The sequence below is a fragment of the Rhizomicrobium electricum genome (genome assembly GCF_011762045.1).
In the GTDB taxonomy this organism is placed as follows: Bacteria; Pseudomonadota; Alphaproteobacteria; order Micropepsales; family Micropepsaceae; genus Rhizomicrobium; species Rhizomicrobium electricum.
This window is the reverse complement of sequence record NZ_JAASQS010000005.1, coordinates 171,159-285,341: the sequence shown is the minus strand read 5'-3', so window position 1 is coordinate 285,341 and position 114,183 is coordinate 171,159. Positions and strand designations below refer to the sequence as shown.

Sequence of the window (114,183 nt, the reverse complement as noted above, 5' to 3'; positions counted from 1 at the left end):
ATCGCGATTCGCGCTGGTGCGCCGATACGGATTGTCACGGTCTGCTGCAATCCGCCTATGCTTCGCAAAGGCGAAAAGTGGTATGAAAGTCCAGTTCGTAGGGCCTGCTTCAGAGTTCGCGTGGGCGAGCGTATAGAGACTGCCGAGGTCTTCGATTCCCGCTTGCCCGCCCGCTGTGCTCGAGACCTGACGGCACAAATAACAAAGCGATTTGAGGAAGTGATCGCCCATGAACCCGCTTGAGGACGAGCTGAGAGAGCTTATCGTCTCGGCCCTGCAACTCGAAGACGTCAAGCCGTCCGACATCGATCCGGAGGAGCCGCTGTTCGGCGACAGCGGGCTGGCGCTGGACTCGATCGACGCCCTCGAAATCGGTGTGCAGATCCAGAAGAAATACGGCGTCAAGATCGATCCTGAAGACGAGCATGTCTCGGAGTACTTCCGCAGCGTTCGCTCATTGGCTAATTACATTTCCGGCAAACGCTGAGAGGAAGACATGGAGCGCGACGAGATCTTCGCGAAGGTTCGGGGGTACATCTCGACGCTGTTCGAAGTCCCTGCCGACAGCATCACCCTCGATTCGGACCTCCAGAAGGACCTGGACCTCGACAGCATCGATGCTGTGGACCTGATCGTGAAGGTTCAGGAATTTACGGGCCAGAAGATCAAGCCGGACGAATTCAAAACCGTGCGCACGGTGCGCGATGTCGTCGACCGGATCTACGATCTGACCAATGTCAAAACGAGTTGACGTTCCGGCCCTCATTTTTACGACGTTCTCGGTTCTCTATCCGCTGATCGCGGTCACGCTGCTCCGTACCTTCGGCGCCATGGCGGCGTTTGCGCTGGTGATGGTGTTGCTCGCCGGACGCCTGCTTCTGCCCGTATTGCGGAAGGTGCCGTTGTCGCTCACCGTGGCGCTGATCCCGGTGCTCATCGCGATGGCGGCGGTAAGTCTGTTCGACGTCGCCTTGTCGGTGCGCCTCTATCCGGTGTTCATGAATGCCGTGCTGCTGGTGACCTTCGCGATCAGTCTGATGCGGCCGCCGACGGTCGCGGAACGGTTCGCACGCGCTATGGAGCCCGATTTGCCGGAAGCGGGCGTCCGTTATACCCGTACTGTCACCGAGGTCTGGGTAGCCTTCTTCACTCTCAACGGCGCTATTGCCTTATGGACGGTATTGCAGCCCGGCTGGGACGCATGGCTGATCTATAACGGCGCCATTGCCTATGCCGCGGCGGGTCTGTTGTTCGCCGGCGAATATCTCGTGCGGCTATCCGTCAAGCGAAGGGGCGCACGATGAGCGCTCTGTTCGACGCAGTGTGCACGGCCGATCCTGCCGTGGTGCTGTTCTCCAGCAAGAATGGGCCGATCACCGCCGGCCGCATCCGCCGCACCGCGATGGATGTTGCCGCCAAGCTACCTGCCGGCAAGCCGGTCTATCTGCATACGGTCAGCGCGGCGCTGTTCGTGTGCGGATTGTTGGCAGCCGCAACACGGCGCGCGACGGTGTTCTGTCCCGCCCATGTTCAGCCCGAATACCTGCGTGAGATCGGTGCTGCGGACGGCGTTGTCCTTACCGACGAGAATGTGGCGGGTGCACTGCCGCTGGAGCTTGCGACCGAAACCGGCCGGTTCGACATCATTCCCGGCGACATCGATCTCAATTTCTTCACGTCGGGCACCACCTCCGCGCCCAAGCTTGTGCCCAAGCGCATCGCCCAGTTGGACCTCGAAGGCCAGAAGCTGCATCGACTGTGGTCGTCACGGGCAGGGCATGTCTACGCCACCGTTTCGCACCAGCACATTTACGGCATGTTGTTCCGCATTTTCTGGCCGGTGATTTCGAAGCGGGTTTCGGAAGACCGTCCGGTGGAAACCTGGGAGATGCTGTCGGGCAAACTCACGCCGGAGACGACGCTGGTCTCGAGCCCGGCACATCTGACGCGTATCCCGGATGGCTTTGATACGGGTGCGCCGTCGCTGATTTTCTCATCGGGTGCTCCGCTGCCGCTCGATGCCGCGTATCATGCCCGCGAGAAATTTGGCTCGTTGCCGATCGAAGTGCTGGGCTCGACCGAGACCGGCGGCATCGCCTGGCGCCAGCAGGAGCGATCCGACACGCTGTGGACGCCGTTCGAAGATGTCGGCATCGAAGCCGATGCGGACGGCGGATTGGTGGTCGTTTCGACGGTGGCGGGTGACGCACCGGTGGTGACCGGCGATCTGGTGGAAAAGGTAGACGCGCAGTTCCGTCTGAAAGGGCGGGGTGACCGTATCGCCAAGATCGACGGTAACCGCGTGTCGTTGCCGCGGGTGGAGGAGGCGCTGGTTGCCTTGCCTCTGATCGATGCTGCGGCCGTGGTGGATCTGCCGCAGCGCAAGGGGGCCCTCGGGGCCATCATCGAACTCAATGCCGACGGCAAGGCCGCACTGAAGGAGTTCGGCGCATTTCGTCTTTCGCGCAAGCTGCGCGAAATGCTGGTCGGACGAATGGAGCCGCGCGAGCGTCCCAAGCATTGGCTGTTTGCGCCGATCCCGCTCGATCGTCAGGGCAAGCGCGTGCAGGCGGTGCTGCGGGCGAAGTTCGTTCTGCACGGCGACATTGAACTGGGGATCCTGTCGGCGGCTTCGGTTGACGGTGACAGCGCTGAACTATCTCTCGAACTCAATCCGGAGATGGTCTGGTTCAAGGGCCATTTTCCCGACGAGCCGATCCTGCCGGGTATCGCGCAAACCCATATGGCGGTGATCTGGGCGGAATGCTTGTGGGGCTTCCGGCCGTTTGGCGCCAACCTCACCCAGGTAAAATTCCGCCGCGTTATGCGTCCGGGTTCGCAGGTGATCCTGCGGCTGACGCGCGATCTCGATCGCCAGAGGCTGAGCTTCAGTTACGAATTCGACGGCATCATCACCTCCGAAGGCAAGATCGGAGGCTGGTCATGACCGCGCTGCGGCTCTGTGCCGTCATTCCGACCTGTAATCACACGACGGCGCTCGATGCCATCCTGACCCGCCTCGACGCGGCGGGATTGCCCGTCATTGTGATCGACGACGGCAGCGCGGCTGCCAATGCCGAAATTCTGCGCGCCATTTGCGCCCGTCATCCAAACTGCGAATTGCAGCGCCACGTGTTCAACGGCGGCAAGGGATTTGCGGTGATGTGCGGCATGGCGCGCGCCGCCGAGCGTGGATTTTCTCATGCCGTTCAGGTCGACGCCGACGGCCAGCACGATCTCGACGCACTGGGCGCGTTGATCGCTATGGCCGAGCGCAACCCCGATGCCATCGTCACCGGCGCTCCGATCTACGATGCTTCGGCTCCGGCGAAGCGGCGGTTCGGGCGCAAGTTCACGACCTTCTGGATTCGCATCAATACGCTGTCGTTTCGTCTGCCCGATGCGATGTGCGGTTTCCGCATCTACCCCGTGGAAAAAACATTGGCGCTGGTGCGCAAATCGGTCCGCGGATTGCGCATGGATTTCGACGTCGAGGTTCTGGTCAAGGCGCATTGGGCGGGCATTGCGGTAGCGCCCGTGCCGGTCAAGGTGATCTATCCTGAAGGCAATCTGTCGAACTTCCAGATGGTCGCCGACAATATCCGCCTTGCGAAAATGCAAACGCGGTTGTTTTTCGGGATGTTGTGGCGGGCGCCGTCGCTCCTGTTCTCGAAGCCGCCGCGGATTGTCGGCGGGGAACCGACGCGCTGGTCGGTGATGCGCGAGCGCGGCGCCGGATGGGGCCTGCATCTGCTCGCAGCGGTATACCGCCTGCTTGGACGTACCGTGTGCCTCGCCGTCATGGTGCCGGTGATCCTCTATTTCTTCCTCTCCGGTCGCGAGCAGCGCGAAGCTTCGCGCGATTTCCTCGACCGTATGTGGCGGGCGGGACATCTCAAACGCAAGCCGACATCGTGGACCAGCTTCCAGCACTTTCTCGCGTTCGGAGGTTCGGCGCTCGACAAGTTTGCGGCCTGGACCGGCGGCATTTCCCATTCGAAGCTGCGCGGGGACGGTGTCGCTGCGCTCAACGAACTGGTGGCGAAGAAAGAGGGCGCGTTCATTATCACCGCGCATGTCGGTAACCCCGACGTGGTGCGCGCCATCGGTGTTCTCGGCAATGCGGTGCCGCTCAATGTTCTGGTGCACACCGAGAACGCCGAGATGTTCAACAAGCTCATCGCCCAGTTCTCGCCGCAGGCACCGGTACGCGCCATTCCCGTCACCAAGGTCGGCGCCGACACCGCCATCCTTCTCAGCGATGCGATCGCACGCGGCGAGTGGGTGGTGATGGTTGGCGATCGCGTACCGGTATCGGATGGCGGACGGGTGGTGGAGGTGCCATTCTTCGGCGAACTGGCGGCGTTTCCGCAAGGACCTTACGTGCTTGCGTCGATCCTCAAGGCGCCGGTGTACTTGTTGTTCTGTGCTCGCGAGCGCGGCGTTTTCGAAGTCCGCTTCACGAAATTCGCCGACCGTATCGATCTGCCGCGGCGCGACCGGATGGGGGCCATCCGGGCCTATGCCGAGCAATACGCCAAGGCGCTGGAAGCCGAGGTAGCAGCGCGGCCGCTGCAGTGGTTCAATTTCTATTCGTTCTGGCATCGTACAAGCAGCGCAGGGGGCCTGCAGAAAGCAACGTCATGAGTACTGTGGAGTTCGGGGGAGCCCGCATTACGATCGAAGACATCTGGAATCTGGCGCATCGCAAAAGCGAAGCGAGGATTGCTGGTGGCGATGCACGGGCACGGGTGGCGCATTCGGCGGAAATCGTCGACGGTTTGGTTGCGTCGGGGGCAACCGTTTATGGCATTACGACCGGTTACGGCGATTCCTGCGAGACCGAGATTCCGGCCGAACTGGTCAAGGAACTGCCGATCCATCTGACGCGCTATCATCGCTGCGGCATGGGTCGCATTCTCACCGACGAAGAGACGCGGGCGGTGCTGGCAGTTCGGCTCGCCAATCTGATGCAAGGCTGGTCGGGCGTCAGCGTGGCGCTGGTCGAGCTTCTGGCGGCGATGCTGCAGCACGACATCCTGCCCGAGATTCCGGCCGAAGGTTCGGTCGGCGCCAGTGGCGATCTTACGCCGCTCAGTTATGTCGCTGCGTCTCTGGCCGGCGAAAGCTGGGTGCGCTTTGAAGGCGAGCGGATGATATCGGCGAAAGCTTTCGCAAAGGCGGGCATCAAGCCGATCACCCTCAGGCCGAAAGAGGCGCTCGCCGTCATGAACGGCACCGCGGTGATGACCGGTCTCGCGGCGCTGGCGTTCCGCCGGGCGGAAAACCTGGCGCGGCTCGCCTGCCGCATCACCTCGATGGCGACCTTGGCGATCCTCGGTAATCCGGCGCATTTCGACAAGCGTCTGGCCGATGCCAAGCCCCATCCCGGCCAGGCCAAGGCAATGGCGCGCATCCGCGGCGATCTCAAAGCCTATCTCGCCAACAGCGAGCCGAGCCGCATCCAGGACCGTTATTCGATCCGTTGCGCGCCGCATGTGATCGGCGTGTTGGAAGACATGCTGCCGGCATTCCGCGGCTTGATCGAAACCGAAATCAACAGCGCCAACGATAATCCGTTGTTTGATCCCGCCGACGGCCGTCCGCTGCACGGCGGGCATTTCTACGGCGGCCATATCTGCTTTGCCATGGACGGTCTGAAAACGCTGACCGCGAACGTCGCCGATCTTCTCGATCGCCAGCTCGCGCTTCTGGTCGACAAGCGCTACTCGAATGGCCTGCCGCAGAATCTTTCGGGATCGGAAGGGGCGCGTGCCGCTATCAATCACGGCCTCAAGGCGGTGCAGATTGCGGTCTCGGCGTGGACGGCGGAAGCGCTCAAGCTGACCATGCCCGCCAGTGTGTTCTCGCGCTCGACCGAATGCCACAACCAGGACAAAGTTTCGATGGGCACGATTGCGGCGCGCGATGCTTTACGCGTGCTCGAACTTTGCGAGCAGGTGGCAGCGGCGAGCCTTATGGCGGTGACACAAGGCGTTCGGCTGCGCCAGCGTGCGGGCGAGGTGAGTGCGGCCATGCTGGGTACGCGTCTCGAGGCATTCATGGCCGAAGCGGGCGCGATCATTCCGGTGCTCAACGGCGATACGCCGCTCGATGCCGCTTTGGGACGCATCACTACGGCCATTCGCGACGGAGCGGTCGTTCTCGATCAGGAAGAAGCATGAGCGCGATCGTCAGCGAAACCGTCCGGACCTGTCCGCAGTTCTACGACATTGACCCAATGGGCGTGGTCTGGCACGGCAATTACGCACGCTTCTTCGAACTGGGCCGGGCGGCACTCCTGACCAAGATCGGCTATGGTTACGACGCCATGCTAGCAAGCGGATATCTATGGCCGGTGGTCGACATGCACATACGATATTATCGGCCGATGAAACTCGGCCAATGGATCGATATCGTCACCTCGATCAGCGAATGGGAGTGCCGGCTGAAACTCGATTTCCTGGCCCGTGACGCCGAAACCGGCGAGAAGCTGTCGAAGGCGAGTTCGGTTCAGGTTGCCGTCGACATGAAGACCAACGAAATGCAGTGGCAAACCCCGCCGATCCTCAAGGAGAAGTTGGCGCCCTATTTGTGATGCAGACCATGGCTCAAGCGATCTACATCCACGATTTCGCGGTTCTCTGCGCCCTCGGCAGCGATACCGAAACGGTTCGCCGCAATCTGTTGGCGCCTGCGCCGCCGCGCGTATCCGGAACATGGACGCTGACCGACGGCCGCACGGCTCCCGTCGGCGCCGTGACGATCGCCGCCCAGCCCAACGATCCGGACAGCCGCTGCAATGCCATGGCAGATCGCTGCCTCGCCGGAATCGATCCGGCGTTGTGGAACGTCGCCGACAAGTCGCGCCTGGCCGTGGTGATGGGAACGTCGAGCTGCGGGCTGTTGGAAAACGGCGCCGCGTTCCAGCGCCGTCTTGCCGATGGCGCCTGGCCGCCGAGTTTTCGCCTCGCAATCCAGGAATTCGGCAACGTCGCCGCGCATATTGCCAACCGCGTGGGAGCAACGGGGCCGACCTACGGTATTTCGACCGCGTGCACCTCAGGCGCCAAGGCGCTGGCGAGCGGGGCGCGCCTGATCCAGAGCGGCATGGCCGACGTCGTGATCGCCGGCGGGTTCGATGCCTTGTGCGACTTGACCCTCAACGGCTTTTCGTCGCTCGAAGCGTTGGCTGATGGCGTCAGCAATCCGTTCAGCGTCAATCGGCGCGGGATCAATCTGGGCGAAGGCGGTGCATTGTTCGTGCTGTCGGCGGAACCGTCGCCGATCCGTCTGGCGGGCTGGGGCGAAAGCGCCGATGCCTATCACATCAGCGCACCCGATCCCGAGGGCAACGGCGCCGAAGCCGCGATGCGCGAGGCTCTCGTGCGGGCCGGTTTGAAGCCGGAGAACATCGGCTACCTCAATCTTCACGGCACCGGCACCAAGCTCAACGATCTGATGGAGGCACGGGCCGTCAACCGCGTGTTCGGCGACATGCTTCCGTGCAGCACAACCAAGCCGCTTACCGGTCACATGCTCGGCGCGGCGGGTGCAGGCGAGGCGGCGTTCACCATCATGGCCCTTCAGGCCGGACGGCTGCCGGGCAATGCCTGGGACGGCGAACGCGATCCCGAAATGCCGCCGATCCGCCTAGTAAAACCTGAGGGCGAGGCTACCGACGGGCGTGCGGCCATGAGTTGTTCCTATGCCTTTGGCGGCAACAACATCGCGCTGATCCTGGAGGTCGCCCGATGACCGTTCCGGATATCGAGGACCTCATCATGCACCGGGCGCCGATGCGGCTGCTCGATCGTGCGATATCCATCGACCCGCAGCACGCGGTCGCGGAACTGACGGTGCGCGAGGACATTCCGTTCGTCCTGCCGGGGCGGGGAATGCCTGCATATGCCGGGCTGGAACTTATGGCGCAGACCATCGGGATGATCGACGGCTTCAAATGCTGGAGCGAGGGTCTGCCGCCCAAGATCGGGTTCTTGCTCGGATGCCGCCGCTATACGGTGGCCTGCGACGCGTTTGCCGTCGGCAGCCGGTTGATCGTCTCCGTAGAAATGGTCTTCAACGGTGGCGAAATGTTTTCTTTCGAATGCCGCATTGCCGATCCCGAGGGGCGGGAATTGGCGTCGGCCATGCTCAACGTTTTTGCGCCGCGCGATCCGCAGGCGTTTCTCAGGGATGGGGCTCCATGAGTAATCGCGACACGCGGCCGGTCCTGGTGACCGGTGCCAGCAAAGGGATCGGCAAGGCCATAGCGCTGCGCCTCGGCGCTGCAGGTTATCCCGTGACGGTGCATTACGGCCGCGACCGGGTAGGGGCCGAGGCTGTGGCCGAGGAAATCCGTAGTGCCGGCGGGACCGCGAGCATTGTCGGTTTTGATATCGCCGATCGGGCAGGGGCCAAGGCTGCACTCGAGGGATTGTGCGGGAGCGCCGGCGCCTTCTGGGGTGTGGTGCAGAATGCCGGCATTGCTCGGGATAATGCGTTTCCGGCCCTCTCGTCCGAAGATTGGGACGACGTTATCCACACCAATGTCGACGGCTTCTACAATGTCGTCCAACCGTTGGTGATGCCTATGATCCGCCGCCGGGACGGCGGGCGGGTCGTGGCGCTGTCGTCGGTTTCGGGCATCGTCGGCAACCGCGGGCAGGTCAACTACAGTGCGTCGAAGGCAGCGATTATTGGGGCTTGCAAGGCGTTGGCGGTGGAATTGGCCAAGCGCAACATTACGGTGAATTGCGTGGCGCCCGGCGTCATCGAAACGCAGATGACCAAGGATCTGCCGGAGGATCAGGTGATTGCCGCCATTCCCATGCGCCGCGTCGGAAAGCCGCATGAAATCGCGGGGTTGGTGGAATTCCTGTTGTCCGATGATGCGTCGTACATTACGCGCCAGGTGATATCGGTAAACGGGGGCCTCTGCTGATGCGCCGCGTGGTCGTTACGGGAATGGGCGGGTCGACCGCCCTGGGTGGGAACTGGTCGGAAATCCGCAGCCGGATGGAAGCGGGTGAGACCGGCACGCGCTATATGACCGAGTGGGATCGCTTGGTCGATCTCAACACCCGGATCGGCTGTGCCATCGATTGGTTCGATCACACCGCTATCTATCCGCGCAAGAAGACCCGTTCGATGGGGCGCGTTGCGGTGCTGTCGCTCAACGCCGCCGAAAAGGCCGTCGAGCAGGCCGGACTGACCAACGATCCGGTGTTGCAGTCGGGACGGGCGGGCGTTTCGTGCGGTTCCTCGTTCGGCGCCACCGAACCGGTTCTCGATTTCGCCCGCTTTATGGAAACCGGCAAGGCCGGCAGCCTGAATGCGACCAGCTACATCCGCATGATGAGCCATACCGCGCCGGTCAATATCGCCATCGCTTTCGGCATGACGGGCCGCGTGATCACGACATCGTCGGCCTGCACGTCGGGCTCGGCGGGCATCGGCTATGCCTATGAGAACGTCAAAGAGGGGCATGCCGATATCATGGTGGCGGGCGGCGCCGAGCAGCTTTGCCCGACCATGGCGGTCGTATTCGATACGTTGTTCGCGACCTCGACCCGCAACGGCGAGCCCAAAACGGCGTCGCGACCGTTCGACAAGAGCCGCGACGGACTCGTGATCGGCGAAGGTGCGGCCATGCTGGTGCTCGAGGAATACGAGCACGCCAAGGCGCGCGGGGCTACGCCGCTGGCCGAGATCGTCGGCTTTGGCGCCAACAGCGACGGCGCTCACATCACCGAACCGCGCGCGGAGACCCAGGCCATTGTCATGCGGCTGGCGCTCCAGAACGCCGGCTTGGCGCCGCAGGATATCGGTTTTATCAGCGGCCACGGCACGGCGACCGACAAAGGCGATGTTTCGGAAACCCAGGCCACGCATGAAGTCTACGGCAGCAAGGTTCCGCTTCATTCATTGAAGGGCCATTTCGGCCATACGCTCGGGGCCTGCGGTGCGCTGGAGGCCTGGCTCACGATCGAAATGATGCGCGACAAGTGGTTTGCGCCGACCGCCAACCTCACTGAAGTCGATCCGCGTTGTGCCGAGCTCGATTACATCATGGGCGAGGGCCGCAAGCTCGATATCGAGCATTTCGTATCGAACAACTTCGCGTTTGGCGGCCTCAACACCTCGCTGATCTTCCGGGCGATTTAGTTCTCGGCCGACTGGATCGCGATCTCGTACCCGAACGCTTCGTTCTTCAGCACGGCAGAGCGGTTCCAGCCCTCGCCGGGACCGTACGTGACGGTGATGAGGTCCTTGCCGGCGCGGGAAATGCGACGCACACCATCCTTGGTCACCACCTGTACGGCCGGGTCCTTGATCGCTGTAGCAACGACATCGTCGGGCCAATAGGCAATCACGAACGAAGCGAGAATGTCGGCGGGTCGGAACACCGGCGGCAGCCATTCGGCTTTCTCGATGCTCGGCGCACCGTCCTTCCACGCCACCGTCATGGCCCGGCGGCCGAAACCGTCCATGGCAACGAGATCGAGGCGGTCGGCACCGATCGCGATCTGCATGTCGAGCGCGTATGACCGGCCGTAGAATTTCGCCACGATCGATTGGGCGAGTTCGACGCTGCGGCCCGCGGCGGACGGCGGCGGAATGGTGAGGACCGTCTTGGGCGCCACGATGGCCTGATTGTCGCCAAGCCCCGGCGGCGGTTTCGGCACGCCGGCACAAGCCGTCAAAAACAGAGCCAGGAGCAACGCGGGAACGGCTTTCATTTGCGCCTCGCATTGTCGCCGGCCGCCGGTGCGAACAGCCAGGCGATGAAGATTCCGATCAGCATGGTCATGCCGAACGCGTGCACCGCAAACACGCGGCTCAAGGCCAGCATGCCGAACGCCAGGATGGTGCCGAGCGCGGCCAGCGCAATGGCGAGTGTTGTTACCGGTTTGCGCTCGCCGCCGGTTTCGGCGCAGAACACCGAGTAGTCGACGCCGACCGACAGCACCAAAATCAACGCCATCGCATTGAAGAAGGTGAAGGGAACGCCCGCCAGGGTCGCGATCAGCGGCGCCACGACGACGGCCAGAAGCGAAGGCGCCAGCACGCGCATGGCCCGCACCAGCCCATAGCGGAACGCGAGCAGCGGGAACATCAGCGCCACCGAGAGCGCCAGCAAGGCGATGGCGTATTGACGGTATTCGGCGAACAGCGCCGACCAGTCGTCAGCGAGACTGACGAAGCGGACATCGCTGGTGCCGGAAATCGCCGCCTTAACCGCACCGGCGTCGCGCACGTCGCCCAGCAGAAGCACGTGTGCGGCCTCGCCGGCGCCCGAGACATCGAGCAATTTGACCAGCGCGAACGGGCCGGCGTTCGGCAACGTGCCGGGTGTGAGGAAACCCTTCGGAGTCGGATAATCCGGCGTGCCGTCGTAGCCGATCTCGGAGAGATAACCGGCCAGATGCGGTGCGAACAGCCGGTCGCGGACGAGGGCGCGATTTTCACTCTGGCGTGCAACGGAGGGTACGTACTGCGCAACGGATGTGAAATCAGCGATGGCGCCGTTTTTCTTCAGCCGCAGGAGCGTGGCGTCGAGGCGCTCTTCCTTTTGCAGCAGCGCTTCTTCGTTCGCCGCACGCACCAGCAGGAACTGGGTTCCGGCAGGAGTTCCGCTCAGCCGGGCAAATTCGGTTTCCTGATGCTTCAGATCCGGCGACAACGATTGGAAGTGATGCACGTCGTCGTCGGTCTTGAACTTGGCGATGCCGCCCGCCGCCATCGCTGCCAGCGCGAGGATCAGGATAATCCGCAGTCCGACCGCCATTGTGCTCTTGGCTTCCCACAGCGCCCAATGTTTGGCAGCGAAGCGGACGAAGCGGTTGCCGGGCTGATACGGCCGGTGACGGTCGAATAGCGGATAGCACAGCATCACGGTGAAGCACGACACCGACAGGCCGATCACCGAAAACGTCGCGACCTGCTTGAGGCCGGGGAAGGGCGCCAGCAGCAGCGTGCAATAGCCGATCAGGGTGGTGGCGAGACCGATGGCCAGTCCCGGCAGCACGCGTTTGAGGCGGGTGACGGAATCCGGGGCGCCCGGATCGAAATACTCGCAAAAGTACTGCAGGCTGTAATCGACCGAGATGCCGATCAGGCTGACGCCGAACAGCAGCGACAGCACATGGACCTGCCCGAAAACCAGCAACGTGCCGAGAAACGCGCAGAGCACGCCCGAGCCGATGGCCAGCGCGTCGAGCATGATCGGCCGGATGCCGCCGAACACGATCAGGATCAGCGCCATCGTGCCGACCAGCGAGGCGATGCCGATCACCGTGGTTTCGTCGAGCGCTTCGTTGGCCGCATCGTGGGCATAGAACACCGCGCCGGTGCGAATGAGCGTGAGATCGGGCGCCGCCGCTTTCATGCGTGTCTCGGCCTCGGCGACCACCTTATGGAATGTCTTCTGGAAATCGAGGGCGTAAGGCGCCCCCGAAAGATCGCCGCTCACCAGGACATACGTGATGCCGCCGTCCTGCACTGTCAGCACATCGCCATCGACCGTGAGCCGGGTCTGCGAGGTGGGCAGGCTCAGTAAATAGCTCGGCAGCAGGAAGAACGGGTCGCGCGCCATCAGCCGCGAGTCCGCCATGCCGCCGACGCCGTAGAGCGAGGCCATCGCCCGGTCTTTCAACGCCTCGGCACGGCCCGCCTTGAGATCGGCGCGATCGGCTTCGGACAACAGTCCGGAGCGGTAGGGAAAGTAGGCTGCGCCCATCTTCTTCTGGGCGTCCTGATCGATGGTCGAGCTGAACGCCGTGACCGTACCCGATTGCTTGAGCGCCGACGACAAAATGTGTGCGGCCGCAATCGCTTTTTCCGGCGAGCGGCTGCCGACCAGGAAGCCGAACCGCTGCGACAACGAATTGGCCAGCCGGTCGCTGGCGCGCTGCACCGAAGCGTCACGCTCCTGGCGCGGCAGAAGGGCTAGGATGTTGCTTTCCAGCGTGACGCCGGAGGCTAGCCGAATGCCGAGATAGGCGACCGCCGCAACGATCGCCAGAATCCAGACAATGGCCCCCACGCGCCGGATCATTTTGCGGCGGCCTTCAATTGCGCCATCTCGTTCGGCGTAAGGTCGGATTTGGTGATCTTGTGGCTAGAGAAGGTGATGCGGTCGACGTCGCCGCTGGTACGTTCCACCTCGACGCCGTCGACATAGCGCGATCCGGTTAGCACCAGCCGCTTGATCTGCGACATCGCTTGTTTGCCGGAATCGAGTGGCTTCAATTCGACCCGCCAGCCGTCCTCGTTCGTCGTTTGGGTTACCACAAAGGTCTGTTGCAGCGGTCCGGTATTGCCCGACAACGCGGCGCTGAGTACGCCATAGAGTTGTGCCAGTCCCGGCAGCTTCGACGCCGACAGCCGCATCGCTTCGCGTCCGTTCGCAAGCTGCAGGATGCCGCCGGCTGTGATGATGGCGGTGTTGTCGAACGGCTTTTCGTTATGCCAGATCAGGCCGCGGCCGGGCGCCAGCACGAACGAGCCTTCGCTCTTCAGCGGCTTGGCAAATCCTTGGAGCTGGCGGGCCTGGACGAAATGGCCGCGCAACACGTCGCCGGCAGTCACGGTCTGGGGCGCGGCCGGAGCGGCCGATGCCGGCGCAACGCTCAACAGGCCGAAAATCGCGACCGCGAAAACACCGGGAAGGCGAAACATGCAAACGCTCCGGAAAGCTTCGAAAGGGCTGCCACAATACTAAGGAATTCGGGCATTCCTGCGAAAGTCCATGGCGTCACAGAGCTTTGCCCGATGGTGCCAGCCTCGAATGGTACCGGATCTGTGCCTAAGAGTGGTTAATTCGTCCGGTTACAGCTTCCAGCCGATCAGGATACCGAGGTTGTTGCTGCCCTCGTTGCGGCTGCCCAGGTTCGCGTTCGAAATATGGTTCAAGCTGGCGGCGACCGACCAATGCTCGTTGATGCGGTAGCCGAGTGCCAGGCCGGGGCGGAACAGGAACGAACCGCCGTGACTCTTCCAATGCGCGGCTTCGGGCGAGTTGTCCGGGAGGTCGTGCTTGCCGCTGTGCCAAACGCCGCCGATCGTGCCTTCGACGAAGAAGGAGTCGCCCGGCATGAACGTGCCGTGCAGGAAATCGAGCTGCTTGTCGATGCCGACATAAATCTGGCTGGTCTGACCGGCCGAGTTCCAGGCGCCGCCATACACAAGCCGCGGCGTGCCGATGAACCACAGCGGCTGGATCGGGCGGGTAAGGCCTTCGAGCGCGTAATCGATGCCTTCTTCCTTGTGCTTTCCGATGATGCCGGTGTCGTGCTGGTAGATGCCCAGCCGGATTTCCTCCAGGAAGCCGCTCGCCTGGGAGGGTGCCGACAACAGAAGAGCGACGGCAAATGCGCCGAGCCAAGCAAGCCGATTCATGGTGGTCCCCCAGATCTCCTGAATCGAACTATATAGGGCAATCGTGGGCGCGGGCAGTATGGCAGGGGCGCAACCAGGCCGGGAGGCCAGACCGGGACAGTCAGTTAAGTACCTATAACTGCAGTGCTTTGGTGCGCATTCGGCGGGCGGACAGGGGATCGTCCGCGGCGAATGGCCCTGGACTTTTGCCGGTTTTGGGGGCTCGAATTCGTAAGCGAGCATCGGGGGGATGTCATGCGTCGCATTCTGATCGGACTGATCGTACTGCTGGCCTGCGGGCAGGCTTTCGCTGGGCCGGCGCCGGGTCTGCTGAGAGCCGACGGCAATGTCGAGGATGGCGCCCTGACCGACCAGCTTATGTGGGTCAAACTGAATTGGGGCGACATGAAATTCGTCGTCGACCGGTCCAAAGTCCCCGATGCCAAGGCGATGTTCGATGCCTTGAAAGCAACGGCCAGCGCAGGCCGTTCGGTTGCGATCTGGTACGACCCCGACACGGCGACGATCGATCGGGAGGCATGGCTGCCGGTCTTCGTGGCGCGCAAATTGGATGCGGGCGGCAAGACCTTTGTTGGCGACGAGAAGACGCCGGGACATGCCCTGCCGCCAACGGCGTCCTCCATCGAAGTTGCCGAAGATGCCCTGGCGCGCGGCATGGCCTTCATGAACGCCAGCCAACCGGAAAAGGCGCTGCCGTTGCTGGACCGCGCCCTGGCCGAAGCGGGGCTGGCGCCGCAGCTGAAGGTACTGGGTCTGAAGGCGCGAGCGAGTTTGCGCGAAAATATGGCGCTCGAGGATTTTCCGCCGGGTGAGGCCCGCGACCGGGGTTTGATCGGCGCTTTGGATGATGCCCGCGCCTGGCACAAGGCAGCACCTGACGACGCGGCAGCAGCTTTTGGTGTGGCGCGTGTCCTCGAGTACCTGGGTGCCTACGATGAGGCGATTGCGATCTACAAGGATGGCCTTTTGCGCTGGCCGCAGGAGAGCGCGAGGGTCTATCGCGGCCTCGAATGGGCCTATCGCGATATGGGTAAGCTGCGCGAGGCGGCGGAGTCGATCGACAAGCTTGGGGCACTCCCCGGTTGGAACGACGCCATGCCGTACCGCTACCACCGCGGCTGGCTCTACGATCTGATGGGCCTGCCGGAGGCAGCCATCGCGGAATACACCGAAGGACTGAAGGCTCAACCGGACTATGCGGGCGCTTTCCTGCGCCGGTCGTGCTCCTACGCCGCCGTCGGACGCCTGAAGGACGCCTATGACGACTTCAAGACCGCGAAGACCCTCGAGGCTGCGTTCCTGAAGGGGCGGCCGGTAACCATTTCCATGACGTTCGACGCCAAGCGCACTGCCGAAGTGGAGAAAATCCTTCAGAAAACCCTCGCCGAAGAACCCAACCGGAAGCTCGGCGGCCTCTGCGAGGGGTATTGGGATTGGGGCTTCAGCGCGCGAACGCGCTCCAAGCAGTTGCCGTCGCCCTGAACAGTTTGGATCGCGGAAGGAAATATTTTGGAAATCTTCTAACCTTGGCTGCATTCCGCAGCGTTTCTCCGGAAAATTTCCAAAGATTCCCTGTTTTCCTGGGCCGACTCCTGGTCTAAACCCATTCTAAATCGTGCGCCGCGCCCGGCCTCGGGCGGGGTTCCGTGGTTGCGCCTCGGATTGTCGGGCGTGCGTAAGGACAAGTGATGGAAAAGCTCCTCCTCGAATACCTGCCGATCCTGATCTTTATCGCCGTCGGCGCGGCCATCACCATTGCGCTGGTGATCGTGCCGTACGTTGTGGCGCCCAAGAGCCCGGATCCGGAAAAACTGTCGGCCTATGAATGCGGTTTCAATGCCTTCGGCGATGCCCGCATGAAATTCGACATCCGCTACTACCTGGTCTCGATCCTGTTCATCATTTTCGATCTCGAAGTGGCCTTCCTGTTCCCCTGGGCGATTACCCTGGGAGCGACCGGCGTGTTCGCCTTCTGGTCGATGGTGGTGTTCCTCGGGGTTCTGACCATCGGCTTCATCTATGAGTGGAAGAAGGGAGCCCTTGAATGGGAGTGATCCCGGCAGGCCAAAACCCGTATGGGACCGCAGGACGCGCTGGCGTCGAAGGGGCTGGGCCGATTGCGCCCAACGACCCTTATTTCGAGGCGATGAAGGCCGAGTGGGCCGACAAGGGCTTCCTCGTTGCTCCGGCGCACTTGCTGATCAACTGGGCCCGCACCGGCTCCTTGATGTGGATGACGTTCGGGCTTGCCTGTTGCGCCATCGAGATGATGCAGGCGTCCATGCCGCGCTACGATCTCGAGCGGTTCGGCATTGCGCCGCGTGCCAGCCCGCGCCAGTCCGACGTGATGATCGTCGCCGGGACGCTGTGCAACAAGATGGCGCCGGCCCTGCGCAAGGTCTACGACCAGATGCCGGAGCCGCGCTATGTGATCTCGATGGGATCGTGCGCCAACGGCGGCGGTTACTACCATTACAGCTACTCGGTCGTGCGCGGCTGCGATCGCATCGTGCCGGTCGACATTTACGTGCCCGGCTGTCCGCCGACGGCCGAGGCGCTGGTTTATGGCCTGTTGATGCTGCAGCGGAAAATCCGCCGTACCGGAACCATCGACAGATAACAGTGGGGCAAGGCTATGATCGTACGCGTCTGGACAGGGACAGCCCTGGAAGAAAACGCCGAAGAATATCGTCGTCAGTTCGCCGAAGTGTACCTGCCGCGGTTTCGCGCCATCGCCGGTTTCCGCGGTGTCGAGGTCCTGGAACGCATCCATAGCGCCCGCATCGAGTTCGTCGTCATCTCGCGCTGGGAGACGATGGACGCTATCAACGAATACACCGGCCCTGGGCGGGCCGAACATGCCGTGATCGAGAAGGAGACCCGAGAGGCGCTCGAGGTCTACGACGATCGGGTAAAGCACTTCGTGCTGGTGCTCGAGGAGCGGCGATGATCGATTTGACGGCCCTGGCAGCGGAAGTATCAGCGGCACTCGGCGGGGCGGCAACCGGCACAAAGATCGCCTTTGGCGAACTGACGGTATCGGCGCGTGCAGCCGAGATCGTTCGCGTGCTGACGGTCTTACGTGACAACTTCGCCTTCAAGACGCTGGTCGACATCTGCGGCGCCGATTATCCCGCGCGGGAAAAGCGGTTCGACATCGTCTATCACCTGTTGTCGCTGACGAAGAACGCGCGCATCCGCGTCAAGATCGAAACCGACGAGGCGACGCCGGTGCCGACTGCGATCGGCGTGTTTGCCGGCGCGCAGTGGTTCGAACGCGAAGCTTGGGACATGTACGGTGTGAAGTTCGAAGGCCATCCCGACCTGCGCCGCTTGCTCACCGACTACGGCTTCGAAGGCCATCCCCTGCGCAAGGACTTCCCGGTCACCGGTTTTGTCGAGCTGCGCTACGACGACGATCTGAAGCGTGTCGCCTATCAGCCGGTGCAACTGGTCCAGGAATTCCGCGAATTCGATTTCCTCAGTCCTTGGGAAGGCGCTCCGCACGTCCTGCCGGGCGACGAAAAGGCGGCGCTGGCGCCGAATGCGACGAGTGGGGATCCGGGAAAGAAGTGATATGAACGACTACACCAGCTTTCGTCCCGACGAGACACCGCCTTGGCTTGCCGATGGTCAGAAGTCGGAAGAGGGCCGCATCACCATCAACTTCGGACCGCAGCATCCTGCGGCGCACGGCGTGTTGCGTCTGGTGCTGGAACTCGACGGCGAACTCGTCACCCGCGTCGATCCGCATATCGGGCTGTTGCACCGCGGCACCGAAAAGCTGATGGAGCACAAGACCTACATCCAGAACATTCCTTACTTCGACCGGCTCGATTACGTCGCGCCGATGAACCAGGAGCACGCCTATTGCCTGGCGATCGAGAAGCTCCTCGGTCTCGAAGTGCCGAAGCGCGGTCAGTACATCCGCGTCTTGTTCTGCGAAATCGGCCGTCTGCTGTCGCATCTGTTGCAGGTCACGACCCAGGCGATGGACGTCGGCGCGCTCACCCCGCCGCTGTGGGGCTTCGAGGAACGCGAAAAGCTGATGGCGTTCTACGAGCGCGCGTCGGGCTCGCGGCTGCATGCCAACTACTTCCGTCCCGGCGGCGTGCATCAGGATTTGCCGCCCCAGCTGATCGAGGACATGGTCGGCTTTTGCGAGCATTTCCCGAAGGTGCTGGACGACATCGAAGGGCTGCTCACCGACAACCGCATCTTCAAGCAGCGCAATGTCGAGATCGCCAAGCTGTCGCGCGAAGCGGCGGAGCAATACGGCCTTACCGGCGTGCTCTTGCGCTCCACCGGTGTGCCGTGGGATTTGCGCCGTGCCCAGCCGTACGAGTGCTACAACGAACTCGAATTCCAGATTCCGGTCGGCAAGAACGGCGACAATTACGACCGCTATTGCATGCGCGTCGAAGAGATGCGTCAGTCGACCAAGATCATGCAGCAGTGCCTCGCGAAGATGCCGTCCGGTCCGGTCGTTTCGGTCGATCACAAGGTCGTGCCGCCGCGCCGCGCCGAGATGAAAAGCTCGATGGAAGCGCTGATCCATCACTTCAAGCTCTACACCGAGGGCTTCAAGGTTCCGGAAGGCGAGGTTTACGCCTGCGTTGAGGCGCCGAAGGGCGAATTCGGCGTCTATCTGGTGTCGGACGGTTCCAACAAGCCGTACCGCTGCAAGATCCGCGCGCCGAGCTACGCGTCGCTGCAGGCGCTCGAATTTCTCACCAAGGGCCACATGCTGGCCGACGTGTCGAGCGTGATCGGTTCCATCGATGTCGTGTTTGGGGAGGTGGACCGGTGACTGCTCGCCGTCTGCATGAAGAACAGCCTGCCGGCTTCGCGTTCAGCGAAGAGAATATGGCGCGCGTCAACCAGTGGATCGCCAAATTCCCGCCGGGACGGCAGCGGTCTGCGGTGATCTCAGCGTTGTGGATAGGGCAGGAGCAGGAAGGCTGGGTGACCAAGCCGATGATCGAGGAAGTCGCGAAGCTCCTCGACATGCCTTACATCCGCGTTCTGGAAGTGGCGACCTTCTATACGATGTTCCATCTGAAGCCGGTGGGGCGCCATCACGTGCAGGTCTGTACGACCACGCCCTGCTGGCTGCGCGGTTCCGATGACGTCGTGAAGGCGTGCAAGAAACACATCTCCGACAAGCCGCACAGCGTTTCCGCCGACGGCGAGTTTTCGTGGGAAGAGGTCGAATGCCTCGGTGCCTGCGTGAATGCGCCGATGGTCCTCATCAATTCCGATCCCTACGAGGATCTCACCGGCGAGAAGACGGAAGAAATCCTCGAAGCCATCCGCCGCGGCGAGACACCGAAGCCGGGTTCGCAGATCGGCCGTCATGCTTCCGAGCCCGAGGGCGGTCCGACGACGCTGACCGAACGCGCGCTCTACGATCCCACCTTGCGCCACAGCGGGCCGAGCCTGTCCGACGACGAGGCGAAGAATGTCACGCCGGGCGTCGAACAACGCGAAGCGCCCACCCAGAAACCGCCGGGAGCGGCCACCTGATGCTGTCCGATCGTGATCGCATTTTCACCAATCTCTACGGCTTCGAAGGCGCCGATCTCGAAAGCGCGCGCCGGCGCGGCAATTGGGACGGCACCAAGAAACTCCTGGATCTGGGGCCCGAAGCCATCGTCGACATTATGAAGAAGTCGGGCCTTCGCGGCCGCGGCGGCGCAGGGTTTCCGACCGGCCTCAAATGGTCGTTCATGCCCAAGCAGGTCGATCCGGCGCGGCCGCATTACCTCGTCATCAATGCCGACGAATCCGAGCCCGGCACCTGCAAGGACCGCGACATTCTCCGCAACGATCCGCACACGCTGGTCGAGGGGGCGCTGGTCGCCAGTTTCGCGATGCGGGCGCACGTCGCCTACATCTACGTCCGCGGCGAGTTCATCCGCGAGCGCGAAGCGCTGCAGCGCGCTGTTGATGAAGCCTACGCTGCGCGCCTTATCGGCAAAGACAACGTCCACGGCTGGCCGTTCGATCTTTACGTCCATCACGGCGCCGGCGCATACATCTGCGGCGAGGAGACCGCGCTGCTGGAGAGCCTCGAAGGCAAAAAGGGCCAACCGCGCCTGAAGCCGCCGTTCCCGGCCAATATGGGTCTCTACGGTTGCCCGACGACGGTTAACAACGTCGAGAGCATTGCCGTGGCGCCGACCATCCTGCGCCGCGGCGCCGAGTGGTTCGCGGGTATCGGCCGGCCCAACAATACCGGCACCAAGGTGTTCTGCATTTCCGGCCATGTGAACAAGCCCTGCAATGTCGAAGAGGCAATGGGCATTCCGCTGAAGGAGCTGATCGAGAAGCATGCCGGCGGCGTGCGTGGCGGCTGGGACAATCTGCTGGCGGTCATTCCTGGCGGTGCGTCGGTGCCGCTGATCCCGAAATCGGTCTGCGACGACATCCTGATGGATTTCGACAGCCTCAAGGCCGCGCAGACCGGCCTCGGTACCGCCGCGGTGATCGTGATGGACAAATCCACCGACATCGTGAAGGCGATCCAACGTCTCAGCTATTTCTACAAGCATGAGAGCTGCGGCCAGTGCACGCCGTGCCGCGAAGGCACCGGCTGGATGTGGCGGGTGATGACCCGTTTGCAGCAGGGCAGGGCCGCCGTCGACGAAATCGATCTGTTGCAAGAGGTGACCAAGCAGGTGGAAGGCCACACAATCTGCGCGCTCGGCGATGCCGCGGCGTGGCCGATCCAGGGCTTGATCCGTCATTTCCGCCCCGAACTGGAGCGGCGCATCCGTGAGTATGGGGCGCTGAAGGCGGCAGAGTGAACGAAAGGGGACGAGACATGACCACGATCGTCAGACCGCCGCTCGCATTGATGGCGCTGGTGGCTGCCACTGCCGGCATCGCCATCGCCAATATGTTCAAGTGGCGCAATGCCAAGGCGAAGGAACTCTATCTTTCGCATTGCGATATCGCGCTTCTGCATCCGCGGCTGTCTGATCCGGTCGAACTCGATATGGGGGCGCTGACCGTGGGCGGCTCGAAGCAGGAATTCGAACGCTACGAATGGTACGTCGCGCGGCTGGTTTACACGCTCGACGAATGCCTTCGTTTGGTGCCGGACGGCGAATGGGAAGCGGTCGCCAAAACGCAGCTTGGCGCCCATCGCACCTATCTTTGTTCGGACTACTACGCCAAGCAGGGCTATTGCAGCCATTACTCGCCGCGCATGCGGGCCTTGATCTGTCAGCAACGGAATTGAAATCGTGAATACGCACATCGTCAAAGCCATCCTTGCCGCCGGCCTTATCGGGGCTGCGGGCGGTTGTTCGACGATGGTGCAAGGTCAATCGCCCGTGGCTGCATCTCCAGCCCCGGTTGCTCCCGTTGATCCGTATGCGGCAGTTCGGCCGGCGACGAGTTCGGTCGGCGTGGTGATGCCGGCGTTGAGCGATTTCCCGCATCCCTGGGACATCACGACGTATGTCCTGCGCGTCACGCAGTTCGGCGTGATGCCGCCGCTCAATGGCGGGGTGGCGTTTGTCGGCGACAGCCTGACGGACTCGATGCGCTGGAACGAGATGTTCCCCAATATCCGCAGCCGCAATTTCGGAATCTCCGGCGATACCACGGTCGGGCTCAAGGCTCGCATCAATCAGGTCGTGATCGCGAAGCCGGCCAAAGTGATCCTTCTGATCGGCACCAACGATGTGGAATTCAGCCGCTATTCGGTGACCGAGATCGTCGCGAACATCGATGATTGCATCGCCACCCTGCAGAAGGGCGTGCCCGGCGTGAAGATCGTGGTCGAAGGACTGCTGCCGCGCCAGCCGCAATACGACGAGAAGGTGCGCACCGTGAACACGCTGATCAAGGCGGCGGCGGAGAAGCGCGGCTTGCCCTATGTCGATCTCTATTCCCATTTCGTCGTCAACGGACGTCTGGATCCCTCTCTGACGCCCGACGACATCCACATTTCCGGCCAGGGCTATCTCATCTGGCGCGATCTCATCCGTCCTTACATCGAGAACAACTGACCCATGCCCCGCAAGCTGATCATCGACGGCAAGGAAATCGAGGCGGAGGACAACCTCACGCTGCTGCAGGCCTGCGAGCAGGCCGGTGCCGAGATTCCGCGCTTCTGCTATCACGAGCGCCTGAGCGTCGCCGGCAACTGCCGCATGTGTCTGGTGGAGTGGGTCGGCGCCCCCAAGCCGCAGGCGTCGTGCTCGCTGCAGGTGAAGGACATCTTCCCCAACAAAGACGGCACGCCCGCGCGCATCAACACGGACTCGCCGGTGGTGCGCAAGGCGCGCGAAGGCGTGATGGAATTCCTGCTCATCAACCATCCGCTCGATTGCCCGATCTGCGACCAGGGCGGCGAGTGCGACTTGCAGGACCAGGCGATGGGCTACGGTCGCGCCGCGTTCCACCGTTTCCACGAAAACAAGCGTGCCGTCGAAGACAAATACATGGGTCCGCTGATCAAGACCCAGATGACCCGCTGCATCCAATGCACCCGCTGCGTCCGCTTCGCCACCGAAATTGCGGGCGTGCCCGATCTCGGTGCTACCGGACGCGGCGAGGACATGGAGATCACGACCTACCTCGAAAAGGCGTTCTCGTCGGAGCTTTCGGGCAATGTGGTCGATCTCTGCCCGGTCGGCGCTCTGACCTCGAAGCCTTATTCCTACACTTCGCGGCCGTGGGAACTGAAGCACACCGAATCCATCGACATCATGGATGCGCAGGGCTGCAACATCCGCGTCGACACGCGCGGACGGGCGGTGATGCGCATCCTTCCGCGCCTCAACGACGACATCAACGAGGAATGGCTGCACGATAAAGGCCGCCACATCTGGGACGGGCTCGGCCGGCAGCGGCTTGACCGCCCTTATGTGCGCAAGAACGGCAAGCTGGTGCCGGCGTCCTGGTCCGATGCGTTCGCAGTGATCGCGGCGCGCGTGAAGGCGACCACGCCCGATCGCATGGCGGCGATCGTCGGCGATCTCGCGGCGGCCGAAGAGATCAAGGCGCTGAAGGATCTGATGACGCGTCTCGGCGTGCCGCATCTCGATTGCCGCCAGGACGGCGCCAAGATCGGCGGCGGACCGCGTCCGGCCTATCTCTTCAACACCACTATCACCGGCGTCGAAGCGGCCGATGCGCTTCTTCTGATCGGCTGCAACCCGCGTTGGGAAGCGCCGGTCCTGAACGCGCGCATCCGCAAGGCCTGGCTGAACGGCCCGCTCAAGATCGCCAGCGTCGGCGCGCCGGTCGATCTCACCTATCCGGCGGAACAACTCGGCACCGGCGTCGACGTGCTGAACGCCTTGGCTGACGGCTCGCATCCGTTCGCGGAAGTTCTGCGCAATGCCAAGCGGCCGATGCTGATCCTGGGTGGCGGCGCGCTCGCCCGTCCGGATGGAGCGGTGATCCTGCATCACGCAGCTCGCATCGCGCGCGAGACCGGCATAATCGGTCCGGCCGGCACGCCGGCGGAAGGCGGCTGGATCGGGTTCAACGTCCTGCATACCGCTGCAAGCCGTGTTGCTGCGCTCGATCTTGGTTTCCTTCCGGCTCCCGCTTCTGAAGAAAGCCCCGGCGGCCGTGATGTTGCCGGCATCGTCGAGGGGGCGCAGAAGGGCGAGATCAACTTCATCTATCTGCTCGGAGCCGACGAGCTGCCGCTCGAGAATATGGGGCGGCCGTTCGTGGTTTATCAAGGCAGCCACGGCGACACCGGCGCGAATTATGCCGACGTGATCCTGCCGGGTGCGGCCTTCACCGAAAAGGACGGGCTCTACGCCAATTTCGAAGGCCGGGTGCAGGAAGCGCAACGCGCCGTATTCCCGCCGGGCGAGGCGCGGGAAGATTGGGCGATCCTGCGGGCGCTCTCCGATGTGTTGGGTCAAAAGCTGCCCTACGACACGTTGGCGGACTTGCGCCGCGCGCTCGTCGCCGACCTGCCGCAATACGGCAGGCTCGGTCAGGTGCCGGTGTGGGAGGGCGCCGACCCGGCGGTGTGGAATGCTCTTGGCACCGACGGCGTTTTCACTGCCGATGTGCCGATGGGGCAGGCCATCGCCGACTATTACCTCACCAATCCGATCGCGCGAGCGAGCAAAGTGATGGCTGATTGCAGCCGCGAACTGCTCCACAGCGACGAGAACAAGCAGGCCGCGGAATGACCAGATCGACGTACAGAGCCCGCGAGTGTTCGCCGGCCCCGATGCGGGCCAGGACGGAAATCCGCAAATCGAACTTCCGCTGGGGCGGTTTTCAGCGCACCGGCCGGCCGCTGCCGCCGTGCGTTCGCAATCTCTCGCTTTCGGAGCGGGGCAACAGGAAGGCAAGGGACTGAGCGATGTTCCTCACCAACTGGTTCCAGCACACCGCCGGTTTGCCCTATCCCTGGGCCTGGACGCTCGCGCAGGTGATCCTGATCGTGGTCTATCAGGCCGTGGTGATGGTCTCGGTCGCGTTCTGGATTCTCGCCGACCGCAAGATTTGGGCGGCGGTGCAGATGCGGCGCGGCCCCAACGTGGTGGGCCCCTTCGGCCTGTTGCAGACCTTCGCCGACGCCATGAAGTTCATGTTCAAGGAGCCGATCATTCCGGCCGCCGCGAACAAGGTGATCTTCCTCGCCGCACCGATCATCGCGGCGACACTGGCTTTCGCCGCCTGGGCGGTGGTACCGCTGGATGAAGGCTGGGTGGTGGCCGACATCAATGTCGGCGTGCTTTATCTCTTCGCGATCTCTTCGCTCGGCGTCTACGGCGTCATCATGGGCGGCTGGGCGTCGAACTCGAAATACGGCTTCCTCGCCGCGCTGCGCAGTGCCGCGCAGATGGTGTCCTATGAAGTCTCGATCGGCTTCGTCATCGTCACCGTGCTGATTTTCGCCGGGTCGTTGAACCTCTCCGACATCGTGCGGGCGCAGGGTCCGGACATGCGCGGCTGGTACATCTTCTCGCCGCTGTTCCCGATGCTGATCGTGATGTTCATCTCCTCGCTCGCCGAGACGCAGCGTCCGCCGTTCGATCTCTTGGAAGCGGAGTCGGAACTCGTGGCGGGGTTCATGGTGGAATACTCGTCGACGCCGTTCCTGCTCTACTTCCTCGGCGAGTATATGAACATCATCCTGCTCTGCGCGCTGATGAGCATCATGTTCCTCGGCGGCTGGCTGCCGCCCATCGCGATCTGGCCCTTGACTGCCGTGCCGGGCGTATTGTGGCTCCTCGCCAAGATCGTGGTGCTGTTCTTCATGGTTTCGATGGTGAAGGCCTTCGTGCCGCGCTACCGCTACGACCAGTTGATGCGCCTCGGCTGGAAGCTGCTGCTGCCGGTCTCGATGCTGTGGGTCGTGGTTGCGGCCAGTTGGGTCGTGTTTGTTCGCCCCGTCTGGGGTCCGTTCTTCGCTCACCTGTTTGGAGGCTAGATGGCATACCTCGACAAAAAGGCACGCCAGATCTTCCTCTGGGAGTTCGTCCAGGCGTTCCTGCTTTCGATGCGCTACTTCTTTGCGCCGAAAGCGACGCTGAATTACCCGTTTGAGAAGGCGCCGCAATCGCCCCGTTTCCGTGGTGAGCATGCCTTGCGCCGCTATCCGTCCGGCGAGGAACGTTGCATCGCCTGCAAGCTGTGCGAGGCGATCTGCCCGGCACAGTGCATCGTGATCGAGGCCGAACCGCGTGACGACGGCAGCCGCCGCACCACGCGCTACGACATCGACATGACCAAGTGCATCTATTGCGGTTATTGCCAGGAAGCGTGCCCGGTCGACGCCATCGTCGAAGGCCCGAACCTGGAATTCGCGACCGAGACCCGCGAAGAGCTTTTCTACGACAAGGCCAAACTGCTCGCCAACGGTGATCGCTGGGAGCGGGCTATCGCAAAGAACATCGAACTGGACGCGCCGTACCGGTGAACCCCATGATCCTGCAAGCACTCGCCTTCTATCTCTTCGCCACGGTGCTCCTTGCGAGCGGTGTGGTGGTGGTGACGTCCAGGAACCCGGTCTATTCGGTGCTGTTCCTGATCCTCGCATTCTTCAATGCGGCGGGATTGTTCGTGCTGCTTGGCGCCGAATTCCTCGCCATGATTCTGGTCATCGTCTACGTCGGCGCCGTGGCGGTGCTGTTCCTGTTCGTCGTCATGATGTTGGACGTCGACTTCGCCGAGCTGAAGAAGGGCGTGCAGTCGTATCTGTTGCCCGGCCTCGGCATCGGCGGGCTGTTGTTCGCCGAGCTTGTCATCGCTGTGTCGGCGCACTGGCACTTCGCGCCGCATGCGGTGCCGGCCGCCGCGACGCCCAAGGGCCTGACCAACACCGCCGCCCTCGGCCACATCCTCTATACGGACTATATCTATTACTTCCAGGCTGCCGGGCTGGTGCTGCTGGTGGCGATGATCGGCGCCATCGTGCTGACGCTGCGCCACCGCGACGGCGTCCGCCGTCAGAAGGCATGGACCCAGATTTCGCGCGAGCCGTCCGATGCGATGGCCATGGTCGACGCCAAACCGGGCGAGGGAGTCGAATAAATGGAAATCGGGCTGGGTCACTACCTCACGGTCGCCGCCGCGCTGTTCACCATCGGCGTGTTCGGCATCTTCCTAAACCGCAAGAACATCATCATCATCCTGATGTCGATCGAGCTGATCCTCTTGGCGGTCAACATCAACTTCGTCGCGTTCTCGACCTACCTGAACGATCTGGTCGGGCAGGTGTTCGCGCTGTTCGTGCTCACCGTCGCCGCCGCCGAGGCCGCGATCGGGCTTGCCATCCTGGTGGTCTATTTCCGCAACCGCCGCACCATTGCGGTGGATGACGTCAACATGATGAAGGGCTGAAACGTGCTCTACGCGATCCTCGTTTTCCTCCCCATCATCACGTCGGCGATTGCCGGCGTTTTCCAGAAATGGCTGGGGGCGCGGCCATCGGAGCTGCTGACCACCGCCGGGCTGTTCGTCAGCCTGGGACTATCGATCTACGCCTTCTACGACGTCGCCATTCTCGGTCATGCCCAGATCGTGCCGCTGTGGACCTGGATCTCGTCCGGCGATCTCACCGTCGACTGGTCCGTGCGCGTTGATACGCTCACCGCAGTTATGCTGGTGGTGGTGACGGGCGTATCGGCGCTCGTGCATCTCTATTCGATCGGCTACATGCACGACGATCCCGACCGGCCACGGTTCTTCTCCTATTTGTCGCTGTTCACCTTCGCCATGCTGATGCTGGTGACGGCCAACAACTTCGTGCAGGTGTTCTTCGGCTGGGAAGGCGTCGGCCTCGCGTCCTATCTGTTGATCGGCTTCTGGTACAAGAAGCCTACCGCCAATGCCGCCGCGTTGAAGGCGTTCGTGGTCAACCGCGTCGGCGACTTCGGCTTCATGCTCGGCCTGTTCGCGATTTTCTGGGTGTTCGGCACCCTCGATTTCGACGCCGTGTTCAAGGCTGCGCCTACGTTTGCCGGCAAAACGTTCGAATTCGCCGGCCAGCAGGTCGATATTCTCACCACCATCTGCTTGCTCTTGTTCGTCGGCGCGATGGGCAAGTCGGCGCAGATCGGCCTGCACACCTGGCTGCCGGACGCGATGGAAGGCCCGACGCCGGTCTCCGCCCTGATCCATGCCGCGACCATGGTGACCGCGGGCGTGTTCCTGGTTTGCCGCGCGTCGCCCTTGTTCGAACTGGCGCCCAATGCGCTCGCCTTCGTCACCTTCATCGGGGCTACGACGGCGTTCTTCGCCGCTTCGGTTGGCCTGTTCCAGAACGACATCAAGCGCGTGATCGCGTATTCGACCTGCAGCCAGCTCGGCTACATGTTCGTGGCCGCGGGCGTGTCGGCCTACGGCGCCGCGATGTTCCACCTCTTCACGCACGCCTTCTTCAAGGCATTGCTGTTCCTCTCGGCGGGCGCGGTGATCGTCGCGCTGCATCACGAGCAGGACATGCGCAAGATGGGTGGCCTCCGGAAACAGCTTCCGTTCACTTATTGGATGATGCTGATCGGCAATTTGGCGTTGACCGGCATCGGCATTCCGATGCTGGGCGTCGGCACCGCCGGTTTCTATTCCAAGGACGCGATCATCAATTCGGCCTATCTCGCCGGGACGCCGATGGGCCATTACGCCTTCTGGTTGACGCTGATCGCGGCGGGTATGACCTCGTTCTATTCCTGGCGCCAGTTCCTGATGACCTTCCACGGCCGCTATCGCGGTCTCGATCGTCACGAATGGGATCATCACCACGATCCGCATCATCATGCCCTCGCGCTGGAGGATGTTCACGAACCGGCCCGCACCATGCTGGTGCCGCTCGGCGTTCTGGCTCTCGGCGCGCTGATTGCGGGTGCGGCGTTCGTCCATTTCTTCATCGGTGATGCCGTGTTCTGGCGCGGTGCGGTGGCGCTGGCGTTTGGCCATCACGCAGAAGGCGAGCACGAAATTCCGGTGCTGATCGAATTCGCGCCGCTGATCCTCACGATCGTCGGCTTCGGTACCGCCTATTACTTCTACATTATGCGGCCCGAACTGCCGGCCCAGCTCGCCGCAAGGAAGGGGCTTCTCTACACCTTCCTCTATCGCAAATGGTATTTCGACGAACTGTACGATTTCCTGTTCGTGCGGCCGGCAAAATGGCTGGGGCGCCTGCTATGGAAGTGGGGCGACGGCAAATTCATTGACGGGTTGGGCCCGGACGGCGTTGCCGCCCGTGTTCTCGATGCCACGCGCGGCGCGGTGAAGCTGCAATCCGGTTACGTCTATCACTACGCTTTCGCCATGCTGATCGGCGTGGTGGGGCTGGCGACCTACTTCATGCTGGGGTGGAGGTAAGTCATGAACCACCTTCTCTCCATCATTATCTTCCTGCCGCTCCTCGGCATCGTCGCTATCCTGGTGACGCGGTCGAATGAGGCGGTGCGCACCACCACGGCCCGCTGGGTGGCCCTCGGCGTCACGCTGATCGATGCCGCGCTCACCATCTATATGTGGTCGCGCTTTGACGGTTCGTCTTCGGCGTTCCAGTTCGTCGAGCAGGCCGAATGGTTCGGCGCCGGCACCGGCATCACCTATCACATGGGCGTCGACGGCATTTCGATGTTGTTCGTGGTGCTGACCGGCCTGTTGATGCCGTTCACGATCCTGGCGAGCTGGGAATCGGTGAAGTCGCGCGTGCCGGAATACATGATCGCGTTCCTGGCGCTCGAAACCCTGATGATGGGCGTCTTCACCGCGCTCGATCTCTTCTTGTTCTACATTTTCTTCGAAGGCGGCCTGATTCCGATGTTCCTGATCATCGGCATCTGGGGCGGCAAGCGGCGCGTCTACGCCAGCTTCAAGTTCTTCCTCTACACGCTGCTCGGTTCGCTGTTCATGCTGCTCGCCATGCTGTGGATCTACTTCACGGCGGGCACCTCCGACATTCCGACCATTATCGAGACGGTACACTTCCCGGTTCAGGCGCAATACTTCCTGTGGTTCGCGTTCTTTGCCAGTTTCGCCGTGAAGATGCCGATGTGGCCGGTCCACACCTGGCTGCCCGACGCCCACGTCGAGGCGCCGACCGCCGGATCGGTGATCCTCGCGGCCATCCTCCTCAAGATGGGCGGATACGGGTTCCTGCGCTTCTCGCTGCCGATGTTCGCGAGTGCGTCGGAGGCCTTGGCGCCGTTCGTCTTCACGCTCTCCATCGTCGCCATCATCTACACCTCGTTCGTCGCTTTGGCACAGGAGGATGTGAAGAAGCTGATTGCCTATTCGTCGGTGGCCCACATGGGCTTCGTCACCATGGGCATCTTCACTCTGACACAGCAGGGCATCGAAGGCGGCGTGTTCCAGATGCTGAGCCACGGCGTCGTGTCGGGCGCGCTGTTCCTTTGTGTCGGCGTGATCTACGACCGCATGCACACCCGCGATATCGCCGCGTACGGCGGCCTCGTGAACCGCATGCCGATCTATGCCGCGGTGTTCATGGTGTTCGCGCTCGCCAATATCGGCCTACCGGGCACTTCGGGCTTCATCGGCGAATTCCTTACCATGGTCGGCGCCTTCCACGTCCAGACCTGGGTTGCGATCTTCGCCGCCACCGGCGTGATCCTGTCGGCGGCCTACATGCTGTACCTCTACTGGCGCGTGATCTTTGGCGAACTGGTCAAGCCGTCGCTGCAGGCGATCAAGGACCTCAGCTTGCGCGAAGCCGCGATCCTGGTACCGCTGGTAATCGCCACCCTCGTGATGGGCGTCTATCCCAAGTTCATCTTCGACATTACCGGCCCCTCGGTCGCTCACCTGATCAAGCAGCATCACACCGCCGTTGCCTATGACCGCGGCACGCTGCCTTCGTCCGTCAAGCTTGCCCAAAGCGCCACAAGGAGCGCGCCATGAACATCGCTCATGACCTCATTGTTCTGGCGCCGGAGTTGATCCTCGCGATCGGCTCGATGGCGGCGCTGATGGTAGGCGCGTGGCAGGGCGACAAGGCGACCCGGCTGGTCTCGATCCTGATGGCGGCGCTGATGGTGATCGCGGGCGCCGCTGTGTGCGTCGGCGTACCGGCCACGGCGTTCCACGGCGCGTTCGTGGTAGATGCGTTCTCGGGTTTCACCAAGGTGCTGATCCTCGGCTCGGCGGCGCTGTGCATCGTCATGGCGCAGAACTTCTTCGTGAAGGAGAAGATGGTCCGCTTCGAGATGCCGATCCTGATCGGGCTTGCCACCCTCGGCATGTTGGCCATGGTATCGGCCTCGAATTTTCTCGCGCTCTATCTCGGCCTCGAACTCCAGAGCCTCGCGCTTTATGTGCTCGCCGCGTTCCAGCGCGACAACACCCGTTCGACCGAAGCCGGCCTCAAGTATTTCGTTCTCGGCGCGCTTTCGTCGGGCACGATGCTGTACGGCATCTCGCTGATCTACGGCTTCACCGGCACCACCGACTTCAGCGGCGTGGCGCAGGTGATCGCGCAATCGGGCACCGGCATCGGTCTGATCTTCGGCCTTGTGTTCCTGATCTCCGGATTGGTGTTCAAGATTTCGGCCGTGCCGTTCCATATGTGGGCGCCCGACGTGTATGAAGGTTCGCCGACGCCGGTCACCGCCTTCTTCACCACTGCCGCCAAGGTCGCGGCCCTCGCGCTGACCATCCGCGCCGTAATGATCCCGTTCGCCCATGCCGTCGACGAATACCGCCAGATCATCGTGGTGGTGTCGGTCCTGTCGATGTGGCTCGGCGCCGTGGCGGCGATCGGGCAGCAGAACATCAAGCGCCTGATGGCCTATTCCTCCATCGGCCACATGGGTTATGCCCTGTTGGGTCTGGCCGCAGGAACGCAGGAAGGCGTGCGCGGCATGCTGATCTACATCGCGTTCTACGCCGTCACCAATATCGGCGCTTTCGTCTGCATTCAGGCGATGCGGCGCCACGGCGAGGCGGTCGAGAACATTTCCGATCTTGCCGGTCTCGCGCGGACGCGTCCCGGCTATGCCTTCGCGTTTGCGGCCCTGATGTGGTCGCTGGCCGGCTTGCCGCCGGTGGCCGGCATCGTCGCCAAGATCTATGTCTTCCTCGCCGCCATGCATGCCGGGCTCATCATTCCGGCCGTGCTGGGCGTGCTCGCGAGCTGCGTCGGCGCTTACTACTATCTGCGCATCGCCAAGGTGATCTACTTCGACGAACCGGCGAAGCCTCTCGATGCCGGGCTCGGCGGGCGCGGTATGGGCACCATCCTGACGCTGTCGACGGCGTTCACGCTGTTGCTCTTGGTGGTCCCGTGGGTGCTGGTCGGACCGGCCGCTGCCGCCGCACAGGCTCTGTTGCCTTGACGAGTTGGCCCCTCGGCTACCGTCTTCTGGAATTGGAGGAGGTCGACTCCACCAACGAGGAAGCGCGTCGCCGCGCCGCGTCGGGAGAGCCGGGGCCATTATGGATTACCGCCGCGCGCCAGACCAAGGGCAAGGGCCGCCGCGGACGGGTGTGGACGGCGCCGGTCGGCAATCTCTCCGCGACGTTGCTTCTGCGTCCCAGTCGGCGGGTGGTGGAATGCGCCCAGCTTTCCTTTGTCGCGGCCCTGGCGGCGGCCGACATGCTGGCGCTCCATGTCCCCGATGTGGCGCTCAAATGGCCTAACGATGTGCTGGTCGGAGGGCGGAAAATCGCCGGAATCCTGCTCGAATCCGAGGCCGCGGCGGATGGTACCGTCGCGTGGTTGGCGATCGGCATCGGCGTCAACCTGAAGGCGTTTCCCGACGACACCGAACTGCCGGCCACGGCGGTTGCTGCCCTAGGCCGCCCCGCACCGTCGCCGCAGGATGCGCTGCTCGACCTCGCTGACCGTTTCGCGAAGTGGTATGAGGCGTGGCGCGCGGCCGGCTTTGCACCCGTCCGGGAAGCTTGGCTCGCGCGCGCGCATGGATTGGGCGCGCGTATCCGTGTCCGTCTGGCGCGGGAAGAGACGACCGGTGTATTCCGCGACATCGACGATGCGGGTGCGCTGGTGCTGGCCTTGCCGGGCGGGGTGACACGAACGATCGCCGCAGGCGAGGTTTTTTTCTGAGGCTCTCATGCTCCTGGCCATCGACGCCGGCAACACCAATATCGTCTTCGCCGTTTGGGACGGCGATGCCATCCGCTGCGAATGGCGCGCGGTCACCAAGACAAGCCGTACGGCCGACGAATATGCGGTGTTCTTGAAGCCGCTGCTCGAGCTCAACGGCCTCAAATTTAGCGATTTCGCGGGCGCCATCATTGCCACCGTCGTGCCCGCGGCCCTGTTCGACCTGCGCCAGTTCTGCCGGCGCTATCTCAACATCGAAGCCGTCGTGGTCGGCGATCCGGCCGTCGATCTCGGCCTTAAGGTTCTGACGCTGCGTCCCGAAGCGGTCGGCGCCGACCGGCTGGTGAATTCGGTTTCGGCTCATGCGCATTACGGCGGACCGCTGATCGTGGTCGATTTCGGCACCGCCACCACGTTCGACATCGTCAACAAGGACGGCGATTACGAAGGCGGCGTCATCGCGCCCGGTATCAACCTTTCCGCCGAGGCGCTGCATAAGGCTGCCGCCATGCTGCCGCGCGTAGCCATCGCGCGCACCAATGCGGTGATCGGCAAGGACACCGTGCCGGCGATGCAGTCGGGCATGTATTGGGGCTATATCGGCCTGATCGAGGGCCTCATCGCGCGCATCAAGGCCGAATACGGCGCCCCCATGACGGTGATTGCGACCGGCGGGCTGGGGCGTGTCTATTACCGCCAGACGCCGGCCATCGATCATTACGACCCGGACCTCACGATCCGCGGCCTGGCTCAGATTTATGCGCGGAATAAGGTTGGGTAGATAGTGCCTCACAAGATCAACGACGACGACAACGAACTTGTCCTGCTGCCGCTCGGCGGCGCGGGCGAGATCGGCATGAATTTCAACGCCTACGGCTTCGGTCCCGACGACGATCGCAAGTGGATCATCGTCGATTGCGGTGTCCTGTTCGGGCGCGAGGGCGCCACGCCCGGCGTCGATCTCATCATGCCCGACATCTCGTTCCTGGCCGAACGGCGCGACGACGTGCTTGGCATCATCGCCACCCACGCGCACGAGGATCATATCGGCGCCATCGCGCTGTTGTGGCCGATGCTGAAATGCCCGGTTTATGCCACGCCGTTCACCGCCAGGCTGATCGAAGGCAAGCTGGACGAGGCCGAGCTCATCGGCAAGGCCAAGCTCAAGGTGGTGCCGCCGCACGGCAAGCTGAGCCTCGGCCCGTTCGAGATCGAACTCGTCTCGATTACGCATTCCATTCCCGAGCCCAACGCAATCGCGATCAAGACGCCGCTCGGCACGGTGGTGCATACCGGCGACTGGAAGATCGATCCCGATCCGGTGGTCGGCAAGAAGGCCGACATCGGCCGCTTCAAGGCGTTGGGCGACGAGGGCGTTTTGGCGCTGGTGTGCGACTCCACCAATGCGTTGGTAAAGGGCCGCTCCGGCTCGGAAGCCGAGGTGAAAAAACATCTCACCGAACTGATCGGCACGATCAAGGGCCGCATCGCGGTAACGGCGTTCGCGTCCAATGTGGCGCGGCTCGACACCATCGCCAAAGCCGCCAAGATGCACAAGCGCCATGTCGTGCTGGTCGGACGCGCCATGCACAAGATCGTGCAGGCGGCGAAGGAAACCGGCTATTTGCAGGACTTTCCTCCGACCATCGATTTCGAGGATGCCGAGGACATCGCGCCTCACAAGGTGCTCTATCTCTGCACCGGCAGCCAGGGCGAGCCACGTGCCGCGCTGCCGCGCATTGCGTCGGGCGAACACGCGGTCAAGCTCGGGCCCGGCGACACGGTGATTTTTTCCTCGCGCGTCATTCCCGGCAACGAATTGCCGATTTTCGAACTGCATAACAAGCTCGCAACCATCGGCGTCGAGGTGCTGTCGACCGAGGATCATTTCGTCCATGTTTCCGGCCATCCCGCGCGCGACGAACTCACCGAAATGTATCGCTGGGTGCGGCCCAAGATCGCCGTGCCGGTGCATGGCGAGACGCGTCACCTTCATGCCCATGCTGCGCTCGCCAAGTCGCTGCAGGTGCCGCAGGTGGTCACTATCGAGAACGGCCAGATGCTGAAACTAGCGCCGGGCAAGGCGTCGGTGATCGATGAAACGCCGTCGGGCCGCATTCATCTCGATGGGACCGTGCTGGTCGCCGAAGGCCTCGGCTTGGCGCGCAAGCGCCGTGCGCTCGGTTTCGCCGGCATGATCGCGATCACCCTCGTGCTCGACGAAAAGAACCGCGTCGCCGCCGATCCCGGCATCATCCTGGAAGGCATGCCCGAGCCGGTGCACGAAGCCGTACGCACTGCGGTCGATAAAGCGCTGGACCGTCACAATCCAAGGAAGAACGACGAGGGCGATTTGCGCGAGAGTGTCCGCCGGGCCGCCCGCCGCGCCGCCGAAGACGCCTGGGGCAAGAAGCCGGTAACGCGGGTGGAAGTGGTGACGGTTTAGCAGGAGGATTTCGATGATCGGCCGTTTGAACCATGTCGCCATTGCCACCGCCGATCTCGAGAAATCCGCTGCGGTCTATCGCGATCTGCTCGGCGCCAAAGTGTCGGCGCCGCACGCGTTGCCGGAACACGGCGTGACCGTCGTATTCGTCGAATTGCCGAATACCAAGATCGAACTGTTGCAGCCGCTCGGCGACAAATCGCCGATCGCCGCCTATCTCGAAAAGAGCCCGTCCGGCGGCATGCACCACGTCTGCTATGAGGTGGACGACATCGCGGCTGCGCGCGACAAGCTGGCGGCGGCCGGCGCCCGCGTTCTGGGCGATATCAAGATCGGCGCCCACGGCAAGCCGGTCGTGTTCCTCCATCCCAAGGATTTCGTCGGCACGCTGGTCGAGTTGGAGCAGGCGTGATGGTCCACGGCGCCATCCTCGTCAGCGCCTTCGCCATCGCCTGGTTTCTCGCTTTCTTTTGCCTTTTGCCGGTGGGGTTGGGCGAGGTCGACCGCGAGACGGGCGCTCCCAAACGCGCGTACCTTGGTCGCAAAGCCCTGATCGCCTCCGGCATAGCCGTAGTGTTGTTCGCAGTGTTCTATGCGCTGATCGCGCTGAAGGTCTTCGACCTCTAGCCCGCACTTCCCCCAAAATTCTGCGCGTCCATGACGATCTTGGCGATGAAGGCCAGCGCGATCACCACCACGGCGGCGTTCAGATCCTTCCAGCGTCCGGACACCGCCTTGATCGCGACATAGGCGATAAAGCCGATGCCGATGCCCGAGGCGATGGAGTAGGTGAAGGGGATCGCCAAGGCCGTCAGCAGCGCCGGGGCGGCTTCGGTGAGGTCGTCCCAGTTGATCTCCTTGAGCCCGCCGACCATCAGCACGGCCACGAAGATCAGCGCCGGGGCCGTGGCATAGGCCGGCACGGATGTAGCGATCGGCGAGAAGAACAGCGCCAGCAGGAACAGCACGCCGACGACCACGGCCGTCAGGCCGCTGCGTCCGCCCGCCTGGATGCCGGCCGAGCTCTCGATATAGGCCGTGACCGGCGAGGTGCCGCAGGCTGCGCCCAGCATCGAACCGACCGCGTCGGTGGTCAGCGCTTTGCGTGCATTCGGCAGCTTGCCGTCCTCGGTCGTCAGCTTGCCTTGATAGGCCACGGCCGTCAGCGTGCCCGAAGTGTCGAGCATCATCACCAGAAGGAACACCAGCACCGTCGAGGCCACGATACCTTCGGCCGTGCTGCCGGGATCGAAATGGAGCTGGAACAGCGTCGGCGCCATCGACGGCGGCAGCGAAGTAATGGCGCCCGGAACGGGCTGCAGTTCGAAGGCAAAGGCCAGCACGGTAACCAGAATGATGCCGATCATCACCGCGCCGATCACGCGGCGGGCCGCCAGAGCGAAGATCACGATGAAGCCGAGCGCTGCCAGAAGCACGCGCGGATCGGACAGCGATCCGGCCGTGAGCAGGCTGTTGGAGCCGTTCGAGGTCACGATGCCGGCCTGATGCAATCCGATCAGCGCCAGGAAAAATCCGATGCCCGCGGCGATCGACAGTTTCAGCGAACGGGGCAGGGAGTTGATCAGCCACTCGCGCGCTGGCGTAATCGAGATCGCGACGAACAGTGCGCCCGCCAGGAAAACGCACCCGAGCGCCAGCCGCCAATCGTAATTGAGGGCCGGCACCACGGTGAAGGCGAGGAATGCGTTGAGCCCCATGCCCGGCGCCAGCGCCACCGGCAGCCGCGCCCAGAGGCCCATCAGGATCGTGGTCAGCGCCGAGGCCAGACACGTCGCCACGAACACCGCGGAACGATCGAGCCCGCCGTTCGACAGCACGTCCGGATTGACCACCACGATATAGGCCATGGTGAGAAAGGTCGTGATCCCCGCCACCACCTCGCGCCGTACGGTCGTACCGTGAGCCTGAAGCCCGAAATACCGTTCGAACATGTTTTCCCCCGCCGCTGCGTAGGGCGAAGCTAGAGCGCTTTTCAGGAAAAGTGGAGCCGTTAGCGACAGCGTAAGGCGGCGGTTTTCCGTCCGAAAGCGCGACAGTCAAAACGTCTGATGTGGGAAGGATGAAAGGCGTTCCGGTGCCCCGGAAATGCGAAAGGCCGGGCTTGGCCCGGCCTTTCTTCCGCAGGGTCCCCCCCGACGGATACCTCTCCCCGAACTTGGCCGTTCACGAGCGAAACGCGGGCCTTTTGTTCGTTTTATGTGGGTGTTTCTGTAGTGGAATTTCACATACTTGTCACGTTCGAATGTGGCCGAAATCTGCACTCTTGAAAGAATATTCGACACCCCTGTGGCTATAACATCGCGCCTGGCAGCGCTGTCATTTTAAAGCCTCTAAAGTGCTGCTTTAGGTAACCGGTAGCAATCAATCCGCTTCCAACTTGGCTTGACGGACGCGCCTTGGAACCGCAGCCTGAGACCATGCGTAGGTGGGCGGGGTTTGCACTGGGGCTGACTATGATTCTCTCGGCAGCGCACGCGGGAGGGACATGGCGCATCACCAAAGATCATTGGTCGGCCGCGGACGAGGCGGGCTTTTCGCGCTTCGTGGCAGCGATCGGCGCGTCCAACTGTTCGTCGTCTGAAAGCTGTCTGCGCGATCCGGCCAATCCGTTCCGCGCCACCGACCAGAAGTTCCTCGACATCGATACCGATTGTGCCAAGTGGCCGTATCTCTTGCGCGCCTATTACGCCTGGAAGAACGGTCTGCCGTTTTCGTTCGTCGACGGCTATGCCGGATCGGGCGACGACAAGCACAACACCACCGGCAATCGCCCCACCAGCCGGCGCGCCTTCATCGACCGCGGCGAGGGGATCAACGGTCCTGCGGCCGTGCGCGAAGTGATCGAGACGGTGAACTCGGCAACCTACCGATCCGATGTGACCCAAACGACTGGGGTGCTACCAGACTTCTACGCGCCCGCCATCCAGCCCGGCACGATCCGTCCCGGCACGGTGATCTACGACACAAACGCCCATGTCGGGATCGTCTATAAGGTCGATGAGGATGGCCGCATCTACTACATGGACGCCCATCCCGATTTCACCATCACCCGCAGCGTCTACGGTGCGCAGTTCGGGCAAAGCCCGTTGAAACTCGGCGGCGGTCTCAAGAACTGGCGTCCGCAGGTCTTGAAAGGCGCCAAGGACGACGGCGAGGGCTATCTGATCGGCGGCCGCATCGTGCTCACCGGCAACGACGAGATCGAGGACTTCTCGCTGGTCCAATATGTCGGCACCGAGCCGAACCCGTCGCAGAGCCCGAAGAAGGCGCGCTTCGTTTATGACGACGAGGAGATGGGGCTCTACACTTATGTCCGCACCGCGATGAGCGGCGGCAAGACGGAGTTCAATCCGCTGCACGAACTGCGCGTCTCGATGCGGAACCTGTGCCGCGATCTCAAGGACCGCGCCAACACCGTGAACCTCGCAATCTCCGAACACATCCAGGACAAGCCGCATCCGTCGAGCCTGCCGGAAAATCTGTTCGATGCCTGGGGCGATTGGGAGAACTACGCCACGCCGGCGCGCGACGCGCGCCTGCGCGAGGGCTTCGCCCAGTTCTATTCCCACATGGCGCGGATCATCGATCTCTGGGTCAAGCGCGATCCGCGCATCGCCTATGAGGGCACCGATCTGCGCGCCGATCTGCTCGCCGCCTACGACACGCAAAGCCAAGCCTGCGATCTGACCTATCTCAGCACGGACAAACGGCCGGTGCCGCTCCATCTTGGCGACATCGAAGCCCGCGTCTATGCCATGAGCTACGATCCCTACGATTGCATCGAGCTGCGGTGGGGCGCGCAAGGGGCGGAACGCGACGGCTGCACCAACGGCGAGAAGAAGATGCGTTGGTACGCAGCCCAGCAGCGCTTCCGCCAGATGCAGTCCCGCGATTTCTTCGCCGGTTACGAGCTCGAAGACCTTGAGCGCAAAGCCGCCAAGCCGATGCCCCCGCCGCCGCCGGTCGACGTGCGGGCGCTGATCGCCAACATGTCCTATCAGGTGCCGCTGGAACCGATGCGGCCGGTAGGACGGTGAAGGCGCTTCACCCCCTGAGCAGCAGCCCAAGAGCATCGATCAGCCAGTGCGCGACCATGTTGGAGAGCAGATCGCGGCGCCAGAAATAGAGCAGGGTCATCACCGCTGCCGACGTGCCCACACCGCACAATTGCAGCCATCCATAGCCATTCAGATGCGCTCCTACAAATATCAGGTAGGTTGCGATTCCGGCCAGCCAGGGCGAACCGGTCAATTCCTGCAGCCGTTCGATGCCATAGCCGCGGAATAGCGTTTCCTCAACAACGGCGGCGCGGGTCACGAGCAGAAACCGGAGCCAGAACGGGAGATGGTAGAGCTCCTTCTGTCCATCGGGGAATTCCTTCAGATGCAGCGCCGAAAACAGGGCCCACAAAACCAAGGCCGCGGCCACCACGATCGCCACGACGGCCAAGGCACCGTACGCCAGGGTCCGCCAGGTGGGGCGCTTGATGCCGATGGAGGCAAGCGGGCGCCGCTCGACGAGCAAGACCCAGGCAATGATCAGGAGCCAAAGGCCCCAGAAGTAGCCCTCCCGGAGAAGGTCGTGCGGAATGCCGGGTATCGCCGGTAGGAATCTGGTCAGTCCCGCCGCCGGGATGATCAATGCGAATACCAGTCCGACCCAAGAAATTGCCCGCCGCATTGGGGTCCCCCTCGCTGCACGGGGGAAGTGGGTACCGGCACTCGCTTCTTCAATGCGTCGTATCGGTCCATTTGCCCCGCGGGCCCGGTGCGCTTATGAAGGGGGCCTCACGTCGACCGACTTATCCCCAGGATATCCACAATGCGTCTTTCCCGCTTTTTCCTCCCCGTTCTCAAGGAAACGCCGTCCGAGGCGCAGATCGTCTCGCACCGGCTGATGCTCCGGACCGGCATGATCCGCCAGGAAGCTGCCGGCATTTATGCCTGGCTGCCGCTCGGCCACCGGGTGCTGCGCCGTATCCAGCAGATCGTGCGTGAGGAAATGGACCGGGCAGGGGCGGTGGAAATCCTGATGCCGACGCTGCAGTCCTCCGATCTTTGGCGCGAAAGCGGCCGCTATGACGCCTACGGCCCCGAGATGCTGCGCATCACCGACCGCCACGAGCGCGAACTCCTCTACGGGCCGACCAACGAGGAGATGGTCACCGATATCTTCCGGGCCTATGTGAAGAGCTACAAGGCGCTGCCGCTGAACCTCTATCACACGCAGTGGAAATTCCGCGACGAAGTCCGCCCGCGGTTCGGCGTGATGCGCGGCCGCGAATTCCTGATGAAGGACGCCTACAGCTTCGACATCGACAAGGCCGGCGCCCGTCGCGCCTATAATCGGATGTACGTGGCCTATCTGCGCGCCTTCGATCGCATGGGCCTCGTCGCCATTCCAATGCGCGCCGACACCGGCCCGATCGGCGGCGATCTTTCCCACGAATTCCACGTTCTGGCCGAGACCGGCGAAAGCCAGGTCTATCTCGACAAGAACCTGCTCACGATGCCGATCCCGCCGGTCGATATCGACTTCGACGGCGACCTCGAACCCATCGTGCAGGCCCGCTCGGCGATGTATGCCGCGACCAGCGACGTCCACGATCAGGCCCGCTTCGAAGCCGAAGTGCCGGAAGAGCGCCGCATGTCCACGCGCGGCATCGAAGTCGGCCAGATCTTCTATTTCGGCACCAAGTATTCCGCCCCGATGAAGGCAGTGGTGGCCGGTCCCGACGGCAAGGACGTGCCGGTGGAAATGGGCTCCTACGGCATCGGCGTGTCGCGCCTGCTCGGCGCCATCATCGAAGCCAGCCACGACGACGCCGGCATCATCTGGCCGGAGCCGGTGGCGCCGTTCGACATCGCGCTGATCAATCTCAAGACCGGCGACGCCAAGACCGATGCGGCTTGCTCCGGTCTTTACGAGAAACTCGAGAACGCCGGTAAGGAAGTCCTCTACGACGACCGCGACGAGCGTCCCGGCGCCAAATTCGCCACCGCCGAGCTGATCGGCATTCCGTGGCAGGTGGTGGTCGGTCCGCGCGGTCTCGAAAAGGGCGTGATCGAGATCAAGAACCGCGCGACGGGCGTCAAGGAAGAACTGTCCGCCGAAGAGGCTGTCAACCGGTTCGTGAAGTAGGCCATCATGAAATCCACCCGCCCGTTTTCGCCGTTCGAATGGATGCTGGCGTTGCGTTATTTGCGCGCCAAGCGGGCGGAGAGTTTCATTTCGATCATCTCGGTCATCTCGCTGGTCGGCATCGCGCTCGGCGTGGCGGTGCTGATCATCGTTATGGCGGTGATGAATGGGTTCCGTCACGACCTGATGGGCCGCATTCTGGGCATCGACGGCCATATCATGGTGCAGTCGGCGTCAGGCCAACCGATTTCCGATTACGATGCCTTGGCCGCCCGCATCGCCAAGGTCAAAGGCGTGACCCACGTTACGCCGATGGTACAGGGCTTTGCGGCGGTCGATGCCAATGGCGTCGCCACTGGCGTGCAGATCCGGGGCATTCGGCGCGCCGATGTCGAGGCGCTGACCATGGTGTCGAAGTCGCTGCCGCCCGCCGCCTTGCGGGCTTACGGCGAGGACACCGTGCTGGTCGGTGCGCGGCTGGCCCAGCGCATGGGCCTCTATCCCGGTTCGGACATTAAGATTCTCGGCTTGCACGGCGACGTAACGCCGTTCGGCACCATGCCGCGCGCCAAGGTCTATTCGGTCGCCGGTCTCTTCACCATCGGCATGAGCGAGTACGACAAGACCATCATCTACATGCCGTTGTCGGAAGCGCAGATGTTCTTCAACTACGGTGATGCCGTGCCCAGCCTCGAAGTGATGACCATCGATCCCGACAAGGTCGACGGCATCGCGGCGAACATCGAAAAGGTGGTCGGCAGCGGCGTGCGCGTGCTGACCTGGCGCGACACCCAGTCCACCTTCTTCGATGCGGTGCAGGTAGAGCGCAACGTGATGGCGCTGATCCTGACCCTGATCGTGGTCGTCGCTGCGCTCAACATCGTGTCCGGGCTTTATATGCTGGTGAAGGACAAGTCGCCCGATATCGCCATTCTGCGCACCATGGGCGCCACGCGCGGCGCGGTGATGCGCGTGTTCCTCATCACCGGCATGAGCATCGGCGTTTCCGGCACGTTCATCGGCTTCCTGATCGGCGTTCTGTTCTGCAAGAACATCGAGGCGATCCGCCAGATCCTGATGAAGCTGACCGGCACCAATCTGTTCAATCCGGAAATCTACTTCCTCTCCCACATGCCGGCGCTGATGGACCCGCTGGAAGTGGCGGTGACCGTGTTTGTGGCCTTGCTGCTCAGTTTCCTTGCCACGCTCTATCCGGCTTGGCGGGCGGCACGGCTCGATCCGGTGGAGGCGCTGCGCTATGAGTGATCCCAGCATGGAAGCCGCTCTCCGCTTCGAGAACATCGTCCGCATTTTCCGCGAAGGTCCCGGACAACTCGAAATCTTCCGCGATGCGTCGGCGGCCCTGGTGCCGGGCGAGATCGTGGCGCTGGTCGGCCCCTCGGGCGCCGGCAAGTCGTCGCTGCTGCACATCGCCGGGCTGCTCGAATCCCCGACGTCGGGCGACATTCTCATCAACGGCCAGTATGTGGCGGCGATGAGCGACGACGAGCGCACCCGCATCCGCCGCGAGACCATCGGCTTCGTCTATCAGGCGCATCACCTTCTGCCGGAATTCACCGCGCTCGAGAACGTCGTCATCCCGCAGATGATCGCCGGCACGAAGCGCAAGGACGCCGCGGTGGAAGCCTTGCGTCTGTTGACCGTGATGGGGCTCGAAGGCCGCGCCGACCATCGCCCCGCGCAACTGTCCGGCGGCGAACAGCAGCGCGTCGCCATCGCCCGCGCGCTGGCCAATCATCCGCGCATCTTGTTGGCCGATGAGCCGACCGGCAATCTCGATCCCAAGACGGCTGCCGGCGTGTTCGATGCACTGGTCACGCTGGTGCGCTCGGAAGGCGTCGCGGCCCTGATCGCCACGCACAATCTGCAACTGGCGGCCAAGATGGACCGCGCCCTCGTTCTGCACGAAGGCCGTTTGCTGGATGCTGGTAAACTCGGAGCGCCGGCGGTTTAAGCCGCCATCGCCCAATCGATCGCGTAGCGGCAGTGCAGGTCGATGCTCGATAGCAGCGGCAACGGCGCATCGGTCAAGAGCACCGGCAGTTCGGTGCAGGCGAGCAGCACGCCTTCGGCGCCGTGCCGCTTCAGCTTTTCGATGATGGCAAGGAACGCGGCCCGATCCTCGTCGGTGTAGACGTCGCGGCACATGCGCGTGAAGATCGCGGTGTCGATGAAGCGGCATTCGTCGTCGCTCGGGATCAGCACCTCGGCGCCGCTCTTGTCGGCGATGCGGCCGCGATAGAAATCTTCCTTCATGGTGTGCCACGCACCCAGCAAGGCCACTTTCTGATAACCGCGCGTCTTCACTTCGGCCGCCAGGGCGTCGCCGAGATGGAGCAGGGGAACCGGGACCGCACTCTGGACGGTGGGGGCCATGCGATGGATCAGGTTCGAGCACATCACGATGGCTTCGGCGCCCGCCGCTTGCAGCTTGGTGGCCGCGCCCGACAGGATCGCGGCGGCATCGTCCCAGCGGCCCGAATGCATCGCCCCTTCGAGGTCGGCGAATTCCACGTTGTAGATCACCATGCGCGCGCAATGCAGCCCGCCCAACCGCCGCGCCACTTCCTCGTTGAGGATGCGATAGTACTCGATAGTCGAGGTCCAGCTGGTGCCGCCGATCAGGCCGATGGTCTTCATGGTAATCTCTGATGTGAACGCGTGACGGCAGGATGCTTTACCCGCCGAGCATTCCGGTGCAATTGTTCTATTGCTGGCCGAACAATTCGGAATTGTATGACGCACAATCCCTACCGCCTCGATTGGCTGCCCGATCTCAACGGCCGGACCGGTGACGTTTACCAAGCCATCGCGGACGCCATTGCCGACGATATCGCCTCGGGGCGGCTGAAACCGGGCGCCCGGCTGCCGCCGCAACGCCTCCTGGCCTACACGCTGGGGCTCAACCCTGGCACGGTGAACAAGGCCTACCGGCTGGCGATGCGGCGCGGCCTTCTGTCGGGCGAAGTGGGGCGGGGCAGCTTCGTGCGCGGCAGCGCCGGCGGCATTTCGTGGCCAAACGAGAACCCGTACGCCCGCGCCATCGATTTCTGCGACAACTATCCGTGCGCGATCAAGAACGCCGCGCTGATCGGCCGCCAGCTCGATGCCGTGATGAAGGCGCCATACTTCGCCGAGCTTTTGCAGTACCAGCAGAACAGCGCCTGGGAGGGTCATCGCACCGCCGCGGCCGCCTGGGTGTCGCGCTTCGGCGTGGCGGCCGAGCCGCGCACCACATTGATCTGCTCCGGCGCGCTGCATGCCGGTTTCCTCAGTCTGATGACCCTGTGCCGGTCGGGCGACACGATCCTGGCCGAGGAATTCACCTCGCAGGCGCTGAAAGGCGCGGCCCAGAAGCTGAAACTGAAGCTGCTCGGCATCAAGATGGATCGCCAGGGCTTAGTGCCGGATCACCTCGAAAGTCTGCTGAAATGCAATAAGGCGGCGGCGGTCTATCTGGTGCCGACTCTGCACAATCCGACCGCGACACTGTTGTCGCTCAGTCGCCGCAAGGCGGTGGCCAAAATCCTCGAGCGCCACGGCGTGCCGCTGATCGAGGACGACATCTTCGCCCCGCTGTTGGAGGACCCGCTGCCGCCGATCGCCAGCTTCTTGCCCGGCGCGGCGTTCTACATCGCCGGGCTGTCGAAGGCGCTGGCGCCGACCTTGCGGCTGGCGTTCCTCTCGGTGCCGGAGCGCTTCTACCAGGATGCGCTGGCGAACTTGCGCATCACCAGTTGGCTGGCGTCGCCGCTGCTGATGGAGTTGGCGGCCAACCTCATAGCCCATGGCGACGCCGACAAGCTCATCAAGGACCAGCGTGCCGAGATCAAGCGCCGTCAGGGCGCGGCGCGCGACACCCTTGGCGATTTCGACCTCTCGCTGCATCCCAACGCGCCCCATCTCTGGCTCAAACTGCCGGCGCCTTGGCGCGCTGCCCAGTTCAAGGACGATCTTGCCCGGCGCGAGGTGCTGGTGGAGGCGACCGATGCCTTCGTGGTCGACCGCGGCAATCCCACCCACGCCATCCGCATCTGCCTCGGCACGCCGCCGACCTTCGAGCGGGTGCGGGAAGGGCTCGGCATCATCCGCGATACGCTGGCGGGAGCATGAAGCGCCGGGACGTCACAGCAGTGTGAACGCAACGCCCCCCTCAAGCTGGTACTGACGAAGGGGTTGGGTTCTCCGCCGCAAACGCCAGACCGATGGCGTAGTCGCGGATGTCGGCCGGCCAGGATGCGATCTGCTCGGAGAACCGCTTGAGGTCGCCGGCATAGAGCGCGCGCACGGCCTCCTCGTATCCGGGCCGGTCTCCCCCCATCGCGGTCACGAAACGGTAGGTGGCTTCGTTCGCCGCGCGCCGCCGGTCGCGGTCGCCGCTGTCGCGCCGAGCCTGATCGACCAGCTTGCGCAGCGCCACCGAGGCACCGCCCGGCTGGGCGTCCAGCCACTGCCAATGGCGCGGGAGCAGGGTCACCTCACGGCCGACGACGCCGAGCTTGGGGCGTCCGCGACGACCGCTGCGCTCCGGCTCGGCGGTCTCCGGCTCCGGATCATTGGTGTGGGCCACCGCCTCGGGCAGGCGGGAGATGATCTCCTGCTTGGTGCCGCTGAGATTGAGTTCGACCATGTGTGCGTTGGCATCATCGAACACGAGAATCGGGATTCGCGCGTCCGAATCGACCTGATTCTTCACCGCCAGCGCGACTTCGACGAGCGGGCCGGAAACGAGGCGTTTTTCGCCCGCAAAAGCGGTGCAGGGCCGGAACAATGCTTCCTCCATGACAGACAACTCCGTGAGGTTTGGTGAGATTAATACCAAGGCATAAATAGGAGTCAACCCATGTATTGCCAGTATAAAAATAGCGTGTCGCTGGTGTATCTGTTTTGTTCTTGACAGAACATAGGGCGAACAATAGGGTGTGCGTAAGGCTGTGGATGCCCCGTGGATAGGCGATGGAGAGGCTGATGGCTTGGTTTAAGGACGCCGTGGCAGGCATTGGTTTGATTGTCTTTTTTGCCTCCAGTTTTCTTCTCGCGGGGGCCGCGCAGTCGCTTTTGATGGTCGGCTGAGGCGTTGCGCATAACTGTGGATGGAACGTCGAGCGGCCTTCTGGCCGTGACCTTCAAGCCATAAACCTGTCGGGAGCACGGGAGTGAGCCATGACGGGTGGGGCAGAGAGGAAGGACGTTACCCCTCCCACCACAGCCGAATTGCATGCCGCGCTTGGCAACAGCACCTCGGCTTGGCCGCAGATCCTTAGCGGACTGGAAGAGCAGTTCGGCCCTCTGGTCCAGGAGTGGCGTCCGTCGGAACTGGCGTTCGGCCGGATGTGTCTGGTCCGCCGCCGGGACAAGACGATCGTCTACCTGATGCCGATGGCCGGCAGGCTCCTGGTCGGGGTGGTGCTGAACGGATATGCCTTCCAGCTCGCCATGCGCTCGGACCTTCGTCCGGCGATCAAGCAGATGCTGGCCGACACCAAGCCGACCGCCGAAGGGCGGGGCATCCGCTTTGTGGTGAAGACCGAGGCCGATATCGCCGAAGTCCTCACCCTGGCCCAATGCACCGTGGCGGCGGAGGATTGAATGGCTGCCGTGAAGAAGGTCGCGAAGAAGGCCGCCCCGAAGAAGCCTGCCGCCAAGGCACCCGCCTCGGAAGTTTTGGCCGCGGAGCTCGGTCCGGCCGCGGCAGTGTGGGATGCGGTGATTGCGGCGGTCCAGGCGGTAGTGTCGTGCGAGCTTGACTGGCGCCCGGCCAAGAAGTTGGCGTTCGGGGTCTATGCCGTCCTGCACAAGAAGGACCGCAATCTGGTGTATCTCTTGCCCCAGCCGGGCGCGATGGAAGTGCGTGTCATGCTCGGCGAACGGGCTTTCGGTCTGGCGATGGCAGCCAGGCTGCCGGCCCGGATCAAGAAACTGGCGGCGGAGGCCAAGGTCTATCCCGAGGGGCATTACATCCAGATCGCCCCCGCAACGGCCGCCGACGTGCCGGGGATCGTGAAACTTCTGGAATGCAAGTTGGAGCGCTTCCCGAAAAGTGGCTCCCGGTTTTCGGATAGGAAGCGCGACCATCAAAAAAGCGCGCCGAAGGAGTGAGTTGGTTTGGCTGACGGGAAGAAACCGGCCGGGTTTGTCCATCTCCGGGTGAAGAGCGCCTACTCGTTGATCGAGGGCGCCATCCGGCCGAAGGAGCTCGCCAAGCTGTGCGTCGAGAACGCCATGCCGGCGGTCGCCGTCACCGACGTCAACCAGGTGTTCGGGGTGTTCGACTGGACCGACACCGTGGCCAAGGCGGGCGTCCAGCCGATCATCGGCTGCATGCTGGCCGTCGAGCTGACCGGTGCCCAGACGCTGGGCTCCAAGCCCAAGCCGCCATATCTGCCGATCTATATCCAGAACCAGAAGGGCTATCTCAATCTCTGCAAGCTGTTGTCGGCCGCCTATCTGGGAGTCGATCCGGGCGACTGGCCGCATGTCACCGCCGAAACGCTCGCCAAGTACAACGAAGGCATCATCGCCATTACCGGCGGCCCCGGCGGCCCGATCAACAAGCTGATCGAGACCGGCCAGATGGAGCTGGCCGAGACGGTGCTCGACAAGTTGGCGGACATCTTCCCCAACCGGCTTTATGTTGAGCTTCAGCGCCACGGCATGCCGGAAGAACGCGCCGCCGAGAACGGCCTGATCGATCTGGCTTATGCCAAGAAGCTGCCGCTGGTGGCCACCAACGACGTCCATTTCGGCCGCGCCGACATGTACGAGGCGCACGACGCGCTGCTCTGCATTTCCGAGAGTACCTATGTCTCGGTGGAAGACCGCCACCGCGTTACGCCGGAGCATCGCTTCAAGAGCGCTGCCGAAATGGCGGCCCAGTTTGCCGATCTGCCGGAGGCCATCGCCAACACGATCGAGATCGCGCGCCGTTGTGCCGTGAAGCCGATCAAGCGCCATCCGCTGCTGCCGATTTTCGAGCCCGCCTCGGGGCTGTCGGCGGTGGAAGAGTTGAAGGCGCAGGCCGAATCCGGTCTCGAGCGGCGTCTCGCCAAGAACGGGCTTTATGCCGACCGCTCCGAATACGACAAGCGACTGGCCTACGAACTCGACGTCATCATCAAGATGCAGTTCCCCGGCTACTTCCTGATCGTGTCCGACTTCATGAAGTGGACGCGGGCGCAGGGCATTCCGGTCGGCGTGCGCGGTTCGGGTGCGGCGTCGCTGGTGGCGTGGTCGCTCGACATCACCAACCTCGATCCGTTGCGGTTCGGCCTGTTCTTCGAACGCTTCCTCAACCCGGAACGTATTTCGATGCCGGACTTCGACATCGACTTCTGTCAGGAGCGGCGCGACGAGGTCGTGCATTACGTGCGCGACAAATACGGCCACGAGAAGGTCGGCCACATCCTGGCGCTCGGTTCGTTGCAGGCGCGCGCGGCGGTGCGCGACGTCGGACGCGTCTTGCAGATGCCGCTCGGTCTCGTCGACCGCATCGCCAAGCTGATCCCCGGCCAGCCCGGCAAGCACATCACCCTCGACGAGGCCATCGAAGCCGAGCCGCGGCTGCAGCAGATCGCCGAACAGGAGCCGATCGCCCAGCGTCTGTTCGACATCGCCCGCAAGCTCGAAGGGCTGTACCGCAACGTTTCGACCCATCCCGCCGGCGTCATCATCGGCGACCGGCCGCTGGACGAGTTGTTGCCGCTCTATTTCGATCCGCGCTCCGACGTGCCGGTGGCGCAGTTCGACTACAAGGGTTCGGAAAAATCGGGCCTGGTGAAATTCGACTTCCTCGGCCTCAAGACCCTGACGGTGATCGCCAAGGCGCAAGACCTGATCGCCCAGCGCGGCATCGAGGTCGATGCGGCAAGCCTCGATTTCACCGACAAGGAAACGTTCGAGATGCTGGCCAAGGGCGACAGCGTCGGCGTGTTCCAGTTGGAATCCACGGGCATGCGCGACCTGATGCGCAAGATGAAGCCCGACCGCATCAACGACCTCGTCGCGCTTGTGGCCCTTTATCGTCCGGGACCGATGGACTCGATCCCGAAGTACATCGCCGTCAAGAATGGCAGGGAGGAGCCGGAGTATCTCCACCCCAAGCTCGAGCCGATCCTGAAAGATACCTACGGCGTCATGACGTATCAGGAAGACGTCATGCACATCGCCCAGGAACTGGCCGGCTACACCATGGGGCAGGCCGACAATCTGCGCCGCGCCATGGGCAAGAAAATCGTGGCGGAGATGGTCAAGGAGCGCGAGCGCTTCTTGAAAGGCGCCTCCGAACGCGGCGTGCTGCCGGAAATCGCCGAGCAGATCTTCGATCAGGCCGCCAAGTTCGCCGGTTATGGCTTCAACAAGGGCCACGCCGCCGCGTACGCCCACGTTGCCTATCAAACGGCGTATCTGAAGGCGCATTACCCGGTCGAATTCCTCGCCGCGTCGATGACCCTCGATATCGGCGCCACCGACCGGCTCAACATCTTCCGGCAGGAAGCGCAGCGTCTCGGCATCAAGGTGTTGCAGCCCGACGTCAATCGCTCCACCGCGGTGTTTTCGGTCGATGCCGAGAAGAAGGAAATCTACTACGCCCTGGCCGCGATCAAGGGTGTCGGCCGGCAGGCCATGGACCATCTGGTCGAGGTGCGCCAGCAAGGCGGCCCGTTCCGGTCGATGGCCGATTTCGCCAACCGCATCGATCCCAAGCAGATCAACAAGCGGGTGGTGGAAAACCTCGCGCGCGCGGGGGCGTTCGACAGCCTCAACAAAAACCGCCGTCAGGTGGTGGAAGGCGCCGATCTCATTCTTGCTGCCGCTCAGGCCGCCACCAGCGAGCGCGAAAGCGGGCAGGTGAGCCTGTTCGGCGGCGGCCCGGCAAAGGCCGAATTGCGTCTGCCGGCCGTGAACGATTGGCCGCCGCACGAGCGCCTTGGCGAGGAATTCGGCGCCATGGGCTTCTATCTGTCGGGTCACCCGCTCGATCAGTATCGCGTCGCGCTGAAGCGCTTGCAGGCGGTGACCTACGCCGAAGTGCTGGAAGACCGGCGCAGCGCTTCGTCGCCGATCCTAGCCGGTACCGTGATCCGCAAATCCGAGCGGCGCGGCAAGAACGACCAGATGTATGCCTTCTGCTCGTTCTCCGATCCGACCGGCATGTACGAGGTGATGTTCTTCTCCGAAGTTCTGGCCGCCTCGCGCCATCTGCTCGATGCCGGCAAGTCGGTGCTGATCAAGCTGGTGGCGACCTGGGAAGGCGACGAGCTGAAACTGCGCGCCACCTGGGTCAAGGACCTGGAGACCGAGGCGATGCACGCCGGCGAAGGCTTGCGTCTGCATGTCGGCGATGTGGCCGCCATTCCGGGCATTGCCGGAGCGCTGAAGAATCCCGGCAAGGGCGTCGTCACGCTGGTGGTCCCCGGCGGCCCAGGGGAGGAGGTCGAGATTGCCCTGCCCAAGCGCCATCAGGTCACCTCCGCCCTGAAAGACGTCCTGCGCGTCATCCCCGGCGTGCTGGAAGTGGAGTCGGTTTAGCCCCCCACGACTTCATTGGGATCCTTTGACACAGGATATTCGTCGCGCCCGGCAAACTTGCCGAGAGGTGCAGCGGTAGTCTTTGCGTGTCACGGAGGGAGACACATGCAGTTCGTCAACTATTATCGCTGTCCGCAATGCAAGAAGCATTGGTTGGACGAATGGGATTGTATGTGTGACGATGACTGCCCGCACTGCGGATGTCGTCACATATCGCCTCACCGAACTGTAGACGCTGGTTCTGGGGCTGAGTTTAGCGAGGAGGAAAAACTACCGGATGATGAGGCGGTAGTGACCGCGCGAGGCAAATTCCAGATATCCGTTGTCACGAAGAACCTGAAGCTGCTGGCGGATTTTCGGTCGGACGTTATGATTGTCCGGGTAGATTTGACTTAGCTGCTTTTCATACGCGTAGACATCGTCGAGATTGAATTGAGTGCGCCCAATCGCTTCGACACATTTCATTACTTCGATAAGCCATCCGCGCGCCTCCGCTGCCTCATTCCGAAGAAACAGTGTGCGTTGCCATTGTTCTAGTACCTTGTCTTGCGGTACTGGTGTTCCCGACCTTACGAGAAACACCTTACCCATTTCTGGGATGCGGCTAAGCAGGATATTGCATCCAACCCAACCCGCACGTCTGGCTGTTTGCGCAAGCGGTTTTCGCTTCTCGATTATCTCCGGAATGAAAAACTGCTTTGGAACCACAAAGAAGTTAGACACGCGCAACCGCTTCAGGTCGTAGTTCATCAACATTAAATTAGGATTGTCGCTTGCGGACAGTCGTTTGCACATTGTGCTGAACGCGCCATCAACGATTTTTGCGCCGAATTTGGATTTTTGACCTTTGAGCTCGTATTCCTCGCGACAATGCGAGCAATGGAAATCAGCGACTGGTCTGTTGTTTTCGTATTTTGTGATCGACTGGCGCCCACAGTTCGGACAATAGACTTGGCTGTGGACCCAAGCCTCTGTCCAAAATCGTGCCTTCTGTGTTGGCCCCTTATAGGGCGCCTGTTCTTCTTCAAATCCGAGATTCATTGCGCCAAATCGTAGCTGGACAGACAATGCGCATCTCTATGACGTATAGTCGCTCGCCGCCCACCTGATCACATTCCACTGCAGCTATGCCGCTCGGCCCCTCCGCGAGGGCTAACGGCGGAATCTGCGCGCCATCTGGGGCAAGGACCTGGAGACCGAGGCGATGCACACCGGCGAAGGTTTGCGTCTGCATGTCGGCGACGTGGCCGCCATTCCGGGCATTGCCGGAGCGCTGAAGAATCCCGGCAAGGGTGTCGTCACGCTGGTGGTCCCCGGCGGCCCAGGGGAGGAGGTCGAGATTGCCCTGCCCAAGCGCCATCAGGTTACCTCCGCCCTGAAAGACGTCCTGCGCGTCATCCCGGCGTACTGTGGAGTCGGTTTAGAGGGCATTTTTGCCCGGTTTAAGCCATCGCCGGCGGCCTGGACGGGGCCCGATCGGTACAATCCCTTATGCGCTTCGATCAAGTTGTCGCTCGAAGGGCAAGACTTGCTTACCGCTTGTAGACATTTTCCCGGCACTCTTCCCCCGAGTGCTTCTGGCCAAGGCTGGCGGAAAAAGCATCGGGGCTGATGTCAGGCCGCAAAGACGTGTTCGCGGCCATTACGCATCATTGAGAAGGGAATGATCTGATGAGCATCCTGGAAGAAAAACTCCCTCCATGGTCACAGGATCGGCGTGCTGTCGGTGAAATCGTCCATAAGCGCGTAGGCAGCGGCGTCGACAAGGCGTTGCTGGATGCCTATCGGGCCGCGGATTCAAGCCTGACGGTCATGCCTCCGGATGTTCTGGCGATCGAGCGGGTGAAGTTCCGGCACGTCGCCACGGGCGACCTGTCGCCGAACTATTTCAAGGTTCAGGCCGAGATCATCAAGGAGATCAGCGGCAGGACCGATTTGACCAACTACTTGGCCAACGTCTACCCGAACTGGGCCGCCGGTCTGGTCAATTCGCTGCTGGATCACGCCCCCCTGGTCGATCCCCGCCGCCGGGAACTGGTGAACAGCCTGATGCGCTCGGTTTTCACCGATGTCGCCGTGGTGGTGCATCACTTCATCGAAGCCGAACAGACCGAAGCCACGATCAAGGGTATCGGCGAAGGTCTCGATCATCTCGCCAAGGGTGATCTCACCTATCGCGTGACGGCCGATCTGACGGGCAAGTTCGCCAAGCTGAAGACCGACTTCAACGCGGCGATGGAGCGTTTGCAGGAGACGGTACACAACGTCCAGTCGACGACGGGTCTGATTACGTCCGGTTCGTCGGAAATTTCCCAGGCTGCCGACGACCTGTCGCGCCGCACCGAACAGCAGGCCGCGTCTCTCGAAGAGACCGCCGCTGCGCTGGAAGAGATCACTGCGACCGTCAAGAAGACCGCCGCCAACGCCCGCGAAGCGTCGCAGAGCGTGACCACCGCCAAGCAGGTTGCCGAGACCGGCGGCCACGTGGTCGAGACCGCGGTCAACGCCATGGACGCGATTTCGCAGTCCTCGAAGAAGATCACCGACATCATCGGCGTGATCGACGAAATTGCATTCCAGACCAATCTGCTCGCCCTCAATGCGGGCGTCGAAGCGGCACGCGCCGGCGATGCCGGCAAGGGCTTTGCGGTCGTGGCCTCCGAAGTGCGCGCGCTGGCACAGCGTTCCAGCGAGGCGGCCAAGGAAATCAAGACGCTGATCAAGACCTCGAGCGATCAGGTCGGCGAGGGCGTCAAGTTCGTCGGCGAGTCCGGCCAAGCCTTGAGGCGCATTGTCGATCAGGTCATGCAGATCAACACGCTGGTCAGCGAAATGGCACAGGCTGCCGAGCAGCAATCCACCGGTATCGAGCAGGTGAACGCGGCCGTGGCCCAGATGGACCAGGTGACTCAGCAGAACGCCGCGATGGTGGAAGAGTCGACGGCGGCGTCGCGCAATCTGGCGAACGAGGCCACACGGCTTGCCGAATTGATGTCCTTCTTTGCGGTCGGTGCCGAAACGTTGGCGGTGAGAGCGCCGCGTCCTGCCGCGGCGAGGACTTCTGCGAGGATCGCCAAACCTGTGGCCGCACCCCGTCGGGCTGCTGCCGCGGCGGCGGTCGCTGCTGCGCCGGCGGCGGAACCGTCGAGCGATTGGACTGAATTCTAAAGGGGCGTGGGCGGCCGAAAATCCGCCCATCTTAGTTCGACCCTAACAGGAAGACCGATGAGCGATAGCGAAAAAAGCGGACAAACCCGTCAGTACATCACCTTCATGGCCAACGGGCAGGAATACGCGTCCGACATCATGGCGATCCGCGAAATCCGCGGCTGGACCGATACGACGCCGCTGCCGCATGTTCCCCATTACGTGCGCGGCGTGATCAATCTGCGCGGCAACGTTTTGCCCGTGGTCGATTTGCGCGCCCGGCTCGGCCTGGGCATGACCGAGGCTACCGCCAAGCATGTCATCATCGTCGTGCATGACGGCGCCCGCACCACCGGCATGCTGGTGGATGCCGTTTCGGACATCATCACCCTGGCGTCCTCCGACGTGCAGCCGCCGCCGGACGTGATGGACACGGGCGACGATTCCGGCATCGAAGGAATCGCAATCCTCGACGGAAGAATGGTCACGCTGCTCACCACATCCAGCCTGTCGGCCGGATTGGCTGCCTGATCGCATCGGTTCCGGCTGGGGGCTGCCCTACAGCCGGAACGTCTTGCCCAGCCGCAGCGAGAGCTGCGAGACGTGGCTCTGGTAGTGATGCCCGTCGAGGGTTGCGTCGTCTCCGGCGACGACAAGAAACTCCGTACCCGGAGCGAACTCCCAGCGGTAACGCACCGACAGCCCGACCGCCTTCGAGATGTTGTCGTATTGCAGCTGGCCGCGCACGTACATGTCGGGCGTGAAGTTGAAGCTGGCGTCGACGGATCCGACCTGGATGGTGACGTTGCCGTTCGGCATCTTCATCTCCTGCAGCACGTGGCGCAGGCCCAGCGACACCGTTTCGTTGGGATTGACGTTCACCGTCATGTCGGTCTGCAACAGCTTGCCGCCGTAGTATTTGCCGTACTGGACGTCGGCGACGGTCGAAATCAGCCGCGCCGGCGCGGATTCGAAGTGGGCGTGCCAGGTCGTGAAGGTGTATTCGCCCGCCGGCACCACGATGTCGTGGGGCAGGGTGAATTCCGGCGTGATTTCGTGTTCTTCCCACATCTCCGCCCAGCCGTTGTCGCCGGAATTGAGATAGAAGCTGAAGAACGGATTGAGCGGCGTGCCGCTTTGCCATTTGTCGTGGAGGTCGGTGACCGTATCGGCCCACAGCCCGAATTCCCACCAGCGCAGTGCAGAGCCGCTCAGCCGCTCCTTGTAGGCGACCCGCGTCTGGTATTCGCGGATGCCCGGACGCGATACGAAGCCGAGCGCCGGGTCGAAATTACTGCCGACCTGCTTGAAGCGGAAATACGTCGCCCACGGCTCGTTCGGCAATTCGATCTGGCCCCCGAACGCGTCGCCGTCGCCCGAGGTCGATGACGAACTGTGCTGGTAATAGAAGTCGCCGCGGATCTGCTTGTCGCCGAGAAAATTCGATTTGCGGTATTGGAAATCCAGTCCCCCGACTGTGTTGTCGGAGCGGCCGGTGGGATCGCCGTTGGTAAAGACGAAGCCGACCTTGGATTCGTCCAGCACCGGCGCCGTCACGCGGGCCACCGACAGCATCTGTTCGCCCACGCCTTCGCCGCCCGCCGTCATCACGCTGAGGGCGCCGATGCCGTAGCCGTCGACATCGCCGGAGAGCTTGGCGCCACCGAGGATGTTCACCGGCTGGCCGTTCACGATGCCGATGCGGCGCGAGAAGAACGGTGCGGCGTTGGGATCGTTGTTGACGTTCAGGGGCGCGCCGCCGAACTCGAACGCCGCCGCATCCTGCAGGAAGAAATCGCGCCGCTCGGGATAGAACAGAGAAAATCGCCCGATGTTCACCTTGCGGGTATCGAGCGGGGCGTCGGAAAAATCGGTGTTGTAGGTCAGCGTTCCCGTCAGCGACGGCGTGATCTTGTAGAAGAGGTTTCCCGACGGCCGGAACGAAACGCCGGTGTCCTTGCCGGGTGTGTCCCAGGTTTTGCGGTAGCGCGCCAGCCCGAACGCCTGGACGTCGATGCCGAGCCCGTCCTGCACGCCGTCGATGCCGGCCAGCGTGCCCGAGCGGCTGATGTCCTGCGAAACGATGGCCTTGTTGATGGACGACCAGCGGATGCGCTCGTTCTTCTTGCGCACCAGCCGGAACAGGTCGAAGCCCCAATCGGCATTATGGCCGTAGGAAATACTGCGGAACGGAATGATCACTTCCGCGGTCCATCCCTTGGGTGTGATGCGCGCCTTGGCGTTCCACAGCGTATTCCACTGGTAGATCACGTCGGCATTGTTCTGGATCAGGCCTTCGCGGCGCGCGCCCAGCGGATTGACCTCGAACATGTAGCCATTGCGGCGCGACATGTCGGGGTCGAGATAGATGCGGATGATATCGTCGACGTCGATGCCGCCGTCGCGCTGTTTGATGCGGGCGGTGACCGGCGAGGGATCGTCGGCTTCGATCGCGAAATACAGATTGTTCTCGTCGTACAGCACGCGCACGACGGTGCGTTCGTCGGCGGGGGCGCCTTCGCTCGGCTCGAGCTGGTAGAATTCGCTGATGGCCGGAGCCTTGGCCCACACCTTGTCGGAAACATCCCCGTCGATGGCGGGGGCCTCGTTGGTCGCGATGCGCGTCGCCGCTGCGGATGGACGCCAGGTGCCGAAATCGCGCGGCGTTTGTGCCGACGCTGCGCCCGCCGTTGCCATAACGGTGGCACACACGAAAATGCACCGTTTCGGAGAAATCATTGTACTGAGAATCCGCTTCCGCCCGACGCGCGAGAGAATGAGAGGAATGGTTTTGCTACAAGCCGTCTTGGGGTCACATTCGCGTGTGAACGTTCTTTGCCTCACCGTTGCTTGCAGCTTGGCAACGCCCGCCGGATCGTGATTGGACATTTCTGCTGGCGGGTTCAACGGGTGAGCGCAACACCTTCTAATCTGGCAAGATCGGGAGGCGCTCATGGAACGGGTATCGCGGATTTGGTTTACACCGCAGCAGAAGGCGGAGCTTTGGGAGCGCTGGAAGAGCGGCCAGTGTATCTCCTCGATAGCGAGAACGCTGGGACGGCGGAACAAGAGTGGGGTCTATCGGATTTTGGCGCTGAATGGCGGCATTGTCCCGGCGCCGCGTCGTCGTCGCCAACAGGCGCTAAGGCTCGACGAACGCGAAGAAATCTCGCGCGGACTGGCAGCAGGCCTGTCGATCCGCCAGATCGCGTGCAGCCTGGGGCGAGCGCCTTCGACCATCAGCCGGGAGATCAGGCGCAACGGCGGCGGCCCGAGGTATCGGGCAAACCAAGCTGACCGGCGAGCCTGGGATCAAGCATTGCGCCCCAAAGCTTGTCGCTTGGCCCGCCATGCACCGTTACGATGGCGCGTAGCCCAGAAACTGGCGCAGCAATGGTCACCGGAGCAGATTGCCGGCTGGCTGAAGCGGCAGTTCCCAACCGATCCGGCCATGCAGCTCTCGCACGAAACGATCTATCGCAGCCTCTTCGTCCAGACGCGCGGTGTCTTGAAAAAGGAGCTGATGGCGCATCTGCGCACCAAACGGCAACTGCGCCAAGCAAAAGGCGGTGTTACCTGGAGTGGCGTGGGGCAGATCGTTGATACGGTCTCGATCCGTGAGCGCCCTGCGGAGGCAGAAGATCGCGCTGTCCCGGGCCACTGGGAAGGCGACCTGCTTTGCGGCTCGAACCACTCCTACATCGTGACGCTGGTTGAACGCGCCTCGCGCTTTGCGATGCTCCTGAAGGTGCCCGGCAGCGATACGGCGAGCGTGGTTGCCGCGCTCACCAAACACATCGGCAGGCTGCCAGCGGAACTACGACGTTCGCTCACATGGGATCGCGGCCATGAAATGGCGGCTCACAAAGCCTTCACGGTGGCGACCGATGTGCAGGTTTACTTCTGTGACCCGCGTAGTCCCTGGCAGCGAGGCAGCAACGAGAACACCAATGGCCTGTTACGGCAGTACTTCCCGAGAGGAACGGACCTTGCCCAGTTCTCCCAAGCCCATCTCAACAGGATCGCGCTGCGGCTCAACCAGCGCCCGAGAAAGACCTTGGGCTTCGAATGCCCCGCCGATAGACTGAACTCGGTGTTGCAGTGATCCGTTGAACCCGCCCTGGAAAATGGACCTGTTGCGATATGGCCGTCAGCGAACTCGACATCCGGTTGTGGCGAGACCCCGTCCTCGGGCGCAACGGGACGGAGTTGCAGAGTGGCAATGGTCGTCGCTTCGGCCCGCTGATCCGCAACGAGGTGACGATTGCAGTCGTGACGAGCGGAATGCTGCGCTATCGCGTCGGACGATCCGAGGCGGTTGCCGGAGCCGGGCAGATGGTGCTGGTGGGGGCAGGCGAGGCGTTCGCGGGCGAGACGCCGGATGGATGGTCGTGGCGGGTGTTCTATCCCGATCTCGACACGCTGGCCGACATGGCGTCGCGGCTTCCGGCCGGTCCGCCGCCGCGCGGACCGCAGCCGACGGCGGGCGGCGATGGCGAATACGTCCGCCGGCTGATGACCTTGCATCGCGCCATCGAAGCGAACGCGGACAATCCGCTGGCGCGCCAGCAAGCCTTCGCCGAGGCAATGGGATTGGTGCTGGCGAGTGGTGCCTTGCCGTCGAGCCATCCGCGGTCGGATAGCCGCGCCATCCGCCGTGCGATCGAGTGCGTCAAGGCGCGCTTCTCCGACCCCGAGCTAAGCGTCGCCGAACTTGCGGCGGCGGCGGGCTACAGCCCGTATCATTTCATGCGCTCCTTTCAGGCCGCAGTCGGAGTGACGGCACATAGCTATGTCGTGCAGTGCCGGGTTCATGCCGCGCGTGCCTTGCTGGCCGATGGCGTTCCGGCGGCGGAGGTCGCGTCGGCCGCCGGCTTTGCCGACCAGAGCCACTTGATCCGGCAATTCAAGGCCGTCCACGGCATCACGCCGGGCCTGTTTGCCGAGGGCTGCCGCCGCCGGGCCGAGCGCCGTCCGGCCGCTGTCGGGGAGCGTTTGGGGGCGATTTCGCGTCGTTAAACCCTTCGCGCCGCGGCAATTTTCCTGCGTTCGCTGGTCGCCGGAGACGTAAGTACCTGTTTTTCCATCATTCTGGCTCGAAATTGACGGCCCTCACCCCTTGCCCCGGCCCGATTCACCCCCTATAACCCGCGCCATTCCGCGCGCGAGGTTGGGTTTCGGGGGGAGTTCCCTCGTCCCCGTCCGGTGCCCCCACAAGGGGTAACTCCTCGCGTTAGGTCCAACCGGAAAAGGAGACTTTTTCCATGGCACTGCCAGATTTCACCATGCGCCAACTCCTGGAGTCGGGCGCTCACTTCGGTCATCGTCAGCAACGCTGGAATCCGAAGATGGCGCCGTTCCTCTATGGTTCGCGCAACGACATTCACATCATCGACCTGACCCAGACCGTTCCGCTCCTGCATCAGGCGCTCAAGGCGCTTCGCGATGTTGCGGCGGCGGGTGGCCGTATTCTGTTCGTCGGCACCAAGCGCCAGGCGGCTGAGCCGATCGCGGCCGCGGCCAAGCGTTGCGCCCAGTACTACGTCAATCACCGTTGGCTCGGCGGCACGCTGACCAACTGGCAGACCATTTCGAACTCGATCAAGCGCCTGCGCATGATCGAAGAGACGCTGGAAGGCGGCCAGGGTTCGGGTCGCACCAAGAAGGAACTGCTGGGCATGCTGCGCGAGCGCGACAAGCTCGAGCGCTCCCTCGGCGGTATCAAGGAGATGGGCGGCCTGCCGAACATGCTGTTCGTGGTCGACACCAACAAGGAAAGCATCGCCATCCAGGAAGCCCGCAAGCTCGGCATTCCGGTGACGGCGATCCTCGACTCCAACTGCGATCCGGACGGCATTGCCTATCCGATTCCGGGCAACGACGACGCGGCCCGCGCGATTGCGCTGTACTGCGATCTGGTCGCTCGCGCGGTGATCGACGGTCTGTCGGAGAGCCAGATCGCGTCCGGCGTCGACGTCGGCGCGGCCGAGGAACTGCCCGAAGCGGCTCCGGCGCCGGTGGCGACCGAAGGCGAGACCGCGGCTCCGGCCGAGTAATTTTCACGGAGAGAAACAATGGCGGAAATCACCGCATCCCTGGTGAAGTCCCTGCGCGATCAGACCGGCGCGGGCATGATGGAGTGCAAGAAGGCACTCACGGCTACGAGCGGCGATCTCGCCGCGGCCGAAGACTGGCTGCGCAAGAACGGCGCCCTTAAGGCCGCGAAGAAGGCCACCCGCACGGCGGCGGAAGGCCTGATCGGCCTCGCCGTCGAAGGCGGCAAGGGCGTGGCCGTGGAAGTCAACGCCGAAACCGACTTCGTCGCTCGCAACGACGAGTTCAAGGCGTTCGTGACCAACGTGGCCAAGCTGGCGCTGACCAACGGCCAGAGCCTCGAAACCCTGCTCGACGCCAAGCTCGGCGATGCCTCGGTCAAGGACACCCTGACCGCGCTCATCGCCAAGATCGGCGAGAACATGGCCGTCCGTCGCGTTGCCTCGGTCGAGGCCGACGTGGTGGCGTCCTACGTCCACAACGCCGTGTCGCCGGAACTCGGTAAGATCGGCGTGCTGGTCGCGCTGAAGTCGACGGCCGACAAGGAAAAGCTCGCGGCTCTCGGCAAGCAGATCGCCATGCATGTGGCGGCGGCGTCGCCGATCGCGCTCGACGAGGCTTCCATCCCGGCCGAAGTCGTGGCGCACGAGAAGTCGGTACAGGCCGAAATCATGGCCAAGAAGGCCGTCGGCAAGCCGGCGAACATCGTCGAGAAGATGCTCGAAGGCGCGATGCGCAAGTACTACGAGGAAGTCTGCCTGCTCGATCAGGTCTTCGTCGTCGATCAGAAGTCGAAGATCTCGGCCGTGCTCGAAGCCGCCGGCAAGGAGTTCGGCGCGCCGGTTTCGATCGCCGCGTTCCTCCGCTTCCAGGTGGGCGAGGGCATCGAGAAGCGTTCGGACGACTTCGCCGACGAAGTCGCCAAGATGGCCGGCAATTAAGGGAACCGAGAGTCATGTCAGCGCCGAAATACCGCCGCGTATTGTTGAAGGTGTCGGGTGAGGCGCTGATGGGCTCTGGAGCCTTCGGCATCGATATTGCCACGGTCGACCGCATCGCCGCCGACGTGAAGGATGCGGTCGAGGCCGGCACACAGGTGTGCATGGTCATTGGCGGCGGCAACATCTTCCGCGGGGTTTCTGCGGCGGCCAAGGGCATCGACCGCGCCCAGGCCGACTATATGGGCATGCTGGCGACGGTGATGAACGCCCTTGCCATGCAGGCCGCTCTCGAGCGGGCTGGGCTTTCGAGCCGGGTGCAGTCGGCGATCCCGATGCAGACCGTCTGTGAGCCCTTCATCCGTCGCCGGGCCGAACGGCACCTGGAAAAGGGCCGGGTGGTGATTTTCGCCGCCGGTACCGGCAATCCCTTCTTTACGACCGACACCGCGGCAGCCCTCCGGGCGGCCGAAATGAAGTGCGACGGGCTTCTGAAGGGCACCAAGGTCGACGGCGTCTATAGCGCCGATCCGGTCAAGGTGAAGGACGCGCTCCGCTACGACACCCTGACGTATCACGACGTACTGACGCGCGAACTCAAGGTGATGGACGCTTCGGCTGTATCCCTTTCGCGCGAGAACAAGATTCCGATTATTGTGTTCTCGATTCATGACCGTGGTGCGCTTGCCGCGGTGTTGAGAGGCGAGGGGCGGGCGACGGTCATCAAGGAAAGCGCATAGGAGGCGCACATGGCCGAGACCTATACAAAACAGGAAATGGAACGCCGCATGGTGGCGACCGTGGCGGCGGCGAAACAGGATTTTTCGGGCCTCAGGACGGGCCGTGCGTCGCCGCATTTGCTCGATACGGTGAACGTTGAGGCCTATGGCCAGCGCATGAGCATCAGCCAGCTCGGCACCATTTCGACCCCGGAACCGCGCCTGTTGACGGTGCAGATCTGGGACAAAAGCATGGTTAAGCACGTCGACAAGGCGATCCGGGACTCGGGCCTGGGTCTCAATCCGCAGGTCGACGGCCAGTTGCTCCGTATTCCGATTCCGCCGCTCAACGAGGAGCGCCGCAAGGAACTCGTCAAGCATGCCCACAAGAGCGCCGAGCAGGGCCGGGTCGCGGTGCGCAATATCCGCCGCGACGGCATGGAACTGCTGAAGAAGCTCGAAAAAGATCACAAGATCGGCCAGGACGAGGCCCATAAGCACGGCGACGAGCTGCAAAAGATCACCGACGCTCACATCAAGGAAATCGATGAGGCGCTGGCGGTGAAAGAAAAGGAAATCATGCAGGTCTGAGGCGTTGCACTCGCACGCCGACAGGATCAGCATGGGACGGGGCAGGGATCAGGACATGGCTGCTCAGCAGCATAAGGAAACCCTCCCGCGGCATGTCGCCATCATCATGGACGGCAATGGCCGTTGGGCGCGCAAGCGCCATCTGCCCCGTCAGGCTGGCCACGTCGCCGGCGTCAATGCGGTGCGCGAGGTCGTGCGCCAGGCGATCGAGGTTGGTCTGGAAGCGCTGACGCTCTATGCCTTCAGCTCCGAGAACTGGAAGCGTCCGGCGCTGGAAGTGGGAGCGTTGATGGGCCTCTTCCGCCTCTACTTCCGCAATGACATGCGGGAGATCGGCGAACTCGGCGCGCGCGTCCGGATCATCGGCAACCGTACGCGCGTTGATCCGGATATCCGGGCGATGATCGAGGATGCGGAGAACAAAACGGCGGCCAACACGGGCATGAACCTGATCTTCGCCTTCGATTACGGCGGGCAGGAAGAAATCGTCGCGGCGGTGCGGGAGCTGGCACAGGCGGCCAAGGAAGGCCGTCTCGATCCCGAGACGATCACGCCGGAACTGGTGTCGTCGCGCATGTTCACCGCCGGCCTGCCGGAACCCGATCTCGTCATCCGCACCAGCGGCGAGCGGCGGCTTTCGAATTTCCTCTTGTGGCAGTCGGCCTACGCCGAACTCTTGTTTGTCGATACCCTTTGGCCCGATTTCGGTCGCGCCGAGTTCATGGACGCCTTGCGGCAGTTCACGAAACGCGAGCGCCGGTTCGGTGCCTTGCCGGAAGCGGTAGCGTGAGAAAGAACGGCGACAGCATCGCGATGGCGCCCGGTTTGAAGGCGGTGAAGTTTTCGCGCGACTGGATCACGCGGCCGTTCTTCGCCATCGTCCTCGGCGCCGCGATGGTTTTCGCGATCTTCAAGGGCAAGCCGTATCTGGAGATCGTCGCTGCCGTGGCCGCGCTGCTGGCCGGGCGCGAGTGGCATCGTCTGGTCGGCAAGGGCCGGTTCGCCGCCGAATACGTCACCGCCGCGGCAATGGTTTCGCTGTCGCTTGGCGCTTTCATTTTGTGGCCGCGCGATCAACTGCTGCCGCTGATGATCCTGGGGACGGGCGCGGTGGCCGTCTACACGGTGGGCCTGCTGCGCCGGAATCGGCCGCTCTGGCATGCGGGCGGCGTTCTCTATCTCGGCCTGCCGTCGCTCGCCATCATCGCGCTGCACGACTACACCCCGCACGGCGAATGGGTGCTGATCGGTCTTTTCCTGATCGTCTGGGCGACCGATACCGGCGCGTTGGTCTGCGGCAACCTGATCGGCGGGCCCAAGCTGGCGCCGGTGCTGTCGCCCAACAAGACCTGGGCCGGGTTCGTCGGCGGCATGATTTCGGCGGCGATTGCCGAAGCGGTTTTTCTCGTCGTTCTGAAGACCATCGTCCTCAACGGAAGGGCGGACTGGGATTTGGCGGCGGTGGGCGCGGCCTTTGGCGGCAGCATGGCCGTGATCGCGCATCTTGGCGACCTGTTCGAGTCCTGGGCCAAGCGGCGTTTCCACGTTAAGGACTCTGGTTCGATGATTCCGGGGCATGGGGGCGTGCTTGACCGGATCGATTCAACCCTAGCCACATTGGTGGCCTTGGCGGCGCTTGTGCTGTTGCTCAAGTTTGATCCGCTGTTTGGAGTATTTTCATGAGGCCGGCTGCGCAGCGTTGGTGTGAACAAATGCCGGACCTCGGGCCCGTTCTGGAGCGCCGCGTGACGGTTCTGGGATCGACCGGCTCGATCGGCGTTTCGACGCTCAGCGTCATCACGCATGCCCGCGAAGTCTATGGCGCCGAGGTGCTTCCGGTCGAAGCGCTGACCGCGAACGGCAATGTCGACAAGCTGATCGAGCAGGCCAAGGCGATCCGCCCGCGGCTCGCCGTCATCAACGACGAGAGCAAGTACGAAGCGCTGAAAGCCGGTCTTGCCGGTACCGGCATCGAAACCGGTGCCGGCCGCAAAGCGGTGATCGATGCCGCCGGACGACCCTCGGATGTCGTGATGGTGGCGATCATGGGCGCGGCGGCGCTCGAACCCGCGCTCAGGGCGATTGCGCGCGATGCCACCGTGGCGCTCGCCAACAAGGAATGCATCGTGGCGGCGGGGCCGGTGTTTCTGAAGGCGCTGGCGAAGTCCAAGGCCAAGGTCGTGCCGGTGGATTCGGAGCACAACGCCGTCTTCCAGTGCCTGTGCGCCGCCGATCCGGAAGAGATCGAAAAGGTGACCCTGACCGCGTCGGGCGGGCCGTTCCGCACCTGGACGCTGGAGCAGATGCGCGCCGCCACGCCGGCCCAGGCCGTGGCTCATCCCAACTGGTCGATGGGCGCCAAGATTTCGGTCGACAGCGCCACCATGATGAACAAGGGCCTGGAGCTGATCGAGGCGCATTTCCTGTTCGCCATGCCGGCCTCGAAACTCGGTGCGGTGATCCATCCGCAATCGATCGTCCATGCTCTGGTCACCTATCAGGACGGCACCACGCTGGCGCATCTGTCCTCGCCGGACATGCGCACGCCGATCGTGCATGCGCTGGCCTGGCCGCGGCGGATTTCGTCGCCCTCGCGCAAGCTCGATCTGGCGGCTGCCGGCACGCTGACCTTCGAAGCGCCCGATCTCGAGCGCTTCCGCAGCTTGAAGATCGCGCTCGGCTGCCTTGACCGGGGCTGCATGTCGCCGACGATCCTGAACGCGGCCAACGAGGTCGCGGTGGACTGCTTCCTGCACGAGAAGATCGGTTTCCTGGATATCGCCGCGGTGGTGGAAGCCACGCTCGACGAATGTCCCGGCGCCGGTACCGAGCCGGAGACGGTGGACGAAGTGCTGGACACCGATCGGCAGGCACGCGAGATCGCTCGCGCGGTCTGCGGGCGCAGGCAGGGCTGACAGGAGAACCGATGCTGACGATGATCCGCGATCTGATTGCCGCCGCCCCGGTGGGTGTGCCGGCATTCATCTTCGTGATCGCCCTCGTGGTGTTCTTCCACGAGCTGGGGCACTTCCTGATGGCGCGCGCTTGCGGGGTTGCGATCGATACCTTCTCGATCGGCTTTGGCGGCGAGATCTATGGCTGGAACGACAGCAAGGGCACGCGCTGGAAGGTCTGCTGGCTGCCGCTTGGCGGTTACGTGAAGTTCAAGGGCGACGAGAACGCCGCCTCCACCCCCGACCGCGAGCGGCTCGCTCAGATGAGCGAGGAGGAGAAGAAGGGGGCGTTTCCGTTCAAGCCCTTGTGGCAGCGCATGCTGGTCGTGTCGGCCGGCCCGTTAGCCAATTTCGTCCTGGCGTTCGTGGTCTTCTGCGGTCTGCTGGCCTTTGTCGGCGCCAAGGTGCCCTCGACCTTCGTCGGCGGGGTGCAGGTGAAATCGGCGGCGGCCGAGGCCGGGATCAAGCCCGGCGACAGGATTGTCGCAGTCGATGGCAAGAAGGTCGAGCTGTTCATCCCCGATCTGATCAATGCCATCCGCGGTTCGAATGCCAAGACCCAGATCCTGACCGTCAAGCGCGGCAATGATTCGTTCAATGTTCCGGTCACCCCGCGCGAGACCGAAATCAAAGACTTCTTCGGCGGCAAGGTAAAAATCCGGGCGATCGGGGTCGTGCCGGACGAAAATAACCCGGATGCCATGATCTGGCTCAAGGTGCCGCCGGCCAAGGTGCCGATCATTGCAGCCACGCAATGCTGGTCGATCGTGGACGTGTCGCTCACCTATCTGTGGCGCATCGTCTCGTATCGGGCCGACCCGAGCCAGTTGGGTGGGGTGATCGGCATGGCCCAAATGGCCAAATCTGCCGCATCGCACGGGTTTTACGATCTCTTCTATCTGGTGGCTTTCATTTCTGTAAGCATCGGGATGATCAACCTTTTTCCTATTCCGCTCCTCGACGGGGGCCATCTTCTGTACTATGCATGCGAGGGTGTTTTGGGCCGTCCGTTGTCGGAAAGGACCCAAGACATGGGGTTCAGGCTCGGGCTGGCGTTGGTAATTGGTCTCATGATCTTTGCCACCTGGAACGACCTTGTCAGGTTGCTTGGGAGTTCGGGAGGGCACTCATGATCCCCGTCATGTGTTGCCTGATCTGAGACGAGTCAGAGACGAGTGTATGGACACTAAGGACCTGTTCGCCCGATTGAAGCGCGTGGCGCCCGCGACGCTTGTTTTGGCGTCTGTCGTCATGAGCGGCGCTGCCGATGCGCAACGCAAGCCACCGGCTGCACCGCCGCCGGGTGGTGCTCCCGAGGCTGCTCCGGGCGTCGATACATCGGCACCGGCGATCGTCCGGCGCATTGTCGTGACCGGCGCCCAGCGCGTCGAAGCGGCCACCATCCTCACCTACATCACGCTGCACGAAGGCGACGCGTATTCCGAATCCGCCTCCGACAAGGCGTTGAAGTCGCTGTTTGCGACCGGCCTGTTCTCGGACGTGAAGATCAATTTCGACGGTTCGATCATGACCGTCCATGTGGTCGAGAACCCGATCATCAATCGCGTCGATTTCGAGGGCAATTCCAAGGTCACGACCAAGGACCTCGAAAAAGAATCGCAGATGAAGCCGCGCATGGTGTTCACGCGCGCCAAAGTTCAGTCCGACATCCAGCGCATCATCGAGCTCTATCGGCGCAACGGCAAATTCGCCGCTTCGGTCGATCCGCAGATCATCCAGCGTCCGCAGAACCGCGTCGACCTGATCTATTCGATCAACGAAGGTCCGACCACCGGCGTGTCGCGCATCATCTTCGCCGGCAACAAGGCGTATGACGACTCGACCCTGAGAAAGCAGATCGCGACCGAGGAAAGCGCCTGGTGGCGCATCCTGGCGTCGAACGACAACTACGATCCCGACCGTCTGTTGTTCGACCGCGAACAACTTCGACGCTTTTACGTCAGCCACGGTTACGCCGACTTCTCGGTGAAATCGGCGGTGGCCGAGCTGACGCCGGATCATTCGTCGTTCTACATCACCTTCACGGTGGACGAGGGCAAGAAGTACCAGTTCGGCAAGGTCGAGATCGAATCCAAGATCAAGGAACTGCCGGCCCAGGCTCTGAAGCCGCTGGTCGATGTCCGTAACGGCGATCTCTACGACGAAACCCGCGTCGAAAAGCTGAAGGACGTCATCGTCAACGCCGTCGGATCCAAGGGCTATGCCTCGGCTGATGTCGGCGTCCGTCTGCGCCGCGATCCCGAAAATCACAAGATCGATCTCGTCATGCGGATCGAGCAGGGGCCGCGCGTCTACATCGACAAGATCAACGTCCTCGGCAACAACCGCACGCTTGATCGCATCATCCGCCGCGAATTGCGCTTTCAGGAAGGCGATGCCTTCAATCGCGATTTGATCGACCGTTCGCGCACCCGTATTCGCGCCCTCGGCTTCTTCAAGGATGTGACGATCAAGAATTCGGCCGGTTCGCGCCCCGACAAGACCGATGTCGCGGTGACGGTGGAGGAAATGTCGACCGGCGAAATCTCGCTGGGTGCCGGCTATTCGTCGACATCGTCCTTCGTCGGCGAGTTCTCCTACACCGAGCGCAATCTGTTCGGCCGCGGCCAGTTCCTGCGTACCTCCGTCGCGATGTCGACGATCTCCAAGCAATATCAGTTGAGCTTCACCGAGCCGTGGTTCCTCAACCGTCCGCTGGCCGCCGGTATCGATCTCTACAAGTGGATCACCAACTACAATCAGGCCAACTATCAGGGTGACGTGACTGCCGCGGGTTTGCGGTTCGGTTTCCCCACCTCGGAATACGGCAGCGTTCAGCTCCGCTACACCTTCCGCGTCAACAAGGTCACGCCGTATTCGGGTGCGCCGGCGTCGTTGCTGCAGGAATTGGAGTTGTACGGAAACTCCACCAACACGTCGCTGGTCGGTTTCACCTTCGGCTACAACACGCTGGACGACTATCTTAAGCCGACCCGCGGTGCGATGTTCTCGATCAGCCAGGATTTCGCCGGTCTCGGCGGCGGCCTCAAGTTCATCAAGACCGAAGGCAGCTGGACCGGCTATCGGCCGTTGTTCTGGGACATGGTCGGCTCGCTGACCTTGGGCTCGGGCTTCATCCAGGGCTACGGCGGCAACACGGTGCCGATCGAAGAGCGCTTCTTCCGCGGCGGCGATAATTTCCGCGGCTTCAAGCTTGCCGGCATTGGTCCGCGCGATACGAGCTATCAGGGCGACTACGGCGCGCTGGGCGGCGATTTCTATGCCCAGGGTTCGGCGCAGGCCCGTCTGCCCGATATTCTGCCGGCGGATTACGGTATGCAGTTCGCGCTGTTCTCCGATTTCGGCACACTCGGCCACCTCGATACGCCGTTCCGCGGCGCCGCCTATCCGAACGTGAAAGATAACTTGGCGTTCCGCGCATCGGCGGGCGTCAGCATCAAATGGAAATCGCCTTTCGGTCCGGTCCAGATCGACCTCGGTATCCCGGTCGTGAAGGCGGCATACGACAAGACCGAATTCATCCACTTCAGTGCCGGCACAGGAATGTGATCATGTCCAAGAAAACCCTCATCACCCGCAGCTTGGCGGCCGCAGCGATGGTCATCGCGGCGACTGCGACCGTTCCGTCGGCGCTCGCCGCCGCTCCCGGAACCGGCGCGGCTCCTGCCGCCCGCATTCTCATCATCGATCTTCGCCGCACCGTTGCGATGTCGAAGGTCGGCCAGTCCATTCAGCAGCAGGTCGATGGCCTCAAGAAGCAGGCCCAGACCCAGCTCAACGCCGAAGCCGAATCCTTGAAGCGGGATAAGGCCCAGATGGATGCCCAGAACGCGATCTTGGCCCCGGCGGTGAAGGCGCAGAAGGAAAACGCCTGGAAGGCGCGCGCCATGGCCTTCGAGAAGAAGGTGCAGGAACGCGGCGGCCTGATCCAAGGCGGCATGCTGAAAGCCAACCAGCAGGTGGAAGAGGCGCTTGGCCCGATCCTGCAAGGCGTGATGCAGGAGCGTAAGGCGACGGTGCTTCTGGACAGGGCTTCGGTGCTTCTGGCTCCGAACGCGATTGATGTCACCGCCGTTGTGGTGCAGCGCCTCGACATGAAGATGCCGACGGTCAAGGTCGATCTGGCTCCGTTGCCGCCGGCGCTGCAGCAGGCTGCTGCCCGTCAGCAGGCCGCCCAGCAGTAAGCCGGACGCGGCGTCATGGCCGATCCTCGTTTTTTCGACAATCGCGGGCCTTTCTCGCTGAGAGAGGTCTGCGCGAAAATCGGCGCGACCGTACCGGATGGTATTGATGGGACGCGCGCCATTGCCGATGTCGCCAGTCTGTCGGGTGCGGTCGCCAGCCATCTCAGCTTTTACATTGGCGAAAAGGCTGCGCCCGCGTTTGCGCAAACAGCCGCGGGCGTAGTGCTAGTTTCGGAGAAAGGGTTGCCGAAGCTTTCGGCGCCCGAAGGATGCGTCGTGATCGGCGTGCCGTCGGTTCAACACGCGTTCGCGGCCGTTGCGGAGATGTTTTATCCCGACTGTCATCGCATCGCCGGGCCGTTCAACGCAGGCATCCATCCGACCGCAAAGATCGGTGTGGGCGTCGAACTGGGGGCCGGCGTTGTGATCGGTCCTGATGTGGAGATCGGTGATCGCACGCATATCGGTCCCCACGTCGTGATCGGACGCGGCGTTGCCATCGGGCGCGACAGCGAGATCGTCGGTAACACGGTGATCAGCCACGCTTACATCGGCGATGGCGTGGCGATATTGCCGGGAGCACAGATCGGCCAGCCGGGTTTCGGCTTTGCTTCGAGCGCCGCCGGGCACGTCAAGATTCCGCAGCTCGGACGCGTCATCATTCAAGATCGGGTCGAGATCGGCGCTTGCGTGACCATCGATCGGGGCGCCCTCGGCGACACCGTGATCGGCGAAGGCACCAAGATCGACAATCTGGTGCAGATCGGGCACAACACCCACATCGGGCGGCACGCCGTGATCGTCAGCCAGGTGGGCATTTCGGGCAGTTGCGAGATCGGCGACTTTGTCGTGCTGGCCGGACAGGCGGGTGTGTCCGATCACGCCAAGATTGGCGCCGGCGCGCGTCTGGGTGGAAAATGCGGCGTGTTTATGGGCCAGGAGCTTGAGCCCGGCCGCGATTACGGCGGCATACCGGCCAAGCCGGTCCGCGAGTGGCTGCGGGAACTCGCGGCCGTGAATGCATTGGTGAAGAAGCCGAAACGAGGCAATTCATGACGAATAAGGTTGAGAAGATTGTGCTCGATGTTGAGGCGATCAAGAAGCTGTTGCCCCATCGCGCACCATTTCTCTTCATCGAGAAGCTGACCGACATCGTTCCGAACGAGAGCGCCACGGGATACAAGGCGGTAGGGTATAACGAGCCGCATTTTGCCGGCCATTTTCCCGATCACGCGGTAATGCCGGGCGTGTTGATCATCGAGGCGTTGGCGCAGGCCGCCGGAGCCCTTGTGATGTATTCTCTCGAGCTCAATACCGGCAACCGCATCGTCTATTTCATGACCATCGAAAAGGCGCGCTTCCGTCGTCCCGTGAAGCCGGGCGACATGCTGTGCATGAAGGTGAAGGCCTTGCGCCGCCGCGGCCCGGTGTGGCGTTTCTCGGGCGAGGCCTATGTGGATGACGCGCTTTGCGCCGAGGCGGAATTCTCCGCCATGATTCAGGAAGGCACGGACGAAAATGGCGGTGCATCCAACGGCAGTCGTTGAGGACGGAGCGGTTCTTGGAGCCGGAGTCGAAATCGGTCCTTATTGCGTTGTGGGAGCCGGGGCGAAGCTGGGCGAAGGCGTCCGGCTGATTTCCCATGTGGTGATCGAAGGTGACGTCACCATCGGCGCCCGCACCGTGATCCATCCCAATGCGGTGATGGGCGGCGAAGCCCAGATCCATCATAACGACGCCGAGGGCACCAGCCTCGTCATCGGCGAAGATTGCGAAATCCGCGAATGCGTGACCCTCAATCTCGGCTCGAAGAAGGGCCACAAGGTCACGCGCGTCGGCTCGCATTGCTACATCATGGCCTACAGCCACGCCGGTCACGATTGCATCATCGGCAACAACTGCACGCTCGCCAACGGCACCCAACTCGCAGGGCATGTCACGCTCGGCGATAACGTGATCACCGGCGGCCTTTGCTCGGTGCAGCAGTTCGGACGCATCGGGCGCGGCGCCATGCTCGGCGGCATGGCTGGCGCGAACCTCGACGTCATTCCGTACGGCATCGCTTTCGGTTCGCACGCCCATCACGCCGGTTTGAACCTGATCGGTCTGAAGCGCCGCGGCGTTCCGCGCGCCAACATCCACGCGCTGCGCCATATGTATCAAGCGGTGCTGGTGAGCGAGGAAGGTACGCTGGCCGAACGCGTCGCCAAGGCGCGGGCCGAGTGGGGCTCGGTGCCGGAAGTCGCCGAAGTGCTCGATTTCATTGTCGCGCCGGAAGCCAAGCGGAAAATCTGTCCGGTGCGCCGTCACGGCGTGGAAATGGACGAGGGATGAGCACCCTCGGCATCATCGCGGGCGGCGGCGATCTTCCCAAGGCAATCGCCGCGAGCGCGCGCGAGGCTGGCCGCGATATTTTCATTGTTTCGATCGGCGCCGACGCCTGGATCGGCGATTATCCGCACGACACGGTTTCGCTCGGCGAAGTCGGCAAATTGCTGAAGCTGTTGCGCGGTGCCAATTGCTCCGATGTCGTTCTGGCCGGCAAGCTGGCGCGGCCGAAATTCTCCGAGATCAAGCTCGACGCCAAGGCAGTGCTGGTCGCGCCACGGATCATCGCGGCCGCGCGCAAAGGCGACGACGCGCTGCTGCGGGCGGTGGTGGATACGTTCGAGCGCGAAGGTTTTCATGCCGTCGGTGCGCACGAAGCCGCGCCGGGGCTGCTCGCGGCGGCCGGCGTCATGGGCCGCATCAAGCCGTCCGCCGACGACGAAGCCGACATCGCTGCCGCGTTCAAGATCGTCCGCACGCTGGGCGAACTCGATGTCGGACAGGCGGCCGTGGTGTGCGAAGGCTTGCCGCTTGCCGTCGAAGCCGCTGAAGGCACGGACGCGATGATCGCGCGCGTCGGCACGCTGCCGGCACACTTCCGCGGCGACGAGAAACATCGCAAGGGCGTACTGGCCAAGGCGCCGAAGCCGATCCAGGACCGCAAGACCGATCTGCCGGTGATCGGCGTCGCTACGGTGCGCAATGCCGCTGCCGTCGGTCTCGCCGGGATCGCGGTGGAAGCGGGCGGGGCGCTGATTTTGGGCCAGCGTGCCGTGATCGAGGAGGCCGACAAGCTCGGGCTGTTCGTCGTCGGCGTGCCCCATGCCGGATAAGCCTCTCACCCTGATGCTGGTTGCGGGCGAGCCTTCGGGCGATCTGCTCGGCGCCGAACTGATGGCTGCATTGAAGGATCTCACGCACGGCGAGGTGAAAATCGTCGGTGTCGGCGGCGAGGCCATGGCGCGCGAAGGGCTGGAGACGCTGTTCGATCTCTCCGCCACCGCCATCATGGGCCTGCAGGAGGTCGTTCCGAAAATTCCCGAAGTTCTGCGCCGCATCCGCCGTGCCGCCGAGTTTGCCGCCGCCACCAAGCCCGATGCCGTGGTGCTGATCGACAGCCCCGATTTCACCCATCGCGTCGCCAAGCGCATCCGCAAGATCGCGCCCGGCATTCCGACCATCAATTACGTGGCGCCGCAGGTATGGGCGACGCGTCCCGGCCGCGCCGGGAAGATGGCCGGCTATTTCAATCTGGTGCTGGCGCTGTTGCCGTTCGAGCCGCCGTTCTTTGCCGGCTATGGATTGAAAGCGGTGTTCGTCGGACATCCCGCTCTGGCGCGCGGCAAGAAGATGGTCGGCGGCGCAGACTTCCGTGCTCGCCACGCCATTCCCGCCGATGCGCCGCTGCTCGCGGTTTTGCCCGGCAGCCGCGCCATGGAAGTGCGCCATCTGTTGCCGGTCTTCACCGACACGATGGCCATCCTCAAGGACAAGGTGCCCGGCCTGCACGCCGCCATCCCGGCGGTGCCGCATGTCGCCGAGCGCATCCGTCAGGGTGCGGAGCATTGGCCGGTGCCGCTGACCATCGTCTCCGGCGAGGATGAGAAATTCGCCTTGTTCGATGCCGCCGACGTTGCGCTGGCCGCCTCCGGCACCGTCACCACCGAGCTCGCTCTGTCGCGCACGCCGATGATCGTGACCTACAAGGTCGGTGCGCTTACCGCCTGGATCTATCGCAAACTGATCGGCGTGAAGGTCCGCTATTACACCCTGATGAATCTGATCCTCGACCGCCTCGCCGTGCCCGAGCTGATGCAGGAGGATTGTCGTCCCGAGACCGTTGCCGCGGCTGTCGCCAAACTGTTGACCGATCCGGCCGCCGCCGCGCGTCAGGTGGCCGATCAGAACGAGGCCTTGCGCCTGATGGGCGAGGGTGCCGACCAGCCGTCCCGCCGCGCCGCCAGGGCCATCCTGGAGTTTCTCGGCCGGCAATAATATTCCATAGGTTGTGTCAATCCGTCCGTTGACGGACGGGCCTTCCACCCATAGGTTCCGGCCACTATGACCGCCATGCTCAAGCGCACGACCAAGACGACCAAGCCCGCCGGGGCTTTGGTTCGCGCGCGCCGATAGCAAGGCAACAGAACGCACGAAACCCAAGCCCCGCCGCAAGGTCCGGGGCTTTTTTAATGCCCGCGCCTGAGGCCAACAGGAGGATACTGTGAAGAAGAACCCCACCGTCGCCATTGTCGGCGCCACCGGCGCCGTCGGCGTCGAGTTTGCAGGCTGCATGGAGCGCCGCAATTTTCCGGTCGGCAAGCTGGTGCCGCTCGCGAGCGCCCGCTCGGTCGGCAAGACGATGAAGTTCCGCGGGGCCGACATTCCGATTCAGGAACTCACCGAAAAGTCGTTCGAAGGCGTCGATATCGCGATGTTCTCGGCCGGCGCCACGATCAGCCGCAAGTTCGCGCCGGTCGCGGTGAAGGCGGGCGCGGTGGTAGTCGACAACTCCTCGGCCTTCCGTATGGATATCGACGTTCCGCTGGTGATCCCGGAAATCAACGCCAATCGGATCAAGGACCACAAGGGCATCATCGCCAATCCGAACTGCGCCACCATCATGGCGCTGGTACCGCTGTGGCCGATTCACAAGGTCAACCGCATCAAGCGCGTGATCATCTCCACCTATCAGGCGGCGTCGGGCGCCGGCGCGGCGGCGATGGCGGAACTCGTCGAGGCGACGAAGGCTTATCTCGAGGGCAAGCCGTTCCAGCAGAAGGTCATGCCGCATCCGTATGCGTTCAATCTCTTCAGCCATAACGCGGCCATGGATCTCGAGACCGGCTATAACGGCGAAGAATCCAAAGTCATCGCCGAGACCAAGAAGATCTTCGAGGATCCGGAGATTGCCGTCGGCGTGACCTGCGTGCGCGTGCCGGTGCTGCGCGCCCATACCGAGGCGATCACCATCGAATGCTACGAGCCGATCACCGAGGCCGATGTGCGCAAGATGCTGTCGGTGGCGCCGGGCGTGAAGATCGTCGACGACCGCGTCAAGAATTACTTTCCGATGCCGATCGACGCCTCCGAGCAGGATGATGTCCTGGTCGGCCGCATCCGTCCCGATACCTCGGACCCGTCGGGTCATTCGGTGGCGCTGCTGGTGGTCGGCGACCAGCTCCTCAAGGGCGCCGCGCTCAACGCGATCCAGATCGCGGAACTGTTGTAAAAGACTGCGATCCGGGGCGGCTTCCGGGCCGCCCTTTTCGCTTTTGAGACCGTAAGTTGGTATTACTACTTATGCGCCAAGGCGATTTGTAGAAGTCGCTTAGAAGTTTCCTTAAGTTCCGAAGTGGTACCTGGAGGAGGCAGCCTCAGGAACCATCCGCCGTGGACATTCCCAGCACCTCCGGCCTGCGCTCGCGCGGCATCGCTTTCAAACTCGGATTGGCACAGGTGTTCACGGCAACCATTGCGATCATCGCCGTGGTGGCGCTGGTGATCGTCTACCGCGTCACCGACGCCAATCTCGCAAAATCCCAAGCCCATTCGGATGGCCAAATCGAACTGGCGGGCAAACTCGAAGCGGCGCGCAAGGACATCGCCTACGATCTGGTCCAGGTGCAGCAGTACCTGACGGATGCGTCCGCCACGCGCCTGGTCGACGGCGTGGGAGCAGACGATTGGGATTTGGCGGCGAAATACGCGGCCGCCTTCCGCAAGGATCTCGCGATCGCGCGCGCGGTCGCCACAACCCTCGGCGACGGCGCTCTGGTGGCTGATTTCGACAAATTGGGTGCGCAATTTCCGGCCTATCACGCCAACGGCATCGCGATGGCGCGGATCTACATCAAGGACGGTCCGCTTGAGGGCAACGCGGCGATGACCGCGTTCGATGCCTCCACCGAAGCGATGACCGATGCGATCAAGATCGCGGACGGACGAATTGCGGCAATCCGCGCCGCCACCGCGACCGAGCGCAAGTCTGTCGAAACTCTGCGCGCCGATACCACGCAGACGATGATCGTGCTCGGGGTGATCCTGGCTGGCTTGGTCGTTGCAGCCAGCATTCTGGTGCTGCGCTATGTCAATCGCGGCTTGATCCGGCCTTTGACCCACGCCACTGCGGTGCTCGATCAAATGGCCCGTGGCGGGCAGGATGTGGCGATCGAAAGTCTCGGCGCCGACGGCGAGATGGGGCGGCTGGTGGATGCACTGCTCGCCGTGCGTCGCGCCACCAAAGAAGCCTTTGAAGCCGAGCGAGCGGCCGAACAGAAGGTGGTCGCGGCGGTCGGCACCGGCCTGCATGCGCTGGCCGAAGGCGATCTCACTTACCGGATCAACGACGAGATGTCCGTCGCGTTCGTCGCTTTGCGTGACGACTTCAACGCCGCGGCGGCGCGCCTGCACGAGACCATGCGGACGGTGTCGATCACCACCGGCGAGGTATCGAACAGCGCCGGGGACATTTCACAGTGGACGGACGACCTCGCCCAGCGCACCGAACGCCAAGCCGCCAGTCTGGAAGAGACGGCGGCGGCTCTACAGGAAATCACCGAAACCCTGAGCCAGTCGGCGGCGCACGCCAAGGAGGCGAGCGGCATCGTTGCCGGTGCCAAAGCGTCGGCGGAGAAGGGCGGCGATATCGTCGGCAGCGCCGTGGCGGCGATGCAGGAAATCGAAGCTTCGTCGAAGAAGATCTCGGACATCGTCGGCGTGATCGACGAGATCGCCTTCCAGACCAATCTTCTTGCTCTCAATGCCGGCGTCGAAGCGGCGCGGGCGGGTGAGACCGGCAAGGGCTTTGCCGTGGTGGCGTCGGAAGTGCGGGCGCTCGCCCAGCGCTGCGCCACGGCGGCGCATGAGGTCAAGGCGTTGATTACGGAATCCCAGCAGCATGTCACGTCTGGCGTGTCGCTGGTGGGCAATTCCGGTGCCGCGCTGATGGAGATTCTCGATCAGGTCAGCCGGATCAATGCGCTGGTTGGGGACATGGCGCGGGCGTCGGAACAGCAGTCCGCCGGCGTCAAGCAGATCTCATCGGCCGTTTCTGATATGGACAATGTCACGCAGAAAAATGCCGCGCTGGTCCAGCAGAACAAGGAAGTCGCGCGCACTCTGACGGATGAAACCGGCGCGCTGGCGAGCATGGTGGCGTTCTTCGATGTCGGCTCTTCGACGTCACGGTCTGGCAAACTGATGCGGCGACAATCAGCGGCGTGATGCAGGGATTACCGCGGCACCTTGCCGAAGAGTTGCAGCAGGCGGCAGATGAATCGGTGTCCGCCGTCGACCGGCTCGAGAAACATCATCGGACAGCCGCCATTGATGGTCTCGATGCCGGCGGACTTTGCTGCTTCCAGCGCTTCGGGTGACACGCTGCCCGCACCGAAAGCGCGGTGAAACCAGACCCGGCGGACGCCTTTTTCCACACACTGACGCACGACCGAGGCCGCCATCTCGGGGCGGGTGGCGATCACTACGCCGTCGATGTCGCCCGGAATGGCGCCGAGCGCCGGATAGCATTTCACGCCTTCGACTTCGGTCGCGTTGGGATTGACGGCAAAGGTTTCGTAGCCGCCGGCCGTGAATTTCTTGAAGATCGCATTGCCGACGTGGAGCTTGGGCTCGCGCGAGACCCCGGCAACGGCGATACGCTTCCCGGCGAGGAACGCGGCGACGGAAGCGGGAAGATCGGACATGACGGACACTCCTTTCGACGGCGGGGTATGGACCGCGATTGTGGCGCCAACCCGGCGGGGACCTTTCCGGTTCTCGATCCGTTCGCGGGGCGCTGTTAACATCTTGTTGAACATGCCCGTTCAGCCGCGGTTCAGGCGCCGGCGCGCAACGTGCTTAACGCCACGAGGGACTGGGCATGAAAAAGCTTTTCATCGGGATGGTTGCGTTCGGCGCGCTGGCGGCGTCGGCCGATGCCGCTCTGGTCTGCGCCACGGCGCCGGAATTGAAGGTGCTGCAATCGACCGCTCTGCAACAGCAGTTGATGGTGGCGGCGCTGACCTGCCACATGCGTGACGATTACAACCGCTTCGTCGCCGCCTATCGCGACGGCCTGATGCAATCCGATGCGGCGCTGAAAGCGTTTTTCGCGACGCGTCCGCGCGGAGAAGACTACAACGCCTACAAGACCCGTGTCGCCAACACCGCGTCGCTGCGTAGCGTGCACGATCCGCGATTCTGCGACAGCGCCCGCAAAGTGTTCGACATGGCCCTCGGACGGCGCCTGGAACGGCGCGGTCTTGCGCCCGAACCGCCGCAACTGGTCGAGAGCGGTTACGAGGGGTGCCGCGCCGTCGACAATGACAAGCTGATCGAGGCCCAGGCACGCCCGTCGGCAAAAGTCGCGTTGGCGCCGAAGCCGCGTCCGCGTCCAAGCGTGCCCGTCAGGCTTGCCGCCGTGCAAAGCGTTCGCCTGTTCGCATCTGCGCCGGTTCTGTCTGCCAAGCCAGCCATGCGGGTGGAAGTCCTGCAGCCCCGGCCGCATGTCGCGATCGCGGTACCGAAGCCGGCTCCGGTCGCACCCAGGCCGGTACAAGTTGCGGCCGCCGCACCGAAAACGGCTGTTGCTGCGAAGCCGGTGATGGCCGAGCGGATGATGGCGTCCAAGCCTGATGATGCACGGCCGTTACCTCGGATCGCCTCCGCGCTTCCGCCGCCGCGCTCTCAAGCGGCAAGCCCCAGAGTGTCGGCGGTGGCACCGCCGGATCGCGCGCGCTGGCGGGGCGACGGCAGCGATTTGCCGACCCTCGATGAGGATCCGTCGCTTTTCGACAACAGCGAGACGGCAACAACCGACCCGCCGCCTCGTGAGGCTTATCCGGTACGTCAGGCATGGCATCGTCCGGCGAACGCGGACCCTGATGATCCGTACGCTGATAATCCCATTCCGAGCGCCTACCGCCCCGGTGCCGAGTGGGTGGGGGATAGCGGTCCGGCGTGGCGTTCGCCGCCGGCTTGGCGGGAGCGCACCGACCGTCCGCCGCCGCGTCGCGCTTATTGGGTTCTCGGCCCCGGCGGACACTGGATGCTGGTCGTTCCGCGCGCCCGGCGATGGTAAGGCGTGGTTGGTCCCGGCTCCCTGAGCGCTGCTTCCCCGAGTGCTGTCGCCCCGAGCGCTGCCGTCCAGAGCGCTGCCGCCCGCAACTACCTGAGATTGCGTCTCACGTGTGAAACATTTTGTGATTGCGGTCCGGCTTGAATGTTCTTCTTTTGTTCCATATCTTCTCTCGCGAAATTGGACGTGGAGATTGCCAGCCAAACCATGCGGTCTCGGACCCTCGCGAGGTTTGATGCCGCAAAACGCGAAACATACAGGACCGGGATTCGTGCATGCACGCCCGCGTGTCTGACGAGCCGTTGTTCTCCCAGCCTCAGGCGAAGGAGGATCGCACCCAAGCCCGAGGGCGGAGGTGTCAAACGCAGGGCAGGCACGTACAGGTCTGAGGGGAAGCAAAGGTGCTTGTCGTTGGCCGGGTGACACCGGTTTTCGCTGGCTGCCGCAGCTTCCGGGGTGTTCCCCATCTCAGGCGGACTCGCAGAATTCGGCGGGCCCGCTTTTGGCATATGAAAACGCCCCGCCGTTTCCAGCTGGGCGTTTCCTGTTCTTCCCGCGCTATTCGCTCTACCGCTTGTCGATTGCCACGTATTCGCGCGGCTTGGCACCGGTGTAGATCTGGCGCGGACGGCCGATCTTCTGGTGCGGGTCTTCCAGCATTTCCTTCCACTGGCCGATCCAGCCGACGGTACGGGCAAGGGCGAACAGCGCGGTGAACATCGACACCGGGAAGCCGAGCGCCTTCAGCGTGATACCCGAATAGAAGTCGATGTTCGGGTAGAGCTTCTTCTCGATGAAGTAGTCGTCCTGCAGGGCGATGCGTTCGAGTTCCATCGCCACCTTGAGCAGCGGATCGTTGTGCAGTCCGAGTTCGTCGAGCACGGCATGCGCCTGGATCTGCATCGCCTTGGCGCGCGGATCGTAGTTCTTGTAGACGCGGTGGCCGAAGCCCATCAGGCGGAAGGGATCGTTTTTGTCCTTGGCGCGCTTGATGAACTCAGGGATGCGGTCGACCGTGCCGATGGTCTCCAGCATTTTCAGCGCCGCCTCGTTGGCGCCGCCGTGTGCCGGGCCCCACAGGCAAGCAATGCCGGCCGCGATGCAGGCGAACGGATTGGCGCCCGACGAACCGGCGAGACGCACCGTCGATGTGGAGGCGTTCTGCTCGTGATCGGCGTGCAGGATGAAGATGGTGTCCAGCGCCTTCGCCAGCACCGGGTTCACCTCGTACTCCTCAGTCGGATAGGAGAAGCACATCCGGAGGAAATTCTCGGTATAGCCGAGCTTGTTCAGCGGATAGACGAAGGGATGGCCGGTGGAATAGCGATAGGCCATCGCGGCGATGGTCGGGATCTTGGCGACCAGGCGTACGCAGGCGAGTTCGCGCTGGGCCGGATCGGTGATGTCGGTGGAGTCGTGATAGAACGCCGACAACGCGCCGACGACGCCGGTCAGAACCGCCATCGGGTGGGCGTCGCGGCGGAACCCGCGATAGAACGCGGCCAGTTGTTCGTGCACCATCGTGTGGTGCGAGATGGTGTGGCGGAACTTCTCCATCTGCTGCTGCGACGGCAGTTCGCCGTAGAGCAGGAGATAGCAGACTTCGAGAAAGCTCGACTTGGCCGCGAGTTGGTCGATCGGGTAGCCGCGATAAAGCAGAACGCCTTCGTCACCGTCGATGAAGGTGATGTCGCTTTCGCAACTCGCCGTCGAGGTGAAGCCGGGGTCATAGGTGAATATGCCCGCATCGCCGTAGAGACGTCGGATGTCGATCACCTCCGGACCTTGGCTGCCCGCGAACACGGGAAGCTCGTACGACTGGTTCTTGTAGGTGAGGGTTGCCTTTCCGGCGGGAACGGCCTTGCTGTCTCTCATTTGGCTCTCCGGGCTACCATCAATTCTGTCTTTATCTCCTGCAGTGCAGCAATATTCCTATACCACTGTCAATCTCTGGAACCACACTAAAGTACGTGTGCTGTGAGCCGTTTCAGGGATTCTTCGCGACCGAGCACTTCCAGCATCGCGAAAATCGGCGGGGAGGTGGTCTTTCCGGTCAGCGCCGCCCGTACCGGCTGTGCTACTTGCCCGAGTTTTAGGCTTTTGGCCTCCGCAAACGCGCGCGCCTTTTCCTCCAACGCGTGGCCGGTCCAATCAGTACCCTCGAGGGTACCGAGGAATTCGCCAAGCGTCCGGCGAGCATCGTCCGACAGGATTTTTGCCGCCGCGGCGTCCGGTTCGCGTGCGCCGTCGGTGAACAGAAACTCCGCGGACGCGGCAAGCTCGACCAGGGTCTTGGCGCGCTCCTTAAGGGCGGGCATTGCCTTGATGAGACGCTCGCGGCCGATCGCGCTGAGGGTTTGCGGCGGGTCTTTGCGGCCCAGAAGGTGCGCGATCTCGTCGGCCAGAGCGCCGTCGTCGGTCTCGCGGATGTAATGGGCGTTGAGATTGTCGAGCTTCTTGAAGTCGAGCCGCGCCGGGCTCTTGCCGATGCTCTCAAGGTTGAACCATTCGATGGCCTGCGGCGTCGGAATGATTTCATCGTTGCCGTGGGACCAGCCGAGGCGCAGCAGGTAGTTGCGCATGGTCTCCGGCAAATAGCCCATGTCGCGGTATTCGCCGACGGCCTGGGCGCCATGCCGTTTCGACAACTTGGCACCGTCCGGTCCATGGATCAGCGGCACGTGACCGTAGGTCACTTCCGGCCAGCCGAGCGCGCGGATGAGCTGCATCTGGCGGGCGGCGTTGTTGAGGTGATCGTCACCGCGGATGATGTGGGTAACGCCCATGTCGTAGTCGTCGACCACCACCGCCAGCATGTAGGTCGGCGTGCCGTCCGAGCGCAGCAGGATCATGTCGTCGAGTTGCTCGTTGGCAAAGCGCACATCGCCCTGGACGATGTCGTGGATGATGGTCTCGCCGCCCTGCGGTGCTTTCAGCCGGATCACGAACGGCGCCCCGGCTGGGGCCTCAGACGGATCGCGGTCGCGCCAGCGCCCGTCGTAACGGATCGGCTTGCCGGCCGCGCGCTGGGCTTCGCGCATGGCGGTCAATTCTTCCTGGGTGGCGTAGCAGCGATAGGCATTGCCTTCGGCCAGCAGCTTCTCGGCGATCTCGCGATGCCGGGCGGCGCGGGAGAATTGGTAGGTGATCTCGCCGTCCCAATCGAGGCCGAGCCACTCGAGCCCCTCGATGATGGCGGCCACGGCCTGCGGCGTCGAGCGTTCGCGGTCGGTGTCCTCGATCCGGAGCACGAATTTGCCCCCGGTATGACGGGCATAGAGCCAGTTGAAGAGGGCAGTCCGGGCGCCGCCGATATGCAGCATTCCGGTGGGCGAAGGCGCAAAGCGCAGGACGGGTTTCTGGTTGTCTGTCATGATGGCTACGGGGCTTAGGTGAATCCTGAGGCTATGGCAATTCGGGACGCGGGCGAGGGGGCCCGCGGCGCAGGTCTTATAGCGGCATCGCCGGGCGGAATGGCGAAAATCCTGGTCCTGCCGCGGATTATTCGCGATCACGCGGCCGCCGAGCGGACCCGCGCCGGCCTGTGGATACCCGTCGCGCTGGCAACGGGAGCGGGGTCCTATTTTACCTTGCCGTTCGAGCCTGGCCTGGGCTGGGTGCCTATGGCGGCCGTCTTCGCCGTGGCTTTCGGCTGGCTGGCGGCGGTCGCAGAGACGACTGGCACCCGGATTGCGTTCGCCTTGATTGCGGCTTTCGTCCTCGGCTTTGGGGCGGCGCGGCTGCGGACCGACGTGGTCGCGGCGCCGATCCTCAGCCACCGCATGGGGCCGATCCACCTCGACGCCCGTGTGGTGCAATCGGAACCGCGCGGCAACGGCAGCCGGCTGGTACTCGAACCCATTCCGACCGCACGGCTGCCCGCCACCAAAATGCCGCGCCGCGTGCGTTTCACCGTGCGGGCCCATAGCGACGTGCCGGAGCCGGGAAGCTGGGTACACGTGCTCGCCATCCTGATGCCGCCGCCGTCGCCTTCGATGCCGGGCGATTACGATTTCGGCCGCTGGGCCTATTACCAGCAGATCGGCGCCGTCGGATATCTTTACGGCAAACCCAAGCCGATCCCGCCGGTGCGGCCAGAAACCTGGAGCGAGCGGGCGCGAAGTGCGCTCGAAGATCTTCGCACCCGTATGACCGAACATATCCGTGCTGTCATTCCCGGCAACGAAGGCGTGATCTCGGCGGCGCTCATCACCGGCGAACGCGCCGACATCGATCCCGACGACCAGACGGCATTCCGCGACTCCGGTCTGATGCATGTGCTGTCGATCTCGGGTTTGCATCTGGCGCTCGCGGGCGGCGTGTTCTTCTGGGTGATCCGCGCGCTGTTCGCGTGCTTTCCGCGGATCGTGCTCAAGCATCCGATCAAGAAATGGGCGGCAATCGGTGCGCTCCTCGGCTCCACGTTCTATCTTCTCATCAGCGGCTGCGAAGCGCCGGCGGTGCGTTCCTGGGTGATGCTGGCGTTCATGTTCGTCGCCATTCTGGTCGACCGGCCGGCGCTGTCGATGCGCTCGGTGATGCTGGCGGCGGCGGCCATCATTCTGGCGGCACCGGAGAACGTGCTCGATGCCGGTTGCCAGATGTCGTTCGCGGCCGTGATCGGGCTGATCGCGATGGCCGAATGGCAGCAGGGACGCAGTCGCGACGAAGCCAAGAAAACCCTGTGGCGCAAGGCTTGGCGCTATGTCCTCGGCATTTGCGTCACCTCGACTATCGCAGGCTTGGCGACGGCGCCGATTTCCATCTTCCACTTCGACCGGGCCTCGCCGTTCGGCATTCTCGCCAATCTCGCGGCGCTGCCGGTGGTCGGCGCCATCATCATGCCGGCGGCCGTCGCGGCGATGGTGCTGATGCCGTTCGGGCTCGACACCTGGCCGCTGATCGCCATGGGCAAGGGCACCGCCATCATGCTCGCCATCGCGCGCTGGGTGGCAGCCTTGCCGGGCGCCGGAATGGCGGTGCCGGCCTGGCCCGGCTGGTGCGTCGCCCTGATGATGGGCGGCGGCTTGTGGATCGCCTTGTGGCGGCGCGGCTGGCGCTGGCTCGGACTGATCCCCATCGCCGCCGGACTTCTGTTCGTGCCCATGGTCCGCCCGCCCGACATTCTCGTCGCCCAGGACGGCCGCACCGTCGCCTTGCGCCTCGACAACGGCCGTCTGGCGCTAACGCAGAAGCCGAACGACAAATATGCCGCCGCGAGTTGGCTGCGCCGGGCAGGTGACGACCGTCTGCCGCAAGACGCGATCGGCGGACCGGGCCTCAAATGCGACGCTCTCGGCTGCATCGCGCATCTCAAAGGCACCTTGATTGCCGTCGATGCCCGCGCCGAAGCATTGGCAGAAGACTGCGCCAATGCCGCGATCGTCATCAGCGCCGTGGCGGCGCATCGAATCTGCAACGGTCCGCGTCTCGTCATCGACCGCCGCGATGCGATCATCGACGGCGCGCACGCGGTCTGGCTCGACACGCCGCTGCGCGTCGAAAAGGCGGAAGACGCCCGCGGTTTAAGGCCGTGGTCCGGGCGCTATCAGCGCCTTCACCGGACTCAGTAGCGCCGGATCAATCCTACCAATTTGCCCTGCACCTTGACGCGGTCAGCGCCATAGAGGCGGGTTTCGTAAGCGGGATTGGCGGCTTCGAGGGCGATGGAATCGCCGCGGCGGCGAAGCCGCTTCAGGGTCGCTTCGTTATTGTCGACCAGCGCGACGATGATCTCGCCGGTGTTGGCGGTGTCCGATTCCTGAATGATCACCGTATCGCCGTCGAGAATGCCGGCGTTGATCATGGAGTCACCGGTGACTTCCAGCGCGTAGTGATCGCCGCGGCCGATCATGCCGCTCGGCACCGGGACATCGGCGAGTTTGTTCTGCAGTGCTTCGATCGGCGTACCGGCGGCGATGCGGCCGACCAGCGGCACGTTGATCGCACCTTCGGCTTCGCCCATCGGACGGCGAGGCGAACCGGCACCGCGCGCATCGGCAGCGGTGCCGCGCGTGCGATGGCCGGGGCTCATGCGCTGGGCCTGGCTGCGCGTCTGTGCCGGACGCAGCGTCTCGGCCATGTTCTCCGGCAGCTTGACGATTTCGAGCGCGCGGGCGCGCTTTTCCATGCGGCGGAGGAAGCCGCGCTCCTCGAGCGCCGTAATGAGGCGATGGATGCCCGACTTGGATTTCAGATCGAGCGCGTCTTTCATTTCATCGAACGACGGCGGAATGCCGGTTTCGCGCACCCGCTCGTGGATGAACATCAAGAGCTCGTACTGTTTCTTGGTGAGCATTCCGAATTGCCTCCGTTGGATCGCCCCGGCACCCAAACGGCGACCGGCGAACAAATCCGAAACACGGAGAATCGTTCTACTTTAGTTCCCTTGAGGCGTCAACATGCCCGTGCAAGGCGAGTCGACACGCCGCAGCCGGGCCGTCCTGAATCGAATTCGAATCGTTCTAAACTCAATTCAACCGACTGCGCCGGCACGTTTTTGCCGTCGTTTCACACCGCCTCGGTACATTCGTTTTTCGGTTTCGAGGGGGAGGGGCTTCAGGCCGCGCTCGGCGATGGCGCCCGGCGACAGGCTTCAAATAGTGCTCAACCGCAGCGATTCAAGTGAATCGCGGATGAGGCGCACTCTCGTTGCGAACACGCAGTTGTGTAGCCGCCTCTCTGTTGTGCGTCGCAGCGAGGCATTACCAACGCAGCGCACCGAAGGAACCTCACGATGAAAATCCCGCCGTTCCCGTTCACCGCCATCGACTGGTCGGACGTTCCGGCCGTGGAATATCCCGGCGAGACCGGCAAAGCGGTGTGGCGGACGATGAATGCGGGCGATCTTCGGGTGCGGATGGTCGAGTATTCGCCGGGTTATCGCGCCGATCATTGGTGCGCCCGCGGACACGTGATCCTGATCGTCGACGGCGAGATGACAGCCGAATTGAAGGACGGCCGCTCGTTCGTGCTCAAGGCGGGAATGGGCTACATGGCGAGCGACGACGCCGACAATCCGCACCAGAGCCACACCACGACAGGCTGCCGGCTGTTTATCGTCGATTGAGCGGTAGTTCGTGCGCGAGGGCTGAGCGCTATTCCTTGTCCGCCACGAAGTCCTGGTTCGAGAGCGTGACTTTCATGTCGGCGCCGTCGATGCTGATTTCCTGGTAGAGCCAGCCGCCTTTGTTGGAGGGGCCGCCGACCAGGGGGACCGCGGAAAGCGTGCCGTCTTCCTGCCAACTGACGCGCGTGATCAAAAGCCAGTTCAGCGACGGAATGCCGGAGATGGAAAAGCGGCCGTCGCCGTCGCACAGCGCCTTGTGATCGTATTTGTGGGCGCGGCGCTCGTAGTTGGGCGGATAGCCCTTGCCGGATTCGAGCAGCTTCGACAGCTCCATGTTGTAACCGGTCAGCGGCATCAGCGAGACCGTTTCGCCGGCGCAGGTAATCACGCGGCCGTCGGCTACTTTGTAGAAGGCTTGGCCGCTGACGGTATAGGGACCGGGCTTTTTCCAGGTCTGGAAGTCGTTGTCGAGGAACGGCGTCAGGATCTGATAGGCCGGCTCCGAGGCGCAGCCCCCGGCAACCAGCAACGCCAGAAACGGAACGACGCGAACAACGGAAGTCATGCCCATGTCCCTGCAAACAAACCGCGGAGATTCTGGGACGATAGGGTAAGCGGCGGGTTAATTTCGTAGGAATGCCGTAACAGACTGTATCGACGTTGCGGCCAGCGGGACAAAAAGCAGCCGGTGCGGGAAGTTGGGCGACCGCACCGGCTCAAGCTACGGAGTTCTGCTACTGCCGGTCGGGACCGTATCCGTCATCGTAGGCCGGCTGGTCCTGGTAATCGCGGCCTTGATCGTAGTTGCGGTCGCGATCCGGAGCCGGGCCGTAATACTGATCGCGATAGCGGGCCGGCGGAGGAGGCGGCGGGGGCGGATAGTCGTAAGCCCGAACGCGGGTTTCGTCGCGATCGCGATCCGCGGCGGCGACGATCGCCGTCAGGGCGAGGAGGCCGAACCCGACGGCAAACGCCGTGCCGGCGTCGTTATCACGATGGCGGCGGTGGTCCCAGCCGCGGTCGTAGCGTTCGTGATGACCGCCGCGCGGGCCATACCCGAACGGATCGGCAGAAGCGGCAGTCCCGCTCAACAGGGCCAGTGCAAGGGCGGCGCTCATCAGACGTTTCATGGGAAGTTCTCCATCCCGATTTGACGGCAGGGAGATTGCGCCATCCCGCCTGAACGCAGTCTGGGGCCGCCCTTCAGGTAAGGTTCATCTTCGCGGCAATTGTGGACAGCCTGCGGTTCAGAATAATTCGCAACTAATTCCCGCAAACATTTCGGCCAATTTTATCGTACACTGTTCGGACAGGCTGGCGCGCGTCGCGCCCATTGGAGGGGGTTTTCATGAGTGAAGAGAAGGTTGTGGCCGCCGCTGAAGAGCACGAGCCGCACCACCATCATCATCACGATGAGGTGGAAGTGGAGCGCATCGAGACGGTGTCGAGCACAACGACTCCGTGGACGGTGCGGTTGATTTTCGGAATTCTCGGTCTCGTATTTCTTGGCTGTGCCGTTGCGGCATGGCAGTTCCGCGATCTCTTCAACGGGCACATCGCAGAAGCATTGCCTTACATCATCATCGGCCTGATCGTGATCGGCGCGGGCGCCATCGTCGAATCCATCACGACGGAAATCTGGCTCGCCCTTATCGGCGGCGTCATCGCTTTGGCCGTGACGTTCCTGATCGTCGGGCGGATGCAGGTGATTCCGAACGAAGGCGCGCTCTACACGGTCGACCGCTTCACCGGCGCGGTGCAGTTCTGCACGCCGGATGGCTGTCTGCCATTGAAACAGGTTTCCGAACTTCCGAAGCCGCCGGCTCCTCCGCCGCCGCCGCCCGCCGAATCGATGGCAACTCCGGCACCCGACGCAGCGGTCCCGCCGCCTCCGCCGGCCAAAGTTGCTCCGGCACCGGCGAAAGTCGCACCGGCTCCGGCCAAGAAGTAATTCGACCCTCGCAAAACCGGGCAGTCTTGTGCTGCCCGGCGATGTTTCGTGCGCAGCGGAAGGCCCGACAACCTTCCGCTGCATTCGTATTCATGTGCGCGGATTGCTGGCGGCAACCTGTCGCGTCAGTTAACGGAATTCGCGAACCTGTTGTCAGAAATGACGATTTCAGTATCAGGCATGATGCGCCTTATATCCATATTTTGGTCCGCGAGTGGGCGCGGGCCATTTCTTGTCCCACTTGCCACTCCGGCCTTACGGGTATGTTCTCTCGTGTGTAGGTGAAATTACTTACGGCGCGGCATGAAACGGCAAGTTTTCTACCGGTGGGCGGTTGGACTCGGGGCGGTGAACTACCTGGTCTATGCTGTCGCCACTCTGTTAGCCGGTGGGGACGTTTTGCATGGACTTGTCGTACACGGCCATTTTTTCGCGGCAGCACAAGGCGGGTTTGTCGAAGTAGCGCCCGCATTGTTCGAGTTCTGCCGCTGGCATTCCTACACCCTGCTGGTGAGTTTTCCGCTTCTGTTGTGGGGCGGTTTTCATCTCGCGCCCGAACCGCGTGTTTCCGATGAGCTTGTATTTTCGCAAGGAGACTGAAGATGCCCGTCTTTCGCCTCACACCTCGTCCGGGGACCGAAACAAGTGCGCAATGGCGCGCTTCTTCGATGCGTCCGTACTGTCTGTGGATCCGTGCCGGCGATGAATACGAAGCCCGTCGCGCCGTTGCGCGTGCGACGCACGTAGACCCTCCGCCGGGCGTACCCGAAACGCTGGAACCGTGGAAAGACGACGAGCTTGTCGCGTGCGAATACGACGACAGCAAAAACGTCTCGGACGGTGTGATCTATGTGCGGCGGTTTCCCGTCGCCGTCCGTGCTATGCAGCAGCGGCGGCTTTCCGCGTAAGGGCATAGGCCAGTACGGCAGCAAGGCAGGGTAGCGCCAGGACCAGCGTGTATCTGGCGCCGAGGAACGAAGTAGCCGCTCCGATCAGGACCGGCGACACTGCGGCGGAAAGGCCGGCAGCCGTGACGAGCAGTCCCGCGCCGGCCTTGGTAAGCGTGCCGAGGTCTTTCAGCGCCGTCCCCAGGATCGTGGCATAGAACACCGCCATGAACAGGCTCGCCGCCATCAAGGTGTAGAGTCCGCTGTATCCGCCCAGCCCCGACGCCGACGCTACCAGCAGCAAGGCAATGCCTGCCGCACCAGCCAGCAGGCGCAACGGCGCGATCCATCCCATCAGCGCCGTACCCGCGAACCGTCCGGCACATAGAATGATGACCGAATAGGCGATCATGTTGCCCCCGAACGCACTTCCCGCTTCGGGCAGTTCCTGCATCACGTAGGTGTAGGTCGTGCCCCACGTGATCGACTGCGCCAGGATGTTCGCAGCGATTGCGACCATGGCGAACTGGAAGCCGGGACGGGCAAGCAGTGCCTTGAAGTCGTCGCGGATGTGCGCTCCCGCGGGCACGCGCTCGATCGCGATCGCAGGAAAGCGGATTTTGTCGACCACGAAGGCCAGCGCGAGAATGCCGAGCCCCACCCACACGAAGGGCCGGGCCACGGCCGGCGCCAGTTCGCCGATCGACAGCGTGTAATGCGATTGCAGCAGCCATAATCCGGCGTAGGAGCCGCCGATCAATCCGACGGGATAGAAGGCCTGCGCCAGAGACAGGCGTCGCACTGCGTTTTCCCGGCTGCCCATCTGAACCACCAGGGCGTTGACCGAGGTTTCGAAGAACGACCAGCCGGTGCCGAACACAACCGCCGCAATGAAGAAGAAGGCGTAAGAATGCTGAGTGAGTGCCGGATAGACGAGGAACGGGCCGAGCGACAAACCGCTGAGCGCGAAGATCACGCCGATCTTGTAGCCGAAGACGCGCTGCATCAGCACTGACGGAATGGCGAAAACGCAATAGGCGATGTTGAACAGCGACTGCGTCCAGGTGATCGCCGCGGCATCGAGCGCGAAGAACGCCGCGAAATGCGGAAACAGGACGTTGTAGAGCCACTGGGCCAAGCCCCAGACGGCAAACAGCGCCATCAACGTCGCGAGCGCGACCGTACCGCGTGAAACTGGAGCAGGATTGGCTTCGGCACCCGTCATGACACTCATGTGGTCGCGTTGCAGGATGCAGTTTGCACCCGCCGCGGTTAACGAAGGTCTAGGGCGTTACGGAGACGTACGACGGAAAGCGCTGGAAATGCGAATTGGATTGGGTGTCGCGGCGGTCCGGCCGGAAACGGCATAGAGCAGAACCAGTCCCATGCCGAGTCCCGCCACTGCCAGGCTGAGGTGGACGAAACCGGGAAGGCCGGCCAGCGAGCGCTGCGCGATGACGCTGATCAGTCCGCCCAATCCCGCTCCCGCCACCAGCATACCGGCGCCGACGGCCATCTGCGCTCCGAGATCCTTGATCGTCCGGGCGAAGATGGTGGGGAACATGATCGAGATGAAGAAACTGGCGCCCAGCATGCATCCCAGTCCGACGACGCTGTCGCTGACGGCGGGAACAAAGCAGAGGGCGGTCGCGCATACGGCAAAGGCGGCGAGCAGGCGCATCGGGTCGATACGCCCCATCAATGCGGTGCCGGTGATGCGCCCGGCGGCGCACAGGCACCACGTCGCCACCGAAAAGACCACCCAGCCTGCGGCGGGCGGCACATCGAGGACGTGGCGGGCGTAGCGGACCGTCGAGCCCCACAGGAAGGAAAGTGCCGCGGAGTAGATGGTGAGTACGGCGACGCCGGTGCGGAAATCGGCGTTTTGCAGAAGAAGTTTGATGTCGCCGAGGGCGCGCGTTCCGCGGGCGGGACGCTCGTTGGCGACCGGCGGAAATTCGACGCTCTCCATCACGAGAGCGAACAACAAGGCGCCTAGGCCGCCGACGACATAGGGCCTGACCACGATATTGACGAACTGGCCGAACTCGGCGTTCTGCGGCGGCAGCGTGAATTCCGTCGCGAACAAGGTCGCCACCATCAATCCGGCGGGATAGAAGCACTGCGCCAGGTTGAGGCGCCGTATCGCGGTTTCGGCCCGTCCCATGCGCACGATCAGCGTATTGGCGCTGACTTCGAGGAAGGCCCAGCCGATGCCGGTGACGACCACCGACGCGACATGGAACAGCACCTGATGCCGGGTCACGGCGGGATAGAGCGCCAGCGCACCGCAGGCGAAGAAGACGACCCCCGATACAAGCCCGAGCTTGTAGCCGAAGCGGCGCAGGAAAAGTCCGACCGGCAATGCGATCAGCAGATAGCTGAGATTGAGGCTGAGAAAGATGACCGAAGACTGCAGATAGCTGAGCGCGAAGAACCGCTCGAACTGCGGCGAGACGATCCCGAAAATGCGGTGGGCTCCGCCCCAGATCGCGAACAGGGAAACGGTCAGCGCAAACGCCAGCGGATACCGCTTTACGTCCTGACGCATTCGACCTGGCATCTGCACCCCCCGGTGCGCTTTACCGGGCAATCATCCGTCTAGAGACGTTAATTCTTCCGTCACGGAGAGCGTCAACAGACCGTGAATGCGGACCACCCAGGGTGCGAAACCCCAACGCCGTTTCACGTTGTGCTTGTTGCGCGCGGACGGGTGAGACGCGGGTCTCAATATCCGTCGAGCGGGATGATCTCGACCATGTCGCCGGCCTTGGCGGCCGGGGCATTGGGCGGCAGCACGACGAGCGCATCGGCCTTGGCCAGCACCGACAGCATCGGATACTCCAGCACCGGATACGGCTCGGCCCACACTTCGCCGCCCTGCATCGCGAGGCGGGCGCGGACATAGGTCTTGCGCTCGTCGGTGGCGGGCAGTTCGGTGGTCAGGCGCGCCGACATGGCGTGACAGCCGCACTTGAAGCGCTGCGGCAGGCTGCAGGTGCTTTGTTGGGTGCCGAGCATGACATCGAGGCTCGGACGGATGAACAGCAGCGCACACACCAGGGCCGAAGCGGGATTACCGGGAAAGCCCAGCATCGGCGTGCCGCCGAGCTGTCCGAACAGCAGCGGGCGACCGGGACGATAGGCAACCTTCCAGGTTTCCATGCTGAAATCGGTGCTGCCGAGCGCGCGGGCGATCAGGTCCGTGTTGCCAACCGAATTGCCGCCGAGGGCCACCACGAGGTCGGCATCGGCATCGGCGATGGTCGCGATTTCCTGGGCGTTGTCCTCGAGGATGCCGAAATCGCACGGCGCGCCGCCCCAACTGGCGATCATCGCTGAAAGGCCGTAGCCGGTCGCGGCATAGATGTCGCCGGGACGCCGCTGATCGCCGGGGGCGGATAGCTCGTCGCCCACCGAGGCGATTGCCACGCGCGGACGCCGGCGCACTTTCGCCTGGGCAACACCGCCGGCGGCGAGCAAAGCCATGTCGCGCGCCGTGATGCGCTTGCCGGCCGGAACGAGCACCGAGCCCGCCTTGAAATCGAGACCGGCGGGACGGATGTGCTCGGGATGCACTGCGGCATTCGAGAAATGGAGATCGCCGCTCTCGTCGCTGGCTTCTTCGTGGAACACGATGGCATCGGCGCCTTCGGGAAGCACGCCGCCGATGACGATGCGGACCGCCTCGCCGTTGCCGACGCTGCCGCGATAGGGATGGCCGGGCGCCGCCCGTCCGACGATCTTGCGCGTCGTCTCGCCGTCGGCGCGGCGAACCGCATAGCCGTCGACCGTCGAAATCGGCATCGGCGGGTTGTCTGCCGCCGCCCGGATGTCTTCCGCCGCCGTCCGCCCACTGAGATGCGTGAGGTCTTCAAGCTCGGTATCGATCGGCTTGAAGGTCGCGACGACCCTGGCTTGGGCTTCTTCGACGGTAATCATCGGAACATGTCCTCCGGCCTGACTTGGGCGGCGCTCGCCAGCTTCTGAATGACATCGTCGGGCAGCGCCCGCAACCGTCCCGTCAGGAACGCGTACACTTGCGACGCCGGAACGCCGGCTTTCTTGGCCCATTCGGTGGCGCGCAGATGATGCGTGGTCATGAAATTCCGGAACGCCGCGGTCTTGGTGGCGATCTGGGCATCGGCCGAAGGCGTCACGGCCGGGGCGGCGACTTCGCCCACCAAGGTGGTGGGACGGCGGTTCGGCGCTACGGCCGTCTTGCGTGCCGAGCGGTACGGCGGGGCGATAAACGGTCCGCTCTTGCCGCCGGACTTGGACACCAGCCGCACGCTTTCGATCACCGCCGCTTTGTCGATGGCTTTGGTCATGTCGTAGACGGTGAGGGCGGCGATCGAGGCGGCGGTCAGCGCTTCCATCTCGACGCCCGTGCGTCCCGTGGTCTTGACGGTCGCGGTGATGCGGATGGCATTCCTTTCGGCAACATTCTCGAATGCGACCTCGGCCTTGCTGAGCGCGAGGCTGTGGCAGAGCGGGATCAGCTCGGGCGTCTTCTTCGCCGCCATGATGCCGGCAATGCGCGCCGCCGCCAGAACGTCGCCTTTGGGCGCTTCGCCCGCCGTGACGGCGTCGTAGGCTTCTTGGCTGAGAACGATCAGCGCTTCGGCGATCGCTTCACGCTCCGTCGTATCCTTGCCCGAAACGTCCACCATGCGAGCAGCCCCGGTTTCGTCGAGATGGGTGAGATTGGCCATGGGACAAGTCTAGGAAAGTTCTGCGGTCGAGGCGAGGGGGCTAATTCACGCCCCAGGCCCACACGAGGGCGTCGGCAAACAGGACGTCCCACATGGCTCGAGAGTGGCCCGACGCATATGAAATGAACCTGACGGTTTCTCCCGCGGCTTTGGCCCCGGCCGCGGCTTGCGCGGTCGTCTCGCCGCAGCTTTCGAATAGACCGCCGCCGAGGAACAATTTCGCTTTCTCCGCCCCCCAATCATGGACCCGGCGCCAGCAGATGGAGAGCCCGGCCGCACGCCCGAACGACTGCGGGTGCCGCAATGCCGTATCCACCGCCCACGTCGCTCCGCTCGACTGTCCCACGAGCAGGCGATCCGCGGGATCGGAGGACGCGCCGAAGTCCTTCTCCGCCAGCGGCATCACCTCGTTCAGAAGAAATGCCTCATGTTTGCGGAAGAAGGCGTCGCCAGGGACGAGGTCCAGCAGGTAGTCGAGATTACGGCGATCGGCTTGGTTGTCGGACAGAGGCCGACCTTCGCCGGCATAAAGACCCACCAGCGCCAAGGGTGGCAGCTTTCCGGCAGCGATAAGCGCCTCCGCGATGCCGGCCCGCGCGCCGGTATCCTGGCCGTCGGCCATGTAGATCACCGGATAACGCTTGGCCGCATTAAAGCCCGGCGGCAGGTAAATCGCGATCTTTCGCTTTTCGCCGAGATTGGGACTGTCGATTTCGATGGTCTTGAGCCGGTCCGGCGGAATGAAGCCTTGTTTCGGTGCCGCAGGCGCTTTCGGACCATGCCAGATCGCAGGCGCGCTGGACGGCCACGTCTCGTCCGGACGGACGAGGATATCGATTATGGCGTCATCGAGATGCGGACTTTTGATCGCAAAGGTCCAGTCATCCGTGCCCGGGATGCGATCCATGGGCGCCTGGAACGTGCAGCAGATGCTGACCTTGGCGGCCTTCGCGCGGGTTACAATGAAGAAGCGATCACCATCGCGCCACCACGCGGTATTTTGCGCCGAAAGACGATGATGCACGTCCGCCGCGTCTGGCGCCGGCAACCGGCAGGCCACGGCGGTCGAAGCTGCAGTGGTGCAATCGTCCAGGCCGCCCCGAGGTGCCGCAGCGGCCGGAAAAATGAGAGCGGAAAGGATGAGCCATTCGATGATGCGCATGTTTCTCCCTCGATCTGCCTCGGTGATGAGACTGCTGCCATAACGGGAAGGCGCGTCAGTTGCGAAATGGGCTCCCCACCAGGGCGGCAGCGGCCGCGGCGACGTCGTCCTGGCGCATCAGGGTCTCGCCGATCAGGACGGTGGTGACCCCGGCCTCGGCCAGACGGTCGAGATCGGCCCGTGTGGCCAGCCCGCTTTCCGCCACCACCAGCCTGTCGGCCGGAACGCGTGGCGCCAGCGCCAAGGTGACGCCGACATCGGTGACGAAGGTCTTGAGGTCGCGATTGTTGATGCCGATCATTTCGGCCCCGATATCCAAGGCGCGCGAAAGTTCCGCCTCGTTGTGGACCTCGACCAGCGCATCCATGCCGAAATCGTGCGCGGCGCGGTGGAGGGCGTTCGCGGTATCGTCATCGACCATTGCCATGATGATGAGAATGGCGTCGGCGCCCCAGGCGCGGGCTTCGGCGACCTGATAAGGCTCGACCAGGAAGTCCTTGCGCAGGACGGGCAGGTCGACGGCGTCGCGCGCGGCGACGAGGAACTCGGGCGCACCCTGGAACGACGGCGTATCGGTCAGGACCGACAGGCAGGTAGCGCCGCCCTGTGCATAGGCCCGCGCCAGCTTGGGCGGATCGAAATCGGCCCGGATCAGGCCCTTCGACGGGCTCGCCTTCTTGATCTCGGCGATCAAGCCGAAACGTCGGTCGAGCCGCGCCTTGAGCAGCGCATTCTTGAACCCGCGTACCGGATCGGCGGCGCGGGCGCAGGTGACGATCTCCACCGGCGAAATCGTTTCCTTGGCGCGCGCCACTTCCTCGCGCTTGTAGGCCGCGATCTTGTCGAGGATGTTCACGGGGTGACCCCGTTCGAAACCGCGATGAGTTTCTGCAGCACCGCTTTGGCCGCGCCGCTGTCGATGGCCTTGGCGGCGATGTCGACGCCTTCGCGCAAGCTCTGCGCCTTGTCGGCAACGATCAGCGCTGCGGCGGAGTTGAGAAGAACGATATCGCGATAAGCGCCTTGCTCGCCGTCGAGCAGGCGGGCGAGGGCCGCCGCGTTCTCCGGCGCTTCGCCGCCCTTCACCGCGAGCAGCGGATAATGGGGCAGGCCGGCGTCGTCCGGCGTCACCGTCATGGTGGTGACCTGGCCGTTCTCCAGCACCGCGACATGGGTCGGGCCGGAAATCGACATCTCGTCGAGACCGTCGTGGCCGTGCACCACCCAGGCCTTTTCGGCACCATGGGCGGCCAACACATGCGCGACCGGCTCCATCAGATCCAGCGCGTAGACGCCGAGCAGTTGCCGCTTGACGCCGGCCGGGTTCGACAAGGGGCCGATCAGATTGAAGATGGTACGAAAACCGAGCGCGCGGCGAACCGGCGTCACGTTCTTCATCGCCGGGTGATAGCCCTGGGCGAACAGGAAACAGACGCCCGTTTCGGCGACGCAACGTTCCGCGACTTCGGGCGGCACGTCGACTTTGACGCCGAGCGCTTCCAGCACGTCGGCCGCGCCGGTCTTGGACGACATGTTGCGGTTGCCGTGCTTGGCGACCGGAACCCCGCACGCCGCGGTGACGAAACAGGCCGCACTCGAGATGTTGAGCGTCGAATGGCCGTCGCCGCCGGTGCCGACCAGATCGATGGCGTTGGCGGGGGCCGTCATGCGCTTCATCGCGGTTCGCATCGCGGTCACGGCGCCGGTGATCTCGTCGATGGTGGCGCCGCGGACGGCCATGGCGGTGAGCAGGCCTGCCATCTGCGCTTCGCCGACCTGACCGGCCATGATGGCGGTGAAGGCGGCAGCCGAGGCTTCGGCATCGAGCGTTTTGCCCGCAGCGACGCGTTTCAGGAGAACGGAGAAATCAAGGTGGCTCATTTCAGCCGACCTTTTCGTATTGATGCGCCATGCGCAGGAAGTTCTGCAGCAGCGCGTGGCCGTTCTCGGAGGCGATGCTCTCGGGATGGAACTGGACGCCGTGCACCGGATGGGTCTTGTGCATCACGCCCATGATGACGCCGTCTTCGGCGACCGCCGTGACTTCGAGGCAATCCGGCATCGATTCCGGCGCGATGGTCAGCGAGTGGTAGCGCGTCGCGGTGAAGTCGTTGTTGAGCCCGCGGAAGACGCTCTTTCCGGTGTGGTGGATCTTCGACAGTTTGCCGTGCATCGGCTCCGGTGCGCGCACGATCTTGCCGCCATAGACCTGTCCGATCGACTGGTGGCCGAGGCAGACGCCGAAAATCGGCACCGAGCCGTTCGCTTTTTCGATCACGTCGCAGCAGATCCCGGCCTCGTTGGGCGTGCAGGGACCGGGCGACAGCACGATGGCCTCCGGCTTCATTCCGAGGGCTTCGGCGGTGGAAATCTCGTCGTTGCGCACCACCTTCACCTCCGCCCCGAGCTGGCCGAGGTAGTGAAACAGGTTGTAGGTGAAGCTGTCGTAGTTATCGATCAGGAGAAGCATTCAGGTAACTCTTTGAAATTCCTCGTATTACTCGGGTGCGCACATATCCTTCCGCAGCGGGGCATGACTCTCGCAACGGCCGGGACAGGCCATTTTCGCGGAACCGGTCGAGGAAGGAAAGGTGGCATGTGCAGCGAGTTCGCAGTGCCGCATTTATGGGCAGGCAATGGGCCGCCGGTCCAGGCAGGGACCGGAACTCGGCACGGCTATTGGGCGTTCGAAGTTGAGTGACACAAAAACCAGATATCTCGGATTTCGCCCTGATCGGTAACGGGCGGACGGCGGCCCTGGTGCACCGCTGCGGTGCCATCGAATGGCTGTGCTGGCCGCGTTTCGATTCCGATGCCTGTTTTGCCGCTCTGTTGGGCGACGAGCGGCACGGTCATTGGACCATCACCCCGGCCGAGCCATTCAAGAGCACGCGCAAATACCGTCACGAAACGCTGGTTCTGGAAACGCAATTCACCACCGAACTCGGCCGGGCGCGTTTGGTGGATTTCATGCCGGTCGGCGCGGCGGACGGTGCACTCATCCGGATGCTGGTTTGCGAAGACGGGCACATGGCCGTCCGGCATTGCTTCAATCCCGTATTCGGCAACGGCAAGCGTGCGCCGCAATGGTCGCGCGAGCAGGGACAGGCGATTGCCCGCGCCGGGGTCGACGAGGTGCGTCTGTGGTGTTCGCGCGAAGAGTATCTTGGGCCCGACGCGCGTATTGAACTGTCGGCCGGCGATCGGATTACGTTCGAACTGGGCCGGCGTCCCGTCAAAGACTCCGCCGAATTGGACCGGACGCTGCAGCAGTGCGAGGCCTACTGGCGCGATTGGGCCGGGCAATGCGGGTATCAGGGCCGGTGGCGCGATACGGTCATCCGCTCGCTGATTACCCTCAAGGCTCTCATTCATCAGCCGACCGGCGGAATGGTCGCCGCGCCCACCACTTCGCTGCCGGAAAAACTCGGCGGTTCGCGCAACTGGGATTACCGCTTCTGCTGGCTGCGCGACTCCACCATGACCGTTCTGGCTTTGCTGCATGCGGGCTATCGCGATGAGGCGGGGGCTTGGGTGCACTGGATGCTCGACGCCATCAAACCCGAACAGGCGGCGGCGCAGCCGGTCTATGGACTGCTGGGCAATCCCGATCTTCCCGAATACGAGGCGGAGTGGCTTCCGGGTTTCGGCGGAGCGCGGCCGGTACGGTTTGGCAATGCCGCGTGCCGCCAGTTCCAGCTCGATATCTACGGCGAAGTGCTCGACACGATCTATCAGTGGCATTCTCTCGCCGGCAGTGAAATCGAGAGTTCCTGGACCAAGTTAGGGCAGATGATGGCGCGCCTCGAAACGGCATGGCGCAAACCGGACGCCGGATTCTGGGAACAGCGCAGCGATCCCGAGTTTTTCACCCAGTCGCGTGCGCAGGCCTGGGTGGCGTTCGACCGGGCGGTGAAATCCGCCGAGCGCTTCAAGTTCGACGGCCCCGTCGATACCTGGCGGGCGCTGCGGACCGAGGTCCACGACGAAGTCTGCAAGAAAGGCTTCAGCGAGCGTCTCAACGCCTTCACCCGATCCTATGGTTCCGAGACGTTCGACGCCGCAACGCTGCTGATCCCGATCACGGGTTTCCTGCCGATCCACGATCCGCGCATTACCGGCACGCTGGACGGCATCAGCAAACATCTCATGCGGGATGGCTTCGTCTACCGTTACGACAACTCCGAGAGCGACGACGGCATCCGGGAGGAGGAAGGTGCGTTCCTGCCGTGCTGCTTCTGGTATGCCGATTGCCTGAGCCTGCAGGGGCGCAACGACGAGGCCGAGGAATTGTTCGAAAAGTATCTGAAGGCCGGCAACGATCTCGGCTTGTTCGCCGAGGAATACGACGTTTCGTCGGCGACGATGCTGGGCAATTTCCCGCAAGCGCTGACGCATCTGGCCCTGGTCAACACGGCCTTCAATCTCGCCGGTTTCGGTCCGGCGAACACGCGCAGCAGTTCCGGCCGACAGCCGGGGTGACGCCGGCCTGGTGATCGTTTACGGGGGATCGTTCTTGGACGGCCGCCGCACTTCGCCGTGTTTGCCCTTCTCCGGAGGACGATCGTCAATCCAACGTACAAATGCCGCTACGTTCGCGACGGCGGCGTTGTAGTCGCGGGCAAGCTCGAACCACATCATAGGCCAGAAGCGATGCGCGTCGTGCGCTGCTGCAGCTTTTCGTGCGTAATAGCGCTGCCGGGCCAAAGGCGTGTCCGATGGCGGGGGATTGTCGGCAGAAAAGTTGCTGTCCATGCCGGTCTCCGTCGTTGGGCCAGCCCCTCTGACGCTAATATGGAGACCGATCGGATATTAGCAATGGTTGGTCGCTGAAATGGCATCCATGTTTGCGCAGGACGCCATTGTTCCCTGAAACGGGGGCGCTAGCGGCCCCTGGACCAAAATGTTCATTTGCGTATCGGGCGCCGTTCGCGTTCGAAGGCGCGATCGACAAAGTGGCGGTCGATTTCAAGTAAAGCGCACTACAGCCGCACGAACACGCGCTTGCGGTACAAGAGGTAGCCGAACAGCCAGCATGCCAGCGTGTAGACAAGGGCGCAAAGGAACGAGCCGGCCGGACCGGGCGCCAGCCGCTGGAACACCTCCACGCCAATCCAGCGATAGGGTTCGACACCGGTGAACGGCTTGGCGAGCGCCTGCGTCAGCATCAGCATCTCGGAGAGCAAATAAACCGCCAGCGGGTTCTTGCCGAGGATTTCGAAAAAGCCGGTGCGGACGGGCAGGCGCATCACGTCGAGAACCGCCACCAGAAGCGCCAGCAGCACGAGATCGAGACCCACCGTCACCAGCACGAAGCTGTCGGTCCAGAGCTTCTTCGACAGCGGGACGAAGGCGCTGACGAACAAGCCGGTGATGGCGAGCGCGACGCCGCCGAACGCCACCACCTGCACCCGTCCGATCGTAGCGGGCGCCGAGACGATGTAGCGGCAGGCGAGATATCCGGCGAGCACGTTCACCGTTGCGGGCAGATTGCCGAGCAGGCCTTCGGGCTCGAAGCCGTCGTCCCAGCGGTAGAGATGGCTCTGCGGGATCAGCAAGCGATCCACCACCGAACCGAAATTGTTCACTTTGTCGAACGCCATGCCCGGCGCGGCGCAGAACACCATCAGCGCCCAATAAAGCACCAGGATGCCGATGCACAGCACCACGATCTGCTTCGGCTTCAGGAACCGCACCGCCACCGCGGCCAGGGCGTAGCACACTGCCAGCCGTTGCAACACACCGAGAAAGCGCGTGTCGGCGAACGGGAACAGCGCGAAATGGTTGTCCGGCGTCACCTTCACGAACGGATACCAGAACATCAGGAAGCCGATCAGGAAGAGAAGTCCGGCGCGCTTGAAGCTGCGGGCGAGGAATTCGCCGTGGCTCATCGGGCGGGCGAGCACGAATACCAGCGCGCTGCCCATCGCGAACAAGAAAGACGGAAACACGAAATCGGCGCCGGTGAAGCCGAACCAGTCGGCATGGACGAGGAACGGCCACGGATGGGCGCCCGGCCCTGGCGTGTTGACCAGGATCATCAGGAAGATCGTCAGCCCACGGAATACATCGAGAGCGGCGTAGCGGGGTTTATCGGAGGTCATAGCATTCCCAAAAGCCGGTTGACGTCGTCGAGCGGGCGGGCGGGTACTTCGCGGACATAGACCTTGCCGTCGCGCACCCAGGCATTCTCCCACGCGATCAGGTCCGCCGTGAAGCGCTTGGCGTCGAATTCTTTGCCGCGGGCCGCCCGGAATGCCCGCCAACGCGGCAGATAGAAATGCCGGATCAGCCCGTGCCACGCCTTGGAGGCGTAATCCTTCAGCACCGCATCGCCGCCCCACAGCGTGACCTGCAGCTTGGCGTTCTCAATGTAATAGGCCTGTTCCGCCGGTGTGGTGCCGCAGGCGCGGGCTTCCTCCAGCCATTGCGGCAAGCCGAACGGCTGGGCGCCGAGGAGGGCGTCGACGGTGTTGAGGATGCGCTCGAATTCCTGCCACGCGCGGGCGTCATCGGTCTTGATCGCTTGCAGCAACATCCCGTCGGCCTTGATGAGTGCGAGATGGCTGGCGGCGGCGACGAGATCGTAGCGGAACAGCGGCTCGCTGCCGTAAGCGGGCGACAGCGCGGCAAGCGCCTTCACCGCGCGGGCGAGCAAAGCATGATCGCCGAGTTCCGTGCCGAAATCCGCAAGCGCCGGATCGGGACGTTTGGTGAAAAGGTAACAGCCGAACGCGCCTTTCCACCAGCCGCTGCGCCAGTTCGGTACGCGATAGACGGCCTGCACCAGATCGGACCACGCCGCCAGCAGGTGTGCATCGGTCTTGCCATAGCGGGCGCGCAGATATTCCGCGAGCCAGCCATTGATGTCGCGAGGCGCGTCCGCGGATGGCCAAGCGCGGTCGAACATGAAGTCATAGACGACCGAGTTGGTGTTCAGGCCTTCGGGGAAAACGCCGAAGCCTTCCAGCCGTCCTTTGCCGGCGCGCGCAGGTACGGTCGAAAGGTCTTTCTCGACCAGCGGCAGGTCGCCGAACAGCGGGTTGTTGCCGCCGAAATCGTGGATGTAGCCGAACACCCAGCTTTTGCCGCCGAATGCTTTCTGTTTCTCCCACACGCCAGGATAGGTGTCGTTGGCGATATCGAGCACCATCAGTTTGTCGTCGGGCACGTCGCGCAGGAACGCCTTGACGCTGTCCGGCGTCCAGAATTCGGGATCGATGCCGAACAGCCAGCCCTGCATCACCTGCACGGCTTTCGGCTTCACCGCATGCAGGGAGTCGAACAGGGCTTTGCCGTAGCGCGCCAGATCGGCGAAGCGGTCGGAGCCCACCGGCGGCTTCATTTCGTTGAACGCGTCGGCGAGATAATAGGTGCCGTCGCCGTATTCGGCCGTATACAGATCAAGGAAGCGCCGCTGCAATTGCGCGAACAGCGGATCGGTCGGTTCCAGCCAATAGGTTTCATGGAAGCCGCCCCAGGGCTCCATCCGATGGATGCGGGCGCCGAGATGTTTCACCGCGAACGCCTTGGGCACGTAACCGGCGAACGCGGGCAGGATCGGCGTCATGGCGAGGTCGCGGCAGCGCGCCATGAACTTCAATTGAATGTCGCGCGAGCGGGCGATCCAGCGTTGCGGTAGCGGGCCGCCGTGGCCTTCGATGTTGCCCATCCGCTGCCACGGCAGGAACGCAGGGCCGCAGAAATAGGCGTCGAGTTCCGCCTCGCTGAGGCCTGCCTCTTGCCACAGCGCGCGCCAGACGAATTCCTGGCCGTCCATGGCCAGCGGCATGTCGATGCCGTGCAGCGCCATCCAGTCGAGTTCGCGTTCCCACCGCGCCCAGTCCCAGAACGGCGTCGTGTAGCCGAAGGCGCACGGATTGAGATAGGCGCGATGGCGGAACGGCGTCGGCGACCGGGGAATGCTCGCGGGCGGCAGGCGGGCGGGCAGGGCAACGCGCGTGCCTTCCCAGTTCATCTGCGCCGCGCCGATGTGGCCGAGATAGGCGTAAGCGCCGCGCGCAAGCCCCACCGGGCTATCGGCGGTGATGCGGATGGTGTCGCCATCGGTCGTAACGGCGAAGTAGGGCTGGCCGCTTCCCGGCTCCAATCGGAAGTCGAATGCATCCGCGCGCGATCCGATCAGGCGGCTCAGAAGGACGCGGACCGTGTGCGCGCCGTCGGCATATGCGCCGGAGGTTGCCAGGCTTGTGCCTGTCGCGATGAGAAATCCGCGCCGCGTCCACATGCGAGCCCCCTGCCGAATCCGCCGCCAACCCTAAATCATGGAAACGTTTCCATAAAGAGTTATGGTGGACCGGCCGGCGGCGCAGCGCAAGGGGTTCAGCGCACGACCTGGTAGAGCCGCGCGAAACCCTCGTCGGCGACGACGCGCGTGCCGGGCAGGGACGCATTGCCGAGATCGGCATTGAGGAGCAGCACGTAATCGAAATCCCGGTGCCAATGCTTGAGATAGGGATCCAGGCGCTGGGGAATGGGCATGTTCATGTCGTCGGTGAACGGGATGCCCGAAGAATAGACGGATTTTGCCAGATAGGGCGGCTTCACCGCCAGCGGTTGCTGACCAGGGACCGTGAAGAGGCTCGGGATGAACACCTGCCGCCACATCACCACCAGCGAGCCGTAATGACGCTCGGAGGCGCAGCGTCCGCTGGGAAATCCCGCCACCAGACGGCCTAGCGGAGCGCCCGTGATTTCGTCCCAGTGCTGTTGCAGCACAATCACGGAGGCGCCGGGCGGCAGTGCACGGGTGGCCGTCTTCAATTGCTCGACATCGGCCGCCCGCATTTGCCAGATCCAGCCGATTGTGCCGATACGGACGACGGCGGCGAGCGCCAGGACGCCGGCAAACACGGCACGCTGCCGCTGGGTGTTGAAGGCCGGGCTCAATCCCGCCAGTGCCATCAGCGCCGCCATTTCGGGAAAGCGGATGACGAGCGCGCCGCCGTCGCCGATATTCATCGGCAAGATCGGTGAGATGAATTCCAGCACGGCTGCGACCAGCAGAAGTCCCGCATGGACCTTTATCTGCCGCTTGTATGCCAGCCATCCGAGGAGGCCGAGCACCGGCAGCACCAGCAGCACGTCAAGCGAGGCCTTGTAGCTCAGGATCGGCGACAGCAGTACGAGGCCGACGGTGGTGGGCGAAAACGTGGTGCTCAGCGGCTGCCAATAGACGAAGGCTTCGTGCGTCTTGTTGGCGCCCGGCGGGTGCGGTGCCAGCAGCATCAACAGAATGACGGGAACGATCGATACGGCCGCTACCGCCGCAATGCGCCCGATCTTGCCGTTCAAAAGGTTCGTCCATCGCGGCCCGAAGATCAGGGCGATGTTGAGCAGCATGAAGAACAGCGCGCCGAAAGGATGGACGAACAGCAGCACCGCCGTGCACACAAAGATCGCGAGAAGCTGCTTCGCCGACGCCCGCTCGATCGGATGCACCAGTGCCGCGGCGGCGAGCGCGGCGGCGAGGCCGATCTGGTAGGAGATCAGGCCGGTCACGGCGGTCGTGCTCCACACCAGCATCACGCCGGCCAGCGCCCACCATCCCGTGCGTCGGAACAGTTTCTTGTTGAGCCGGAGCGCCGCGAGCGGCGGCAGCAGGAACATCGCCACCAGCAGCACTTTGCCGACCGCATCGATACCGATAGCGCGCGCCAGTGAGGTGCCGATCAGGTCGACGAAGATGTTGGTGGCGGCCTGGCTCCAGCGCGCTTCGTACATCGCCGACAGCGGCGCGTGGTTGAGCCCTTCGGCGAGCAGCCAGATGCGCGTCAGGTGATTGGGGACATCCATCACCGGCGGCAGAGTGCCCAGGAAGAACGGAACGATCGCGAGGACCCAGACGGAAAAAATCGCAACGCTGCGGAATCGCACCGCCCCAACGGGTGCATTGGATCGGGCGCGGTCGAACTCTGTTGCGGTCACACGGTGTCCCTTGCTGGTGCCGGGTGCCTGCTTATCAACAGACACCCGGCCCACACAAGGCTGGTGATGCTTACAAATATCAGCGCGTCAGCGCCACGACTGTTTTGCGACCGTCATAAATCACGGTTTTGTCCGGCCTTGCCGTATCGTCGATGCCTGCGCCATGACCGTCGCCGACGATCACGATCTTGAACGTACGTTTCGCAAGCATTCCCGGAAACTTGCCCTTGCGCGGATCGATGGTCAGCGTGCGCTTGGCGTCGTTCCAATGGAAGGCGATGGTGGCATAGATGCCTTTTTCATAGGCATAGGTGTCGTTCTCGTCTTCATAGAGCACGAAGTTGCCGTTGGCGCCGGGATAGACGCGCAGTTCGATGGTGTCGGCCGGCTTCTGGGTGGCGTACTGCACCACCGGACCCATCGGCACGATCGATCCGGCGCGGACCATCAGCGGCATGGTGGTGATGTCGGCCGCGGCAGAAACCTTCTGTCCGCCGTTCATCGCCTTGCCGGTCCAGAAATCGAACCAGCCAGTTCCCGACGGCAGATAGACCTCGCGGGTCTTGTCCTTCACCGTCAGCGGCGCGGCATCGCGGGCATGCGCTGCGGGCGTCTTCCAATAGACCTGAGCGCGGAAGGCGCCGAGCACGGCGTTGTTGGTCTCGAACTTGAAGTCGTAGGTTTTGCCGGCTTCGAGCTGCAGCGGAATCGTCCACGACCCCATGGAGTCGTAGTTGTGGGCGACTTCCTTGCCGTCGAGATAGATCTTCTTCGGGCCGAAGCTCTTGAGATCGAAGCGATAGGTGCCGGAGACCGGAACCGTCAGCTTGCCTTCCCAGCGCATCGAGAATTTCGGACCTTTGATGAATTCCGGCCAGCCCGTGTACCAGTAGAGATCGACGGCCGGTTCGACGGCTTCGTGGCAGACCTTTTCCCATTTCTCGTCGCAGAAATAGGTCGCCTTGAGGCCTTCCTTCTTGCCGTCCGGCGTGTGGAAGAGGCTCGGACCGGTCGCCAGCACGCTTGCTTCCGGCGGGCGGTGATACATCGGCGTCGTTACCGGGGCGGCCATCAGCGATGGCCCGAACAGGAACTGATCGCCGACATCGCGGGCCGCCGGATCGTTCGGGAAGTCCATCGGTAGGCCGCGCATGATCGAGGCGCCGTTGTGCGTCACCTGCCAGGCCTGCGAATAGATATAGGGCATCAGCCGGTAGCGCAGCGTGTCGAACTTGATCAGCGTCGGCGTGTGCTCGCCGAATTCCCAGATCTCGCGCGGCGTTTCCGAACCGTGGCTGCGGAAGATCGGCGCGAAGGTGCCGAACTGGAACATGCGCGTATAGAGTTCCTGATAGGCCGGATCCTTGCCGCCGTTGGCGAACACGCCGCCCTGGCAGCCGAGCGAGAAGGCGCCGATGTCGAACGTCCAGTAGGGAATGCCCGACATGGAATGATTGATGCCGGCCGGAATCTGCGCGGCATAGACGCCCCAATCGGCGCCGATATCGCCCGACCACGTTGCTGCGGCGGCGCGCTGCTGTCCGGCGAAGGTGGAGCGGGTCAGGATGAAGACGCGCTTCTTGTCGGTATCCTTGCGCTGGTTCTTGTAGACGCTCTCGGTCACCACCAGCGAATAGGGGTTGAGATAGCGCGCGAACGAACCGATCGCGTTGTCCTCGACCTTCTTCATTTCGTATTCGTGGGCGTCTTTGGTCAGCGCGTTGACGATGTCCGGTTCGGTCGAGTCCATCCACCAGGCGTCGTTGCCCTTGGAGAAGATGTTCTTGCGGACATACTCCCAGAACAGGTCGTTGGCGGCCGGATTGTAGGCGTCGTAGTACTTGAAGCCCGCCCAGCCGACCGGCGAATAGAGCCAGCCGCGCTTGTCCATTTCCTTATGGATGTCCGACGCCGGGCCGAGCGCTTCCCAGATCACCGTCATGGCGTGGAAGTTGAGGCTGTGCAGTTCGTCGTACATCGCCTTGGGATCGGGATAGCGCGTCGCGTCCCACACCGTCGAACCCCAATTCTGCAGGCCGTCCCAATAGTTCCAGTCCTGGATGATGCCGTCGATCGGAATCTGGAGGTCGCGATACTTGCGGGCGACGTCGAGCAGTTCCTTCTGGGTGTGATAGTGCTCCTTCGACTGCCAGTAGCCGTAGGCCCACTTGCCGTACATCGGCGCGGCGCCGGTGAGTTGGCGATAACGGACGATGGCGTCGTCGATGGTCGGGCCGGCGAAGAAGTAGTAGTCGACATTGTCGGCCACTTCCGACCACAGCGAGGCGCCCTTGGCGTCGTCGTTCCACAGCGTCTTCGAATAATTGTCCCAGAAGATGCCGTAGCCGTTGGTCGACACCAGCACCGGCGTCACCGCTGCGGTGTTGGCCTGCACGATCTTCGCGCTATGGTCGCGCCAGTTGAACACGCCGTCCTGGCTCTGGCCGAAGCCGTAGATGCCTTCGCCGGCGGCGAGCTTGAAATCCTGCCGGATCGAGAACGCTTTCGGTTCCTGCTTGAGGCCGGTGGGGGAGAACTGGGCGGGGCCTTGCTCCTGAAGCAGCGTGTGTCCGTCCGGCGCGACGAAGCGGATCGTTCCGTCGGCCGTGTTGAGCACGACCTTCAGCGTACCGCTATCGAGCGTGACAGCGCTTTCGGTTTGAGCCGTTTTAATCGCCAGCTTTGCCGACGCGGACTGCACCACGGACAGGCTCCGCTTCTTGTCGCTGCCGCCATCGGTCCACTTCATCACGCGCACGGTACCCGGCGCGGTGAATTCCAACTTGACGTGCATGCCACCGCGATCGAGGGCGGCGCCGTTGGCGATGGTGCGGACCTCGGGCGAATTTGCCGGAGCTGCCGTAGCGGGGATGAGGAATAGAGCCGCGGCAAACGCCGTGGTGAACAATGCCAGTCTCATGAGCGGTGTCCCCGTCAAACCATGCGGTGGTTGATTTGTGGAATTTATATGACCAATGCGGGCGGGCGGAAACACTGCGTTCGGCGACCCTCAGGCGCAGGTCACGTGTTTTTAAGGTGCGGCGTTTGGATGCAGGCGCTAGATTGGGGGCGACGAACCGGATCCGAAATCGGAGCCAAGGATATGAATTCACAGAATTACCAGACCCGGTCTCATGCTGCCGGCTTCGACCGGAAGCGACGGAAAATCGCATGCCCGGCAGATGAGGTAAGTCGGAGAACGATTGCAAATTGTTCGTCGACTTATCATACAAATGATCGGAAATATGGCCTAATTCTGGCTGGCGCTCTAGGCCGGCTGTAAGCGACTGGTTGGTGCCCACTCTAAGCGATGATTGGACGTCTCCTTCGAGCACACTAACCAAACTGACGAGGCGCCTAAAAACGCCTCGTCTTTTTTTGCCCGGAACGCAGGCACGGCAGTGTCCTGCCTATTTGGCCGGCTCGCCGTAAACGATCCCGCGCCCGTCGGTGGCGACATAGACCCGCCCGAACACGTTCTTGTCGGCCGCCACACGGCGGAAGGCGCGATTGTATTCGTGTGCGCTGTCGTTGACGCGTTGCCACGAGGCGCCTTGGTCGAGCGAGCGATAGATCGCGACGGTGCCGTTCAAGCTGCCGAGAGCGAAGACGGTTGCGCCTTTCGCGTGTGGCGCCGCTTTGCCGAAGTCCATGTGGTAGGCGACGAGCCCGCCGGCCGTGGCGACGAAATGCTTGCCGCCGTCGGTCGAGCGATAAAGCCCGTCGGTGCCGATGAACCACAGTTCGCCCTTCTTGTCGGGTGAAGCCACCAGCGGATTGACGGCTTCGCGTCCGTTCGGCTCGCGCGCGGCGACATTGGCGGGCAGTCCGGCCGTGGGCTGCGCCTTGAAGGTGCGGGCGCCGTCGGTCGAGACGTAGAGCGTCGCGGTGGCGTAATCGAGTGCGTAGAAGCGGGCTGCGTCGGCGCGATCGGCGACGATCCAGCCGTGGTGCGCGGGCAGGCCGTCGGTTTTGGTCCAGGTCTTGCCGCGGTCGGCCGTCACCACCGGCTCGGGCGTCATCACCACGAACGTCTTGCCGTCCGCCGAGACCACGATGTTCGCGTCGATATAGGGATCGCCGTAATTGTAGCCGATCTTGTCCTGCGGGATTTCGATGTAGCCCGCCGGCAGCGGCGCCTTGAGCCCGTTCCAGGTTTTGCCGGAGTCGGTCGAGTAGGCGAGCGTGTAGCTGACCGGCCGGTTGTGCTTGGAGTGGGTGCCGCTGCGCACGATCACGTTCGGCGCCTTCTCGGCGTAGTCGATCGTGTTGGTGTTGGTGAACATCGGGTTCGAGGTGATCGGCGGCGAGACCGACAAATCCCAATGCACGAAGCCGCCGATGTCGCCGAAACCGGAAATCAGCGGCGCGCCTTTCGCCGGGCTCGACATCGTGATGACGGCCGTCTGCTCGACGCCCTCAACCCACGGCGTCCACAGGATCGGCTTGCTCGCATCGGCATTGGTGAGTTCGTGCGTGCCGTAAACGGTCGCGCCGGTGGTGTAGCCGATATGGCCGGAGTCGAACGGATCGATCGCGAGGCCGGTGATCCACCATCCGAACTCGGCTTCCTTTTCGCCCCAATAGAGGAACGGCACCGACGAGACATCGCGCTTGGAAATCTCGCGCAGCGAGGTCCAATGCGCACCGCCATCGGTCGAGCGATAGATGGTGTCGGGACCGCTGTTGCCGCCGATGGTCGCCGCCACCAGCGTGCCTTCATGCTGGCGATCGAGCGACAGGCCCATGAATCCGCCTTTGTCGGGCGAGATGTTGGTCCAGACGCCGGTCTTGGTGTTGAGCTTCATGACCGCGCCGTCGTTGACCGCCCACGGCCCCATGCTGTTGGCATAGGTGATGTACAAATTGCCTTTGGCGTCGATCTGCGCCTGCCCCGGAAGAAGACTGGCCGGCGGTTCGTTCGCAACCGGCGCCCAGGTCTTGCCGGCGTCATCGGAGCGATAGAGATGATGTTCGCCCGGATCGGCGACGCCGACGAAAATCGTCTTGCTGCCGGCGCCTTTGGTTCCGCTTTGCGGATCGAACACGACGAAGCTCAGGCCGGCATAGGGGCGGGCATAGCCGCCGGGCACGCCGAGGCCGGGCAGGGGGAAACTCGCCACCTTCGACCACGTCGCACCTTTGTCGGCGGAACGCTGCAGTCCGTCGTAGCGCGAACCGAAATAGAGAACGGACGTGTTGTTGGGATCGACGGCGAGACGTTCGCCGAGATCGCGGCCTTCTTCGTTGCCGCCCATGCGGAACGGTACCGGGACCGTCTCCCAGTGATCGCCGCGATCGTTCGACCGCAGGATCGCCGCCGCACCGCCGCGATAGACGCCCACCGCCGCATAGACGACGGAACCGTCGACCGGATCGGGGGCGATGCTCTCGATGCCGCGATAGCTCGGTTCGGGATTGTCGTCCTGCAGCGGGAGCCAGGCCTTGGCCTTGTCATCCCAGCGATAGATGCCGCCCATATCTGAACGCAGATACGCCAGTCCCTTTTCGACCGGCGAGAAGATCAGTCCGGGGATGTAACCGCCGCCGCCGACCTTGACGCTCTTCCATGTATAATGTGCGCCGGCATCGTCCGCAGCGCGCGCGGGCATGACGCTCAAGCAGACGGCAAGAACCGCGACGCCGAAACGCGCGAACATCGATCCGAACATTTTGCCTCTCCTGGGCGCGATCACTTTCTTTGGCGGGAATAAATCATATAAGTTTGCGCGCGACGCAATGCGCTTGTGGGGCTTTTGCATGCGACTTCGCACCGTGGCTGTTCTGATCCTCGCCGCTATTGCAACCAGCGCAACAGCCGGAGCGGGAGAGGCACTATCGCTCTGGTATGACAAGCCTGCCGCGGATTGGGAGCATTACGGTTTGCCGATCGGCAACGGCGCGATGGGCGCGGTGATCTCCGGCGGTGTTGTCAGCGACGACATTCAATTTAATGAAAAGACATTATGGACCGGCGGCCCCGGTGCGCCCGGCTATGATTTCGGTCTGCCGCCGCAATCGCTGAAACCCAAGCTGGCCGAGGTTCAAGCGCGTCTCGCCAAGGACTTGCAGGCGAAGCCCGAGGACATTGCCGCGCAACTCGGCCATCAGACCGTCGCCTATGGCGATTACCAGACGTTCGGCGATCTCGTGCTGACGTTCGACCGTTCCGGCACGCCCGACACGTATCGCCGCGCGCTCGATATCGGCCAGGCGGTGGCGCGCACCAGCTACCAAGTGAACGGCGTGCGCTACTCCCGCGCGTACTTCGCGTCCTATCCAGCACACGTCATTGTGATCCGGCTCACGGCATCCCAACCCGGCAAGATCGGCTTCACGGCCAAACTGACCGCGCCGGCCAACCGCAGTGCGATCCGTACCGCCTCGGCCGGGCGGATCAGCGAACGCGGCGCACTTAATGATAATGGCCTGAAGTACGAAGCCGGCGTGCAGGTGATCGCAACGGGCGGTTCGCGCATCGACAATGCCGACGGCAGCGTGACGGTGAAGGGCGCCGACAGTGCCGTCGTGATCCTCGCGGCGGGAACCAACTATCTCAATCATTATCCCGATTACCGCGGCCCCGATCCGCACGAAGGGATCGCGGCACGGCTCGATGCGGCAGCGAAAAAGCCGTATGCGGCGCTGCTGAAGGAGCATGTTGCCGATCACAGCCGGTTGATGGGCCGCGTCGCGCTCGATCTCGGCGGCAAGATGCCGAACCTGCCGACCGATGCTTTGGTGAAAGGCTACGGCAAGGACGCCGCCGCCGATCGGGCGCTCGAGACGCTGTTCTTCCAATACGGCCGCTATCTGCTGATTGCGTCGTCGCGCGCCGGATCGCTGCCGGCCAATCTGCAAGGCGTGTGGAACGCGTCGACCACGCCGCCATGGAACGACGACTATCATGTGAACATCAATCTGCAGATGAACTACTGGCTCGCCGACGTCACCGGTCTTCCCGAAACGCTGGAGCCGTTCCATGCCTTCGTCGACGGTCTGGTGGAGCCCGGACGCGCCAGCGCCGAGCGCATCATGGGCACCAAAGGCTGGACGCTGTTCCTCAATACCAATATCTGGGGCTACACCGGCGTGATCGCGTGGCCGACGGCGTTCTGGCAGCCGGAAGCGGGCGCCTGGCTCGCCTCGCAGTATTACGACCACTACCGCTTCACGCGCGATCGCGCCTTCCTGGAGCGTCGCGCCTATCCGGTGATGAAAGGCGCCGCCGACGTCTGGCTCGAGGCGCTGGTCACCGATCCGCGCGACGGCAAGCTGGTGGTGTCGCCGTCCTATTCGCCCGAGCACGGCCCGTTCTCGGCCGGCGCGGCGATGTCGCAACAGATCGTGTACGGACTATTCTCGGAAACCGCCGAGGCGGCCCGGATCCTGGGCGATGGCGCTACCGCGGAAAAGCTCGACGCGGCGTTGAAGAAACTCGATCCGGGTCTGGCCGTCGGCAAATGGGGCCAGCTGCGCGAATGGAAGGAGGAGTGGGACGATCCCAAGGACGAGCATCGCCACACCTCCCATCTCTATGCGCTGCATCCCGGCATGCAGATTTCGCCGCTGACCACACCGGTGCTGGCGGAAGCGGCCAAGGTTTCGTTGCGGGCGCGCGGCGACTCCACGACCAGTCACGGCGAAGCGGGGACCGGCTGGAGCAAGGCCTGGAAGATGAACTTCTGGGCGCGGCTCTATGACGGCGACCATGCCCATCTTCTGCTGTCGCAACTCCTCAAGGAGAACGCGATGGCGAATTTGTGGGATCAGTATGTCGGCCCGCCGTTCCAGATCGACGGCAATTTCGGCGCGACTGCCGGCATCGCCGAGATGCTGCTGCAAAGCCATGGCGGGATAATCGACATTCTTCCGGCCTTGCCAAAGGCGTGGAGCAACGGAGCGGTGCGCGGGCTTCGCGCGCGTGGCGGCCTCATCGTCGACATGACCTGGCGCAACGGCCGCGTGCGGAACTTCACTTTGATCGCGCAGCGCGACGGCGCTGTGAAGGTGCGCAGTGGTGCGTTTGCGGGACATTTCAAGGCCGTCGACACAAAGGGGCGCGCGCTGAATCTCGTCGGGGAAGGGGAGGTCCGTACCCTCTCGCTGAAGGCCGGCGAGCGGTACTTGGTAACCGCTTTCTAGTTCGGCTTCCGCCACAATTTAGCTACGATTGCACAGGCCCCCCGCATCCAGCCGACGAGGCGGGATCCGAGGCGCTATGGCGTGGCCAAAAATACGGGCCCGGCTAAAAATCCAATGGTTCCAATAGCATCTACTATTGCGGGCATGCTGTTAGCGGTCCCAGCCCCGGCCTGCACTTTGGCCTCGTGCTGTGCTGCTGCGGCAGTTTTAGCGCAGGTGGCGGAAATAAGGCGGATACGGCTCTCTCCTAGCTTGTCGGTAAGCGCTGTCCATGGTAACGCAACAATCACGGGAGATTTCCTGGTTTTTCGGCAACGTAGCGGTGCCGGGAACTAAGGGCCTCCTTTGTTGTGTAGCTCGTGATGTATCCGTTTGTGTTCGAGGGGAACCCAGACAAAAAAAGCCGGTCGCCGATCTGCAACTAAAACGGGCAGCGGAGAACCGATCGTTCTGGGGTTTGACGTCGGACACTTTTGGGAGGGGTTTCGTAGGTAAACGAATTATCCGTTCAATCGGATAAGTCAGCCCACGAGACGCCGCTAAGAACCTGGGAGGGCCTTCGTGAAAAACTTTCTACAGTTGAAAAATGTCCTGCTCGGCGGTGCCGCCGTCGGGCTGTTTATGATTCCGTCGTTCGCACAAGAACAGATGGAAACGGTGACGGTCACCGGTATCCGCGCCAGCTTGCAGTCGGCACAGTCGATCAAGCAGAACGCAAATCAGGTGGTCGATTCGATCACGAACGTCGACATCGGTGCACTGCCGGACCGCAACGTCGCCGAAGCCTTGCAGCGCGTGCCGGGCGTGACCCTGCAGCGCAACGACTCGCCGAACGACCTGGTCCGCATGGGCTCGACCGGCAACTCGGTGTTCATCCGCGGCTTGTCATGGGTACAGACGACCTTCAACGGCCGCGATGAATTCTCGGCCATCAACGGCCGCACTATGAGCTTTGCCGACGTTTCGGCCGACCTGCTGTCGGGCGTTGACGTCTACAAGAGCCCCACCGCGAGCATGATCGAAGGCGGTATCGGCGGCGTGGTTGACCTTAAGACCCACAAGCCGTTCGATTTCGATGGCCGCAAGATCGCGGTCTCCGGCGACTATACGTACGGCGAAATGTCGGACCGCGCCCTGCCGTCCGGGAATGCGCTGTTCAGCGACCGTTTCAACACCCGCCTCGGCGAATTCGGCGTT

Annotated in this window: 104 protein-coding genes and 1 pseudogene (2 of these 105 running past the window's edge); 74 read left to right on the top strand and 31 right to left on the bottom strand. The window is 63.2% G+C overall.

The features are described 5' to 3' along the window. The 12 genes in view from FHS84_RS11855 to FHS84_RS11800 are tightly spaced (at most 9 nt apart) and all read left to right on the top strand, a layout consistent with a single transcriptional unit that may run on beyond the window. Positions 1-243, top strand: partial view of a lysophospholipid acyltransferase family protein gene (locus FHS84_RS11855; protein WP_166934445.1) — the 3' end only. Its footprint begins 555 nt before the window's first position; 243 of the gene's 798 nt are visible here — the last part of the coding sequence; its start codon lies off the left edge, out of view; the stop codon is at positions 241-243. Then, a complete protein-coding gene (locus FHS84_RS11850) occupies positions 230-487 on the top strand; it encodes a phosphopantetheine-binding protein (RefSeq protein ID WP_166934443.1) in 258 nt (85 codons plus the stop codon). Before FHS84_RS11855 ends, FHS84_RS11850 begins: the two co-directional genes overlap by 14 nt. Before the next feature lie 9 nt (positions 488-496). Then, positions 497-751, top strand: a complete 255-nt coding sequence (locus tag FHS84_RS11845; RefSeq protein ID WP_166934440.1) for an acyl carrier protein — start codon at positions 497-499, stop codon at positions 749-751. After that, positions 735-1,304: a COG4648 family protein gene (locus FHS84_RS11840; protein WP_166934438.1), complete on the top strand. Its 570-nt coding sequence runs from the start codon at positions 735-737 to the stop codon at positions 1,302-1,304. Before FHS84_RS11845 ends, FHS84_RS11840 begins: the two co-directional genes overlap by 17 nt. After that, positions 1,301-2,947 carry an ApeI family dehydratase gene (locus FHS84_RS11835; protein ID WP_166934436.1) on the top strand — a complete coding sequence of 549 codons (1,647 nt, stop codon included), beginning with the start codon at positions 1,301-1,303 and terminating at the stop codon, positions 2,945-2,947. The genes FHS84_RS11840 and FHS84_RS11835 overlap by 4 nt, the downstream gene beginning before the upstream one ends. Further along, entirely contained in the window at positions 2,944-4,647 is a 1,704-nt protein-coding gene (locus FHS84_RS11830) for a glycosyltransferase family 2 protein (protein WP_166934434.1), read from the top strand. The genes FHS84_RS11835 and FHS84_RS11830 overlap by 4 nt, the downstream gene beginning before the upstream one ends. Continuing rightward, the gene (locus FHS84_RS11825; RefSeq protein WP_166934433.1) at positions 4,644-6,185 is read left to right on the top strand and encodes an HAL/PAL/TAL family ammonia-lyase; all 1,542 of its coding nucleotides are present in this window, start codon (positions 4,644-4,646) and stop codon (positions 6,183-6,185) included. Before FHS84_RS11830 ends, FHS84_RS11825 begins: the two co-directional genes overlap by 4 nt. Next, a complete protein-coding gene (locus FHS84_RS11820; RefSeq protein WP_166934431.1) occupies positions 6,182-6,598 on the top strand; it encodes an acyl-CoA thioesterase in 417 nt (138 codons plus the stop codon). The genes FHS84_RS11825 and FHS84_RS11820 overlap by 4 nt, the downstream gene beginning before the upstream one ends. A gap of 8 nt (positions 6,599-6,606) precedes the next feature. After that, a complete protein-coding gene (locus FHS84_RS11815) occupies positions 6,607-7,758 on the top strand; it encodes a beta-ketoacyl-ACP synthase (RefSeq protein WP_166934429.1) in 1,152 nt (383 codons plus the stop codon). Continuing rightward, positions 7,755-8,210, top strand: a complete 456-nt coding sequence (locus FHS84_RS11810) for a hotdog family protein (RefSeq protein WP_166934426.1) — start codon at positions 7,755-7,757, stop codon at positions 8,208-8,210. Before FHS84_RS11815 ends, FHS84_RS11810 begins: the two co-directional genes overlap by 4 nt. Next, complete coding sequence (gene fabG / locus FHS84_RS11805) at positions 8,207-8,944, top strand: 3-oxoacyl-ACP reductase FabG (protein ID WP_166934424.1); 738 nt, start codon at positions 8,207-8,209, stop codon at positions 8,942-8,944. The genes FHS84_RS11810 and fabG overlap by 4 nt, the downstream gene beginning before the upstream one ends. Then, on the top strand, positions 8,944-10,167 hold the full coding sequence (locus FHS84_RS11800; protein ID WP_166934422.1) for a beta-ketoacyl-ACP synthase: 1,224 nt from the start codon (positions 8,944-8,946) through the stop codon (positions 10,165-10,167). Before fabG ends, FHS84_RS11800 begins: the two co-directional genes overlap by 1 nt. Here the strand turns inward: FHS84_RS11800 and FHS84_RS11795 are convergent. The 4 genes from FHS84_RS11795 to FHS84_RS11780 all read right to left on the bottom strand — a co-directional run bounded on the left by FHS84_RS11795 (position 10,164) and on the right by FHS84_RS11780 (position 14,403). After that, on the bottom strand, positions 10,164-10,742 hold the full coding sequence (locus tag FHS84_RS11795; protein ID WP_166934420.1) for a DUF3261 domain-containing protein: 579 nt from the start codon (positions 10,740-10,742) through the stop codon (positions 10,164-10,166). The genes FHS84_RS11800 and FHS84_RS11795 overlap by 4 nt on opposite strands. Then, positions 10,739-13,060 carry an MMPL family transporter gene (locus FHS84_RS11790; protein WP_166934418.1) on the bottom strand — a complete coding sequence of 774 codons (2,322 nt, stop codon included), beginning with the start codon at positions 13,058-13,060 and terminating at the stop codon, positions 10,739-10,741. The genes FHS84_RS11795 and FHS84_RS11790 overlap by 4 nt, the downstream gene beginning before the upstream one ends. Continuing rightward, positions 13,057-13,683, bottom strand: a complete 627-nt coding sequence (locus FHS84_RS11785; protein ID WP_166934415.1) for an outer membrane lipoprotein carrier protein LolA — start codon at positions 13,681-13,683, stop codon at positions 13,057-13,059. The genes FHS84_RS11790 and FHS84_RS11785 overlap by 4 nt, the downstream gene beginning before the upstream one ends. Positions 13,684-13,833: 150 nt before the next feature. Then, entirely contained in the window at positions 13,834-14,403 is a 570-nt protein-coding gene (locus tag FHS84_RS11780) for an acyloxyacyl hydrolase (RefSeq protein ID WP_166934413.1), read from the bottom strand. A 234-nt stretch (positions 14,404-14,637) separates the two neighbouring features. Between FHS84_RS11780 and FHS84_RS11775 the strand changes: the two genes are divergently transcribed. The 23 genes from FHS84_RS11775 (at position 14,638) to FHS84_RS11665 (ending at position 36,014) form a co-directional block, all read left to right on the top strand. Next, positions 14,638-15,885, top strand: a complete 1,248-nt coding sequence (locus FHS84_RS11775) for a tetratricopeptide repeat protein (protein ID WP_166934411.1) — start codon at positions 14,638-14,640, stop codon at positions 15,883-15,885. Between the two features lie 206 nt (positions 15,886-16,091). Then, positions 16,092-16,457, top strand: coding sequence for an NADH-quinone oxidoreductase subunit A (locus FHS84_RS11770; RefSeq protein WP_166934409.1), 366 nt, complete (start codon positions 16,092-16,094; stop codon positions 16,455-16,457). Next, positions 16,448-17,023, top strand: coding sequence for an NADH-quinone oxidoreductase subunit NuoB (locus FHS84_RS11765; protein ID WP_166934407.1), 576 nt, complete (start codon positions 16,448-16,450; stop codon positions 17,021-17,023). Before FHS84_RS11770 ends, FHS84_RS11765 begins: the two co-directional genes overlap by 10 nt. A 15-nt stretch (positions 17,024-17,038) precedes the next feature. Continuing rightward, positions 17,039-17,353: an antibiotic biosynthesis monooxygenase family protein gene (locus FHS84_RS11760; RefSeq protein ID WP_166934405.1), complete on the top strand. Its 315-nt coding sequence runs from the start codon at positions 17,039-17,041 to the stop codon at positions 17,351-17,353. Next, a complete protein-coding gene (locus tag FHS84_RS11755) occupies positions 17,350-17,979 on the top strand; it encodes an NADH-quinone oxidoreductase subunit C (protein WP_166934403.1) in 630 nt (209 codons plus the stop codon). Before FHS84_RS11760 ends, FHS84_RS11755 begins: the two co-directional genes overlap by 4 nt. Before the next feature lies 1 nt (position 17,980). Continuing rightward, positions 17,981-19,213: an NADH-quinone oxidoreductase subunit D gene (locus FHS84_RS11750; RefSeq protein ID WP_208393818.1), complete on the top strand. Its 1,233-nt coding sequence runs from the start codon at positions 17,981-17,983 to the stop codon at positions 19,211-19,213. Beyond that, positions 19,210-19,929: an NADH-quinone oxidoreductase subunit NuoE gene (gene nuoE / locus FHS84_RS11745; RefSeq protein WP_166934398.1), complete on the top strand. Its 720-nt coding sequence runs from the start codon at positions 19,210-19,212 to the stop codon at positions 19,927-19,929. The genes FHS84_RS11750 and nuoE overlap by 4 nt, the downstream gene beginning before the upstream one ends. Further along, a complete protein-coding gene (gene nuoF, locus FHS84_RS11740) occupies positions 19,929-21,212 on the top strand; it encodes an NADH-quinone oxidoreductase subunit NuoF (protein ID WP_166934396.1) in 1,284 nt (427 codons plus the stop codon). The genes nuoE and nuoF overlap by 1 nt, the downstream gene beginning before the upstream one ends. A 17-nt stretch (positions 21,213-21,229) precedes the next feature. Further along, positions 21,230-21,649, top strand: coding sequence for a hypothetical protein (locus FHS84_RS11735; protein WP_166934394.1), 420 nt, complete (start codon positions 21,230-21,232; stop codon positions 21,647-21,649). A gap of 4 nt (positions 21,650-21,653) precedes the next feature. Beyond that, the gene (locus tag FHS84_RS21870) at positions 21,654-22,424 is read left to right on the top strand and encodes a GDSL-type esterase/lipase family protein (RefSeq protein ID WP_166934391.1); all 771 of its coding nucleotides are present in this window, start codon (positions 21,654-21,656) and stop codon (positions 22,422-22,424) included. A gap of 3 nt (positions 22,425-22,427) precedes the next feature. Next, positions 22,428-24,578 (top strand): NADH-quinone oxidoreductase subunit NuoG, encoded by a 2,151-nt coding sequence (gene nuoG, locus FHS84_RS11725; protein WP_166934389.1) that lies wholly within the window; start codon positions 22,428-22,430, stop codon positions 24,576-24,578. 176 nt (positions 24,579-24,754) lie between these two features. Continuing rightward, the gene (gene nuoH, locus FHS84_RS11720; RefSeq protein WP_166934387.1) at positions 24,755-25,828 is read left to right on the top strand and encodes an NADH-quinone oxidoreductase subunit NuoH; all 1,074 of its coding nucleotides are present in this window, start codon (positions 24,755-24,757) and stop codon (positions 25,826-25,828) included. After that, positions 25,829-26,317 carry an NADH-quinone oxidoreductase subunit NuoI gene (gene nuoI, locus FHS84_RS11715; RefSeq protein ID WP_166934384.1) on the top strand — a complete coding sequence of 163 codons (489 nt, stop codon included), beginning with the start codon at positions 25,829-25,831 and terminating at the stop codon, positions 26,315-26,317. Between the two features lie 5 nt (positions 26,318-26,322). Then, entirely contained in the window at positions 26,323-26,931 is a 609-nt protein-coding gene (locus tag FHS84_RS11710; protein WP_166934382.1) for an NADH-quinone oxidoreductase subunit J, read from the top strand. Continuing rightward, positions 26,932-27,240 carry an NADH-quinone oxidoreductase subunit NuoK gene (nuoK, locus tag FHS84_RS11705; RefSeq protein ID WP_166934380.1) on the top strand — a complete coding sequence of 103 codons (309 nt, stop codon included), beginning with the start codon at positions 26,932-26,934 and terminating at the stop codon, positions 27,238-27,240. Positions 27,241-27,243: 3 nt separating this feature from the next. Then, positions 27,244-29,226, top strand: coding sequence for an NADH-quinone oxidoreductase subunit L (gene nuoL, locus FHS84_RS11700; protein ID WP_166934378.1), 1,983 nt, complete (start codon positions 27,244-27,246; stop codon positions 29,224-29,226). Between the two features lie 3 nt (positions 29,227-29,229). Next, positions 29,230-30,777: an NADH-quinone oxidoreductase subunit M gene (locus tag FHS84_RS11695; RefSeq protein WP_166934376.1), complete on the top strand. Its 1,548-nt coding sequence runs from the start codon at positions 29,230-29,232 to the stop codon at positions 30,775-30,777. Next, a complete protein-coding gene (nuoN, locus tag FHS84_RS11690; protein ID WP_166934374.1) occupies positions 30,774-32,210 on the top strand; it encodes an NADH-quinone oxidoreductase subunit NuoN in 1,437 nt (478 codons plus the stop codon). The genes FHS84_RS11695 and nuoN overlap by 4 nt, the downstream gene beginning before the upstream one ends. Beyond that, positions 32,207-32,941 carry a biotin--[acetyl-CoA-carboxylase] ligase gene (locus FHS84_RS11685; RefSeq protein WP_166934372.1) on the top strand — a complete coding sequence of 245 codons (735 nt, stop codon included), beginning with the start codon at positions 32,207-32,209 and terminating at the stop codon, positions 32,939-32,941. Before nuoN ends, FHS84_RS11685 begins: the two co-directional genes overlap by 4 nt. Before the next feature lie 7 nt (positions 32,942-32,948). Next, on the top strand, positions 32,949-33,722 hold the full coding sequence (locus FHS84_RS11680; RefSeq protein ID WP_166934370.1) for a type III pantothenate kinase: 774 nt from the start codon (positions 32,949-32,951) through the stop codon (positions 33,720-33,722). A gap of 75 nt (positions 33,723-33,797) precedes the next feature. Continuing rightward, complete coding sequence (locus tag FHS84_RS11675; RefSeq protein WP_166934694.1) at positions 33,798-35,387, top strand: ribonuclease J; 1,590 nt, start codon at positions 33,798-33,800, stop codon at positions 35,385-35,387. Between the two features lie 13 nt (positions 35,388-35,400). After that, positions 35,401-35,799 (top strand): methylmalonyl-CoA epimerase, encoded by a 399-nt coding sequence (mce, locus tag FHS84_RS11670; RefSeq protein WP_166934368.1) that lies wholly within the window; start codon positions 35,401-35,403, stop codon positions 35,797-35,799. Further along, the gene (locus FHS84_RS11665; RefSeq protein ID WP_166934366.1) at positions 35,799-36,014 is read left to right on the top strand and encodes a DUF1467 family protein; all 216 of its coding nucleotides are present in this window, start codon (positions 35,799-35,801) and stop codon (positions 36,012-36,014) included. Before mce ends, FHS84_RS11665 begins: the two co-directional genes overlap by 1 nt. Here FHS84_RS11665 and FHS84_RS11660 read toward each other — a convergent pair. Continuing rightward, on the bottom strand, positions 36,011-37,339 hold the full coding sequence (locus tag FHS84_RS11660; RefSeq protein ID WP_166934364.1) for an NCS2 family permease: 1,329 nt from the start codon (positions 37,337-37,339) through the stop codon (positions 36,011-36,013). The genes FHS84_RS11665 and FHS84_RS11660 overlap by 4 nt on opposite strands. A 522-nt stretch (positions 37,340-37,861) precedes the next feature. Between FHS84_RS11660 and FHS84_RS11655 the strand changes: the two genes are divergently transcribed. Beyond that, positions 37,862-39,445: a hypothetical protein gene (locus tag FHS84_RS11655; RefSeq protein WP_166934362.1), complete on the top strand. Its 1,584-nt coding sequence runs from the start codon at positions 37,862-37,864 to the stop codon at positions 39,443-39,445. Positions 39,446-39,452: 7 nt separating this feature from the next. Here FHS84_RS11655 and FHS84_RS11650 read toward each other — a convergent pair whose 3' ends face one another. Continuing rightward, positions 39,453-40,088, bottom strand: coding sequence for a CPBP family intramembrane glutamic endopeptidase (locus FHS84_RS11650; protein ID WP_166934360.1), 636 nt, complete (start codon positions 40,086-40,088; stop codon positions 39,453-39,455). A 141-nt stretch (positions 40,089-40,229) separates the two neighbouring features. On the opposite strand from FHS84_RS11650, the gene proS reads away from it, so the two are divergent. From proS to FHS84_RS11635, 3 genes are read left to right on the top strand one after another with little or no spacing between them, the layout of a single operon-like run. Further along, positions 40,230-41,549 carry a proline--tRNA ligase gene (gene proS, locus FHS84_RS11645; protein WP_166934358.1) on the top strand — a complete coding sequence of 440 codons (1,320 nt, stop codon included), beginning with the start codon at positions 40,230-40,232 and terminating at the stop codon, positions 41,547-41,549. Between the two features lie 6 nt (positions 41,550-41,555). Next, positions 41,556-42,815: a lipoprotein-releasing ABC transporter permease subunit gene (locus tag FHS84_RS11640; RefSeq protein ID WP_166934356.1), complete on the top strand. Its 1,260-nt coding sequence runs from the start codon at positions 41,556-41,558 to the stop codon at positions 42,813-42,815. Continuing rightward, the gene (locus FHS84_RS11635) at positions 42,808-43,524 is read left to right on the top strand and encodes an ABC transporter ATP-binding protein (RefSeq protein ID WP_166934354.1); all 717 of its coding nucleotides are present in this window, start codon (positions 42,808-42,810) and stop codon (positions 43,522-43,524) included. The genes FHS84_RS11640 and FHS84_RS11635 overlap by 8 nt, the downstream gene beginning before the upstream one ends. On the opposite strand, the gene FHS84_RS11630 is transcribed toward FHS84_RS11635, so the two are convergent. Next, on the bottom strand, positions 43,521-44,210 hold the full coding sequence (locus FHS84_RS11630) for an aspartate/glutamate racemase family protein (protein ID WP_166934352.1): 690 nt from the start codon (positions 44,208-44,210) through the stop codon (positions 43,521-43,523). The two genes, FHS84_RS11635 and FHS84_RS11630, sit on opposite strands and share 4 nt — an antisense overlap. Positions 44,211-44,306: 96 nt before the next feature. On the opposite strand from FHS84_RS11630, the gene FHS84_RS11625 reads away from it, so the two are divergent. Then, on the top strand, positions 44,307-45,683 hold the full coding sequence (locus FHS84_RS11625) for an aminotransferase-like domain-containing protein (protein WP_166934350.1): 1,377 nt from the start codon (positions 44,307-44,309) through the stop codon (positions 45,681-45,683). A gap of 40 nt (positions 45,684-45,723) precedes the next feature. Here FHS84_RS11625 and FHS84_RS11620 read toward each other — a convergent pair whose 3' ends face one another. Then, positions 45,724-46,353: a DUF2239 family protein gene (locus FHS84_RS11620; protein WP_166934348.1), complete on the bottom strand. Its 630-nt coding sequence runs from the start codon at positions 46,351-46,353 to the stop codon at positions 45,724-45,726. Positions 46,354-46,733: 380 nt separating this feature from the next. Between FHS84_RS11620 and FHS84_RS21555 the strand changes: the two genes are divergently transcribed. Genes FHS84_RS21555 through dnaE form a run of 3 tightly spaced genes read left to right on the top strand, consistent with a single transcriptional unit; the run spans position 46,734 to position 51,098 of the window. Next, the gene (locus FHS84_RS21555) at positions 46,734-47,159 is read left to right on the top strand and encodes a DUF3788 family protein (RefSeq protein WP_208393816.1); all 426 of its coding nucleotides are present in this window, start codon (positions 46,734-46,736) and stop codon (positions 47,157-47,159) included. Continuing rightward, positions 47,160-47,669, top strand: a complete 510-nt coding sequence (locus FHS84_RS21550; protein ID WP_208393815.1) for a DUF3788 family protein — start codon at positions 47,160-47,162, stop codon at positions 47,667-47,669. Between the two features lie 6 nt (positions 47,670-47,675). Continuing rightward, entirely contained in the window at positions 47,676-51,098 is a 3,423-nt protein-coding gene (dnaE, locus tag FHS84_RS11610; RefSeq protein ID WP_166934346.1) for a DNA polymerase III subunit alpha, read from the top strand. Positions 51,099-51,368: 270 nt separating this feature from the next. Here dnaE and FHS84_RS11605 read toward each other — a convergent pair whose 3' ends face one another. Beyond that, positions 51,369-52,139, bottom strand: a complete 771-nt coding sequence (locus tag FHS84_RS11605; protein ID WP_166934344.1) for a DpnI domain-containing protein — start codon at positions 52,137-52,139, stop codon at positions 51,369-51,371. A gap of 163 nt (positions 52,140-52,302) precedes the next feature. Here FHS84_RS11605 and FHS84_RS11600 point away from each other — a divergent pair, with 163 nt between their 5' ends. The 3 genes from FHS84_RS11600 to FHS84_RS11590 are packed head-to-tail and all read left to right on the top strand — an operon-like array spanning position 52,303 to position 54,776. Then, positions 52,303-52,710 carry a hypothetical protein gene (locus tag FHS84_RS11600; RefSeq protein ID WP_166934342.1) on the top strand — a complete coding sequence of 136 codons (408 nt, stop codon included), beginning with the start codon at positions 52,303-52,305 and terminating at the stop codon, positions 52,708-52,710. A gap of 59 nt (positions 52,711-52,769) precedes the next feature. After that, positions 52,770-54,266 (top strand): methyl-accepting chemotaxis protein, encoded by a 1,497-nt coding sequence (locus FHS84_RS11595; protein WP_166934339.1) that lies wholly within the window; start codon positions 52,770-52,772, stop codon positions 54,264-54,266. A 57-nt stretch (positions 54,267-54,323) separates the two neighbouring features. Next, positions 54,324-54,776, top strand: coding sequence for a chemotaxis protein CheW (locus tag FHS84_RS11590; protein WP_166934337.1), 453 nt, complete (start codon positions 54,324-54,326; stop codon positions 54,774-54,776). Positions 54,777-54,803: 27 nt separating this feature from the next. Here the strand turns inward: FHS84_RS11590 and FHS84_RS11585 are convergent, their stop codons facing one another. Further along, a complete protein-coding gene (locus FHS84_RS11585) occupies positions 54,804-56,957 on the bottom strand; it encodes a sugar-binding protein (protein ID WP_166934335.1) in 2,154 nt (717 codons plus the stop codon). Between the two features lie 241 nt (positions 56,958-57,198). On the opposite strand from FHS84_RS11585, the gene FHS84_RS11580 reads away from it, so the two are divergent. The 19 genes from FHS84_RS11580 (at position 57,199) to FHS84_RS22235 (ending at position 77,257) form a co-directional block, all read left to right on the top strand. Then, positions 57,199-58,350 (top strand): IS30 family transposase, encoded by a 1,152-nt coding sequence (locus FHS84_RS11580; protein ID WP_166934333.1) that lies wholly within the window; start codon positions 57,199-57,201, stop codon positions 58,348-58,350. A 38-nt stretch (positions 58,351-58,388) separates the two neighbouring features. Next, a complete protein-coding gene (locus tag FHS84_RS11575) occupies positions 58,389-59,264 on the top strand; it encodes an AraC family transcriptional regulator (protein ID WP_166934331.1) in 876 nt (291 codons plus the stop codon). A 245-nt stretch (positions 59,265-59,509) separates the two neighbouring features. Then, positions 59,510-60,301 carry a 30S ribosomal protein S2 gene (gene rpsB, locus FHS84_RS11570; RefSeq protein ID WP_166934329.1) on the top strand — a complete coding sequence of 264 codons (792 nt, stop codon included), beginning with the start codon at positions 59,510-59,512 and terminating at the stop codon, positions 60,299-60,301. 18 nt (positions 60,302-60,319) lie between these two features. Beyond that, positions 60,320-61,240 carry a translation elongation factor Ts gene (gene tsf, locus FHS84_RS11565; protein ID WP_166934327.1) on the top strand — a complete coding sequence of 307 codons (921 nt, stop codon included), beginning with the start codon at positions 60,320-60,322 and terminating at the stop codon, positions 61,238-61,240. 14 nt (positions 61,241-61,254) lie between these two features. Beyond that, the gene (gene pyrH / locus FHS84_RS11560) at positions 61,255-61,977 is read left to right on the top strand and encodes a UMP kinase (protein WP_166934325.1); all 723 of its coding nucleotides are present in this window, start codon (positions 61,255-61,257) and stop codon (positions 61,975-61,977) included. A gap of 9 nt (positions 61,978-61,986) precedes the next feature. Continuing rightward, positions 61,987-62,547, top strand: a complete 561-nt coding sequence (gene frr, locus FHS84_RS11555) for a ribosome recycling factor (RefSeq protein ID WP_166934323.1) — start codon at positions 61,987-61,989, stop codon at positions 62,545-62,547. 55 nt (positions 62,548-62,602) lie between these two features. Beyond that, positions 62,603-63,337 (top strand): isoprenyl transferase, encoded by a 735-nt coding sequence (locus FHS84_RS11550; protein ID WP_166934321.1) that lies wholly within the window; start codon positions 62,603-62,605, stop codon positions 63,335-63,337. Continuing rightward, positions 63,334-64,230 (top strand): phosphatidate cytidylyltransferase, encoded by an 897-nt coding sequence (locus tag FHS84_RS11545; protein ID WP_166934319.1) that lies wholly within the window; start codon positions 63,334-63,336, stop codon positions 64,228-64,230. The genes FHS84_RS11550 and FHS84_RS11545 overlap by 4 nt, the downstream gene beginning before the upstream one ends. A gap of 29 nt (positions 64,231-64,259) precedes the next feature. Then, positions 64,260-65,462, top strand: coding sequence for a 1-deoxy-D-xylulose-5-phosphate reductoisomerase (dxr, locus tag FHS84_RS11540; protein ID WP_166934317.1), 1,203 nt, complete (start codon positions 64,260-64,262; stop codon positions 65,460-65,462). Between the two features lie 11 nt (positions 65,463-65,473). After that, entirely contained in the window at positions 65,474-66,634 is a 1,161-nt protein-coding gene (gene rseP / locus FHS84_RS11535) for an RIP metalloprotease RseP (protein WP_166934315.1), read from the top strand. A 46-nt stretch (positions 66,635-66,680) separates the two neighbouring features. Continuing rightward, entirely contained in the window at positions 66,681-69,071 is a 2,391-nt protein-coding gene (gene bamA / locus FHS84_RS11530; protein WP_166934313.1) for an outer membrane protein assembly factor BamA, read from the top strand. Positions 69,072-69,073: 2 nt separating this feature from the next. Then, positions 69,074-69,706, top strand: a complete 633-nt coding sequence (locus FHS84_RS11525) for an OmpH/Skp family outer membrane protein (RefSeq protein ID WP_166934311.1) — start codon at positions 69,074-69,076, stop codon at positions 69,704-69,706. 15 nt (positions 69,707-69,721) lie between these two features. Next, positions 69,722-70,762, top strand: a complete 1,041-nt coding sequence (lpxD, locus tag FHS84_RS11520) for a UDP-3-O-(3-hydroxymyristoyl)glucosamine N-acyltransferase (RefSeq protein WP_166934309.1) — start codon at positions 69,722-69,724, stop codon at positions 70,760-70,762. Then, the gene (fabZ, locus tag FHS84_RS11515; protein WP_166934307.1) at positions 70,759-71,253 is read left to right on the top strand and encodes a 3-hydroxyacyl-ACP dehydratase FabZ; all 495 of its coding nucleotides are present in this window, start codon (positions 70,759-70,761) and stop codon (positions 71,251-71,253) included. Before lpxD ends, fabZ begins: the two co-directional genes overlap by 4 nt. Then, complete coding sequence (gene lpxA / locus FHS84_RS11510) at positions 71,225-72,040, top strand: acyl-ACP--UDP-N-acetylglucosamine O-acyltransferase (RefSeq protein WP_166934305.1); 816 nt, start codon at positions 71,225-71,227, stop codon at positions 72,038-72,040. Before fabZ ends, lpxA begins: the two co-directional genes overlap by 29 nt. Then, the gene (locus FHS84_RS11505; RefSeq protein ID WP_166934303.1) at positions 72,037-72,867 is read left to right on the top strand and encodes an LpxI family protein; all 831 of its coding nucleotides are present in this window, start codon (positions 72,037-72,039) and stop codon (positions 72,865-72,867) included. Before lpxA ends, FHS84_RS11505 begins: the two co-directional genes overlap by 4 nt. Further along, positions 72,857-74,029: a lipid-A-disaccharide synthase gene (gene lpxB, locus FHS84_RS11500; protein ID WP_166934300.1), complete on the top strand. Its 1,173-nt coding sequence runs from the start codon at positions 72,857-72,859 to the stop codon at positions 74,027-74,029. The genes FHS84_RS11505 and lpxB overlap by 11 nt, the downstream gene beginning before the upstream one ends. 226 nt (positions 74,030-74,255) lie before the next feature. Then, entirely contained in the window at positions 74,256-75,263 is a 1,008-nt protein-coding gene (locus tag FHS84_RS11495; RefSeq protein WP_166934298.1) for an aspartate-semialdehyde dehydrogenase, read from the top strand. 161 nt (positions 75,264-75,424) lie between these two features. After that, positions 75,425-77,257: a methyl-accepting chemotaxis protein gene (locus FHS84_RS22235; RefSeq protein ID WP_166934296.1), complete on the top strand. Its 1,833-nt coding sequence runs from the start codon at positions 75,425-75,427 to the stop codon at positions 77,255-77,257. Between the two features lie 8 nt (positions 77,258-77,265). On the opposite strand, the gene FHS84_RS11485 is transcribed toward FHS84_RS22235, so the two are convergent. Then, entirely contained in the window at positions 77,266-77,736 is a 471-nt protein-coding gene (locus FHS84_RS11485; RefSeq protein ID WP_166934294.1) for a CoA-binding protein, read from the bottom strand. Positions 77,737-77,912: 176 nt separating this feature from the next. Between FHS84_RS11485 and FHS84_RS11480 the strand changes: the two genes are divergently transcribed. Then, positions 77,913-79,112 (top strand): hypothetical protein, encoded by a 1,200-nt coding sequence (locus FHS84_RS11480; protein WP_166934292.1) that lies wholly within the window; start codon positions 77,913-77,915, stop codon positions 79,110-79,112. A 564-nt stretch (positions 79,113-79,676) separates the two neighbouring features. On the opposite strand, the gene gltA is transcribed toward FHS84_RS11480, so the two are convergent. Both gltA and gltX read right to left on the bottom strand, forming a co-directional pair. Further along, positions 79,677-80,984, bottom strand: a complete 1,308-nt coding sequence (gene gltA, locus FHS84_RS11475) for a citrate synthase (RefSeq protein ID WP_166934290.1) — start codon at positions 80,982-80,984, stop codon at positions 79,677-79,679. Between the two features lie 86 nt (positions 80,985-81,070). Further along, positions 81,071-82,483: a glutamate--tRNA ligase gene (gene gltX / locus FHS84_RS11470; RefSeq protein ID WP_166934288.1), complete on the bottom strand. Its 1,413-nt coding sequence runs from the start codon at positions 82,481-82,483 to the stop codon at positions 81,071-81,073. Positions 82,484-82,582: 99 nt separating this feature from the next. Here gltX and FHS84_RS11465 point away from each other — a divergent pair, with 99 nt between their 5' ends. After that, entirely contained in the window at positions 82,583-84,682 is a 2,100-nt protein-coding gene (locus tag FHS84_RS11465; RefSeq protein WP_166934286.1) for a ComEC/Rec2 family competence protein, read from the top strand. Here FHS84_RS11465 and lexA read toward each other — a convergent pair. Further along, positions 84,676-85,377 carry a transcriptional repressor LexA gene (gene lexA, locus FHS84_RS11460; RefSeq protein ID WP_425061562.1) on the bottom strand — a complete coding sequence of 234 codons (702 nt, stop codon included), beginning with the start codon at positions 85,375-85,377 and terminating at the stop codon, positions 84,676-84,678. The two genes, FHS84_RS11465 and lexA, sit on opposite strands and share 7 nt — an antisense overlap. 468 nt (positions 85,378-85,845) lie before the next feature. Here lexA and FHS84_RS11455 point away from each other — a divergent pair, with 468 nt between their 5' ends. Beyond that, on the top strand, positions 85,846-86,178 hold the full coding sequence (locus FHS84_RS11455; RefSeq protein WP_166934282.1) for a DHCW motif cupin fold protein: 333 nt from the start codon (positions 85,846-85,848) through the stop codon (positions 86,176-86,178). Positions 86,179-86,206: 28 nt separating this feature from the next. On the opposite strand, the gene FHS84_RS11450 is transcribed toward FHS84_RS11455, so the two are convergent. Then, entirely contained in the window at positions 86,207-86,743 is a 537-nt protein-coding gene (locus FHS84_RS11450) for a hypothetical protein (RefSeq protein ID WP_166934280.1), read from the bottom strand. 169 nt (positions 86,744-86,912) lie between these two features. Then, on the bottom strand, positions 86,913-87,308 hold the full coding sequence (locus FHS84_RS11445; protein WP_166934278.1) for a hypothetical protein: 396 nt from the start codon (positions 87,306-87,308) through the stop codon (positions 86,913-86,915). A 218-nt stretch (positions 87,309-87,526) separates the two neighbouring features. On the opposite strand from FHS84_RS11445, the gene FHS84_RS11440 reads away from it, so the two are divergent. The 3 genes from FHS84_RS11440 (at position 87,527) to FHS84_RS11430 (ending at position 89,037) form a co-directional block, all read left to right on the top strand. Then, positions 87,527-88,129: a hypothetical protein gene (locus FHS84_RS11440; RefSeq protein WP_166933914.1), complete on the top strand. Its 603-nt coding sequence runs from the start codon at positions 87,527-87,529 to the stop codon at positions 88,127-88,129. A 348-nt stretch (positions 88,130-88,477) separates the two neighbouring features. Continuing rightward, positions 88,478-88,729: a hypothetical protein gene (locus FHS84_RS11435; RefSeq protein ID WP_166934276.1), complete on the top strand. Its 252-nt coding sequence runs from the start codon at positions 88,478-88,480 to the stop codon at positions 88,727-88,729. 2 nt (positions 88,730-88,731) lie between these two features. Beyond that, positions 88,732-89,037, top strand: a complete 306-nt coding sequence (locus FHS84_RS11430; protein WP_166934274.1) for a hypothetical protein — start codon at positions 88,732-88,734, stop codon at positions 89,035-89,037. On the opposite strand, the gene FHS84_RS11425 is transcribed toward FHS84_RS11430, so the two are convergent. From FHS84_RS11425 to FHS84_RS11390, 9 genes and pseudogenes are all read right to left on the bottom strand, one after another. Beyond that, a complete protein-coding gene (locus FHS84_RS11425; protein WP_166934271.1) occupies positions 89,009-90,250 on the bottom strand; it encodes an MFS transporter in 1,242 nt (413 codons plus the stop codon). The genes FHS84_RS11430 and FHS84_RS11425 overlap by 29 nt on opposite strands. 57 nt (positions 90,251-90,307) lie before the next feature. Beyond that, the gene (locus FHS84_RS11420) at positions 90,308-91,579 is read right to left on the bottom strand and encodes an MFS transporter (RefSeq protein ID WP_166934267.1); all 1,272 of its coding nucleotides are present in this window, start codon (positions 91,577-91,579) and stop codon (positions 90,308-90,310) included. Positions 91,580-91,743: 164 nt separating this feature from the next. Next, entirely contained in the window at positions 91,744-92,958 is a 1,215-nt protein-coding gene (locus tag FHS84_RS11415) for a molybdopterin molybdotransferase MoeA (protein ID WP_166934263.1), read from the bottom strand. Beyond that, positions 92,955-93,119, bottom strand: coding sequence for a helix-turn-helix domain-containing protein (locus FHS84_RS21860; protein ID WP_243850972.1), 165 nt, complete (start codon positions 93,117-93,119; stop codon positions 92,955-92,957). Before FHS84_RS21860 ends, FHS84_RS11415 begins: the two co-directional genes overlap by 4 nt. A 141-nt stretch (positions 93,120-93,260) precedes the next feature. Continuing rightward, positions 93,261-93,731: pseudogene (moaC, locus tag FHS84_RS21855) on the bottom strand (cyclic pyranopterin monophosphate synthase MoaC); the annotation flags it as partial. Positions 93,732-93,771: 40 nt separating this feature from the next. Then, a complete protein-coding gene (locus tag FHS84_RS11405) occupies positions 93,772-94,893 on the bottom strand; it encodes an alpha/beta hydrolase (protein ID WP_166934255.1) in 1,122 nt (373 codons plus the stop codon). Between the two features lie 55 nt (positions 94,894-94,948). Beyond that, positions 94,949-95,749, bottom strand: coding sequence for an indole-3-glycerol phosphate synthase TrpC (trpC, locus tag FHS84_RS11400; protein ID WP_166934251.1), 801 nt, complete (start codon positions 95,747-95,749; stop codon positions 94,949-94,951). Continuing rightward, positions 95,746-96,774 carry an anthranilate phosphoribosyltransferase gene (trpD, locus tag FHS84_RS11395; protein WP_166934249.1) on the bottom strand — a complete coding sequence of 343 codons (1,029 nt, stop codon included), beginning with the start codon at positions 96,772-96,774 and terminating at the stop codon, positions 95,746-95,748. Before trpD ends, trpC begins: the two co-directional genes overlap by 4 nt. Before the next feature lies 1 nt (position 96,775). Next, entirely contained in the window at positions 96,776-97,363 is a 588-nt protein-coding gene (locus tag FHS84_RS11390) for an anthranilate synthase component II (protein WP_166934247.1), read from the bottom strand. Positions 97,364-97,590: 227 nt separating this feature from the next. On the opposite strand from FHS84_RS11390, the gene FHS84_RS11385 reads away from it, so the two are divergent. Then, positions 97,591-99,375, top strand: coding sequence for a glycoside hydrolase family 15 protein (locus FHS84_RS11385; RefSeq protein WP_166934245.1), 1,785 nt, complete (start codon positions 97,591-97,593; stop codon positions 99,373-99,375). Between the two features lie 18 nt (positions 99,376-99,393). On the opposite strand, the gene FHS84_RS11380 is transcribed toward FHS84_RS11385, so the two are convergent. The 6 genes from FHS84_RS11380 to FHS84_RS11355 form a co-directional block, all read right to left on the bottom strand. Continuing rightward, complete coding sequence (locus FHS84_RS11380) at positions 99,394-99,648, bottom strand: hypothetical protein (protein ID WP_166934242.1); 255 nt, start codon at positions 99,646-99,648, stop codon at positions 99,394-99,396. A 227-nt stretch (positions 99,649-99,875) separates the two neighbouring features. Continuing rightward, positions 99,876-100,997: an acyltransferase family protein gene (locus FHS84_RS11375; protein ID WP_166934240.1), complete on the bottom strand. Its 1,122-nt coding sequence runs from the start codon at positions 100,995-100,997 to the stop codon at positions 99,876-99,878. After that, entirely contained in the window at positions 100,994-103,141 is a 2,148-nt protein-coding gene (locus tag FHS84_RS11370; protein ID WP_166934238.1) for an alpha-N-acetylglucosaminidase, read from the bottom strand. The genes FHS84_RS11375 and FHS84_RS11370 overlap by 4 nt, the downstream gene beginning before the upstream one ends. Positions 103,142-103,236: 95 nt before the next feature. Beyond that, on the bottom strand, positions 103,237-104,841 hold the full coding sequence (locus FHS84_RS11365) for a hypothetical protein (protein ID WP_166934236.1): 1,605 nt from the start codon (positions 104,839-104,841) through the stop codon (positions 103,237-103,239). A 79-nt stretch (positions 104,842-104,920) separates the two neighbouring features. Beyond that, positions 104,921-107,761, bottom strand: a complete 2,841-nt coding sequence (locus FHS84_RS11360) for a TIM-barrel domain-containing protein (protein ID WP_166934234.1) — start codon at positions 107,759-107,761, stop codon at positions 104,921-104,923. Positions 107,762-108,251: 490 nt separating this feature from the next. After that, on the bottom strand, positions 108,252-110,513 hold the full coding sequence (locus FHS84_RS11355; protein WP_166934232.1) for a WD40/YVTN/BNR-like repeat-containing protein: 2,262 nt from the start codon (positions 110,511-110,513) through the stop codon (positions 108,252-108,254). 88 nt (positions 110,514-110,601) lie between these two features. On the opposite strand from FHS84_RS11355, the gene FHS84_RS11350 reads away from it, so the two are divergent. Continuing rightward, positions 110,602-112,986, top strand: a complete 2,385-nt coding sequence (locus FHS84_RS11350; protein ID WP_166934230.1) for a glycoside hydrolase family 95 protein — start codon at positions 110,602-110,604, stop codon at positions 112,984-112,986. 561 nt (positions 112,987-113,547) lie between these two features. Beyond that, on the top strand, positions 113,548-114,183 hold the beginning of the coding sequence (locus tag FHS84_RS11345; protein WP_166934227.1) for a TonB-dependent receptor. The gene runs 2,469 nt beyond the window's last position; 636 of the gene's 3,105 nt are visible here — the first part of the coding sequence; the start codon lies at positions 113,548-113,550; its stop codon lies beyond the right edge, outside the window.

Coding starts and splice junctions, on each gene's coding strand:
- FHS84_RS11350 (WP_166934230.1), top strand. CDS start 110,602: ATGCGACTTCGCACCGTGGCTGTTCTGATCCTCGCCGCTATTGCAACC.
- FHS84_RS11675 (WP_166934694.1), top strand. CDS start 33,798: ATGAATTTCAACGCCTACGGCTTCGGTCCCGACGACGATCGCAAGTGG.
- FHS84_RS11660 (WP_166934364.1), bottom strand. CDS start 37,339: ATGTTCGAACGGTATTTCGGGCTTCAGGCTCACGGTACGACCGTACGG.
- bamA (WP_166934313.1), top strand. CDS start 66,681: ATGGACACTAAGGACCTGTTCGCCCGATTGAAGCGCGTGGCGCCCGCG.
- nuoH (WP_166934387.1), top strand. CDS start 24,755: ATGTTCCTCACCAACTGGTTCCAGCACACCGCCGGTTTGCCCTATCCC.
- FHS84_RS11665 (WP_166934366.1), top strand. CDS start 35,799: ATGGTCCACGGCGCCATCCTCGTCAGCGCCTTCGCCATCGCCTGGTTT.
- FHS84_RS11640 (WP_166934356.1), top strand. CDS start 41,556: ATGAAATCCACCCGCCCGTTTTCGCCGTTCGAATGGATGCTGGCGTTG.
- gltX (WP_166934288.1), bottom strand. CDS start 82,483: ATGACAGACAACCAGAAACCCGTCCTGCGCTTTGCGCCTTCGCCCACC.
- FHS84_RS11455 (WP_166934282.1), top strand. CDS start 85,846: ATGAAAATCCCGCCGTTCCCGTTCACCGCCATCGACTGGTCGGACGTT.
- FHS84_RS11840 (WP_166934438.1), top strand. CDS start 735: ATGTCAAAACGAGTTGACGTTCCGGCCCTCATTTTTACGACGTTCTCG.
- FHS84_RS11835 (WP_166934436.1), top strand. CDS start 1,301: ATGAGCGCTCTGTTCGACGCAGTGTGCACGGCCGATCCTGCCGTGGTG.
- FHS84_RS11780 (WP_166934413.1), bottom strand. CDS start 14,403: ATGAATCGGCTTGCTTGGCTCGGCGCATTTGCCGTCGCTCTTCTGTTG.
- FHS84_RS11830 (WP_166934434.1), top strand. CDS start 2,944: ATGACCGCGCTGCGGCTCTGTGCCGTCATTCCGACCTGTAATCACACG.
- FHS84_RS11425 (WP_166934271.1), bottom strand. CDS start 90,250: ATGAGTGTCATGACGGGTGCCGAAGCCAATCCTGCTCCAGTTTCACGC.
- nuoI (WP_166934384.1), top strand. CDS start 25,829: ATGGCATACCTCGACAAAAAGGCACGCCAGATCTTCCTCTGGGAGTTC.
- FHS84_RS11825 (WP_166934433.1), top strand. CDS start 4,644: ATGAGTACTGTGGAGTTCGGGGGAGCCCGCATTACGATCGAAGACATC.
- proS (WP_166934358.1), top strand. CDS start 40,230: ATGCGTCTTTCCCGCTTTTTCCTCCCCGTTCTCAAGGAAACGCCGTCC.
- FHS84_RS21860 (WP_243850972.1), bottom strand. CDS start 93,119: ATGACCACGCATCATCTGCGCGCCACCGAATGGGCCAAGAAAGCCGGC.
- lpxD (WP_166934309.1), top strand. CDS start 69,722: ATGGCCGATCCTCGTTTTTTCGACAATCGCGGGCCTTTCTCGCTGAGA.
- FHS84_RS11680 (WP_166934370.1), top strand. CDS start 32,949: ATGCTCCTGGCCATCGACGCCGGCAACACCAATATCGTCTTCGCCGTT.
- FHS84_RS11380 (WP_166934242.1), bottom strand. CDS start 99,648: ATGGACAGCAACTTTTCTGCCGACAATCCCCCGCCATCGGACACGCCT.
- FHS84_RS11785 (WP_166934415.1), bottom strand. CDS start 13,683: ATGTTTCGCCTTCCCGGTGTTTTCGCGGTCGCGATTTTCGGCCTGTTG.
- gltA (WP_166934290.1), bottom strand. CDS start 80,984: ATGAGAGACAGCAAGGCCGTTCCCGCCGGAAAGGCAACCCTCACCTAC.
- FHS84_RS11415 (WP_166934263.1), bottom strand. CDS start 92,958: ATGATTACCGTCGAAGAAGCCCAAGCCAGGGTCGTCGCGACCTTCAAG.
- FHS84_RS11735 (WP_166934394.1), top strand. CDS start 21,230: ATGACCACGATCGTCAGACCGCCGCTCGCATTGATGGCGCTGGTGGCT.
- nuoK (WP_166934380.1), top strand. CDS start 26,932: ATGGAAATCGGGCTGGGTCACTACCTCACGGTCGCCGCCGCGCTGTTC.
- fabZ (WP_166934307.1), top strand. CDS start 70,759: ATGACGAATAAGGTTGAGAAGATTGTGCTCGATGTTGAGGCGATCAAG.
- FHS84_RS11650 (WP_166934360.1), bottom strand. CDS start 40,088: ATGCGGCGGGCAATTTCTTGGGTCGGACTGGTATTCGCATTGATCATC.
- FHS84_RS11655 (WP_166934362.1), top strand. CDS start 37,862: ATGATTCTCTCGGCAGCGCACGCGGGAGGGACATGGCGCATCACCAAA.
- rseP (WP_166934315.1), top strand. CDS start 65,474: ATGCTGACGATGATCCGCGATCTGATTGCCGCCGCCCCGGTGGGTGTG.
- FHS84_RS11600 (WP_166934342.1), top strand. CDS start 52,303: ATGCACACCGGCGAAGGTTTGCGTCTGCATGTCGGCGACGTGGCCGCC.
- FHS84_RS11765 (WP_166934407.1), top strand. CDS start 16,448: ATGGGAGTGATCCCGGCAGGCCAAAACCCGTATGGGACCGCAGGACGC.
- FHS84_RS11605 (WP_166934344.1), bottom strand. CDS start 52,139: ATGAATCTCGGATTTGAAGAAGAACAGGCGCCCTATAAGGGGCCAACA.
- FHS84_RS11775 (WP_166934411.1), top strand. CDS start 14,638: ATGCGTCGCATTCTGATCGGACTGATCGTACTGCTGGCCTGCGGGCAG.
- FHS84_RS11820 (WP_166934431.1), top strand. CDS start 6,182: ATGAGCGCGATCGTCAGCGAAACCGTCCGGACCTGTCCGCAGTTCTAC.
- FHS84_RS11790 (WP_166934418.1), bottom strand. CDS start 13,060: ATGATCCGGCGCGTGGGGGCCATTGTCTGGATTCTGGCGATCGTTGCG.
- FHS84_RS11710 (WP_166934382.1), top strand. CDS start 26,323: ATGATCCTGCAAGCACTCGCCTTCTATCTCTTCGCCACGGTGCTCCTT.
- nuoN (WP_166934374.1), top strand. CDS start 30,774: ATGAACATCGCTCATGACCTCATTGTTCTGGCGCCGGAGTTGATCCTC.
- FHS84_RS11625 (WP_166934350.1), top strand. CDS start 44,307: ATGACGCACAATCCCTACCGCCTCGATTGGCTGCCCGATCTCAACGGC.
- trpD (WP_166934249.1), bottom strand. CDS start 96,774: ATGAGCCACCTTGATTTCTCCGTTCTCCTGAAACGCGTCGCTGCGGGC.
- FHS84_RS11575 (WP_166934331.1), top strand. CDS start 58,389: ATGGCCGTCAGCGAACTCGACATCCGGTTGTGGCGAGACCCCGTCCTC.
- FHS84_RS11420 (WP_166934267.1), bottom strand. CDS start 91,579: ATGCCAGGTCGAATGCGTCAGGACGTAAAGCGGTATCCGCTGGCGTTT.
- dxr (WP_166934317.1), top strand. CDS start 64,260: ATGCCGGACCTCGGGCCCGTTCTGGAGCGCCGCGTGACGGTTCTGGGA.
- FHS84_RS11845 (WP_166934440.1), top strand. CDS start 497: ATGGAGCGCGACGAGATCTTCGCGAAGGTTCGGGGGTACATCTCGACG.
- FHS84_RS11815 (WP_166934429.1), top strand. CDS start 6,607: ATGGCTCAAGCGATCTACATCCACGATTTCGCGGTTCTCTGCGCCCTC.
- FHS84_RS11770 (WP_166934409.1), top strand. CDS start 16,092: ATGGAAAAGCTCCTCCTCGAATACCTGCCGATCCTGATCTTTATCGCC.
- fabG (WP_166934424.1), top strand. CDS start 8,207: ATGAGTAATCGCGACACGCGGCCGGTCCTGGTGACCGGTGCCAGCAAA.
- FHS84_RS11370 (WP_166934238.1), bottom strand. CDS start 103,141: ATGTGGACGCGGCGCGGATTTCTCATCGCGACAGGCACAAGCCTGGCA.
- lpxA (WP_166934305.1), top strand. CDS start 71,225: ATGGCGGTGCATCCAACGGCAGTCGTTGAGGACGGAGCGGTTCTTGGA.
- pyrH (WP_166934325.1), top strand. CDS start 61,255: ATGTCAGCGCCGAAATACCGCCGCGTATTGTTGAAGGTGTCGGGTGAG.
- FHS84_RS11595 (WP_166934339.1), top strand. CDS start 52,770: ATGAGCATCCTGGAAGAAAAACTCCCTCCATGGTCACAGGATCGGCGT.
- rpsB (WP_166934329.1), top strand. CDS start 59,510: ATGGCACTGCCAGATTTCACCATGCGCCAACTCCTGGAGTCGGGCGCT.
- FHS84_RS11390 (WP_166934247.1), bottom strand. CDS start 97,363: ATGCTTCTCCTGATCGATAACTACGACAGCTTCACCTACAACCTGTTT.
- mce (WP_166934368.1), top strand. CDS start 35,401: ATGATCGGCCGTTTGAACCATGTCGCCATTGCCACCGCCGATCTCGAG.
- FHS84_RS11355 (WP_166934232.1), bottom strand. CDS start 110,513: ATGTTCGGATCGATGTTCGCGCGTTTCGGCGTCGCGGTTCTTGCCGTC.
- FHS84_RS11405 (WP_166934255.1), bottom strand. CDS start 94,893: ATGCGCATCATCGAATGGCTCATCCTTTCCGCTCTCATTTTTCCGGCC.
- FHS84_RS11480 (WP_166934292.1), top strand. CDS start 77,913: ATGAAAAAGCTTTTCATCGGGATGGTTGCGTTCGGCGCGCTGGCGGCG.
- lexA (WP_425061562.1), bottom strand. CDS start 85,377: ATGTTCATCCACGAGCGGGTGCGCGAAACCGGCATTCCGCCGTCGTTC.
- FHS84_RS11450 (WP_166934280.1), bottom strand. CDS start 86,743: ATGACTTCCGTTGTTCGCGTCGTTCCGTTTCTGGCGTTGCTGGTTGCC.
- FHS84_RS11750 (WP_208393818.1), top strand. CDS start 17,981: ATGAACGACTACACCAGCTTTCGTCCCGACGAGACACCGCCTTGGCTT.
- FHS84_RS11360 (WP_166934234.1), bottom strand. CDS start 107,761: ATGAGACTGGCATTGTTCACCACGGCGTTTGCCGCGGCTCTATTCCTC.
- FHS84_RS11465 (WP_166934286.1), top strand. CDS start 82,583: ATGGCGAAAATCCTGGTCCTGCCGCGGATTATTCGCGATCACGCGGCC.
- FHS84_RS11375 (WP_166934240.1), bottom strand. CDS start 100,997: ATGACCTCCGATAAACCCCGCTACGCCGCTCTCGATGTATTCCGTGGG.
- FHS84_RS21555 (WP_208393816.1), top strand. CDS start 46,734: ATGACGGGTGGGGCAGAGAGGAAGGACGTTACCCCTCCCACCACAGCC.
- nuoG (WP_166934389.1), top strand. CDS start 22,428: ATGCCCCGCAAGCTGATCATCGACGGCAAGGAAATCGAGGCGGAGGAC.
- FHS84_RS11760 (WP_166934405.1), top strand. CDS start 17,039: ATGATCGTACGCGTCTGGACAGGGACAGCCCTGGAAGAAAACGCCGAA.
- FHS84_RS11440 (WP_166933914.1), top strand. CDS start 87,527: ATGAGTGAAGAGAAGGTTGTGGCCGCCGCTGAAGAGCACGAGCCGCAC.
- FHS84_RS11620 (WP_166934348.1), bottom strand. CDS start 46,353: ATGGAGGAAGCATTGTTCCGGCCCTGCACCGCTTTTGCGGGCGAAAAA.
- FHS84_RS11590 (WP_166934337.1), top strand. CDS start 54,324: ATGAGCGATAGCGAAAAAAGCGGACAAACCCGTCAGTACATCACCTTC.
- FHS84_RS11630 (WP_166934352.1), bottom strand. CDS start 44,210: ATGAAGACCATCGGCCTGATCGGCGGCACCAGCTGGACCTCGACTATC.
- frr (WP_166934323.1), top strand. CDS start 61,987: ATGGCCGAGACCTATACAAAACAGGAAATGGAACGCCGCATGGTGGCG.
- tsf (WP_166934327.1), top strand. CDS start 60,320: ATGGCGGAAATCACCGCATCCCTGGTGAAGTCCCTGCGCGATCAGACC.
- FHS84_RS11445 (WP_166934278.1), bottom strand. CDS start 87,308: ATGAAACGTCTGATGAGCGCCGCCCTTGCACTGGCCCTGTTGAGCGGG.
- lpxB (WP_166934300.1), top strand. CDS start 72,857: ATGCCGGATAAGCCTCTCACCCTGATGCTGGTTGCGGGCGAGCCTTCG.
- FHS84_RS11430 (WP_166934274.1), top strand. CDS start 88,732: ATGCCCGTCTTTCGCCTCACACCTCGTCCGGGGACCGAAACAAGTGCG.
- FHS84_RS11580 (WP_166934333.1), top strand. CDS start 57,199: ATGGAACGGGTATCGCGGATTTGGTTTACACCGCAGCAGAAGGCGGAG.
- FHS84_RS11755 (WP_166934403.1), top strand. CDS start 17,350: ATGATCGATTTGACGGCCCTGGCAGCGGAAGTATCAGCGGCACTCGGC.
- FHS84_RS11525 (WP_166934311.1), top strand. CDS start 69,074: ATGTCCAAGAAAACCCTCATCACCCGCAGCTTGGCGGCCGCAGCGATG.
- FHS84_RS21550 (WP_208393815.1), top strand. CDS start 47,160: ATGGCTGCCGTGAAGAAGGTCGCGAAGAAGGCCGCCCCGAAGAAGCCT.
- FHS84_RS11550 (WP_166934321.1), top strand. CDS start 62,603: ATGGCTGCTCAGCAGCATAAGGAAACCCTCCCGCGGCATGTCGCCATC.
- FHS84_RS11505 (WP_166934303.1), top strand. CDS start 72,037: ATGAGCACCCTCGGCATCATCGCGGGCGGCGGCGATCTTCCCAAGGCA.
- FHS84_RS11800 (WP_166934422.1), top strand. CDS start 8,944: ATGCGCCGCGTGGTCGTTACGGGAATGGGCGGGTCGACCGCCCTGGGT.
- FHS84_RS11795 (WP_166934420.1), bottom strand. CDS start 10,742: ATGAAAGCCGTTCCCGCGTTGCTCCTGGCTCTGTTTTTGACGGCTTGT.
- nuoF (WP_166934396.1), top strand. CDS start 19,929: ATGCTGTCCGATCGTGATCGCATTTTCACCAATCTCTACGGCTTCGAA.
- FHS84_RS11485 (WP_166934294.1), bottom strand. CDS start 77,736: ATGTCCGATCTTCCCGCTTCCGTCGCCGCGTTCCTCGCCGGGAAGCGT.
- FHS84_RS11850 (WP_166934443.1), top strand. CDS start 230: ATGAACCCGCTTGAGGACGAGCTGAGAGAGCTTATCGTCTCGGCCCTG.
- FHS84_RS11695 (WP_166934376.1), top strand. CDS start 29,230: ATGAACCACCTTCTCTCCATCATTATCTTCCTGCCGCTCCTCGGCATC.
- FHS84_RS11810 (WP_166934426.1), top strand. CDS start 7,755: ATGACCGTTCCGGATATCGAGGACCTCATCATGCACCGGGCGCCGATG.
- FHS84_RS11635 (WP_166934354.1), top strand. CDS start 42,808: ATGAGTGATCCCAGCATGGAAGCCGCTCTCCGCTTCGAGAACATCGTC.